A 112,622-nucleotide genomic window follows, 5' to 3' on the forward strand; every position below is an offset into this window, starting at 1 on the left:
CTGTGCCAGCCTGCTGATGCTGCTCAACCCCAGGGTGCCGGCCGCCCCTTTCAGTGAGTGCAACTCTCGACTCAGGGCCTGGCCATCCTCCTGCCCCGCCGCCTGCCGCAGGGCTTCGCAACGCTCGTCCAGACGCGTAAAAAACATGGCAAACAGATGCTCCATGCTATCGCCCCCCAGCCCCTCGAACAGGCTTTCCAGCATCTCTACATCCAGCAGCTCGCCGGCTGGCTGACCATTACGGCAAACAGAGAGCCGGTGCAGCGAAATGACCTCGCTGGTGGCCGCCGCCGGCTCACCGGGCGCCGCCACGGGAAGATAGCCGGCCAGCATGCGCCGCAGGATCTCGGGGTTCACCGGCTTGCTCAGGTAGTCGTCCATGCCGGCGGCCAGGCAGCGTTCCCGCTCCCCCGGCATGACATTGGCGGTCATGGCGATGATCGGCAGGCCTGCCCCCTCTGGCTGACACCGCAACTGGCGTACCGTTTCCATGCCGTCCATGCCGGGCATTTGGATGTCCATCAAGACCAGGTCGAAACGCTGCTCCCGGCACAGCTGCAGCGCCGCTTCACCGCCGTCCGCCACCGTTACCTCCAGCCCCATTTTCTCCAGCAGGGCGCGGGCAACTTCCTGATTGACGGCATTGTCTTCCACCAGCAACAGGCTCGCCTCCGCCATGGAGGGCGCAAGGGCGGAGGGCGCTGGCTGGTCCATGCCGGCCGGCGCCGGGCTCAGCGGCAGCTCAAACCAGAAGTGACTGCCCAGCCTGGGCTCGCTGTAAAAACCGATATTTCCCGCCATGGCTTCCACCAGCCGTTTGCTGATGGCCAGGCCCAGCCCGGTACCGCCGTAACGCCGTGCGCTGGATGAATCCACCTGCATAAAGGAATTGAAGATGCGGTCCTGCTGTTCGCGCACTATGCCGACACCGGTGTCGTACACGGCAAAGCGCAGGCGCGCTCCGTCCACCGGCTCGATGCGTAATGTCACCCGGCCGCTGTCGGTAAATTTGAAGGCATTGGAGAGCAGGTTAATCAACACCTGACGCACTCGGTCCACGTCGTAATACAGGCTGTCCGGCACCGTTTCGTCGATATCGCAGACAAAGTCTACCCTGTCGGCGTTGTCCCGAATGCTGAACATGGCCTGCAACCCCTTCACCTCGGCCTGCAGCGACATGGGAACAGGATGAATGGCCAGTTTGCCGGCCTCGACCTTGGAATAGTCAAGAATGTCATTGATCAGGTGAAGCAACAGATCGGCGCTGCTTTTTATGGTGGCCCCGTAATAACGGCTGCGTTCGTCAAGGGGCTGTTCCAGCAACAGGCCGGACAGACCGATAATGGCATTCATCGGGGTGCGGATTTCATGGCTCATGGTGGCCAGAAATTCCGACTTGGCCTTGCTGGCAAGACTGGCCTTTTCCGCCGCCAAACTCAACTGAGCCGTCAGTTGCTCCAGCTCCTGGCGTTTTTCACTGTTGAGGCGGTGCTCCTTGAGCAGGTTGCGCAGCACCATGACAATGGACAGGCTCATGAACAGCAGCAAGGCGCAGGTATAACCGTACAACCGAATGCTGGTTTCGTATTCCCCGCTTTTAAGCTGATAGACAAACCGGTTGGCCTTGAGCAACAACTGTTCACTGCCGGTCTGGGCCTGGGCCAGTTGTTGATTGATCCGCTCAATCAGCCCGGCATGCTCGTTAAAGCCGTCGTCCTGCCACTGCCCAAAGTCCCGATCCACGGCATCGATAGCGGCCATGATCTCGTTCGCCAGCTGCGGGCCGCCCTCCACCCGCTCCATCAAGCGCGATACCTGTCCCTGGCGAAACAGCATGATGCGGCTGTAAAGAATGTCCAGTTGTAATATCAACTCATCGGCCGGTACGCTGGAGCGCCGGGCCAGGGCCAGCCTTAGCTTGGCGATTTCACGGTCAAGCTGGTACACATGCCAGACACCGTCCTCAATCAGCCGGTTTTTAAAGATGTGCTGATTCCACGCCAGCACACCGCCAATCACCATCACGGCCACAAAACAGAGCACCGCCGCCAGCGCGGACAGCTTGATACGCAAGGGGAGCTTTGGCATTTATTCGACAACGATTTCTTTTATCTGCCAGACGGAGCGGGTCAGAATGCTTTCCGTCATCAGCTCGGGATGCTCATCAAAGGGATAGATGATAAACAGCGGCCCGTGCTCGCGCACACTCAGTGTCCGGCCGTTACGGCTCATGGCCAGAATCACCTCGTAGTCATCCACGTCCCGTATCGGTACCGTGACTTCATAATCGTTCAGGGCAATCACCCGCAGGCTGCTGCCGGTCGCCCCCACCGCCTGCAGCAGTGCCCGCAGCAAGGGGCCAGAGAAGGTGGAAACGTCATCATACCAGGGGGTACGGGTCTTGGTGTCACGCTGGGGCAGGGCCTGCAGCATGGTCCGGTCAAACTCGGCCACACCATTGGCGGTATTGGACTCGGTGATGGCGCCGGACACGCTCAGCAACACCCGCTCCCGGGGAGGCTCCAGCGCCGCGGCAGCGGCAGCGGCAGAAAACATCAGCAGTATCATGCCGGCGGCAAGGGACTTGGACATGGGAAGGATTCCGTTCAGTTGAACACGGGCGGGGATTATATAAAGGTGTTCACCGCAACAATGTGAACAAATGTGTCCTGACGGTCGACGTCGCGCGTTTTTTGCGGCCGCGCCGCGGCCATCATACTCTCTCTGTTGTTCGGGCCCCGATCAGGCCGTTTTTTCCAGCCGGTAACCCAACTGGTACACCGAACGCAAGCGCAGACCAAACTCCCCGCTGAGCGCGAGTTTCTTGCGTAGCCGGGACATGTGCGTATCCAGGGTCCGGGTACCGACACCGTCCTCCATGCCCCACACCGAGCGCAGCAGGGTTTCCCGGTGCAGCAACTCGCCCTGACGCTGAAACAGCAGGGCGGCGAGGTCAAACTCGCGATTGGTCAGGGGCACCTGCTGTCCATTAAGACACAGCTGACGGGGCTCCATGTCCAGCCGATACGCGCCCACCTGACAAGGCGTATCCAGCGTGGTTGCCACGGCACGCCGGGCCAGGGCCCTTACCCTGGCCTTCAGCTCGCCAATACGCACCGGTTTGGCGATAAAATCATTGGCCCCGGCTTCAAAGGCCGTGATCAGGCTGTCTTCATCATTTCTGGCCGTGATCACCATGGCCAGCAGGTGATGTCCCTGGCGACGCAACTGGAGAAGCAGCTCAATGCCGGTCATGTCGGGCAGGTGCCAGTCCAGCAGCACCACATCAGGCACGCAGCGGGACAGGGAGCGCACAAAGGCGGTGGCGTTCGAGTAACTGTTAAGCCGGTAATCGGGCTCAAGGCAAAGGCGCAGATAATCCCGTTGATCCCTGTCATCCTCGACAATGGCAACCGTGGGCTCCCGTTTCGTTGCACAGGCGTGACGATCCATACCCCCTCCCTTCGGCTGATCTTGTGCGGACTATATCTAATCGGGGCCACACCCGAGTCGATCGCCTTCAAATTAAAGGTAAAAAACCTGTAATAACGGCCCCCTGTCCTTCGACCAACTAAGGTGTAGAGACGGTAAACGCCGTTTTTACGCTCATTCACAAACAGAAGGATCATCACCATGAACAAGGTCAACACCGCCACCACCCTCGCCTTTGCCCTGAGCAGCGCCCTCGCCGCTTCCGCTCCCGCCCTGGCCGACAACCACGCCGGCGCCGAGCACGAAATGGAAAAATGCTACGGCGTGGCCCTGGCCGGCCAGAACGATTGCGCCGCCGGCCCCGGCACCACCTGCGCCGGCACCGCCAAAACCGACTACCAGGGCAATGCCTGGAAACTGGTGCCCGCCGGCACCTGCCTGGAAACCGACTCTCCCACCTCACCCACCGGCAAGGGCCAGCTGGACGCCTTTGAGGAAGTCAACGCCTGAGCCTGAGGAGGCACCATGACCACAGCGTTAAACACAGCGTCGGCCGGTGCCTCCCGCCTGCCGGCCGACGCCGGGCTGGGGCTCAAGCTGCAGCACGCCGAAACAATACTGAACACCCGTCCAAGGCTGGGCTTTGTGGAGATCCACGCCGAAAACTTTATGGTGGACGGCGGCCCGCGCCACCACTACCTGGGCCGGATTCGTGAGCACTATGCCCTGTCGGTGCACGGGGTGGGCCTGTCGCTGGGCGGTGCAGAGCCTCCCGATGAAGCCCACCTGGCCCGGCTGGCGCGGCTGGTTGCGCGTTACCAGCCCGAGGCGGTATCGGAGCACATCGCTTGGGCCGGCATGGGCGGCCGCGTTGCCAATGATCTGCTGCCCCTGCCCTACACCCCCGCCAGTCTGCAACGGTTGTGCGATCACGTGGATCGGGTGCAACAGCTATTGCAGCGTCCCATTTTACTGGAAAACCCCGCCACCTACCTCGCCTTTGCCGAGTCCACCCTGGATGAGACCGACTTTATCCGCGAAGCGGTACGCCGCACCGGCTGCGGCCTGCTGCTGGATGTGAACAACCTGTACGTGTCGGCGGTCAATCACGACCGCGATGCCCGGGCCTACATGGCGGCCCTGCCCCTGGAGCGGGTGGGCGAGGTGCACCTGGCGGGCTTTGACGAACAAGCCGACGACAGCGGCGCCCGCCTGCTGATCGACAGCCACGGCAGTCCGGTGGCCGAGCCGGTGTGGGCGTTGTACCAGTGGCTGCTGGCGCAAACCGGGCCGCTGCCCACTCTGCTCGAGCGTGACAATAACGTGCCCGCCCTGACCGAGCTGCTGGCTGAAACCGACCAGATTCGCCGGCTGTTGGCCCAGGCTGGACAACCGGAGGAGCGCCGCCATGCATGACGCCTTTCTCGATGCCCTGCTCGATCCGGCCCGGCCGGTGCCCGCCGAAGTTGCCCCTCACCCCGGCCGGCAGGCCCGCTTCAACGTCTATCGCAATAACGTGCGAGTATCGCTGACCGAGGCGCTGGCGGCGCAGTTTCCGGTGTGCCGGCAACTGGTGGGGGAAGACTTTTTTAACGCCATGGCGGGCGTCTATATCGCGCAGTCGCCGCCGGCCTCCCCCCTGCTCACCGACTACGGCATCACCCTGCCCGACTTTATTGAACACTTCGCCCCCGCCGCTGCCGTGCCCTACCTGGCGGACATGGCCCGGCTGGAGCTGACCGTACAGCGGGTGCAGCATGCCGCCGACACCACCCCGGTGACCGCCGGGGCCCTGCAGGCGCTACTGGCCGATCCCGAGCGGCTTGCCCGCCACGGCCTGCAATTGTGTCCGGCCTGCGCCCTGCTGCGATCCCGCTTCGCGCTAGCCTCGCTGTGGCTGGCCCATCACGGCGAGGGCTCGCTTGGCAGCATTGCCCCCGCCAGCGCGGAAAACGCATTGCTGCTGCGCCCGGAGCTGTCGGTGACATTGCTGCGCCTCGACGATGCCGACGCGGACTTTATGGCGTTGCTGCTCGCCGGCCACAGCCTGGGCAGGGCCCTGGAGCAGACCGCACAACGGCATGCCGGTTTTAATCCCGCCCATCTGCTGCAGTGCCTGCTGGCCCATCAGGCCATCACCGGCCTCGACCTCACGGGAGAAGCATGATGCATGTCCCTCACACCCTGTGCGCCTGGCGCGAGCGGCTGAACCGACTGCCCCATTCGCTGATCGCCCTGCTGGGCCGTTTTTCCATCGCTGCCGTGTTCTGGCGCTCGGGCCAGACCAAGGTGGACCACTTCGCCCTCGACATCGTCAGCGGCGAAGTCAGCCTCGGCTGGCCCAGCCTGAGCCCGTCGGCGGTGTTTTTGTTCCGGGAAGAGTACCGGCTGCCGCTGATTTCCCCGGAGCTGGCCGCCCTGCTGGCGGCCAGTGCCGAACACCTGTTTCCCTTGCTGCTGTTGTTGGGTCTAGCCACCCGGCTGTCGGCACTGGCACTGCTTGGCATGACCCTGGTGATCCAGCTACTGGTGTATCCGGGCGCCTGGCCGCTGCACGGCCTCTGGGCCACGGTGCTGTTGTTGCTGGTGGCCCGGGGACCGGGCGTGGTGTCACTGGATCATTGGCTAACCAGAAGGCGCTGTGATTAACTGCTATCAGACCCCACTGACAAGGATCGTCATGGCAACGCCTTCGAATGCCTCACCCGGGCTGAACGAGCAACTGCGCCTGCAACTGCTGAAGTTCGCCACCCTGCAACTGCGCGACTCCCACTCGGCGGAAGACGCGGTGCAGGAGGCCATGCTCGGGGCCTTTCGCTACGCCGGCTCCTTTCATGGCCGTGCCGCCTACAAGACCTGGGTGTTTGCCATTCTCAAGCACAAGATTGCCGATCAGCTCCGCCAGCGCCAGCGGCTGACCACGGTCAGCGAACTGAGCGACGAGGCCGACCAGCCGTTTGAAGACACCCTGTTCAACCAGGCCGGACGCTGGCACAGAGAAGAGCGCCCCATGCGCTGGAGCTCCCCCGACGACAGCCTGGAAGACGAGCGTTTCTGGCATATTTTCGAGGCCTGTCTCGACGGCCTGCCGGCGCGCCAGGCCAGAGTGTTCATGATGCGGGAATTTGTGGGGCTGGAAAGCCCGGAAATCTGCGCCGAGCTGGCACTCACCGTCAGCCACCTCAACGTATTGCTGTACCGGGCCCGGCTCAGGCTGCGCGAATGCCTGGAAAACCGCTGGCAACGGGAAGGAGACTGCTCATGCTGAAATGTCGCCAGGCCACCCGGCTGATGTCCGAAAGCCAGGAGCGGCCCCTCACTCCCCGGGAAAAGCTGTCGCTCAGGCTACACACCCTGATGTGCCGCGCCTGCCACCACTTTCAGCAGCAGTTGCCGGTGCTGCGCCGGCTGAGCCGCCGCTATGTCCGGCGCAAGGACGAATAACCACCTCAGCGCTTGAGCCGCAGCACCAGATCGTGCAGCTCGGTGGCCACCGACTGTAATGCTACCAGGCTGCTGGCGGCGGCGTCCGACTGGGCCAGCCCCGTGTCCGACAGCCTGGCCATGTGCACCGCCTGCCGGTTGATGTCTTCCGCCACCCGGGCCTGCTGCTCCACCGCCGAGGCCATCTGCAGCGACATATCAGCAATGCGGGACACCGCCGAGACAATACTGCTCAGGGTATGTTCGGTTTCCAGCACTCGGGCTAGCCCCGACTCGGCGCTGATTTTGCCCTGTTCGGCCACGTCCACCGAGGCGCCGGCACCAGCGGTCAGCTCCGCCACAATATGATGAATTTCCCTGGTCGACGCCCGGGTCCGCGCCGCCAGCTGGCGTACCTCGTCGGCCACCACCGCAAAGCCCCGCCCCTGCTCGCCAGCCCGGGCCGCCTCAATGGCGGCGTTGAGCGCCAGCAGGTTGGTCTGCTCCGACAGGCTTTCAATCATGCCCGCCACCCGGGCAATGCCGGCGGTCTGCTGCGCCAGCCGCTGCACCTCGCCGCTGATGTTGTCGACGGTGGTTTTCAGCCCGGCAATGGCCTCCCGGGTCACCCCGGCCACCTCCAGCCCCTGGCGGGCCATGCGGCTGGCGCTGTCGGCCTGGCTGGCGGTTTCCTGCACATGGGCGGTCACGTCGTTGATGGTGGCGGTCATCTCGTTCATGGCGGTGGCCACCTGTTCGGTTTCCTGACGCAGGCTGGCCATGCCGTCCCGGGCCTGACGGGACTGCACATGGCCATGGTCGGAGCGGTGGCTGACCTGGCCGGCGGCGTCTTCAATGCGGGTAATTATGGCCATCAAGCGGGCCTGTTCGCTGCGAATACCCACCTTCAGCCGGCCCGGCATGCCCTGCTCCCGGCTGTGAGTGTGCATGGCAAGCTGGTGGCGAAAGGCGCCCCCCAGCAGCTCGTCCAGCCGCTGCAGGGTCTGGCGATGCAGATGGCTCACCCAGCCGCCAAAGGCCGCCAGTGACAACAGTTCCAGCGTCATGGCTGCATGAATGTATTCGGCCAGAAACAGGCCGGCGGCCACCCCCTGACTCGCCCCCAGCCACACCCAGGGATTGCCGAGCCAGTTTGGCCGTGGCAGGCGTTTGCCCGCCTGCAGCCGAGCATAGAGCCGCTCGGCCCGGGCCACGTCGTCCCGCTCCGGGCAGGCCCGCACCGACTCAAAGCCCACCAGGGCGCCATCTTCGGTAATGGGAGAGACATAGGCATCCACCCAGTAATAGTCGCCATTCTTGCAGCGGTTTTTTACCAGTCCCATCCAGGGCTTGCCCGCCTTGAGGTGGTCCCACATCACCTTGAACGCGGCCGCCGGCATGTCGGGATGGCGCACGATGTTATGGGGCTGACCCACCAGCTCTGCCCGGCTGTAACCGCTGACGTTCACAAAGGCGTCGTTGCAGTGAAGAATCTTGCCGTCCATATCCGTGGTGGACACCAGCCGTTCATTGGCATCAAAGGTGCGTTCATTGCCGGTAACGGGAAGGTTTTTTCGCATGCCATATCCTTGCTCAACTGCAGGTACTCGCCGCCCGGGCGAACCCGCGTGAATAATAAGGAATAACGACGCCCGCCGCGCTTTTCCTGACCCGAATATCATTTTTATGTGCCGGGACTTAAATAAAACACCCAAACGCGCCCTATCCCGCGCGGCAACTCCCTGACTATTTCTTTCTTATTTGAACTCGAACACTTAAGTCCCGCCGCCCAAGTGTCATACAATGGGCGCCGGAAATTCCGCGCAGCGGTTCCTGTCGAGCGCCAGTACCGAATACCCTCTGGTACCAGGCCCGGCCGCTGCTCCCCCAACATCAACCTGGGAAATAGGGAAATAATGACCAACAAAACATCGACCATCGTCTATACCCTGACCGACGAAGCCCCCGCACTGGCCACCTACTCCTTGCTGCCCATCATTCGCACCTTTACCGACGCCGCCGGCATTGATGTCACCCTGAGCGACATTTCTCTGGCCGGCCGCGTTCTGGCCGCCTTTCCGGAGCGCCTGACCGACGAGCAACGGGTTGCCGACGGTCTGGCCGAACTGGGCAAGCTGACGCAGGATCCCCACGCCAACATCATCAAGCTGCCCAACATCAGTGCCTCCGTGCCGCAGCTGCGCGCCTGCATCAAGGAGCTGCAATCCCAGGGTTATAACGTGCCCGATTTCCCGGAAGAGCCGAAAACCGACGAAGACAAGGCCATTCGCGAAGCCTATTCCAAAATCCTCGGCAGCGCCGTGAACCCGGTACTGCGCCAGGGCAACTCCGACCGTCGCGCTCCCGCCGCGGTCAAGGCCTTTGCCCGTAAATACCCCCACTCCATGGGTGCCTGGAGCAAGGCGTCGCGCTCCCACGCCGACTACATGAACGGCGGTGATTTCTTCTCCAGCGAGCAGTCCGTGACCATGGACAAGGCGCAAACCGTGCGCATCGAGTTCATCGGCCAGGACGGCAAACCCCAGCTGAAGAAAGAGCTGGCGCTGCAGGCCGGCGAAGTGCTGGACAGCATGTTCATGAGCGCCAAGGCGCTGGAAGCCTTCTTTGAGCAGACCCTGCAGGACTGCAAGGATGCCGGCGTGATGTGGTCCCTGCACGTCAAGGCCACCATGATGAAGGTGTCTCACCCCATCGTGTTCGGCCATGCGGTCAAGGTGTTCTACAAGGAAGTGTTCGACAAGTACGGCAAGTTGTTTGAAGAGCTGGGCGTCAACCCCAACAACGGCATGAGCAGCGTACTGGAGAAGATCAAGACCCTGCCCCAGTCTACCCAGGAAGAAATCGAGCAGGCCATTCACGACTGCTACGAGCATCGTCCGGAAATGGCCATGGTCGACTCGGTCAAGGGCATTACCAACCTGCACGTGCCGAGCGACGTGATCGTGGACGCCTCCATGCCGGCCATGATCCGCAACTCCGGCCAGATGTGGGGTCGCGACGGCAAGCTGAAGGACACCAAGGCGGTCATGCCCGAGTCCACCTATGCCCGCATCTACCAGGAAGTGATCAACTTCTGCAAAACCAACGGCGCTTTCGACCCGCGCACCATGGGCTCGGTATCCAACGTGGGCCTGATGGCGATGAAGGCCGAGGAATACGGCTCCCACGACAAGACCTTTGAAATGACCGAAAACGGCACCATGCGCGTGGTGAACGAAGCCGGTGAGGTGCTGATGCAGCACGAGGTGGAAAAAGGCGACATCTGGCGTGCCTGCCAGACCAAGGACGCGGCCATTCGCGACTGGGTCAAGCTGGCGGTGAACCGCGCCCGCAACTCCGCCACCCCGGCGGTGTTCTGGCTGGACGACGAGCGTGCCCACGACAACGAGCTGCGCAAGAAGGTGAACACCTACCTGCAGGAGCACGATCTGACCGGTCTGGACATTCATATCATGTCCTACAACGAGGCCATCCGCTTCTCCATGGAGCGCATGAAGCGCGGCAAGGACACCATCTCGGTGACCGGCAACGTGCTGCGTGACTACCTCACCGATCTGTTCCCCATCATGGAACTGGGCACCTCCGCCAAGATGCTGTCCATCGTGCCCATGCTGGCCGGTGGCGGCATGTACGAGACCGGTGCCGGCGGCTCTGCGCCCAAGCACGTGCAGCAGCTGATGGAAGAAAACCACCTGCGCTGGGACTCCCTGGGTGAGTTCCTGGCCCTGGCGGTCTCCCTGGAAGAGCTGGGCATCAAGGAAGGCAACGACCGCGCCAAGCTGCTGGCCAAGTGCCTGGACAAGGCCACCGAGCTGCTGCTGGACAACGGCAAGTCGCCGTCCCGCCGCGCCGGTGAGCTGGACAACCGGGGCAGCCACTTCTACCTGGCCCTGTACTGGGCCCAGGAGCTGGCGGCGCAAACCGAAGACGAGGCGCTGGCCGCCCATTTCGCGCCCCTGGCCAAGGCCCTGGCCGACAACGAAGCCAAGATTGTGGCAGAGCTGAACGCGGTGCAGGGCAAGTCTGCCGGCGTACACGGCTACTACCACGCCAGCCCCGCCGAGCTGGAACAGGTGATGCGTCCCAGCGCCACCCTGAACCAAACTCTGGCCCAGCTGAACGGCTAAGTTCCTTGTTACTCCCTATTCAAAACCCGGCTGCGGCCGGGTTTTTTTATGGCCCAGAGTTTACCTTCGCCCAATCTGGGCGCCCTTCACCCGCCGGGCAGACGGGCTCATGATAGACTCACTGTGGTCTTTTTTATCAGGACGGGAATGGCCTTGGCCTGCCTCGGCCTGGCCAGGGAGCGGCTTTACACCCCTTTGCAACCTCGGAGCATCACCTCTATGAACCGAACCATCATGTATTCTCTCGCCACCCTGCCACTGCTGGCCGCGCCGGCCATGGCCCAGTCCTGGAGTGGCAGCATCGGTGTGTCTGCCACTCAGGCCCCCGATTACCTGGGCAGCGACGACTACAAGGCCAGAGTGCTGCCGGATGCCAATCTCAGATATGGGGAGCTGTTTTACCTCAACTGGCGCGACGGCCTGGGCTGGAACCTGTACCGGCAGCAGAACTGGACCCTGTCCCCCTTTGTGGGCTACCTCCCCGGGCGGGACAACGACGGCGATCTGCATCGCTTTGACAAGGTGGACGACGGCCTGAGCGGCGGCCTGCGCCTGAGCTACCAGCCCGGCCTCTGGCGCCTGAGCCTGCAGGCCCAGACCCCGCTGAGCGGCGATGTGGATGGCTACCAGCTGACCCTGCGCGCCGGCTGGCGGGATCAGCTGGCCCCCGGCTGGACCGCCGGATTCGGTCCCAGCCTGACCTACAGCAGCAAGGAATGGACCCAAAGCCTGTTCCGGGTTTCAGCCAGCGATGCCGCCCGCAGCGGCTTTACTCGCTATGAGCCCGGTGACGGCTACTGGCGCCTGGGGTTCAGCGGCAATATCAACTACCGCTTTGCCCCCGACTGGTCGGTCACCGGGGTTGCCGGTGTCACCCAGCTGACCGGGGATGCCAAAGACAGCCCCATAGTGCGCCAGGCCGGCGACGCCACTCAGGCTCTGGCGGGCATGGTACTGAGCTACCACTTCTGAGCCCCGCCCGGCTCCCGCGCAGTAAAAACAGGCAACCCGGGTTGCCTGTTTTGCCGTTCGGCGACTACGCTTTTTTCAGCCTCCATGAACTATTTAGTTACCACCACAACATTTTGAACCCTATCTTTTAAGGGGGTTAAATGCTTGCCGAACGGTAAGAAAAAACACGCCAAAAACCATCAAAAAACCAATAAATAAAGGCAAAAAAACACAAAATAAACCACTAAACACATCCATACTCTTTTTGCGCAACTTCACCAAAACGGACTTGTACGCGCCCCTTTTCTTGCGTCTTTTTGCTTATTTTGCCAGTCTATAAACGCGATTAAGGTTAGAACACAAAACCATAACGGAGCATCAAATGGATATGCAAAAGGGATTCAAGTTCAACAAACTGGCCGGCCTCTCGGCCCTGGCCCTGTTCGCCTGTGGCGCCGCCCAAGCCGATACCTGGCGCTACGCTCACGAGGAATACGAAGGCGACGTGCAGGATGTGTTCGCCTACAAATTCAAGGAATACATCGAAGACAACTCGGATCACCAGCTGCAGATCTACCGCTTCGGCGAACTGGGCGAGTCCGATGACATCATGGAACAGACCCAGGCCGGCATTCTGAACTTCGTGAACCAGTCTCCCGGCTTTACCGGTGCCCTGATCCCGGAAGCCCAAATCTTCTTCATTCCCTACCTGATGCCGACCGAGATGGAAGACGTGGTGACCTTCTTCCGTGAAAGTGAGGCCATCAATGAAAAATTCCCGGCGCTGTATGCAGAAAAAGGCCTGGAACTGCTGCAGATGTACCCGGAAGGGGAGTTCGTGGTGACCCTGGACGAGCCCATCACCACTCCGGAACAGCTCAAGAACAAGAAAGTACGAGTCATGACCAACCCGCTGCTGTCGGAAACCTACTCCGCCTTTGGCGCCACCCCCACCCCCCTGCCCTGGGGCGAGGTATACGGTGCCCTGCAGACCAATATGATTCAGGGACAGGAGAACCCCATTTTCTGGATCGAATCCGGCGGCTTGTATGAAGTGTCCCCCAACCTGATCTTCACCGGTCACGGCTGGTTTACCACCGCCATGATGGCCAACCAGGACTTCTACAACGGCCTGTCGGACGAAGACAAGCAACTGGTGCAAAAGGCCGCCGACTACGCCTTTGAGGAAATCCTCACCCACATCGACGGCCTGGCCGAACGCTCGCTGAAAAAAATCACCAGCAGCAGCGACAAGGTCACCGTCACCCGTCTGAACGAAGAGCAGATCGCCGCCTTCCGTGCCCGCGCGCCCCAGGTGGAAGCCAAGTTCATTGAAATGACCGGTGACAGCGGCAAGGAGCTGCTCAATACCTTTAAGCAAGACCTTGAAAAAATTAGCAACTAAATCACAACGGGGCGTGCGCGCCCCTTTCTCTTTCGGCCCCTATTCCGGCCAGGGAGCACGAAATGTCTGACAAAAAACAGGAAACCGTCGAAGACGATACCGCCGGCTACACCTCGGGCCTGCCCGGTGTGCTGGGCTGGGTAGACGAGTGGATAGCCCGCATTGAAGCCGTGATGCTGGCAGCGGGGGTGCTGCTGATGGCCATCAATACCTGCGCCAATGTCATTGCCCGCTTCGTGTTTGGCGAAGGCTTTTTCTTCTCCGGCGAAATCAACCGCATACTCATCATTCTTATCACCTTTGCCGGCCTGGGCTACGCCGCCCGCCACGGTCGCCATATTCGCATGTCGGCCCTGTACGATTCCCTCCCGATGAAGCTGCGCAAAGGACTCATGGTGCTGATTGCCCTGTTCACCTCAGTGGTGATGTTTTTTCTCTGTTACCACGCCTACGGCTATATCGAAACCCTGTACGGCCGGGGCCGCATTCTGCCGGCATTGGGCTTTGAAATCTGGTGGATTTACCTGTGGGTACCGGTGGGCTTTGCCATTACCGGCATTCAGTATTTTCTGACCGCCGTCAAAAATATCACCAGCCGGGGGGTGTACCTGTCGACCGGTGTGCCGGACGGCTATGGCGACACCGAAACCGAAGTCTAAAGGGCGAACTCCATGGCAACACTGTTAATGTCGATCATGATTGGGCTGCTGCTGCTGGGCTTTCCCATGATGATTCCGCTGATCACCGCCTCCGTGGTTGGCTTTGTAATGATGTTCGATGGCTTTGGCCAGATGGGCACCTTTATTCAGCAAATGATGGGGGGCATTCGCCCGGCGTCGCTGATCGCCGTGCCCATGTTTATTCTCGCCGCCGACATCATGACCCGGGGCCACTCCGCCGACCGGCTGATCAACATGGTGATGGCCTTTATCGGTCACATCAAGGGCGGGCTGGCCATCAGCACCGCCACCTCCTGCACCCTGTTCGGTGCCGTGTCCGGCTCCACCCAGGCCACCGTGGTGGCGGTGGGCTCGCCGCTGCGCCCCAAGATGCTCAAGGCCGGCTATTCCGATCCCTTTACCCTGGCCCTGATCATCAATGCCAGTGACATCGCCTTTCTGATCCCACCCAGCATCGGCATGATCATCTACGGCGTCATTTCGGAAACCTCCATCGCCGAGCTCTTTATCGCCGGTATCGGACCGGGCCTGTTGATCCTGTTTATGTTCTCGCTGTATTGCCTGTATTACGCGCACAAAAACGGCGTGCCCACCGAGCCCAAAGCCAGCTGGCGCGAGCGGGGAGTGGCGGTGCGCGAGGCCCTGTGGCCGCTGTTTTTTCCGGTGATCATCGTCGGCGGTATTTACGGCGGTATTTTCAGCCCCACCGAGGCCGCCGCCGTCTGCGTGCTCTACGCCTTTTTGCTGGAATTCGTGGTGTTCCGCTCGCTCAAGCTGCCCGACATTTACCGCATCGCCAAGTCCACCGGGCTGATTACCGCCGTGGTGTTTATTCTGGTGGCGGTGGGTAACGGCTTTTCCTGGATATTGTCGTTCGCCCAGGTGCCCCAGACCATTCTGGAGTCGGTCGGGGTGAACGAGGCCGGCCCGACCGGTGTGCTGATCGCCATTTGCGTGGCCTTCTTTATTGCCTGCATGTTCGTGGATCCCATCGTGGTGATCCTGGTGCTGACGCCCATTTTTGCCCCGGCCATTCAGTCCACCGGCCTGGATCCGGTGCTGGTGGGGGTACTGATCACCCTGCAGGTGGCCATCGGCTCGGCCACACCGCCCTTTGGCTGTGACATCTTCACCGCCATCGCCATTTTCAAGCGCCCCTATCTGGAAGTCATTCGCGGCACGCCGCCCTTTATCTTTATGCTGGTGGCCGCCGCCGGGCTGATTATCGCCTTTCCGGAGATCGCGCTTTATTTCAGGGATCTGGCCTTTGCGGACTGATGCCCGGCGCCGAACAGTGAGAAAGGAGGCAGTGTGTTCAAGCGAATAGTGGTGGCCGTGGACGGCTCCGATACCGCCTTGCGGGCGGTGGACAAGGCAGTGCAGTTACAGCAGTTGTTGCCGGAGGCGGAAATCTTCCTGATTTGCGTCTACAAGCACCACAGCCTGTTTGAGGCCAGCCTGTCCATCGGCCGGCCGGCGGAAATGGATATTCCCGACAAGGTGCTGTCGGAATATGCCCGGGAAGTGGTCAACCATGCCAAGGCCCACGCTCAGGCGCGGGGCGCCACCCATCTGCGCGGCTTTGTGCGCGGAGGCCGCCCTTCCAAGGTGATCGTCAAATTCGCCAAAGAGAAAGACGCAGATCTGATCGTGGTGGGCACCCGCGGCACCCACAGCGACAAGGAGGGCATGCTGCTCGGCAGCGTGTCCCACCGCGTAACCAGCGCCGCCAAGTGCCCGGTGCTGGTAGTGTAAACAAAAAGGCCGGTGAGTTTGCACTCACCGGCCTTTTTTCACTCAGGGGGGGTATTCAGCCCTTTTGCTCGTCGGCCATGCAGGCCGCGGCGGTAAACAGCACGTCGGTGGAGCTATTCAAACCGGTTTCAGCAGAGTCTTGCAGTACCCCGATAATAAAGCCCACCGCCACCACCTGCATGGCGATTTCATTGGGAATGCCAAACAGGCTGCAGGCCAGGGGGATCAGCAGCAGCGAGCCGCCGGCCACGCCCGAGGCGCCACAGGCAGACACCGAGGCCACCACGCTCAGCAGCAGGGCGGTCATGATATCCACCTCAATGCCAAGGGTGTGCACCGCCGCCAGGGTCAGCACGGTAATGGTAATGGCGGCACCGCCCATGTTGATGGTGGCGCCCAGGGGAATGGACACGGAATAGGTGTCTTCATGCAGCTTGAGCTTTTTGCACAGCTCCATGTTGACCGGAATGTTAGCGGCGGAGCTGCGGGTAAAGAAGGCGGTCACGCCGCTTTCCCGCAGGCAGCGGAACACCAGCGGATAAGGGTTGCGGCCAATTTTCAGGTACACCAGCACCGGGTTCACCACCAGGGCGATGATCAGCATGGCGCCGAGCAGCACCGCCAGAAGTTGGGCATAGCCCCAGAGCGCATCAAAGCCGGTGCTGGCAATGGTGTTGGCCACCAGGCCAAAGATACCCACCGGCGCCAACCGGATCACGAACTTGACGATGGCCGACACGCCCATGGACAGGTCGTTCAGCAGGGTCTTGGTGCTGTCGCCGGCATGGTGAAACGCCAGTCCCAGGCCCACCGCCCAGGCCAGCACGCCGATAAAGTTGCCGGTGAGCAGCGCATTGACCGGGTTATCGACCACGTTGAACACCAGGGTCTGCAGCACCTCGCCAATGCCCTCGGGCGGAGACGCATCGCCGCCGGCAGTGGCCAGCACCAGCTCGGTGGGAAAGGCAAAGCTCAGCAGCACCGCGGTGAGGGCGGCGGCAAAGGTGCCCAGCAAGTAGAGATAGAGAATGGGCTTGATGCTGGTCTGCTCGCCTTTCTTGTGGTTGGCAATGGACGACATTACCAGCACGAACACCAGTACCGGAGCCACCGCCTTGAGCGCGCCCACAAACAGACTGCCAAGCAGGCCGGCAGACTGAGCGACGTCGGGGGCCAGTACGGCCAGCGCGGAGCCGGCCACGATACCAACCAGAATTCGGGTTACCAGGCTGCCGCCGTAGACCATGCGCAGCATCAGGGATTGGGTTTGGTTCATAGTCATCCTTTGATGGTGAAAAATCCATCTCATACACTAAATAAAGGGCAACTTTATAGCAGAAAAAACCAACCAAAAACCAAAAAGTTGAATTTTTGTAACGCAATACACAAACTTTGACCAACAAACCGCCATGAACAATTGTCGTTTGGCTCCTTACTGGTGTTGCCTGCTAGGCTATAAAGCACGCTTCACGCGCCGCCGGAAAGGAACCTTATGTGCCCGCTGCTGACCCTGCTGCTGTTGCTTTTTCTGTTGCCGGCAACGGCCCAACCCCCAAAGCAAGTGCCCGCTTCGCTGCAACCCTGGGTGGACTGGGCCCTGCATGATGACAACCGCCCCCCTTGCCCGCTGCTGTACCGGCAGGGCAGTGAGCGCCGCTGCGCCTGGCCGGGCCGGCTGGAGCTTGCCCTTGCCGACGACGGCGGCCGCTTTGCACAAGGCTGGCAACTGCACGCTGCCGCCGAGGTGCCCCTGCCCGGCGACGATGCGCACTGGCCCCAGCAGGTGCGGGTAAATGGCGAACCGGCCACCCTGGCCGAGCGCAACGGCCGACCGGTACTGAACCTGCCCGCCGGCGAGCACCGGGTGGAAGGCCGCTGGCACTGGTCCCGGCTGCCCGCCAGCCTGCAACTGGACCCCGGCACCGGCCTGCTGGCGCTGAGCCTTCAGGGCCGCCCCGTGGCCGGCCCCGAGCTGGATGACCAGGGCCGGCTCTGGCCGGGCCGGCGCAGCCAGACCTCAGCGCCCGCCGCCAATACCCTGAGCGTGAATGTCTATCGCCACCTGGCCGACGACATTCCGCTGCAACTCAACACCCGCATTGAGCTGCAGGTGGCCGGCGAGCCCCGGGAGCTGTTGCTGGGCCCGGCGCTGCTGACCGATCAGATCCCCCTGGCCCTTCACAGCCCCCTGCCCGCCCGGCTGGAGCCGGACGGCCGGCTTCGCATACAAGCACGCCCGGGCCGCTGGCAACTGCACCTGCTCAGTCGTCACCCCGACGAGGTAAAGGCGCTGACGCTGCCGGCCGTTCCCGCGCCCTGGCCCGAGGAAGAAGTCTGGGCGGTGGAAGCCTATCCGCAACTGCGGCTGGTGGAGATCAGCGGACCGCCGGTGGTGGACTCGGGGCAAAGCGGGCTGCCGCCGGAATGGCAGTCGTGGCCCGCCTACCGCATGACCCCGGGCACCACCATGACGTTGACCGTGCAGCGCCGGGGAAACCCCAGCCCCGAGCCCAACCGGCTGACCCTGCGCCGGGAACTGTGGCTGGATTTTGATGGCGGCGGCTACACCCTGAAGGACGAACTGACCGGCACCCTGAGCCAGGGCTGGCGGCTGGAAACCACGCCGCCGCTGAAGCTGGGCCGAGTACTGATTAACGGAGAGCCCCGGCTGATCACTCGGCTGGACGACGCCGACCGCCCCGGCGTGGAAGTGCGTCACGGCCAGCTGGCGCTGGTCGCTGACAGCCGGCTTGAGGACGACACCCACACCCTGCCGGCGGTGGGCTGGAACCAGAACGTGCAGCAACTGAGCAGCCGGCTGCATCTGCCGCCGGGCTGGAGCCTGCTGGCGGCCTTTGGCATGGACAGCACGCCTCATACCTGGCTGCAGCGATGGACACTGCTGGATCTGTTTCTGGTGCTGATCGCCGCCGTGGCGGCGTTCCGGCTGTGGGGCTGGCCCTGGGGCCTGCTCACCCTGCTGACCCTGGGGCTAATCTGGCATCAGCCATCCGGGCTGGGCCCGCCCCGCTGGATCTGGCTGCACCTGCTGGCCGCCGCCGCCCTGCTGCGGGCCCTGCCCGCGGGCAAACTGCGCCGCTGGATTGCCGGCTACCGCCTGCTGACCCTGCTGCTGCTGGTGCTGGTGGCCATTCCCTTTATGGTGGACGAGGTGCGCACCGCCCTGTATCCGCAACTGGCACGCGCCGGCACCCTGGCGCCCGCCGCCGTCAGCAGCCCGCGCCAGGTGCAAACCGAGGTGGAATCGCTGGCCGACGAAGCGCTGTCGCTCAAGGGTGCCCCCATGGCGCCCCCTGCCCGCGAGCCCAGCGCCCTGCCCCGGCTGGATCCCGATGCGCTGCTGCAAACCGGTCCGGGCCTGCCCGACTGGCAGTGGCGCAGCGTGGAATTTGGCTGGAACGGTCCGGTCACCCAGGAGCAGCAGCTGCGGCTGGTGCTGCTGTCTCCCGGCGTCAACACCGCCCTCAGCCTGCTGCGGGTGGCCCTGCTGTGCGCCCTGGTACTGCGTATGGCCGGTGTGAGTTTTACCCGCCGCAGGGGCATGTACCTGCAGCAACCACTGTGGTCCTGGCTGCCCGCCCTGCTGGTACTGCCGCTATTGACCACGGCGCCCCAGGCCCGGGCCGAGTTTCCCTCCCCCGAGCTGCTGGCCGAGCTGAAAGCCCGGCTGCTGGCGCCGCCGGCGTGCCTGCCGGAGTGTGCACTGACTTCCCGCATGGTGCTGGCCGCCACTCCGGATCAGCTGATCCTTGAGCTAGATGTCCACACTCAAACGGCCATGGCCGTGCCCCTGCCGGCACAACGGGCGCAATGGCTGCCCGAGCGGGTCTTGCTGAACGGCGCTCCCGCAGACGGATTATGGCGTGATGCCGGCGGCCTGCTGTATCTGCCACTGCCGCAAGGCATTCACCGCATTACCCTGAGCGGCCCGCTGCCCACACAGACCAGCCTGCAGTTGCCTCTGCCCTTGCTACCCAAACAGCTGGAGGCCCGGCTCACTGGCTGGCGCCTGCAGGGCCTGAACGAAGACGGCGTCCCCGAAGGCCGGCTGCAGCTGAGCCGCCAGGCTGCCGACGGCCAGCCGGACAATACCGGCCTGAAGCCAGGCAGCCTGCCCGCCTTTGCCCGGCTCACCCGCACTCTGCAACTGGGGCTGGACTGGCGGGTAGACAACCAGCTCGTTCGTCAAAACGATGCTGACAGCGCCCTGCACCTTGAGATCCCGCTGCTGCCCGGTGAGTCGGTGCTCACCGACGGCATTAACGTGGTGAACGGCCAGGCCCGGATCAGCCTGGCCGCCGGTCAGCGCCAGCTGAGCTGGCAGTCGGCGCTGGCGCGGACCGATTCACTGACCCTGAGCGCACCGCACACCCAACACTGGGGCGAAACCTGGCGGCTGAACGCCAGTCCCCTCTGGCATGTACAAAGCACCGGGATCGCCGCCATCCACCACCTGGGCGCCGGCGATCGGTGGCTGCCCGAATGGCGGCCCTGGCCCGGCGAGCAGGTGCGGCTGCAGGTTCAGCGCCCCGCTTCCATCGCCGGCCAGACCCTGACGGTGGATGGCAGCACCCTCAGGGTACAACCCGGCAAACGGGCCACCGATGCGCGGCTGGAGCTGATCCTGCGCAGCAGCCAGGGCAGCCAGTATCCGCTGCAACTGCCCGACGGCGCCGAGCTGCAATCGGTAAGCATCAACGGCCGCACCCTGCCGCTGCGCCTGAGTGAGCAAATGCTGACGCTGCCATTGCAACCCGGCCCCCAGAGCGTGCAGGTGCACTGGCGGCAAACGCCAGGCATAACAACCCTGTTCACCACGCCGCCGGTAAAGCTCAACAGCGAGAGCGTGAACCATCGGCTGGCACTGACCCTGGGCCAGGATCGCTGGGTACTGTTTGCCGGCGGCCCCAGGCTGGGGCCCGCGGTACTGTTCTGGAGCCTGCTGGCCGTGACCGTGCTGCTGGCGGCGGGGCTGGCACGGCTGCCGTTGTCACCGCTGCGTTTCCGCCACTGGCTGCTGCTGGACCTGGGGCTAACCCAGGTACCGCTGTGGATGGCCGCCACTGTGGTGTTCTGGTTGCTGGCCCTGGGGCTGCGCGATCGCTGGCAGCACCGGCAGGCCGGGGCCTGGTTCAACCTGGCGCAAATCGGGCTGGCGTTGCTGACCCTGCTGGCACTGGGTTACCTGTTCCACGCCATCCAGCAGGGACTGCTGGGCCTGCCCGAGATGCAGATTGCCGGCAACGGCTCCGACGGTCGCCGGTTGAACTGGTATCAGGATCGCAGCGAGGCCACCCTGGCCACCGGCTGGGTGCTGTCGGTGCCACTGCTGGTGTACCGGCTGCTGATGCTGGTGTGGGCGCTGTGGCTGGCGTTTGCCCTGCTGGGCTGGCTGCGCTGGGGCTGGCAGTGCTTCACCCGCGATGGCCTGTGGCGGCCGCTACCCTTACTAAAGGCCAAACGGGCCGGACAGGATTCCGCAACAACGCCGAAAAAGCCCGAGTAGGGTTCAGATGAAAATCACCATGGGGTACCCTAAAAATGGACCCTCCGACTTCGCCGAATAAGGACCAACGTCATGAAAACGCTGCTGGCTTCGGCCATCTTTACTCTCTCCGCCGTTCTTGGCCTGCCGGCTTCGGCGGCGGAGCCCATCGTCGTGTCTTCCAAAATCGACACCGAAGGCGGCCTGCTTGGCAACCTGATCTATCAGGCCTTGAACAATGCCGGCCTGGAAGTGGAAAACCGCAGCCAGCTGGGCGGCACCCCCATCGTACGAAAGGCCATTATCGCCGGGGAGATCGATATTTACCCGGAATACACCGGCAACGCCGCCTTCTTTCACCAGAAGGAAAACAGCGACGCCTGGAAGGACTTTGAACAGGGCTATGCCCTGGCCAAGCAACTGGATTTTGATGCCCACCAACTGGTGTGGCTGACCCCGGCCAACGCCAACAACACCTGGGCCATTGCCGTACGCCAGGACATCGCCGAGGCCAACCAGCTGGCCACCATGTCGGACTTTGGCCGCTATGTCAGTGAAGGCGGCGAGATCAAGCTGGCGGCGTCCGCCGAGTTTGTGTCCAGTCCCGCGGTACTGCCGGCTTTTCAGCAAACCTACGGCTTTGCGCTGAACGATGACCAGTTGCTGGTGCTCTCCGGCGGCAACACCGCCGCCACCATCAAGGCCGCCGCCCTGCAAACCGACCACACCAATGCCGCCATGGTGTATGGCACCGACGGCGCCATTGCCTCCGTGGGCCTGGTGGTCATGGACGACGACAAGGGGGTGCAGCCGGTATACGCCCCGACTCCCATCGTGCGGGAAAGCGTGCTCAAGGCGCACCCGGAGATCGCCGGCATTCTTGAGCCGGTGTTCGCATCGCTGGACGTCGCCACCCTGCAGCAGTTGAACAGCCGTATCGCCATCGGCGGCGAAAGCGCCGAAGCCGTGGCCGCCGATTATCTCGCCGGGCTGAGCCAGAACTGATGAACCTTTAGGCCCCAATTTATTGGGGCAAACCATGCAACATGCGCATAGCGTAGCTGCCGCTTTAGCTGGCAGAGCCTGTGCAACAGGCTTTTAGTGCACAGCCGCCTGCATGTTTGCGCCGGCTAAAACGGCGACTACATAAACACGGCGCTGTCTTCAACATGGACCCCCGCCTTCGCGGGGATGACAATAAGCGCGGTGATGACGGTATTCAGCGATGAAGGAGTTGCTTTGACCTTACCCAACACCGACAAGGTCGGCGGCCTGCTGGCTCTGGCACTGGTGGCCAGCCTGCTGGCGCTGCCCTTTGTCGGCCTGCAACCCAACCGCATTCTGCCCGGCGAGGCCCTGGGGCTGCTGACCGCCGCCGGAACACTCGGGCTGTGGCCGCTGCTGTTACTGCCGCTTTGCCTGGTGAACCTCGGGCTCAGGCTGCGACTGCTGCTTACCGCCCTGGCCCTGCCGCTGCTGGTGGCCACCGCCGGCCACACCGCCACCGCCCTGCTGAGCGATGCCGGCCCGCTGGCCCGGGTGTCGCTGGGGGCGGGATTCTGGCTGGGGCTGTTCTGGCTGTGCCTGCTGATCACCGATACCGCCCTGCGACTGAAGCTAGGGCCATTGGCCCGGCTGGCACTGGTGGCCGCCGTTACCAGTACCGTTTTTGCGCTGCTGGCATCGGGTCTGTGTGACAACCTGTCACTACTGAAAGAGTTTCACCACCGCAGCGACTTCTGGCGTCAGGGTCTGCGCCATCTGCAACTGGCATTGGGTAGCATTATTCCGGCGGTGCTGGCGGGCATTCCCTTAGGGATGGCCTGCCACCGCTCGCCGGCGTTGCGGGCGGCGCTGTTTCCGGTGCTCAATATATTGCAGACCGTGCCCAGCCTGGCCATGTTCGGCCTGCTGATGGTACCCCTGAGCCTGCTGGCCAGCGCCCATCCCTGGCTGGGGGAGCTCGGCATTCGCGGCATTGGCGCCGCCCCGGCGGTGATCGCCCTGTTTCTGTACTCGTTGCTGCCCATCGTCAGCAACACGGCGCTGGGCTTTGACCGGGTCGACGCCCGTGTGCGCGAGGCGGCCACCGCCATGGGCATGAGCCGCCGCCAGCGGCTGTGGCAGGTGGAATTTCCGCTGGCCTTGCCGGTGATCCTGAGCGGCCTGCGGGTGGTGGTCACGCTCAACATCGGCCTGGTGGCGGTGGCGGCCCTGGTGGGCGGCGGCGGCTACGGCACCTATATCTTTCAGGGGCTGGGACAGACCGCCACCGATCTGGTGATCCTGGGCGCCCTGCCCACCCTGCTGCTGGCGTTTTTGTTCGCCACCCTTATCGACACCCTGATTGCCCTGCAACAAGGCCGGCATCCATGATTGAAGTCACGCACCTCTGCAAGCGATTTGGCACTCAGCTTGCCGTTAATGATCTTTCGTTCAAGGTGGAACGCGGCCAGTTCTGTGTGCTGGTGGGTACCTCCGGCTGCGGCAAGTCCACCACATTGCGCATGCTCAACCGGCTGATTGAGCCCAGCGCCGGCGAGATTTTGATCAACGGTCAGAACGTCACCACCCTGCCCGCGGAGCAACTGCGCCGGCGCATTGGTTACGCCATTCAGGGGGTGGGGTTGTTCCCGCACCAGACCATTGCCCGCAACATTGCCACCGTGCCCCGGCTGCTGGGCTGGAGCAGGGCCGACATCGACGCCCGGGTCATCGAGCTGCTCAACCTGTTCCGGCTCGATGCCACCACCTTTGCCGGCAAATACCCGCACCAGCTTTCCGGCGGCGAACAGCAGCGGGTGGGCGTGGCCCGGGCGCTGGCGGCCCACCCCGAGCTGCTGCTGATGGACGAGCCCTTTGGTGCCCTCGATCCGCTTACCCGCGAACACCTGCAGGACGAGCTGCTGCATATTCAACAACTGCTGGGCATTACCATCATCATGGTGACCCACGATCTGGAAGAAGCGATCAAGCTGGCCGATGTCATCGCGGTAATGGACAAGGGCGAAATCCTGCAGATGGACAGCCCCGAAGCCCTGCTGCGCCACCCGAAACCGGGCTTTGTACAGAGCCTGGTGGGTGGCCAGGACAGGGCCCTGCGGCTGCTCGCCACCCAGACCCTGGCCGAGATCATGACCCCGGCCAATACCCTCGCCGGTCCGGCCATGGCCGCCGGCACCAGCCTGCGGGACGCCATGGCCGAGCTGATGTGGCAGGGCGCCGACCGGCTGACCGTGGTGGATGGGGCCGGCAAGCCCATCGGCGCCGTGACCCTGAGCGCGCTGCTGAAACAGGGATCCGGCGCATGAGCCGCACCCTCGGCTGGCTGGTGCCGGCACTGCTGCTGACGCTGCTCACCGTCAATATGGAGATGCTGGAACCCTTGTTTCGCCCTCTGGTGGATGAACGCGCCCCGGTCATTTATGCCCGCGACAGCTTTGCCCACCTGCTGGGCTGGCATGCCCTGGCGGTGTTTGCCGCCATTGCCGCGGCCACCCTGCTGGCACTGGGGGCCGCGGTGGCCGTGACCCGGCCGGCGGGGCAGCCGTTCTTTCCCCTGGCCCGGGCCGTGGCCAACCTGGGCCAGACCTTTCCGCCGGTGGCGGTACTGGCCCTGGCGGTGCCGGCCCTGGGCTTTGGCCTGACGCCCACCCTGGTGGCCCTGCTGCTGTACGGCATGTTGCCTATCTTTGAAAACGCGGTCACCGGCCTGCAACAGATACCACCCAGCGTACGCGAAGCCGCCCGGGGCATGGGCATGACGCCCCTGCAACGGTTGTGGCGGGTAGAGTTACCATTGGCCCTGCCCACCCTGGTGGCGGGCATTCGTATCTCGCTGGTGATCAGCATTGGCACCGCCACCATTGGCTCCACGGTGGCGGCCAAAGGCTTTGGCGAAGTGATCATCGCCGGCCTGCTCACCGACAACCTGGCCTTTGTACTGCAAGGCGGCATCATGGTGGCACTGATGGCCATGGTGCTCGACGCCCTGTTCCGCCGCCTGGAGCAGCGGCTGACGCCACCGGGCGGGTGAGCCCCTAATCGTCACTCCGGCGAAGGCCGGAGTCCAGGGCGGCTTGCACCGTCACCGGCAGAATGGACCCCCGCCCTCGCGGGGGTGACATTCCTTGAATGACTTTCCTTACGGTCTCGCCAATCCCAGATGCTCCCGCAGGGTGCGACCTTCATACTCGGTGCGGAACAGGCCGCGGCGCTGCAGCTCGGGCACCACCTGATCCACAAAGTCCTCAATGCCCGCGGGCAGTGACGGCGGCATCAGGTTAAAGCCGTCGGCGCCCTCATTGCGGAACCACTGCTCCATGCGGTCGGCAATCGACTCCGGCGTGCCCACCATGGTGCAGTGGCCGCCGCCGGCGGCAAGCCGGCCCAGCAGCTGGCGCACCGTCGGCTGCTCGGTTTCAATAATGCGCAAGATAGTGGCGTAACGGCCCTTGGGCCCGGTGAACACGTCGAGTGACGGCAGTGCCGGCACCGGCGCGTCCAGCTCCCAGCCGGAGCAGTCCTGGCCCACGTAGGTACCCAGCTGGCGCAGCGAAGCGTCGGCGGGCAACAGCTCATCCAGCTCCCGCTGCTTGGCCTTGGCCTCGGCTTCGGTAGAAGCCACATAGGTCACCAGCCCCGGCATGATGGGTACGTCCACGTTGCGTCCAGCCTCCTGCACCCGGCGCTTGATGTCCCGGTAATAGTCCTGGGCCGCCGGCAAATCGTAGGCCACGGCGTAAATGGCCTCGGCGCACTGGGCCGCCAGTGCCCGGCCCTGCTCCGAGGCGCCGGCCTGGAACAACACCGGGTGGCCCTGGGGCGGACGTGGCACATTGAGCGGTCCGTCCACCAGAAAGAACTCGCCGTGGTGATTGATGGGGTTCACTTTTTCCGGATCGGCGTAGTGGCCGGCACGATCCATCACCAGGGCCCCTTCCTGCCAGGAGTCCCACAGTTTGATCACCACGTCCACGAATTCTTCGGCCCGGCGATAACGCTCGGCGTGGGCCGGCATGGCCTCGTAGCCGTGGTTGCGGGCTTCCACGTCGAACATGGAGGTGACCACGTTCCAGCCCATGCGGCCATTGGAAATATGATCCAGCGAGGCCATCATGCGGGCGGCATGAAAGGGCGTGAAAAAGGTGCTGGAGACGGTGCTGATAAAACCAATGCGATCCGTGGCCCGGCTCATGGCCGCCATGGCGGTGAGTGGCTCCAGAAACCAGTAGCTGCCGTCTGCCACATTGCCGGTGGACTGGCCGTCAGCAAAGAACACCGCGTCCAGCTTGCCGCGCTCGGCGGTTTGCGCAAGCCGCTCGTAATAACGAATGTCCCCCAGCTGCTCCACGGCGGAATGGGGATGACGCCAGGCGGCTCTATGGTGGCCGCACCCGAACAGAAACAGGTTCAGGTGCATCATGCGTTGCTTGCTGCTCATCAGTTTTTCACCAGACCGCCGTCCACCACCAGGTTCTGGCCGGTGACCGAGCGCGACCAGGGGGAGGCAAAGAACAGGGTGGCGTCGGCAAATTCCGCCGGCGTGGTCACCCGGCGCAGCGGGGTGCTGGCGGCGATGTAGTCAAACACCGCTTCCGGGGTGGCGGCGGAAGCGTCGGTGGTGCGCAGCAGGCCGCCGGACACCATGTTGACGGTAATGCCGTCGGGGCCCAGGTCCTGGGACAGGGTGCGGGTCAGCGACAGCAGCGCCGCCTTGGCGGCGGTGTAGTCGTGGTAAGGCACCACCGGGTTCTGGAACAGGTTGGTACCCACGTTGACGATGCGGCCAAAGCCCTGCTTGCGCATGCCGGCCAGCGCCGCCCGGGTGGTGTTGATGGCACCGCCCACCACCCCTTCCAGCTGCTGGTTGAGGTGCTCCCAGGCCAGCTCATTGGCGTGAGTGCGGGCATCGCCGTTAAAGGAAAACGCCGGCAGGGCGTTGTTGATGACGGTGGTTACCGGGCAGCCGAAGTGGGCCTCGGCCTGCGCAAACATGGCCTGCACGGCGGCGGCGTCGGTCACGTCGGCCTGAATGGCCAGGGCCTGCTGCGGGGACTCGGCGGCCAGCTTTTGGGCCGCCTCGGCGCTGTGCAGGTAGTTGATCACCACCCTGGCACCCTCGCGCAGAAAGGCGCGCACCAGCTGTTCGCCCAGGCCGCGGGCACCGCCGGTGACCAGCACCAGTTGTTCATTAAGTTGAATGGACGTTTGCATTTTCTACCTCGAAGCTGAGGCGAAGGCATGATGAGGCAGCAATGGCACGAACCGGCAGGCTGACATCCCTTCGCCAGTATGAACTGGATCAGGTTCAACGGGTGTTATCTCAGCCCTGCATGCAGGACACCCCGTGTCTCGGCACAGACCATAACATACCCCTGCGCCCAAGGGCGAGAGGCGTGAGGGGTAAGGTGTGAGGTGAACAATCACCCGCCAGACGGCCTGTTTTCCCCCCTCACCCTTTACGCCTCACCCCTTACGTTTTCAGAAGTTTGGTGAAAAAGGCTCGCGGGTGGATAATAAAGGCCTCAAAAGCCATGGATAACGCCGAGCCGACAATGACAACCACACTGACCATTACCCGCCCCGACGACTGGCACCTGCACCTGCGCGACGGGGCGCAACTGACAGATACCGTGCGCGACGCCAGCCGCTACCTGGGCCGCGCCCTCGTCATGCCCAACCTGGTGCCGCCGGTGACCACCACCGAGCTTGCCAACGAATACCGCGAACGCATTCTGGCGGTACGCCCCGAAGGCAGCCAGTTTGAGCCGGTGATGAGCCTGTATCTCACCGACAACACGCAGCCCGAAGAGATCCGCAAGGGTCGCGCCAGCGGCGCCATCGTAGCCTGCAAACTGTACCCGGCCGGCGCCACCACCAACTCCGACTCCGGCGTGACCGATGTGAAAAACATCTACCCGGTGCTGGAAGCCATGCAGGAAACCGGCACCCTGCTGCTGGTGCACGGTGAAGTGACCGACTCGCGCATCGATATCTTCGACCGGGAAAAAGTGTTCCTGGAAACCGTGCTGCCCGACGTGGTGCGCGACTTCCCGAATCTCAAGATTGTGCTGGAGCACATCACCACCGAGCACGCGGTGCACTTTGTGGAGCAGGCCGGCGACAACGTGGCCGCCACCATCACCGCCCACCACCTGCTGTTTAACCGCAACCATATGCTGGCGGGCGGCATTCGTCCCCATTACTACTGCCTGCCCATTCTCAAGCGCAACACCCACCAGCAGGCCCTGGTGCGTGCCGCCACCAGCGGCAGCAAGAAGTTCTTTATGGGCACCGACTCGGCGCCGCACTTCCAGCACCGCAAGGAAGCCGCCTGCGGCTGCGCCGGTGCCTACACCTCCCACGCCGCCGTGGAGCTGTATGCCGAAGCCTTTGAAGAAGCCGGCGCGCTGGCCAAGCTGGAAGCCTTTACCAGCCACAACGGCCCCGACTTCTACGGCCTGCCCCGCAACCAAGACACCATCACCCTGGTGAAAGAGTCCTGGACCGTGGGCGAAACCCTGCCCCTGGGCGGCGACCAGCTGGTGCCCATTCGCGCCGGCGAAACCATCGGCTGGACGGTAAAATAACCGTCATGGCACTCAGCAACGCGGCCCCGGCCGCGTTTTTTTATGCCGGCATAAAATCGGCCTGGCGCTCGGCAATCCTCTGCTTGAGAAAACGGGTAAAGGCCTGCACCTTGGCCGAACGGTGCAAATCCCCGTGGCTGGTCAGCCAGAGGTCATAAGTCCAGTCTGGCGGGGGCGGCAACAGGGGCAGCAGCTCAGGGGCCAGGCTGGCCTGCCAGCAGCTCAGCGGGCCACAGCCCAGCCCGGCCTGCAGCGCGGGAATAAAACCGGTGAAATCCTGCACCCGGTAGAAGATTTGCGCCGCCGGAACATGGGCCTCCATCCAGCGCATAAACACGCTGCCGGGCCGTGGCTGCGTGGTGCTGACAAAACGGTGCCCGGCAAGCTCGTTCAGGGAATAAAGAGGGCCGTGGCGGCGCACATAGTCACGACTGGCATAAAGGGTGCTCGCCGCCCGGGTCAGGTGCTGCACCACATAATCCGGGTCTTCCGGCTTATGGCCCGAGCGTATGCCCACATGGGCTTCACCATGATCCAGCCGGAACACCCGCCGGTCGGCGGCATATTCCAGCCGAATGTTCGGGTGCCGTTGCTGAAACTCGGCCAGCAAGGGCGTCAGGTAGGGTACCAGGTTGTTGACCGAGGTCAGGATCAGGGTCCCGGCCAGGGCCTCGCTTTCCCCCACCCGGGCGCGCATGCGACTGAACGCCTCTTCGGCCTGAACCGCGGCGGCCAGCAACGCCTGGCCGGCCTCGGTGGCCACGTAGCCCCGGGCGTGACGATGAAACAGGCGGGTGCCCATGCGGGCTTCCAGCGCGTTGATCCGCCGCAATACGGTGCTGTGGTGCACCTCCAGCTGATGGGCGGCCGCGCTCAGCGAGCCCAGCCGGGCCACCTGGTAGGCGGTGTAAATGTCTTGCCAGTCATTCATCTGTGCATTCATGCACATTACCTCTGCACCAATTCTGTTTTTCTTCATTTTTGCACATGGAATACTGACCACCAACCCGAACATCATCCTTCATCACAGGAGTCAGACCATGCATACCCTCGACGCCATCACGACCCGCCGCGCCATCAAGCAATACGATGCGACTTTTCGCATGCCCGAGGCCGACATCGAGCAACTGTTTCAGTACCTGCTGCAGGCCCCCACCTCCTTCAACCTGCAACACTGGCGCTTTGTGCAGGTGGAAGACCCGCAGTTGCGGGCCGAGCTGCGCGCCGCCGCCTGGGATCAGGCGCAAATCACCGACGCCTCCCTGCTGCTGGTGCTCTGTGCCGACACCCAGGCCTGGCAGAAGGATCCCGGCCACTGCTGGCGCGACGCCCCCGCCGACGTCCGCGACCAGATGCTGTCGATGATCCACGGCTTCTACGCCGGCAAGCCGCAACTGCAGCGCGATGAAGCCCTTCGCTCCGTGGGCATCGCCGCCCAGACCGCCATGCTGGCCGCCAGGGCCATGGGCTACGACAGCTGCCCCATGATCGGCTTTGACGCCGAGCGCGTGGCCGAGCTGATCCGGTTGCCCGAAGGCCACCTGGTGGGCATGATGCTGACCATTGGCAAGGCCACCAGGGCCGCCCGACCCAGGGCGGGACAACGGGCCCTGGAGAGTGTGCGGATACGGGATCGTTTCGCCGACTGAGCCGGCGAACGGCATTCGGGAGAAAAGCCATGACCATGCAAACCTGGCACGCCCACGGGCGTGTGCTGCTCGCCACCCTGTTCGTGGCGGGCTCCTTTATCATCTCGGCCCGGCTGGCAACCGAGGCCCCGCCGGCCTCCCTCACCCTGCTGCGCTTTGTGCTGGCCGCCGCCCTGCTGCTGCCCTGGGTGCTGTGGCGCGCCGACCGGCGGCAGCAACTGTGGCGGGCCCTGCCCCGGGGGCTGCTGATCAGCCTGTTTTATTCGCTGTTTTTCATTCTGCTGTTTGAGGCGCTGCACAGCACCACGGCCCTGAACACCGGCACCCTGTTCACTCTGGTGCCTCTGCTGACCGGCGTGGCGGGCATCTGGCTGCTGCGCACCCGCATCACCACCGTGCAGGGGATCAGCTACCTGCTGGGCATGGTAGGGGCGCTGTGGGTGATTTTTGAGGGCAGCCCGGCGCGGGCCCTGGCGCTGCAGCTCAATCCGGGGGATCGGCTGTTTCTGCTGGCGGTGCTGAGCATGTGCGCCTATTCGCTGTGCATGAAACTGCTGTATCGCAACGATTCGGTGGCCATACTCACCTGCGCCACCTTGCTGGGCGGTGCGGTCTGGATGGGGCTCATGGTCTGGCTGACCGATACCCCCCTGCAATGGCAAGCCCTTGAAGGAGGCGACTGGCTGGCCATGGGCTACCTGGTGGTGTGCGCCACCCTGGCCAGCGGCTATCTGTTTCAGGGGGGCAGCATTCACCTTGGCCCGCAACGGGTGATGGCCTACACCTACCTCAACCCGGCGGCGGTCGCCCTGCTGCTTTGGCTGTTTGGCGGCGAACCGGTGGCGGCCAGCCTCTGGCCCGGCATCCTGCTCTCCTGCCTGGCCACCTGGTGGCTGCAACGCCAGACCGCAGGCCGCGCCCTGTCCGCCGCGCACCCGGCCCGTCGCTGACGGGGCCGCCGCCCGCATTGACAACCACGCCGCCGCCCCTTACCCTCGTTTCGCTATTCCTGGGGGAGCCCACACGGGCTGAGACTCCGCCACACCGGCGGTAACCCTTAGAACCTGATCCGGGTAATGCCGGCGAAGGGAAGGAAACGAAGGATCCTGCAATCCCGATCCGCCCTCTCCCTCTTGTCGCCCGCATGCCCCGGCCATTTAGTGCCCACCCGGGCAGAGGGAGAACACATGCTGGACACCACCACCGCCATTTTATGGCTCTGTTTATTTGCGGCGGTCTTCGCCATTCCGGGTCTGCTTTACGCCCGCCGGCAAAACGATCAGCCGGAAGACTTTATCGTGGCTCGCAACAGCCAGAGCGGCAGCGCCACCACCCTGACCCTGCTGGCCACCACCATGGGCACCTGGATTTTATTCGGTCCGGCCCAGGCCGCCACCTGGGGCGGCATTGGCGCCGTTACCGGTTACGCTCTGGGGGTGTTGGCCCCCCGGCTGGTGATGATTCCGCTCGGCAAGCGCATTCGCGAGCTGATGCCCGCCGGCCACACCCTCACCGAGTTTGTGCTGGGCCGCTACGGCCGGGGCATGTACGGCTTTGTGCTGGTGATCATGCTGTTCTACCTGTTTATTTCCCTCACCGCCGGCCTCACCGCCATCGCCCAGATGGTGGCGCTGCTGGCGCCGGTGCCGCTGTGGGCCACCGCCGGCATTGTGATGGCGGCCACCCTGCTCTATACCCTGTATGGCGGCCTGCGGGTGACCATTTTCACCGACCGGGTGCAGATGCTGGTGATACTGCCGTTTCTGCTCACCCTGATTGTGCTGGGTTGGCAGGCCACCGGCGGCCTGGCCCCGGTGCTGGCCGGCCTGCAGCAAACCGCCCCGCACCTGCTTGACCCGCTCGACACCACCGGGCTGAAGTCGGGCCTGACCTTCTTCCTCGCCGTGGTGCTGACCGGCCTGTTCTACCAGGGCACCTGGCAGCGGGTGTTTGCCGCCCGGGACAACAAGGTCATTCGCAACGGCTTTATTCTGAGCGGCGTGCTCAGCTTTCCCATCATCTTCATCATGGGGCTGTTTGGCCTGGCCTTTGTGGGCCTGGCGCTGCCCGGCGATGGCTCGGTGGCGCTGTTCAGCGTGCTGATGCCCAACATGCCGCTGTGGTTTGCCATTGGCCTGCTGCCCTTTGGCCTGGCGCTGATCATGAGCAGCGCCGACTCCACCATCAGCGGCCTCACCAGCATGCTGGTGGTGGATCTGCGCCGGCTGCTGCCGCAAACCAGCGTGCACACCCTGCTGGGCCTGTCGCGCTGGCTAATCGTGCTGGTGTCGATTCCGGTGCTCTATGTGGCCTCGCAGGGGTACAGCGTGCTGTATCTGTTCCTGCTGGCGGACCTGCTGTGCTGCGCCGCCGCCTTTCCGGTGTTTTTCGGCTTTTACAACGCCCTCTATCAGGGCTGGAACGCCATGCTCAGCACCCTCGGCGGCCTGGTGGCCGGCCTGATGCTGTTCCCCGCCCCGGGCCAGGCCGCCACCCATTTGCTGGAGTCGTTCCTGCTGGCTACCCTGGTGCCGGTGGCCATTTCCATCCTGCTGCTGCTGGTGCCCAGCCGGCCCTTTGACTTTAATGCGCTGGCCGGCCGGGTGCGCAGCCTGGAAAGCTGAGTTCGTTTCGTCGCAACCGTTTCGTCGTAAAAACAGTACCGGCGTGCCATAAGGCCGCCGGTTTTTTTGTGCCCGAGACCGCCCTGTTCATTCTGATCGCTGCCGGCAGACGTTTTTTCCCTCATAATGGCGCAACCTGAACAAGCCACTTGATGTTAAAGAGTACCCCTATCCGTGAATGAGTTTCTGCAACTATTCGACAACCCGGCGCTGATCTGGACCCTGGGCCTTGCCAGCCTGGTGAGCTTTATCGGCTCCCTGATCATTATTCCCTGGCTGGTGGTGCGCATTCCGGTGAATTACTTTTCCGGTGAATACCGCCACCGGGTGCCCTGGGCCAAACAGCATCCGCTGATCCGCTGGCTGCTGCTGATCCTGAAAAACCTGCTGGGGCTGGTGTTTCTGCTGGTGGGCATTGCCATGCTGGTGCTGCCCGGTCAGGGATTGCTGACCATACTGATCGCCCTGGTGCTGCTGAATTTTCCCGGCAAATACCAACTGGAACGCCGGCTGTTCAGGATGCCCTCGGTACGCAATGGCGTGAACTGGCTGCGCAAACGGGCCGGGCGGGAGCCGCTGAGGTTTGATGGTGAGGGGTAAAGAGCCACCCGTTTGTGTATCAGAAACCTTTAAACACTCGCAAAAGTCGCAGTCAGCATTGCTTTTTGCTTCTCGACTACAGACAATAAGCGCCATACGAAACAAACCTTAAATTTAATCCGAGCAGTGTCGAATTGTCGACTAGTTTATTTTCTCGTTTCAACTCATATTTAGTCATTTAACTACACCTAAAACATAAAAAGGTTAATGCTAATGTATATTAAAAAAATAGCAATAAAAAACCTTGGGCCTATAAGTGAGCTCAACATCACACCTCGCTTCAACGACCAAGGCGATTCAATACCAATTATTCTTGTCGGACAAAACGGAGCAGGAAAGTCTTTGACGCTGGCAACAATACTTGATGCCATGACAGAATCAAGAAAGAAGCATTTCAGAGAGTTAGAAGAGGTTGGGGAAACAGAATATATAAGAGTATCTTCAAAAAAATACATTAGAAAAAACAGTGGCTTTAGCTATGTTTATGCAGAAATATCAAATAGCTTGGCTGAGCTTAAGTTTCATGAGGTAGTGTCAAGATTACCCAATGAAGATTTTAAACAAATTGCAGGACAAATAAACGACATCCCCAACCTTTACAATGAAGAGTTCTCAAGATCTGGATTTTACAAAAATGCGGTCACCTCTGGTGCATACCAAGAAGAACTAAGCAAACTATCATTCCTGTACTTCCCCTATTTTCGGTATGAAGCTGCGTACTGGATGAATAAAAAAGCAAACATAAACCTTCTAAAAGAAGATAATTTCTACGGCCAACCAAAAATAAACACGATAAGGACAAATATTATTAATGAGACTCAAAGGTGGATATTAAACATCATTTTGGACCGAGAGGTGCACGAGAAATCAATCGGTGATTTACAACTATCAAATGGATTAACCGTAAGGCAGTTTCAGGGATATCACGGCCCCAACACACAGCTATTAAATATGATAAATGAAATACTCACTGCTATGTTTAAGGCCAAAGATAAAAATATTGAGTATGCTAGAGTAGGGATAGGGCGAAAGGGAAACAGAGAGATTACTGTTATTTTAAAAAATAAAAACTCAAATGATGAAGAAATAGTTGCACCAGAGTTAAGCCAGTTATCTTCAGGTGAATTGATGACATTAGGGCTGGCGACAGAGATAATAAGAGCCTACGAACTTGTTAGCGGAAATACACCCGAAAAACTTAATGAAATAACAGGCATCGTTCTCATAGATGAGGTTGATTTACACCTCCATGTAAACTTTCAAAAAGCAGTGCTACCACTAATAATAAGAGAATTCCCCAAAGTACAATTCATAATAACAACTCATTCCCCATTATTTCTTTTGGGAATGGATGAGAGCGGGGACGTTGACATTTTCAACTTACCTCTTGGCAATAAAATTTCAGCTGAGGATTTCACTGAGTTCAAGCAAAGCCACGAAATATTCCTTAATAATAACAAAAAATTTCAAGAACGATATAACGAACTAAAGTGTGAATTAGAAAAAGACAGCCGGCCTTTAATTATTACTGAAGGCAAAACAGATTGGCAACACATAAAGCTAGCACTAGAAACTTTGAGAGCATTAGGTGAATTCAAAGATCTTCACATTGAATTCTTAGAGTTTGACAGCAACGTTGATATGGGTGATATAAAGCTCAGCCAGATGTGTGAATACATGGCAGATTTACCACAACAAAGAAAACTAATATTTATCTTTGATAGAGATAACCCAAAAATAATCAAAAAAATGACTCAGGATGAAAAGTGTTACAAGTTCTGGGGAAACAAGGTTTACTCTGTCTGCTTACCGACACCACCTCACAGGGTAGGATATAGCAACTTAAGCATTGAACTTTATTACAAAGATGTTGACTTGCGAACAGAAGAGCCGGAGTCAAGAAAAAGGCTATGGTTTACTAACGAAATAGAGATCATCACACTACCAACAAACGGAGAAAAAACATATAGAACTCTAAAAGAACCAAACCAAAACCATGAATGTGATAAAAAGGTATTTGATCAACCAGCAGATAAAATAACAAATAGCAATGGTCAATATGTAGGCCTTTCAAAGTCAGCTTTTGTAGAGAAAATAGTTAAGAGAGAAGAAATATCTGAAAGCTTTGAACGGAGTGCCTTTAGATTACTCTTCCATGTAATTGCAGAGATCTGTGAAATATAGAAGTCAAAGTAAAACAGTTAAGTTAATAACTAGAAAGCTATCATTTAGCTTTCTAGTTATTAGTTAAATAAAGTTTAACAATACAAGTAATTTATATATAAATAAGATTTTTAACTTACAAACCTGCGACACAATAGTTTCATCAAAGCGCCACTTTTATCTTACTTCAAACCACCGTCATTTCGGCGAAGCTCTTGCAGCCTCCCTATTTGGTTTGATAGACCGGCAGCGTGCTCAGCCAGGGCAAGCTGTGGGCGGTGCTCCCTTCACTTCATCCCCAACCGCTTCGCCAATTTATGCAGGTTACTGGGATCCACTTCCAGCAGGCGGGCGGCGGCGGCCCAGTTGTGGTCGGTGGCGGCCAGGGCCTGGGTAATGGCCTGTTGCTGGGCCTGGTTGGTGGCCTGTTGCAGACTGACCATCGGGATGGGTGTCACCGCGGCAGGCTTGTTTTCCGCCTGAACGGGCTGGGCCAGTGGCTCATTGCCGGCCAGGTCCAGCAGTTCCGGCTCCAGGGTAATGATGTCGGCGCGGTCGGCGCCCCGGCTCAGGGCCTTGATGGCGGCGCGACTGATCACATGCTCCAGCTCGCGCACGTTGCCGGGCCAGGTGTAGGCACACAGGGCGCGTTCGGCAGCGGGGGACAGCCGCAGGCTGCGCAGGCCCAGCCGGCCCCGGTTCAGCTCGAGAAAATGGCCGGCCAGCACCAACACGTCGTTTTCCCGCTCCCGCAACGGCGGAATGGGCACCGGATACACCGACAGCCGGTGGTAGAGATCGGCGCGAAAATGGCCGTCGCGCACGCTGTCGTGGAGCTGGCGGTTGGTGGCGGCAATTACCCGCACGTTCACCTTGCGCGGCGCGTCTTCCCCCAGCCGCTGAATTTCGCCATTTTGCAGCGCCCGCAGCAGCTTGGCCTGAATGCCCAGCGGCAGCTCGCCCACTTCATCCAGAAACAGGGTACCGCCGTCGGCGGCTTCAAAGCGGCCGGGCCGGGCATTGCCGGCGCCGGAAAAGGCGCCCTTTACGTGGCCGAACAGCTCGCTTTCGGCCAGGGATTCCGGCAGGGCGGCACAGTTCACCTGCACCAAGGGCCGGTCCCGCCGGGGGGAGCGCTGGTGCAGGCGGCGGGCGAACAGGTCTTTGCCCACCCCGGTTTCCCCGGTAAGCAGCACCGGCAGATCCGAGTCGGCCACCACGTCCAGCTCGTGCAGCAGCCGCTTGAGCCCGGTGCTCTGGCCCAGAATTTCCCCTTCCTGGTGATCGCCCAGGGGCACAGGCGCATCCTGCCGGGCCAGGCGCAGGGCGCGAATGTCCCGCTCCAGCCGGGTCATGCGCACCGCGGCAGCCACGGTCAGCGCCAGCCGTTGCAGCGAGTCTTGAGCATCCTGATCAAAGGTGCCGGCGGTGAGCGCGTCCAGGGTCAGGGCGCCCCACTGTTCGCCGTTCACATAGAGGCTGATGCCCATGCAGTCGTGCACCGGCAGCGCCTCGCCCACATGGTGTTCCAGCAGGCCGTCGTAGGGGTCGGGCAGGGGCGAGTCGGGGGCGAACGCCACCGTGCTGCGGCTGGCCAGAATGGCCGCCAACCGCGGGTGCTGGGCCACCACAAAGCGCCGCCCCAGCGCTTCGCGCACCAGGCCTTCTACCGCCACCGGGCTGAGCACGCCGTCCTGCAGCCGCAATAAACACACGGCGCCGCAGCCAAAATGCTCGCGCATCATGCGCACCAGACTCTGGAGCCGCACGGCACTGGGCAACTCGGCGGCCAGATCCGCCAGCAGGAGTTCATACAACATGGTTATTTTCACCATTAAAGGGTTTTATTTACCCTAATCGAGCAGGGTAAAAAATACCATCAACAATTATTAATCCATTTAAATCAATGATTTAAAAAGTGGCACGCAAGTTGCCACTTATGAGCCAAGGGTAACATGAACAAGGAGCCATATCATGAGCCTGCTCAACCATTCCCTGGGCACACTGGCCCGGGACATTCCGGGAGCCACCCGGGTATTTCATCATTACCGGCTGGATTATTGCTGTGGCGGTAACGTGCTGCTGAGCGAAGCACTGGCCGAACGCGGGCTGGACAGCGCCGAGGTCATTGCCCGGCTGGAAGCCCTGCCCGCCCGCAACGAAGACGACACCAACTGGGCCGAAGCCGGCACCGGTGAGCTGATCGATCACATTCTGGCTCGCTACCACGAGGTGCACCGTCAGCAGTTGCCCGAACTGATCGGGCTGGCCCGCCGGGTGGAAGCGGTACATGAAGAGCATCCGCTGTGCCCCAAGGGGCTGGCGGATCACCTGGAAGAAATGCGCCAGGAGCTGGAAAGCCACATGCAGAAAGAGGAGCAGATTTTGTTCCCCATGCTGCGCCGGGGCCTGGGGGCGCAGGCGGTGGGGCCCATCAGCGTGATGCGCATGGAGCACGACGATCACGGTCAGGCGCTGGCCAAACTGCTGGAGCTGACCTGCCATTTGTCCCTGCCCGCCGATGCCTGCGCCAGCTGGCAGGCGCTGTATGCGGGCATTGAAGAGCTGCAAAACGACCTGATGCAGCACATTCACCTGGAAAACAACATTCTCTTTTCTCCTTCCCGACACCAGGAGGTGCAGCATGGCTAACTACCGTCGCCTTTGGCTGTTGTTGTTAGTGGTTCTCGGCATTACCTTTGCCATTCTTGGTTATTTCGGGCGCGAAGTGTACCGGGTGGCGCCGCCCATTCCCGCCCAGGTGGTCACCGAAAACGGCACCCTGCTCACCACCCACGACGGCATTCTCGACGGCCAGACCGCCTGGCAGTCGGTGGGTGGCATGCAACTGGGCTCCATCTGGGGTCACGGTGCCTATCAGGCGCCGGACTGGACCGCCGACTGGCTGCATCGGGAGCTGGTGACCTGGCTGGAGCTGGCCGCTCAGGAGGAATTTGGCACCGCCTACGCCAACCTCGACGGCGAGCAGCAGGCCGTACTGCAACACCGGCTGAAGCAGGAATACCGCACCAACGGCTATGACGCCGAGGCCGACGTGCTGGTGGTGTCGGAGCGCCGGGCGCAGGCCATGGCCGACACCGCCGCTTATTACGATCAGTTGTTCAGTGACGATCCGGCCCTGCGCTCCACCCGCCAGAGCTTTGCCATGAAGGAGAACACATTGCCCAGCGCCGAGCGCCGGGCCGACATGACCAACTTCTTCTTCTGGACCGCCTGGGCCGCCGCCACCGAGCGCCCGGACAGTAACGCCACCTATACCAACAACTGGCCCCACGAGCCGCTGATCGGCAACAAGCCCACCGCCGAGAACATCGTCTGGTCCATCGTCAGCGTGGTGCTGCTGATCGCCGGCGTGGGCGGTCTGGTGTGGGCCTGGTCGTTCCTGCGCAAGGAAGACGAAGCCGAGCCCAAGGCCCCGGCCAAAGATCCGCTCACTACCTTCAAGCTCACCCCGTCACAGAAAGCGCTGGGCAAGTATGTGTTCCTGGTGGTGGCGCTGTTTACCTTTCAGGTGCTGCTGGGCGGCGCCACCGCTCACTACACGGTGGAAGGCCAGCATTTCTACGGCATTGAGCTGTCGAAGTGGTTCCCCTATTCGCTGCTGCGTACCTGGCACATTCAGAGCGCCCTGTTCTGGATTGCCACCGGCTTTCTCGCCGCCGGCCTGTTCCTCGCTCCCATCATCAACGGCGGCAAGGATCCCAAATACCAGGCGCTGGGCGTGAACGTGCTGTTCTGGGCGCTGGTGGCGGTGGTGGTGGGCAGCTTTGCCGGCAACTACCTGGCCATTGCCCAGATCATGCCCGAAAACCTCAACTTCTGGCTGGGTCACCAGGGTTATGAATACGTGGATCTGGGCCGGCTGTGGCAGATTGGCAAGTTCACCGGCATCGTGCTGTGGCTGGTGCTGATGCTGCGCGGCGTGGTACCGGCGCTGCGCCAGCCCGGCGACCGCAACCTGCTGGCCCTGCTCACCGCGTCCTGCGCCGCCATCGGCCTGTTTTACGGCGCCGGCTTCTTCTACGGCGAACGCACCCATATCTCGGTGATGGAATACTGGCGCTGGTGGATTGTGCACCTGTGGGTGGAAGGCTTCTTTGAAGTGTTCGCCACCACCGCCCTGGCCTTTATCTTCTGCAGCATGGGGCTGGTGTCCCGCCGCGCCGCCACCACCGCCAGCCTGGCCTCGGCCTCGCTGTTTATGCTGGGCGGCATTCCCGGCACCTTCCACCACCTGTACTTCTCCGGCACCACCACCCCGGTGATGGCGGTGGGCGCCACCTTCAGCGCCCTGGAAGTGGTGCCCCTGGTGGTGCTGGGTTACGAGGCCTGGGAAAACTGGCGCCTGAAAAACAGCGCCCCCTGGATGGAAAACATCAAATGGCCGCTGATGTTCTTTGTGGCGGTGGCCTTCTGGAACATGCTGGGCGCCGGTGTGCTGGGCTTTATGATCAACCCCCCGGTGGCGCTCTATTATATTCAGGGCCTGAACACCACCCCCACTCACGCCCACGCGGCCCTGTTCGGGGTGTATGGCTTCCTCGCCCTGGGCTTTGCCCTGCTGGTGCTGCGCTACATTCGCCCCAACCTGGTGTTCAGCGAGTCGCTGATGAAAACCGCCTTCTGGTGGATGAACGGCGGCCTGGTGCTGATGCTGTTCACCAGCGTGCTGCCGGTGGGGGTCATTCAGTTTATCGCCAGCGCCAGCGAGGGCCTGTGGTATGCCCGCAGCGAAAGCTTTATGCAGCAGGGCCTGCTGCAAACCCTGCGCTGGGTGCGCACCTTTGGTGACGTGGTGTTTATCGTCGGCGCCCTGGCGGTGACCTGGCAGGTGATCATCGGCCTGCGCCAGCCCGCCGCCCATGCCGGCAGCCTGGCCATTGAGCCCCAGGAGTGCGACGTGCCCGAGCTGATGTCGAAGTAAAGTCTGGAAGTTGTTAGTCTGGTTTGGCCCCGCCTGGCGGGGCCTTTTTTATGCCCGCCAAGTGCTGTTGCTGGTAGCTGCCCTGATCGCGGGCGTAGCCGCCGTGTTCGCCGGCTATGGTTTCAGCCTGCTCCCTGGCTGCTCCGGCAGACATGGACTGGCTTTCCGGAATGGGCAGGCATATTCTGGGAGCATTCATCTCCCGACCATTCGAAGGTAAAAATGCAATACCCGATCACCGGCGCATGTCAGTGCGGTAATGTCACCTACGAATTACTTTCCGAGCCGCTTATGGTGGTGGCCTGTCATTGCAAGCAGTGCCAGAAGCTTTCCACCAGCGCTTTCAGCATCACCGCCGTGGTCAAGGCCGACGCCATCCGGTTTCATGGAAACATGCAGGAATGGCGCCGAACCGCAGACAGCGGCAACATCAACGGTGCGAAGTTTTGCCCGACCTGTGGCAACCGGATCTACCACTTCAATCCGGAAGATCCCGACACCATCAAACTGAAACCGTCAAATCTGACAGACACAAGCATTATCAAGCCGGTGGCTCACGTCTGGACAAGCGAAAAACAAGACTGGTACACCATACCGGAGGGTGTCGCCGTGTATGAGCAACAGCCGTAACATTCATGTTTAAAAGGGAACCCAATGGAATTCGATATCTTTATTGTTGACGCCTTTACCGACCAGCGCTTTAAGGGTAATTCGGCAGCGGTGGTACCGGTGGAAACCTGGCCCGACGCCGCCGTCATGCAGGATATCGCATTGGAAAACAATCTGTCCGAAACCGCTTTTATCAGACGTGCAGGCGACAACCAGTATGAGATCCGCTGGTTTTCACCGTTAACGGAAATCGCCTTTTGTGGCCACGCCACCCTGGCGGCTTCCTTTGTCTTGTTTACCGAATACGGGCTTAAAGGGGAAATCGAATATCTGACCACCCAGGTGGGGTCATTGACCGTATCGCAACGGGAAGGCAACAGGATAGAAATGAGCTTTCCCAATCAAAAGCCGGAACCTGTTTCTATTGTGCCGAATGCCTTGCTGCAAGGCCTGACCATCAAACCGGTGCAGGTGCTGAAAAATCGGCAAGCCTATTTTGCCGTGATGGAGAGTGAGGCCGACGTCAAGGCAGTGGGCTATGACACCGCATCATTAAAACAGCTGGCGCCGCTGGATGTCGTGGTCACCGCAGCTTCCACAGAGTACGACTTTACTTCCCGGTACTTCTGGCCCGCCAATGGTGGCGACGAAGATCCGGTGACCGGTTCCATTCATGCCGGTCTGGCCCCTTACTGGAGTGAACGGCTGCAAAAAACCGAACTGGTGGCCCGTCAGGCCTCAAAAAGAGGCGGTGTGCTGCACTGTGTCATGGCGGAAGACCGGGTGCTGGTTTCCGGCCACGGCGTCCTTTACCTGAAGGGCAAAATTTACCTGTAACGCGACCGACGCTGCCATGCTGAATCGCATTACGTGCATTGGCAAGGAGAGCACTATGAATCAGCCCGAACATATTCCCGCCCGCCTGGCCAGCGTCGGCGGCATTCCGGTGGCCCGTTTGCTGCCCGTTCGCCAGCGCCGGCTGATCGGCGCCTGGTGTTTTCTTGATCACGCCGGCCCCGCGCAGTTTGCCGCCGGCGAGCCGGGGTTGCGGGTGGGGCCCCATCCGCACATTGGCCTGCAAACCTTTACCTGGATGCTCAAAGGCCGGGTGCTGCACCGGGACAGCCTGGGCCACGAGCAGATCATTCAGCCCGGCCAGGTCAACCTGATGACCGCCGGCCGGGGCATTGCCCACAGCGAGGAATCGGTGGCCGGCGAGCGAGCACTGCACGCGGCCCAGCTGTGGATTGCCCTGCCCAAGGCCGACCGCCATACCCCGCCCCGCTTTGATCACTACCCCCGGCTGCCGATGTGGTCGCAACAGGGGGTGTGCTTTACCCTGCTGGCGGGGGACTACGCCGGGCACAAGGCCCCCACCCTGCTGTTTTCACCGCTGGTAGGGCTGGACTTGCACGCGCACCAGCCTGCCCGGCTGGAATTGCCGCTGCGCCCGGAGTTTGAATACGGCCTGCTGGTACTAGAAGGCGCCATTACTTTGGCGGGAGTGCGGACCGGGCCCGACGAGCTGGTGTATCTGGGGGCGGCGCAGGAGTGGCTTGAACTCGGCCTGGAGCAAGGTACCCGGGTGCTGTTGCTGGGCGGCGAGCCGCTCAAGGAGCGGATTTACATCTGGTGGAACCTGGTGGGCCACAGCGAGACCGAGATTGCCGAGGCCCTGGCCGACTGGCAGGCGGGCAGCCCGCGCTTTGGCGACGTGCCGGGGTTTGACGGCGAGCCCATGGCGGCGCCGCCATTGCCTGCCGGACTGAAATAACCGAAGGCGCTAGCCGGTGTGGCGCCGGCGTTCCTCCGCGCCAATGCGCCCGGCCACCGGGGCGGTGTTAAAGGCCATGCCGCGCTTGCCGGCGCGCTTGACCTGATACATGGCGGCGTCGGCCCGGGCCATCACATCGGCAAAGTCATCCGGTTCACGCACCCCTTCCACGCCCATGCTCATGCCCACTTCCGCCTCGCCGTTGTCCAGCTCAAAGGGCTCGTCCAGGCAGTCGATACAGGCTTGGGCCAACCCTTGAGTACGAGACTGGTGCAAGGGCCAGGGCAGCAACAGCACGAACTCGTCGCCCCCCAGGCGGCCCAGCACCACCTCCGGCGGGCACAGCCGGCGCAGGCGCTCGGCGAGCTTGATCAGCAGCTTATCGCCGGCCCGGTGGCCCAGGGTGTCGTTGACCTGCTTGAAGTCGTCGAGATCGATAAAGCACAGGGTCAGCTCGCCCTGCGGCTTGAGGGTTTTAAAGGAGTCGATCAGCCCGCTGCGGTTGAGCAGGCCGGTGAGTGGATCCTTGTGGGCCAGGCGCGACAGGGCCTGCTCGTACTCCTTTTCCTGGGTGATGTCGATATGGGTGCCCATCACCCGAAGCGGCCGGTTGTGCTCGTCCCATTCCACCACCCGGCCTCTGTCCTGCACCCAGGTAACGGTGCCGTTCTTGGCCACCATGCGGTGCTGCACCTCGTAAAACGGGCTGCGCCCGTGCAGGTGATCAAAAAAGTTGTTGAGCACCTGCTCCCGGTCTTCCGGATGCAGGTGCGCCTTCCATACCTCGAAACTGGCTTCAATTTCCTTGGGCTGAAAGCCCAGCATGGCGCCCCAGCGCCGGTTAAAAATAATCAGCTTGCCGCTGGGCACATGCAGCTGCCACACGCACAGGCCGGTGCCGTCCATGGCCGCCTCTAGTTTTTCCCGGGCGTCGGCGGCAATGCGCTTCAGGCGCTCGTTTTCCGCCTGCAGCTTCAGCAGTTCCATTGAAGGGATTCTGTCCATAGTTTCCTTCCAACAGCCGGCTCAGTCCCATCCCGTGATGTGCGCAGGATCGAGCATTTCTTCCAGCATGGGCCGGGCAAACAGGTAGCCCTGCAAATAGCGCACGCCGGCGTTCACCAGGTAGTCCCGCTCTTCCACCGTTTCTATGCCCTCGGCCAGTACCAGGGCGCCCAGCTCGGCGCACACCCGCTGCACCTCGGCCAGCCGCTGCTGTTTGGCCGGCTCCCGGTGAATGTCGCGCACCATGCCCATGTCGAGTTTGACGATGGCCGGACGCAGACTGTACAGCCACTCCGGACTGGTGAAGCCGGCGCCGTAGTCGTCGATGGCGGTATAAAAGCCGTAACGGGCGTAAGACTCGAAAATGCGCTTGAGCTTTTGCTGGCTGACAATGCGCTCACCCTCGGTCACCTCGAAAATAATCTTTTTAAGATCAAAACCGTACAGCTCCGATGCCTCTATGGTGGCACGGATGCAGGTGTCGGGATTGTAGATGGCGTTGGGCAGAAAGTTGATGCTGAGCAACCGGTCGCAGCCCAGCCGGGCAGCGGTTTTAATGGCGGTGACCCGGCATATCTGGTCGAAGTAATAGCGGTTGTCGTCGTTGATGCGCTCAAACACCCAGCCCGCCCCCTGTCCGTCGGGGCCCCGTACCAGCGCCTCATAGGCAAAAATGTCTTTCTGCTGCCAGTCGATGATCGGCTGAAACGCCATGCGAATGTCAAACCCCAGGGATTGGCCGCTCAGGCAGTCCATGCAGGTTTGCTGCTTGATCCGTATCGGTATCTCCATATTCACCGCTTTGTGGCCGTCAAAAAACCCTTATTGTAATGCGGTAAAGGCTGAAACACCCGGCATGCGCGCGAAAAAACCACTGAAAGCAAACCCCGCCGGCCACGGTCTCAAAAAAATCCATCCCCCGCCTGATCAGGAAGCTTCATCATGCTCACCGTGTTTTACGATGGCCGCTGCGGCCTGTGCGACCGGGAAATTGCCTTTTACCGCCGGCACGCCCGGCCGGGGGCGGTGCGCTGGCTCAATCTCTGGGAGCAGCCGCCGGAGCTGGCCGCCGCCGGGCTGACCCCGGCCCGCTGCCTGCAACAACTGCATGTGCTGGATGAGCGGCAGCAGGTGCACACCGGCGTGAATGCCTTTGTGGCCCTGTGGCGCACCGTGCCACGGCTGGCCTGGCTGGCGCGCCTGGCGCAACTACCGCCGGTGCGCTGGCTGCTGGCCCTGGGGTACCGGCTGTTTCTGTGCTGGTACCGCCGCCAGCCCCATGTACAACAATGCACCCTCAATTCAAAGCAAGGATAACCATGACACCACGCATTGCCATTATCGGCGCCGGTCTGGCCGGGCTGACCCTGGCCCGGGAACTGAGCGAGCACGCCGACATCACTCTGTTTGAAAAGGCCCGTGGGCTGGGCGGGCGCATGTCCAGCCGTCGCCGCGACCAGCAGCGCTGGGATCACGGCGCCCAGTTTTTTACCGCCCGCTCCCGCGCCTTCAAGGCCCTGCTCACGCCCTTTATGGAAAGCGGCGCCGTGGTGGCATGGCAGCCCAATATCACCACCCTGAGCCCCAACCAGGCTCCCTACAAGCGGCCCTGGTTCGAGCCCCACTATGTGGCGGCGCCGGCCATGAACAGCCTGCTCAAGGCCATGAGCCCGGGCCTCAACATCGCCCTGCAAACCCGGGTGCAAAGCCTGGAGCCGCAGGGCGACCGGTGGCGGCTACTGGATGACCAGGGGGAATGGCTGGGTGAGTTCGACTGGGTAATCAGCTCGGCGCCGCTGCCGCAAACCCGGGAATTGCTGCCCCTGGCCGCCGACGCTTACGCCGGCTTTGGCATGCGCCCCTGCTACGCCCTGATGCTGACGGTAGACGACCGGGATCTGCCGGTGTGGGACGCCGCCAAGGTGAACGACTCGCCCCTGGGCTGGATTGCCTTCAACCACCGGCTGCCCGGGCGCAACCCTGAGGTTGGCGCCGTGGTGGCCCACAGCAGCGCCGACTGGGCCGAGGCCCACCTGGAAGACGATCAGGACGCGGTGCGCGAGCAGCTCACCGCCGAATTCTGCGCCCTGACCGGGGTCGCGCCAAACGCCGTGCAGGAAGCGCAACTGCACCGCTGGCGCTATGCCCTGGCCACCGAGGTGGACGGCGAGCCGGTGGGCTATGTGCTGGATACGGCGCGCAAGCTGGCCGCCTGCGGCGACTGGTGCCTGGGCGGACGGGTGGAAGCGGCCTTTACCAGTGCCCGCCGGCTGGCGGCCCGGCTGCGCGAACGCGGCCTCTGAGCTCAGCCACGGCGCACATTCACCAGCATGGGGCTGCCGGTGGCCGGATCCGCCATGATGTCACAGTCCACCTGGTACAATTGCCGCACCAGGGCCGAGGTCAGTACCTCGCCGGGAGCGCCAGCGGCGACCACCTTGCCCTGGTGCATGGCCACCAGCTCATCCGCATAGCGGCAGGCGTTGATCAAGTCATGCACCACCATGACCACTGTCTTGCCCCGGCCCGCCAGGCGCCGGATCAGCTCGAACACTTCAATCTGATGACCCAGATCCAGCGCCGAGGTGGGTTCGTCCAGCAGCAGCAAGGGCGTGGACTGGGCCATGGCCATGGCAATCCAGGCCCGCTGACGCTGGCCACCCGACAGCCGGTCCAGCTCCCGGTGTTGTAGCTCCAGCACATCCGCCGCGGCCAGGGCGTCGGCCACCGCCGCCTGATCCTGCTCCGACCATTGCTGCAGCCAGCCTTGATGGGGCTGGCGGCCAAACCGGACCAGATCCAGCACCGTCATGCCCTCCGGGGCCGCGCTGTGCTGGGGCAACAGAGCCAGCTCCCGGGCCAGCTCACGGCCGGGCTTGCGGCGAATATCCTCTCCGCGCAGCAATACCTGGCCGGCAGCCGGGCGCAGCACCCTGCCCAGGGTATTGAGCAGGGTCGACTTGCCACAGCCATTGGGGCCGACGATGGCGGTCACCCGCCCGGGCCGCAGTTGCAGGTCAAGGCCGTCCAGCACCAGGGTGGCGTCATGGCCGACGCTGAGCGCACGGGCTTCCAGCGCCGGCTCGGCCACCACGGACGACAAAGGGGTAAATGCATTCATGGCCGGCTCCGGTCAGGGGTTAACAACATCCACAATAAATACGGGCTGCCCACCACCGCGGTCACCATCCCCACGGGGATTTCCAGCGGCGCCAGCAGCAACCGTCCGGCCAGATCGGCCAGCAGCATCAGCAGGCCGCCGGCCAGGGCCGAGGCCAACAGCGGCACCCCGCGATGACGGCACAGCAGGCGGGCAACCTCCGGTCCCAGCAGGGCCACCAGCCCCACCGGTCCCGCCACCGCCACCGCCAGGCCGGTCAGGGCCACCGACAGCAACAGGCTCATGGCGCGCACCCGCCTGAGGTTAACCCCCAGGCTGAGGCTCACCGCCGCCGGCAGTTGCAGCAGGCGCAGGCTGCGCCCCATCCACAACGCCGGCACCAGCCCCGCCAGCAAGCCCGCGCCCAGCAGCATGGTGGCCGCGGGCGAGCGGGCGTTCAGGCTGCCCACCGTCCACGGAAAAGCGGCATTGGCATCATCAATGGACACCATGCTCAGCATCAGCTGGGTCAGGGCACCGGCAACGGCCCCCACCCCCAGGCCCACCACAATAAAACGATGGCCCCGGTTACCGCTGCCACCGGCCAGGGCAAACACCAGGGCGGTCGCCACCAGGGCGCCGATCAGCGACATGGCGGAAGGCACCAGAGAAGAAGCCATGCCCACCACGGACGCCACGGCAAAGGCGGTGGCGGCATTGTCGATGCCGATGATGCCCGGGGTGGCCAGCCGGTTGCCGGCCAGGGTCTGCATCAGACAGCCGGACAGGGCAAAGGCGGCGCCGCTGGCCAGCCCGGCCAGCACCCGCATCAGCCGCAGTTCACGCACCACCAGTTGATTGAGCGCCGGCCCTTCTCCCCACAGCGCCAGCCATACCTCCAGCGGCCCCAGCCGCACCGTGCCCAGACCCAGGCTGGCGACCGCCGTGGCCAGCAACAGGATCAGCAACAGCAGGTTAACGGCCAGGGCGCGGCGCGACACCGGCAGGCTGATATTCCGCCGGCCCAGGCGCAAAATCCAGTAGCCGGGCAGTGGCAGCGACACGGAAGGAGAGTTCATAACGCCTCGGAGTGAAAGTTACAGTCTGGGCAGGCGACGACCGCGCACTACCGCAATCAGCACCGGCGCCCCCAGCAGGGCGGTCAACACCCCCAGGGGCAGCTCGGCCGGTGCCACCAGCACCCGTGAGCCCGTGTCGGCGGCGATCACCATCACCGGCCCCAGCAGGGCGCTCAGCCACAAACTGCGGCGAATGTCGGGCCCGGCCAGTGCCCGGGCCACAAACGGCACCACCAGCCCCACAAAGAGCACGGGGCCGGCCACGGCGGTGGCCGAGCCCGTCAGCAGGGCCACCACCACCACCGCCAGCAGGCGCACCCGCCCGGGGTGATGGCCCAGGCCCGTTGCCACCTTTTCCCCCAGGGCCAGAGCCGCCAGCGGCCTGGCCACCATCAGCACCAGTAGCAATGCCAGCGCCAGCGACGGCATGATTGCCGTTAGGGTGGCCAAGTCCCGCCCGGCCACGCTGCCGGTGATCCAGAAGCGAATTTCATCGGCACTGCGCTGATCAAACAACAGCACCATGGAGGTGAGCGCCAGCAGCAGGCTGGAGAGGGTGGCGCCGGCCAGCACCAGCCGGACCGGATCATTCCCCACCCCTTGCAGCCGGGCCGCGCTCAGCACCAGCAGGCAGCCGGCCAATGCCCCCAGCTGGGCCACGAGCACCGACAGCGTGGCCGAGGTGGCCCCCAGCAGCAGGGCCAGGGTCACGGCAAAGCCGCTGCCGGCGCTGATCCCCAGCAGCCCCGGCTCGGCCAGGGGATTGCGCGCCAGGGTCTGCATCAGAGCACCGGCACACCCCAGTGTCATGCCCGTGACCAGTCCGATCAGGGTGCGGGGCCCGCGCAGCTCGGCCAGCACAAAGCGGGCCCGTTCGTCCCCGCCGCCGGTCAGCGCCGCCAGCGCCTGGCCCGGCGTCACCTCGCCCGCGCCCAGCAACAGGCTGGCCAGGCAAACCGTCAACAGCAACAGCGCACAGCCCAGCATCAACACCGACAGCGGACGCTGGGCGGGTACCCGGGCACTGGTACGCATCAGTCTGTTGCCCGCTCCAGCATGCGCTCAATGTCGTCGAGCATGACATGTGCCGCCAGCGGCCCCGAGGCACTGGTCCAGACCTGGCCGTCTACCGGCATGACCCGGTTCCGCTCCACCGCCGACAGGCGGGCAAAGGCGGAAGACCGCTCGGCGGCGGCCATGGCGTCACGCCCGTCCTGGTTGAGAGTGGCCATAAAAATCCAGTCTTCATCCATCAGCGACAGGTTTTCCAGACTCAGCGGGGCACTGTGGGGGCGATCGGCCTTGACGATACCGGCGTCCTGCACCTCAAACCCGGCCGCCGCCAGCAGGCCGGTGGAAAACAGCCGGGTCGACATCATGATGGGCCCCTGGGGCATCCAGCGCGCCAGTACCGCCTGACGATCACCGGCCGGCAGCTGCTGCACCCGCTGGCGCAGCTCGGCGGCCCGCTGTTCAACGCCGGCCAGCACCCGCTCCATTTGCTCCTCCCGTTCCAGCGCCTGCCCATAGAGCCGCGCTTCCTGTTTCCAGGCGTCGGGATCCAGCCCCTCAATGGCGGGCACCAGGGTAGGCGCCACCGCCGACAGCAGCCGGAACTGCTCCTCGGGCAGGGAAGAGGAGGCCAGGATCAGATCCGGTTGCAGTGCAATCACCGCCTCCAGGTTGGTTTCCCGGGCCGTGGCCACCATGGCCAGTTCACCGACCTTATCCTGCATATAAGCGGCAACCCCCTGACTGCCCCGGGTGGCTACCGCCCCCACCGGCGTCACCCCCACCGCCACACTGCTGTCGAGCGCGCCCTCATACAGCGTGACCACCCGCGAGACCTCGCCGTCGAGGGTGACGGGCCCATACCGGGTTTCCAGCGTGCGCATGCCGGCCTGAGCCTGAGCCGCCAGCAGACCGGCCAACAAGGCAGCGGCACGGATAACCATTTTTACTGACATAACACCTCTCGACGATACGGGGAATCACTCCAAACAACACCAATGATAATGGTTTGCGTTGTTATTTTTAAGCGTGAATGGTGAACATGCCGTTGCAATTTGCAGAACAGGGGATGGGTCACGCCACCATGATTTTTGTGACATGCCCATGACAGCGGCGTTGACATGAAAAGGTCCGTATATAAGATGAGCGCATTATTAAGGAAACCGACCTCGCCATGACTTCCGTGCTTTTTGTCTGCCACCGCAATGCGGTGTGCTCGCCCATTGCCGAGGCGCTGCTCAACCACCTGGCGGCCGATCGCTATCGTGTGATGAGCGCCGGCGTGGAGCCCGCCCAGACCGACGCCCACGCCCTGGCCGCCCTGCACCAGCTGGGCGTCAATACCGACAGGCTCAGCAGCAAGGGGCTGGACGCCGTGGCAGGCGAGTATTTCGATATTGTCATCAGCCTGTGCGAACCGGCCGAGCCCGCCGCTCAGGCGGTGCCGGCGGCGCGCCACATGGCCTGGCATTTCACCGACAGCCCCTGTGACTCCCAGGCCGACGCCACCCGCCTGGCCCAGGAAATTTACGAGCGCATCAAGTTGCTGGTGCTGGTCCAGGATCGGCAGGAAAAAAGCCTGTGGTAAGGCGCCCCGGCGGCCAGGCTGGCACAACCATGGCCCCGCCACGGCGCCGTTAACCGCCCTCGCCGTGAGGGTTGCGCCACTCATCGGGTAACCCGCGCCGCAGGCAGGCCAGCAGGGCGGTGCTCTTTTTGGGCTGCCGCCCGAAGGAGTACAGCAGGCCGACCGGCAACGACGGCAGCCGCCACTCGGGCAAACAGGCCAGTAAACGACCCGGATGGGCCTTCTGATATCCTTCGGCAAAGCGCACCGGCAGCACACCTATGCCCTGGCCCCGGGCAATGGCATCCAGCTGCAGGGTGTAGTTGTCTACCGTCAGCCGTGATGGCGGCGGCTGAAAGGCATATTCCCCTTCACTGCCGTGGCGCAGCACCAGCCCCTCTCCGGTCTCTCCCAGCCAGTCCACCCAGGCATGGGCCGCCAGCTCCCGCGGATGGGCAGGCAATCGTTGTCCGGCGAAATAATCCGGGCTGGCGTACAGCCGGCAGGGCCAGTAACAGAGTACCTCGTGGCGCAGGCCACAATCCGGATCCGGGCCCACCCACAGCCAGATCTCGCCCTGCCCTTCCCCGGTTTCAGGCGGCCGGTGCTCCGTATGCAGGGAAATACGCACACCGGGATAATCCGCCAGAAAACGCTCCAGCGCCTGGGGAAACCAGCCCCGGGCACAGCTGCTGTGCACCCGCACCACCAGCTCGCCGCTGACCTCTTCACGCAAATCCTCCATGGCCTGGCGCCCCTGCTCGGCCAGACGCAATATCTGCCGGCTGTAGCGTTCAAACAACAGCCCCGCTTCCGTGGCCTGCAAGCGGTTACCCCGGCGCAGCAACAAGGGCTGCCCCAGGCGCGCTTCAAGCTGGCTCAGGCGCCGACTCAGGGTGGATTTGGGCAAGCCCAGGCGACGGGCGGCCTCGGTGAGGCTGCCGCAGGCCATGACGGTCGCAAACCCTTCCAGCTCCAGTAAATCCTGCATAGCGATACCATGAAACAAATGAAACAAGGCCGCTCCGAATCGTGCGAAAGCGGCCGCGGGGTGGCGAAGCCAGGATGTTCCGGATTATGGAACATACCGCTCCCATCCTATCGCAAGCGGGCAACCTTGATAAATGAAATGAGAATGGTTTAAGAGTCTACCGACGGTGGCCGTTCAAAAAAACGGGGTAACCGGCAGGAGAACCCGCTACCCCGAAAGCAACCCTCGGCGCACTCACAGGCGTTGCCGCAGATCAAAAGTCGATGCGGATCCCCAGGTTGACCCGGCGACCGTCCAGCACGGCGCCGTAGGTCTCGTTGGTAACTTCCTTGTCGGCAATGTTGTAAATGCCGGCGGTCAGATCGGTGCCCGGCGTGAGCGCATAGACCAGGCCCGCATCGAAGAAGGTGTAACCGGGTGTGCCGTCGCTCATGCTGGTACGGCTGAGAAAATCGCTGGTCTCGCCCCGGTAGTTGGCCTGGGCCCAGAGGTTGAGCCGGTCGCTGCTCTGCCAGTCGAGGCTGGCATTGGCCATGTGTTCGGGAATTTTATTCAGCGGCTCACCCGCAAACTCGCCGCTCTTCTGCTCCGACTCGGTATAGGTGTAGCTGGAGCTCAGGTGCAGGTCCCGGGTCAGATCGTAATCCAGGCTAAGCTCGGCCCCTTGCATTTCAGCTTCCGCAATATTTTTGCGTTCACTGAGAAACCAATAGTCATTGCCGTTAAATTGACAAGTCCAGCTGGATTGATCTCCCATATCACCATTCTGACAGACACGATCCTCGGCAATTTTGTCCTTGAATTCGGTACGGAACACCATCAGGCTGGAATTCAAGCCCAGCTCCTGACTCTGGTAAACAAAGCCGGCCTCATAGCTGGTGCTCTTTTCCGGCTGCAGATCCGGGTTGCCTATGATCAACGCAGTACCTCGACCCGTACGACGACCAAAGCCCTCGGTGGCCTCGGCCAGCCCCGGCTGCTTGTAGCCGGTAGACACACCGCCTTTCAGGGTCCACTCCGGGGTCAGGAGATAGGTGACGTAAGCCCGTGGGGACAGGTGACCGCCAAACAGCTCGTCATCATCGTAGCGCAGGCCCGTGGTCAGGTTAAGCCGGTCGGTCAGCGACCATTCGGCCTCGGCGAACAGGGCCGCAATCCAGCGATCCACCTGGGCCACGGCGCCGGGCACCCCGCTGGCCAGCAGACCATTGGTTTCGTCGGTAAAGTCTTCAAACTTGTACTGGCCCCCCAGGGTCAGCACATGATCACGCCAGAAATAGCTGCCCTGAGTGTTGAAAATGGTGACCTCTTCCCGCTTGGTCAGATCCTGTACCTGCTCCGATACATCGTGCTGCAGATAACTGCTGAGCATCAGATCGCCATAGCGGCCATCATGGGACAACTGGTAAACATCCTTGTGATAGGTGTAGGTCGAGGCCTCTGTGGGGTTGCCTCTGCCGTCTGTAAAGCCAATGCTCTTGCCCGGCGTGGCGGTTTCATCCAGGGCGGCCGTGTCCCAGGCCAGGCCAATCTCGTTGGCCTCGTCCGGGGTCAGTATCAGCTTGACGCCGCCCTTGGTCCGGGTGCTGTCCGGCGTGCTGGCGGCGCCGTCATCGCCACCGGCAAAGTCGCTTTCATCAGCCCCCTGCCAGCTGCCGTTGATCTGGGCGGCGAGCAGCCCCGGGATCAGGGCGCCGCCGGCAAACAGGTTCACCTGCCGGGCATCGTTGCTGACCTCGTTGAACGATTTGGTGTAATCGCTGCTGATGGTGCCGCTCCAGGCCCCCTCTGTCTTGCGGGTGATGATGTTGATCACGCCGCCCATGGCTTCGGAGCCATAGAGTGACGACATGGGTCCGCGGATCACTTCCACGCGCTCTATCATCGAGATGGGCGGCAACGCGATTTGCTTGCCGCCATCGCTGCCGTTGGTATTGACCGAACGACCGGCAGACACCGGCTTGCCGTCCACCAGATACAGGGTGTAGGCCGGCGCCATGCCACGAATGCTGATGTCCTGGGCCTTGCCGCCCCCGGTGACATAAACGCCGGGAATGTTTTTCACCGCGTCCGTGATGTCGGTATAGGCCTTTTTCTGCAGCTCTTCCCGGCTGATCACCGAGATGCTGGCGGGCGCCTCGGCAATGTTCTGCTCAAAGCCGGCGGCGGTCACCACCACCGTATCCAGGGCGGTAAACTCGTCGGCCACCGCAGCGCTGCCCGCTCCCAGTAATGCCAGGCCCAGCGCCTTGCTCAGCGCGGTGCGGGTAAAGGAAGCGGAAGCGTTAAAAGGCTCGGACATGTCGTTGACTCCTTGATAACAACGTAATTGGTTTTCCATGATGAAGCGTGTCTGCCGGCAGCCATGCACTGCGGCGACAACCAATGATAATGATTATCATTGGGTTTCAAATGGAAAGTATTGCAACAAGGTGTTGTAAAAAACGGAACAAACACAGAAAAGGCAAAAACGTCTGAAAATAAAAGGGAAAAACCGGTGCCCCCCCATGGCGGACACCGGCAATTCAAATCAGGGGGTGGCGGTCAGGGTGTGCTCCAGGCCGGCGGTCAGTTCGCTCAGCCAGGCGGTCAGATCCCCCTTGCCGGGGCGAGCCAGGGGCGTGAGCCGCCACAGGCCGGGCTCGCTGCTCCCCTTGCCGGCACCGAGGCGCAAATCGGCCCGTTCGCTACTCACTTGCGGCAGCGCCAGCCCCATCACCAGCGGCACCAGCCGCTCGTCGTCGGTGGCCAGGGCGCCGATGTTGGCGTTAAACAGCAGCTCGTCCATGGCCAGGGACTGGCGCTGAATATGCCGTTGCAGCGCCCGCCGGTTGGTCTCGATTTTTCCGGCCTGCTCGGGCCAGATGCGGGCCAGATCCCGCGCCGCCACATTGGTCATCAGCAGCAGGTTGTTGGTGTCGAGCCAGAAATAATCCGGCTCGGAGAGGTTGGGCCTCAGGCTCACCTGAGCGCCCTGTGGCGCCAGCTCCTGCGCCACATCCACCGGGATCACCGCGATATTGCGCTGGCGCAGCAGCGGGTAGGCCGACAGCGCCGGCCACACCGACTCGATGGTCAGCAGCGCGGTCGCGTCGGGCAGACTGGCGGCATCGGCCTTGCCCAGCCAGCCGGGAATGCGGTTCACCGGCAGGCGCCGGGGCGGCAGGTAAGCCACCTCGACGCCGGTGTTTTGCATCAGCGACTGCCCCAGGGCATGCAGCACGGGCACCGCCGTGGCCAGCACCGGGCCGGGCTCGGCGGCCTGGGCACCGGGGCCCAGACACAGCAGCAATAACAGACAGACTTTTTTTATCATTCGATGTTTCTCCAACGACGCAGTACCAGCGCCAGCACAAAGCCGGCGGCGGCAAACATGACGATGGCCGCCCCCGAGGGAATGGGCAGGGCGCCGGCCATGGGCACCACTATGCCCAGCAGGCAGCTGAGGGTGGAAAACAGCACCGACAGCCAGAAGAACTGCCGTCCGTTGCGGCTTATCAGACGCGCCGTGGTGGCGGGGATCAGCAGCAGGGCACCCACCAGAATGGCCCCCACCACCTTGACCGAGGCCACCGTCACCAGGGCGATCAGCACAATAAACAGGTAGTCATGAAGCCGTACATTAATGCCCCGGGTCTGGGCCAGCTCCGGCGACAGGCTGGCCAGCAGCGCCCGGTTGGCGCCGCGCCAGATCAGCCCCAGCGCCAGGGCGGCGATCACCGTCAGCACCAGGATGTCGGTGTCCTTCACCGTGAGAATGGAGCCGAACAGCACGTTTTCCAGAATGTGCACGTTCACCTTCTTGGCCACATAGAGCAGCAGCGCCGCCCCCAGGGCGATGGCGAACGACAGAAACACCCCCACCAGGGCGTCGTAAGGCACCTGGGTGCGGCTCTTTACCCAGTGCAGCAGCAGGGCGAACATCAGGCAGAAGCTGAACAGCGCCACCAGCGGCTGGGTGGCCGGCTCGCCCAGCAAAATGCCCAGCGCCACTCCGGTGAGGGCGCCATGCCCCACCGCCTCGGAGAAAAACGCCAGTCGCTTGACCACCACCAGGGGGCCCAATGCCCCCAGCAGCGGGCCCATCACCAGGGCTGCCACCAGGGCGTTGGTCAGAAAGGCATACTGAAACATCTCGGGCAGCCAGCCGTGCTGATAAAGGGCCAGCACGCCCTGTCGCAACGTTTCCATCAGGCGCAGGCCTCCAGTGCGGGCTGAGCATAGTGCGGCAGTACCTGCTGGGGCTGGCCATGGGCCCGCAGGCCGCCGTCAATCAGCCAGACCTGGTCGGCAAAGCGACGCACCCAGTCCAGGTCGTGGTGGATCACCAGCAGGGTGGCGCCGGCGGCCTTGAGCGCAGCAATTTCCCGGTTGATAAGGGCTTCTGCCTCGCGGTCGAGGCCGGTCATGGGCTCGTCCAGAAACCAAAGCTTGCTGTCGCGCTCCAGCCCCTGGGCAAACAGCAACCGCTGGCGCTCGCCCCCGGACAGCTGGCCCAGGCGCAGGTGCAGCTTGTGCTCCAGCCCCACCCGGGCCAGCAAGGCAAGGATGCGATTCCGGCAGTGGCGGCGCGAGCGGCCAAACAGCGGCCGCCGGCTCAGGGTGGTGAGCATGAACTCTTCAATGGTAATGGGCAGCGAGGGCTCAAAGCGCGCCAGCTGGGGCACATAGGCCAGCGGCCCGGGGCGGCCGGGCCAGTGCCGGGTGATCTCCCCCTGATGGGGCAGCAGCCCCAGCAGGCATTTCATCAGCGACGACTTGCCGGCGCCGTTGGGGCCGATAATGGCGTGCAGCCGGCCCGCTTCCAAATGGCCGGATACCGGCGCCAGAATTTGCACCCGGTTCAGGCTGAGCGCCAGCCGCTCAAGGGTAATGCCGGGTCCCATCAGGCCTCCCCGGCGGCAAAACGCAGCGCCTTTACCAGGGTTTGCAGGTTGTGCTCCATCTCCCGGCTGACCAGCTCGGGGTCATAATCGCCGTGGGTCATGTGAGAGAAGTGATAAATACGAATGCCGGTGGCCTGCTCTATGGTGTCGACATAACGGTTTTCCATGTCGAGCTCGGTAAACAGCAGGTGAATATTGGCCTCGCGAATGCGGTCGATGGTTTTCTGTAGCTGGCTGGCGCTGGGCTCCACCCCGTGAGCCGGCTCGATGACGGTGTCGATACCGATGCCGAATTCCTGCAGCAGGTAGCCGTAGGCGTTGTGAGTGCTGGCAATGCGGATACCGGACAAGTCCAGCTCCAGCAATTCGCGCCGGTAGCGGTTTTTCATGGCGCGCAGCTCGCGGCCATAGGCCAGGGCGTTGGCCTGAAAGGCCTCGGCGTTGTCGGGGTCGAGCCGGCCCAGCTCCCGGGCTATGGTATAGAGCTGACGAATGGCGGCGTCGATGGACACAAAGGTGTGCGGGTTGTAGTTGTTGTCGCCGTTGCCGCCGCCGAGCAGGGGCAAATCCTGGTTGGCTTTTATCAGCGTCAGGTTGGGCAACTCCAGCCCCTGCAGGGCGTGCATGGCGAATTCGTCGTGGCCGATGCCGTTGAGCACCAGGGCGTCCATGCGGGAGAGGCGCTTGAGATCCGAGGGTTGCAACTCGTAGCTGTGCGGGTTGAAGCCGCTTTGGATCAGCGGCAGCACTTCACCCTTGTCGCCCAGCACCTTGCTCACATAGCTGTAATAAGGATGCAGGGTAATGCCCACCACCAGGTGTTTGGCCGCGGCGTTAAAGGTGAGCAGCAGGCCGGCGCAAAACAATAGCCATTGTTTCATTGTGGTTTATCCATTTGTGTCCAGTGGGCCAGATCCCGGCAATGGTGCAGATCCTCGCCACCGGCGTGGTAAAACAGCCCCCCTTGCGGCGCCAGCCAGAGCGCAAAGGCCGCGCCCGTGGTGGGCTCTGTGGTGAGGTAGCAGGCCGCTTCCGGCTGTTGCCAGACCAGCTCAGGCCGATCAAAGGGAGGGATACCTGACTCGCTCAACTCATCTAGCCCCGGCCAGGCTTCGCCGTCCGGGGTCATAAACCGAATTTCCTCGGCGGCGATGGTCAGCTCGGTAAGCAGCCGGCTGCCCTCAAGGTTGAGCTCGGTGTGCGGGGCGGCGGCAGTGGCGGTATGCTGGCGCCAGGCGATGCCGGCTGCCCCCGCCAGCAGCACCAGCGCCAGGGTCAGCATGACCCAGAGCGTTTCGCGCCGGCCGTCATTGGGCGGCACCCGCTCCAGGCTGGCTGCCTTTAGTTCAGAGCTCGACATAATCGAATTCCGCCGGCTGCTCATGGCCGGCGTCGAACTGAATGTAAAACTCCTGCTCGCTCCAGGAGAAATGCACCTCGGAGCGGGCATCGGCCTTGGCGCGGGCGATTTCCTCGTCGTCATAGCTGTACATCACCACCTCGGCGCCGGTAGCCAGGGTGCCGTCGCTGTAGCCAACGCGGCAGTCCACGGTCTCGCCGTCGCGGCTGCAGTCCATCACCGGGTAGTGCGCCAACGCCGGGGCCGCCAGCCCCAGCCCCGCGCACAGTAACAGGGCTCGCATCATGGGAGGTTTCCTCATTCGGGCATGGCTTCAAAGGTGAGCAGGTAATTCACCCCCGCCTGATCCGCCAGCGGGCTGTCGATGGACCGGCGCAGGCTGGTGCTCAGCAGGTGCGGGCCGCCCTGCTCGGGGGTGAAGTACACCTCGCCGTTGGCATCGGTAACCAGTTCGGTCTGGCGGCGGTCATCCCGGTAGTTGGTGCCGTAGGGCACCACTTCCACCTTGAGATCCTTGACCGGCTCGCCATTGAAGGTGAAGCGGAACCCGGCGTTCTCGCCCACCACAATGTCGCTGGGGTGGGTCAGGGCGTCGAGTTCAAAGCCCTTGCCGGTGACTTGCAGCACCTCCCGGGACGGCGCCTGCTTGGTGACGTAAAAGGCGCTGATGGTCTGCACCGCCACCGTGGTCACCTCGCGGGCGGCCTCGGGCAGCTGCTCCTGCACTTCCTGCTTGTTGCCGAAAACACGGCGCTGGGTGTTGCGCTTGCCCACCACATAATGGGTGAAGTAACGCTCTGGTGAACGCAGCTCCACCTTCCAGGTGCCGCTGTCGGTCAGCTCCAGATCGAACACGCTGCGGCGCTGGCCCTTGAAGTAGGAGCCGATGCGGCCGGGCTCGTTGGCCGGGTTGTAGATGGTGACGTAATCCAGCCCGACCGGCTTGTCGAAGCTGAACACGCCATGGGAGGCGGTGGCATCCACGGTGATCCACTTGGCCTCATCGGTAGACAGGCTGAACTCGCTGGGCAGCATCCACAGCGGGTGGGCGCTGGCGCTGCCGGCCAGCAGGGCCAGGGCGGCGATAGAGGCCTTTATTTTGTTCACGTTATTGTGCTCCTGTGCTGATGATGACGTCGCCCAGCTCTTCCGTGGGCTGCAAGTGATAACGGGCGGGCTCGCCGCCGAGTTCAATAACCTGGCTCACCAGGCTGCGGCTGCCGTGCTCCCGGGCCGCTTCCACATGAATGCGGTATTTGCCGGCAGCCACCGGCTCACCGGCCTGATCGGTGCCGTCCCAGCTCAGCCGGTATTGCCCCGGCTTGCGGGTGGCGGAGGTGACCGCGTCCAGCTCGCCCTGGTCGTAACGGCCGGCCTTGCGCCACCAGCGGCGCATGTCTTTCAGCCAGTCGTCTTCCTTGCGCCACACCGCCAGGGTGCTGACCGCCTGCTGGCTGGCATCTTCCACCCAGACCGCCACATAGGGCCGGTAGTGGCTGCCACCGCTGCCCTCGGGCAGGGTGAGGTCAATGTTTACCGGTTGCGCCATGGCCGGAACGGCACACAGCATCAGGGCCAGCAGGGGCTTGTTCATGGACATCTCCGCTCAGTAAAGGATCAGCAGGTAAAGGCCGGCCATCAGCGCCGTGCCCAGGCCGGTGGCGGCCAGCAAACGGCCGCGCTTGCGCCGCATGGGCAGCACCAGCCAAAAGCCGGTCAGGGTAAACAGCAGCATGACAACGGCGGACAAATCGATAAACCAGCCCCATGCCGAGCCGGTATGACGGCCCATGTGCAGATCGTTGAGCACCGCCATCCAGCCGTAATGGCGGCGGGTAAGCAACACGGCACCCTCCTCTGGGATCACCTCGGCCAGGCTGTAGCCGCCGGGCTGTTTGAGGTCGATAAACAGCACCCCCTCGTCGGCGGACCAGTCGAGGCGCACCTCGCCGCCGGCCAGTGACTGCTCGGTTTTGAGCCACTGCCACACCTGACCTGCCGCCAGCATGGGATCCTGCTGCCACAGCGCCGTGGTGGCGAGCGGCCCGGGCAGCACCAGCTCGGCTTCTTGCTCGGGCGCGGCCTCGGGCAGCCACTGACGATTGTTCAGGGTCAGTCCGGTAACGGTAAAAAACAGCATGATCAGCAGCATCAGCATGGAGCTGTAGGTGTGCACCGGGCGCACCCAGCGGGGAGCCTGGGAAAAACGGGTAGACGGGCTGGACATGGAAAGAACGGCACTCCGCGCGGGTTCGAATGTTCGGAAACGCCGGGATGATCTTGCCAATGAGAATAATTGTCAACTCTATTTAGAATATGAAAACTGCTCTGTGGAAGCCGAAATGCCCTGGTGATAAGCAGCGCCCACTTTAAGAAATAAAAATAAATAATTGATTTATAAATTAAAATTAAAAAACACCAAGGCACAAAGAGACTGCTCGCGGTTCGCTGACGTCTTGTTCCAAAATATGGAACAGCTTGTACCATCTTTTTTTCTCACTGTTCGGGAACTCTTTCCCTACAATGCTTACGCTTGTGATAACCATTCTCATTAGCAAGTTTGTTTTTATCGCCAGCCGGCATCTTTGTACAGGAGAGTTGAAATGCCCATGCCCGCCCCCAGCCGCCTCGCCAGCGCCATTTCCATGGTGCTGCTGAACGCCGTTGCCGTCAGCACCGCTCAGGCCCAGTCCACCCAGGTATTCGATACCGTGGTGGTCAGCGCCGCCGGCTTTGAACAGGACGTCAAGGACGCGCCGGCCAGCATTACCGTTATCGGCCAGCAGGAACTGCAGCAGAAGCGCTACGGCAACCTGGCCCAGGCCCTGGACGGGGTGGAAGGCATTGATATTCGCCAGGGCACCGGCAAGACCGGGGGCCTGAATATCAGCATGCGTGGTCTGCCCAGCGAATATACCCTGATCCTGATCGACGGCCGCCGCCAGAATACCTCCGGCAACGCCACCCCCAACGGTTTTAACGACACCTCCACCAGCTTTATGCCGCCGCTGTCCGCCATTGAGCGCATTGAGGTGATCCGTGGCCCCATGTCCACCCTGTATGGCTCCGATGCCATGGGCGGGGTGATCAATATCATCACCAAAAAAGTGGCCGACGAATGGAGCGGCTCCCTGGATCTGGACCACACCTTTCAGCAGGATCGCGACTACGGCAACAGCAGCAAGACCAGCTTTTATGCCAGCGGCCCGCTGATGGAAGACAAACTGGGGCTGGCGGTGCGCGGCAGCGTGTTTGACCGGGCCGCTTCCGATCTGACCTTTGACAACGGCAGTACCGTCAACAAACGCGGCGTTTCACCGGTGGAAGGCCGCAACTACACCCTGGGCGGCCGCCTGACCCTGACCCCGAACGAACACCACGATATCTCCCTGGATGTGGAGCGGGGCCGGCAGGTCTATAACAATGACGACTGCCAGCTGGGCAACCTGGACGGTAAGGGCGGTGGCAGCGCGACCGACGGCTGCTCCACTGACGAACCCACCCAGGCCAATGGCTATAAGGACGAGCTGCGCTTTGAGCGGGATCAGCTGGCCCTGCTGCACACCGCCCGCCTGGGCTTTGGCAAGCTGGACAGCAGCATTACCCATAACACCACCGAAACCCTGGGTCGTACCATTCCTGGCGGACGGGTCGGTCAGTCCAGCTTCAAGCCCATTGACAGCAGCTATGACGGCTTTCCCTCCATCATTGTGGGTAACGATCGGGAACTGAAAGCCACCGAGTTGGTGATCGACAGCAAGCTGGTGGCCCCCATCGGCGAGGCCCATATCGCCACCGTCGGCGGCCAGTGGCAGGATGCCGAGCTGAAAGACGGCATCGCCACCGAGACCTTCGAACAAACTTCCTGGGCCCTGTTCGGGGAAGATGAATGGCTGCTGCGGGACGATCTGGCCCTGACCCTGGGTGCCCGCTACGATCATCACGACGCCTTTGGCGGCCATGTCAGCCCCCGCGGCTACCTGGTGTGGACCGCCAGCGACAACTGGACCCTGAAGGGCGGCGTCAGCCGGGGTTACAAGACCCCCAGCCTGAACGATCTGCATGAGGGCATCAACGGCATCAGCGGTCAGGGTTCGACCATTACCATCGGCAACCCGGATCTGCGGCCGGAAACCACCACCAGCACCGAAATCGGCGCCTATTACGACAACCTGGCCGGCTTCAACGCCAACGCCACCCTGTTTCATAACCAGTTCGATGACAAGATTGCCGAGGGCAACTCCATCAACGATCCGCTGTGCGCCGGCAACTCCGGCGGTACCTGTTCACAAAAGGTCAATGTCGACGAGGCCGTCACCCAGGGCCTGGAGCTGGCCGCCGGCTGGCAATTCGCCCCGGACTGGCGACTGTCCGGCAACTATACCTTTACCGACAGCGAGCAGAAGAGCGGCAAGGATCAAGGCGAGCCCCTGACCAACACCCCCAAACACATGCTCAATGCCAAGCTGAGCTGGAGCACCACCGAGCAACTGACCCTGTGGCTGCAGGGCGAGTACCGCAGCGATCGCACCCGCTTCCTCAGCAAGCGTGAAAACCTGGACCCCGATCAGCAGGCCCTGTTCGACGCGGTTGGCGATATCAAGGGCTATGAGCTGCTCCATCTGGGGGGCTCCTACCAGGTCTCCGACAACGTAACCCTGAACGCCACCATCTATAACCTGCTCGACAAGGACTTCACCACCGGTACTTTCTATAACAACGGTGCCGACTGGGCATCCGATTACACCCAGAGCGGCCGCTCCACCGACGGCACCCTGGAAGAAGGCCGCCGCCTCTGGCTGTCCACCAATATCCGCTTTTAAACCTTGTTCAAGTCCTGCTGTATGGCCCTCTCTGAAGGGCCTTTTTTCGTTTGCGCCTTTTCCTGCCTGCCGTTATGGTGAATAATTGAACGTCTCAAACGAACCAGCCACCCGGCCCGCGCATTGATATTCGGAGTGCCCATGAACATCGACCACCGGCTCAATGATCCGCTGTTTGCCCCGACGCCCCTCACAGGCGCCCAGCCACGTCAGGACAACGACCAGCGCGAGCGGGTGACCCCGGCCGCCGAGCCCGATGCCTTTGCCGGCCACGACGAACGCCGGGAGCGCGGCAACGACGATGTTGCCCTGTACGATGCCCGGGGCCAAAAAACCGGCAACGAAACCGCTCCCACCGAGGCAGCCGAAGAACAGGCGGGCCAAACCGAAGACGACCCGCAAACCGCCGAGGCCTCGGCCCGCCCCAGCAAGCCCTCCGGCGAGCCCATGAGCGAGCAGGAGGTGCTGGAGCTGAACGATCTCAAGCTGCGGGATCAGGAAGTGCGCACCCATGAGCAGCAGCACGCCGCCGTGGGCGGGCAGCACGCGGGCTCGCCCAGCTATGAATATGAAACCGGTCCCGACGGCAAGCAGTATGCGGTGGAAGGCGAGGTGCAGGTCGACATGTCGCCGGTGCCGGGTGACCCCCAAGCCACCATTGATAAAATGCAGCAGATCAAGGCCGCCGCCCTGGCACCGGCCGAGCCTTCCCAGGCCGATCGCAGCGCCGCCGCCCAGGCCGAACAGCTGATGGCCGAGGCCAGGGCCGAGCTCAGGGAACAACAGCGCGACACCCCCCAAGGCACACAGCAGGGGCGATACCGCTCAGGGCGAAGGCCCGGCCGCCCGCACCGGCGAACCCCGCCAGGCGCCGGCTGCGGCCACGGAGCCGCATGCCACCAGCCCGTCTCCTTCCACGGCGGACAACCGCAGCCAGATGCAACACCGCAACGAGGTGATTGCCGGTGTCTACGGCCGCACCGCCGAGCACCAGGCCCGGGCGCTCATCGGCCTGGCCTGAGCGCGGCAGCGGCATGGCCGCTTTTCCCTGCTGCCGTGGCACTTTGTCTCACCCTGACAAACTTTGGTGACATTTACCGGGTTCAATAACCGGCGTCATTCACTCAATCACGGCCGGGCACCGCCGGTGCTCCAACTGCGCATACTATGAAAAAAAACACTCTGATGTGGGCGATGCCGCTGCTGCTGGTGCCCGCCCTGGCACTCCTTCTGTTTTATTCACCGCTGTTTGACCACCAGGCGGCGCCGGCCCCGGTCACCGCCGCCGTGCAGCGTGGCGACCTCAGTGATCTGGTGACCGCCACCGGCGTGCTCCAGCCCAGCGGCTATGTGGACGTGGGCGCCCAGGTGTCGGGCCAGCTCAAGGTGATCCACGTGGAAGTGGGCGACCAGGTCGGCGCCGGCGACCTGCTGGCGGAGATCGACCCCACCGTTTACCTCGCCCAGGTGGATGCCAGCCGCGCCCAGCTGCGCAACCAGCGGGCCCAGCTCAAAGACCGGGAGGCCCAGCTTACCCTGGCCCGGCTTCAGCACCGGCGCCAGCAGAGCCTGATGGCCGATAACGCCACCTCCCGGGAGGCGCTGCAAAGCGCCGAGGCCGGCCTGCGCTCGGCCGAGGCCCAGGTGGAGGCGCTCGGGGCGCAGATTGCCCAGACCGAGTCCAGCCTGCGCGCCGACGAGGCCAACCTGGATTACGCCCGCATTCATGCCCCCATGAACGGCACCGTGGTCAGCATAGAGGCGCGCCAGGGCCAGACCCTGAACACCAACCAGCAGGCCCCCACCCTGATGCGCATTGCCGACTTGGCCACCATGACGGTGCAGGCCAAGGTGTCGGAAGCGGACGTGGGCAAGCTCAAGCCCGGCATGAAGGTGTATTTCACCACCCTGGGCGAGCCTGGCCGGCGCTGGTACAGCAAGCTGCGCCGCATCGAGCCCACCCCGGTGGTGGAAAACAACGTGGTGCTCTACAACGCCCTGTTCGACATCGACAACCCCCAGGGCCGGCTGATGTCCCAGATGACCACCCAGGTCTTTTTTGTGCGGGCCGAAACCGAGGACGCCCTGCTAGTGCCGGTGTCGGCGCTGCGCTTTGCCGGGCGGGACGGGCGCGACAGGGCGCGGATCACCGTGCTCGGCAACGACGGCGCCCTTCAGGAGCGCGAGGTGCGGGTGGGCGTAAGCAACCGCATTCAGGCCGAAGTGCTGGACGGACTCGAGGCCGGCGAGCAGGTGGTGCTGAACGTGGCGCCGGCCGGGGAAGAGGGCGGCGCGCGCCGCTCCGGCATGAGGATGCGCTTCTGATGGGCACGCCACTGATCTCCCTCCATGGCATCGCCAAGCAGTACGGCGAAGGCGAGCTGGCCACTCAAGTGCTGCACGATATCAATCTGGTGATCAACCGGGGCGAGTTTGTGGCCATCATGGGCAGCTCCGGCTCGGGCAAGTCGACCCTGATGCACCTGCTCGGTTGCCTGGACCGGCCAAGCGGCGGCCAGTACCGGCTGCTGGGGCGGGACGTGGCCAGCCTGAGCGGCGACGAGCTGGCGGCGCTTCGCCGGGACACCTTCGGCTTCGTGTTCCAGAGCTACCACCTGCTGGGTGGCCTGAGCGCCCGGGAAAACGTGGAGGTGCCGGCCCTGTACTCGGGCCTGTCCCGGGCCGAGCGTAAGATCCGGGCGGAGCAACTGCTGACGACCCTGGGGCTGGAAAACCGCCTGGGCAACAAGCCCAGCCAGCTGTCCGGCGGCCAGCAGCAGCGGGTGTCCATCGCCCGGGCGCTGATGAACGGCGGCGACATCATTCTCGCCGACGAGCCCACCGGTGCCCTCGACAGCCACAGCGGCGCCGAGGTGATGGCCCTGCTTACCGCCCTGGCCCGCCAGGGCCACACCGTGATCCTGATTACCCACGACCCCAAGGTGGCGGCCCAGGCGGATCGCCGCATTGAAATCAGCGACGGCCGCATTATCGCCGATCCGGGCCCGGCCAGAGCGCGGGAAGACACTGCAGTCCCTGCTCGCCCCCGCCCCGCCGGCTCGCTCGCCACCGAACTGCTGGAGGCGGTGCGCACCGCCTTTCGCTCCCTGCACAGCAACCTGTTCCGCGCCGCCCTCACCCTGCTCGGCATCGTGATCGGGGTGGCGTCGGTGATCACCATGCTGGCCATCGGCAACGGCTCCCAGCAGCAGGTGGTGCAGAGCATCAGTGCCATGGGCAGCAACCTGCTGCTGGTGCGCCCCGGGGCGCCCAACCAGTGGGGCCGGCGCGCCACCTCCACCCTGGTGGCGGCGGACATGGAAGCCATCAGGGAAGTGGCCAACGTGGCGGCGGCGGTGCCGGAGATCGGCGGCGCCGCCACCCTGCGCTTTGGCAACCTGGACCACAGCCCCGAGATCAACGCCACCTCCGCCGACTTTCCCGCCGCCCGCCAGTGGGCCCTGAGCGCCGGCACCTTTTTCACCGCCGACGACGAGCAGAGCTACGCCACGGTGGCGGTGCTGGGCCAGTCGGTGGTGGACGCCCTGTTCCCGGACACCGATCCCCTGGGCCAGTACGTCATGGTCAACAACATCCTGTTCTAGGTGATCGGGGTAATGGCGCCCAAGGGCGCCTCGCCCTGGGGCCAGGATCAGGACGACGTGGTGTTCGTACCCTACACCACCGGCGGCCTGCGGCTGTTCGGCCAGCAGTTCCTGCGCAGCATCACGGTGTCGGTGGACGACGTGGCCCGCATCGGCGACACCGAGGCCGAGATCCACCGGCTGCTGCTGGCCCGCCACGGGGTGGAGGACTTTCAGATCCGCAACATGTCGTCCATCATCGACACCGTCTCCGCCACCACCCGCACCTTCACCTGGCTGCTCGGCTCCATCGCCGCCATCTCGCTGCTGGTGGGCGGCATCGGGGTGATGAACATCATGCTGGTGAGCGTGACCGAGCGCACCCGGGAGATCGGTATCCGCATGGCCACCGGCGCCCGCCAACGCCACATACTGCAGCAGTTCCTCACCGAGGCACTGGTGGTTTCGGCCCTGGGCGGCGCCATCGGCGTGGTGCTGGGGCTGGCCGCCGCCGCCCTGGTGGGCCGCTTCGAGATCCCCGTGTATTTTTCCCTGTCGCCGGTGCTGCTCGCCTTCGGCTGCGCCTTTGTCACCGGCCTGGTGTTCGGCTGGTTGCCGGCGCGCAAGGCCGCCCGGCTCGACCCCGTTATCGCCCTGGCTTCGGAGTAACCATGACCGCTTTATCCCCCCGCACCCTGTCCCTGCTGGTGCTGCTGGCCCTGACCGGCTGCGCTCTGCCCGGCGGCGAGCCGCCCCTGGCGGAGCAATGGCGCAACCCGGCCGACGGCCATGCCGAGCTGGATCGCCAGTGGTGGCAGGGCTTTGGCTCCCCCGAGCTGAACGCCCTGATCGAACGGGCCCTGGCCGGGGCGCCGGAGTTGCGCATCGCCGCCGAACGCATTGCCCAGGCCGAGGCCCAGCTCGCCGCCAGCGGCGCCTCGCTGTTTCCCAGCCTCAACGCCAGCGGCGACGCCAGCCGCAGCTGGTCCGATGCGAGCGTCGGCGAGCGCAGCAGCCTGGGGCTCAGCCTGGGCTACGAGCTGGATCTGTGGGGCAAGAACCGGGCCGCCCGGCTGGCCGCCGACGCCAATCTCAGGGCCAGCCGTTATGACTACGAGAGCGCCCGCCTCGGCCTGACCAGCGCGGTGGCCACCACCTGGTTCCAGTGGCTGGCCAGCCGGGAGCGGCTTGGCATCGGCGAGGCCAACCTGCGCCTGGCGGAAGACAACCTGGCGATCGTCGAGGCCAAATACCGCCACGGCGCCAGCGCCCTGAGCGAGGTGCACCGCCAGCGCAGCGCCGTGCTCAGCCAGCGGGCCAGCCTGGGGCCCCTGCGCGAGCAGGCCAGCCAGGCCCGCTCCGCCCTGGCGGTGCTGCTGGGTGAGTCGCCCCAGCAGTTCGAGCTGGCCGACGCCGGCCTGATGCAATTGCAACTGCCGGCCGTGGCGGCCGGGCTGCCCGCCGAGCTGCTCGCCCGCCGCCCCGATCTGGCCAGTGCCGAGGCGGCGCTGCTGGCGGCGGACGCCAACCTGGCCGCGGCCCGCGCCGCCCTACTGCCCGGCGTCAGCCTCACCGGCAGCGGCGGCCTGGCCTCCGATGCCCTGCTGTCGCTGGCGGATCCCAGCCGCAGCCTGAGCCTGGGTGCGTCCCTCAGCCAGGTGCTGTTCGACGGCGGCCGGCTGCGCGCCCAGGTGCGGCTGAACGAGGCCCGCCGCCGGGAGCTGGCCGAAAGTTACCGCCAGGCGGCGCTCACCGCCCTGAAGGAAGTGGAGGATGCCCTCGGCAACCAGGCGTTGTACCGGGAGCAGGAAAGCCAGCAGCGGGCCATCGTTGCCGAGGCGCGGGAAACCCTGCGCCTGACCGAACTGCGCTACCGGGAAGGGGCCGAGGAACTGCTGGCGCTGATCGACGCCCAGCGCACCCTGTTCAGCGCCGAAGACCAGCTGGCCAGCCTGCGCCAGAGCCGGCTGGACGCCGCTCTCGGCCTGTACAAGGCCCTCGGCGGCGGCTGGCGGGCCGGCTAGCAGCCGGCCAGGGCCAGCTCCAGCCCGCGCCATACCGCCTCGTGCTGGCAGTGGGCGATATTGATGCGCATAAAGTCGTCGCCATTGTCCTGGCTGCTGAAATGGCGCCCCGGGGCCAGCAGTATGTCCTGCTCCGCCGCCCGCCGGCTGAGCCGGGCGGCGCCGATGCCCGCAGGCAGGCGGACCCAGCAAAAAAAGCCGCTCGCCGGCTTGTGGGCCAGGCGACAGCCAAGGGACTCCAGCCGTTCAAACACCGGATGGCGTACCTCGTCCAGACGCCGGCGCAGTTGCTCCACATGGCGGCGATAGCGGCCGCCGGTCAATAACCGGTACATCAGGGTTTCGGTGGAAGGCGGCGTGGACATGCCGGTGATCAGCTTGATGTCGGTCAGCTCGGCGATAACGGCCGGGTTGCCGACCAGAAAGCCGACCCGGAAATCCGCCGACAGGGTCTTGGACAGGCTGCCCAGGTACAGCACCCGCTCGAACCCCGCCAGGCTGGCGTAGCGGGAGGCCCGCTGGGTATCGAAATCCGCGTAGATGTCGTCTTCCAACAGCCAGCACTGGTGCCCGGCGAGCAGGCTCAGCACCTTGTGTGCCCGGCTGCGGCTGACGCTGGCACCGATGGGGTTGGACAGCACCGAGTTGGTGATGTAGAGCACCGGTTTGTGTTGCTCCAGGGCCAGTTTGAGTGCCGCCAGGTCGGGCCCCTCCTGCTCCCGGGGCACCGCCACCGGCACCGCCCCCACCAGCCGCAGCGCGGCGAGGAAATTGTAGAAACCGGGATCGTCCACCAGCACCCGATCACCGGGCCGCACCAGGGTGCGCAGGGCCAGATCCAGGCCGTGGGAGGCGCTGGCAGTCATCAGGATCTGCGCCGGATCCGCCTGAATGTCGATCTGCTCCAGCCGCAGGCCGAGCTGGCGGCGCAAGGCCGGGTGGCCCTGGGCGGTGCCGTATTCGGTGAGCGGCGCCGGCTGCCGGGCCAGTTCGCGCAGCGCCGAGCGAATGTCCTCGTCGCCCAGCCAGCCGCCGGGCAGGCAGCCGCTGCCGGGCTTGAAGCGAAACCGCTCGGTGTCCATCACCTGGCGCAGCAGCGCCACCTCCTGGGCCATGGCGCTGCCCGAGGCGTCCACCTCCAGCGCCAGCCGGCGGGTTTGCGGGCTCCGCGCCACGTACACGCCGCTGCCCTGGCGGCTGACCACCAGGCCGGCGGCCACCAGCCGCTCGTAGGCGTCGGCCACGGTGAAGCGGCTCACTGCCAGCTGTTCGGCCAGCGCGCGGATAGAGGGCAGCTTTTCCCCGGGCTTCCAGCGTCCTTCTCCTATGGCCTGGGTGGCATGGCGCACCAGCTGCTCCACAAAGGGGGCGGCGGCGGCCTTGTCGAACGCCCAGTCGGCGGCGGAAATTGTCATGGCGAAGTCACCTGTACACTTGGGTCATTTTTATAGGAAGTGTCCTGATTGTCTGGTAGTAAAGCGACTATGATGGCCAGACGCAAGTGCTTCACCTGTCCTCTTCTCGCCATCAGGAGCTGTTATGAACACCACTCACCGGCTTTCCGCTCCGGCGCCCCGCCCTCTGCTCGGCATGGCCTGGGGGTTGCTGGCCGTGATGCTGTTTTCCGCCGGCCTGCCCGCCACCCGAGTGTCGGTGGAAGCAGGCATGTCGGGACTGTTTACCGGGGCCGGTCGTGCGGCCCTGGGGGCGCTGTTCGCCATGACACTGCTGCTGCTGACCCGTCAGCGCCTGCCTTCCTTCCGTCAGTGGGCCCGGCTTGGGGTGGTGGCGCTGGGGGTGGTGTTTGGCTATCCGTTGCTGTCGTCGGTGGCCCTGGAAACCGTCTCGGCCACCCACAGCGTGCTGGTGACCGCCCTGCTGCCCCTGTGCACCGCCCTGTTTGGCGCCTTTCTGCACCACCACCGCCCTCGCCCCGGCTTCTGGCTGTACGCCCTGGCCGGCACCGCCCTGGTATTGTTTTACGCGGCCCGCCAGGCCGAGGGCCAGTGGCAACTGGCGGATCTGTGGCTGTTGCTGGCCTGTGTGCTGTGCGGCCTGGGCTATGCGGAAGGCGCGCGGCTGGCAAAGGAGCTGGGCAGCTGGCAGGTGATCTGCTGGGCCCTGGTGCTGTCGCTGCCGCTGTTGCTGCCCATTGTGTGGGCCAGCTGGCCGGCAACCGAGGTGGCCCTGTCGGGCTGGCTGAGCATGCTGTACCTGAGTTCGGTGAGCATGTTTATCGGGTTTTTCTTCTGGTACCGCGGCCTGGCCCTGGGCGGCGTGCCCCTGGTCAGTCAGGTGCAGTTGCTGCAACCCTTTGGCGCCCTCTGGCTGGCGGCCTTGCTGCTGGGCGAGCCGGTCTCGGCCCAGGCCATCTGGATCTGCCTGGCCGTGGTGGCCTGCGTGGCGTTGGGGCGGCGCTACGCCTGAGCCAGGGCTTGCCTCTATAATGGGGCTCATGACCACCGGCGGAGAACCCCATTGACGACCCCCAATTATCTGGCCGGCTATCCGGACAGCCTTCAGCAACAGGCCCGCGAGCTGCTCGCCAGCGGCAGGCTGGGCACTTACCTGGAGCGAAAGTATCCCCAGTCCCATGGCGTGCAGAACGACAAGGCGCTCTATGACTATGTCAGCGGGCTGAAAAGCCGTTACCTGAAAAAAACGGCGCCACTGAGCCAGGTACGCTACGACAGCAAGCTCAACGTGGTTCAGCAGGCGCTGGGCCTGCACACTTACCGGGCACAGCTGCAGGGCAGCAAGCTCAGAACGCGCAACAGCATTACCGTGGCCGCCCTGTTCCGCGAGGGGCCGCCGGAGTTTCTGCGCATGATAGTGGTGCACGAGCTCGCTCACTTTCGGGAAAAGGATCACAACAAGGCTTTTTATCAGTTGTGTTGTCATATGGAGCCCGATTATCACCAACTGGAGCTGGATACCCGGCTGTGGCTGCTGTGGCGGGATCACGCCGACCGAAGCTGAGCGGCCTTAACCCGATATTTTTCCTTTTAAAAACAATAAAGAACCCGCTCTTTATGTGGGAAATACGTATACTCGCCCTCCCCCGCGGGCTCTAGAATTAGCCCTGAGTAACACCCATTTTCAAATCGGGGATAATAACAATGACCAAGACCATACTACTGGGAGCTTTGCTGGGCGCCGCTGCCGCTCCAGTGATGGCCGAGATGCCACCCCAGGCCGCCACCTGCGTCAGTTGCCACCTGGCCTCCGGCCTCGGCATGGCCAATGTGGCACCCTCCATTGCCGGCATGCCGGCATCCTACCTGGCCGCACAGTTGCGCCATTTTCAGACTGGCGAGCGCGACAACGCCATCATGAAACCCATGGCCATGATGCTGGACGACGCCGGCGTTGAGGCGGTAAGCCAGTGGTTTGCCGGGCTGCCGGTCAGCCTGCCCGAGGATCCGGCATTCCGGGGTGAAAAGCCGGCCCCCCAGCACATGGCGCCGGGAGAAAAGCTCGCCTACCAGGGAGACTGGCAGCGGGACCTTCCCAGTTGCGTGGCCTGCCACGGTCCCGAAGGAGTGGGTGTAGGAGAGATCTTCCCGCGCCTGGCCGGCCAACATGCCGACTACATCGAAAGCCAGCTCAAGGCCTGGCAAAGCGGCAGCCGCGCCACCGATCCCCATGGCCTGATGGCCCCGGTGGCCAAAAAACTGACCGCGGAAGAAATTACCGCCGTCGCCAGCTACTTCGCCAGCCTGGGAGGCCAATAACATGAACCGAATTTCTGCCATTATGCTCGGCCTGTCGCTGGCCGGCGTGACCGCCGCCCAGGCGGTAGACACCGCCAAACTGGCCATTCAGGAAGAGCTGCCGGTGGGCAAGGTGGCCGGTGAGTATCCGCAGGCACCGGGCTGGGACAAGCTGCCCGAGGGCGAGTTTGGTGACAAGGTGATTCGCGGTTACAACTACTTCGTCAACACCCAGGCGCTGGCGCCCGTGTTTGTGGGCAACGGCCTGAACTGCGTGAACTGCCACATGGACGGCGGCAAGAAGGAAAACGCCGCCCCCCTGTGGGCTGCCTACATGAGTTACCCGGCCTTCCGTGCCAAGAACAACAAGATCAACACCTATGAAGAGCGAATCCAGGGCTGCTTCCTGTTCTCCATGAACGGCACCCCGCCCGGCCACCTGGATCCGGCACTGGTGGATCTGTCGGCCTACGCCTACTGGCTGGCCCAGGGCACCCTGACCGGCGAGGCTTTCGATCCGGCCGACATGGTCATTCCCAGCGATGAAGATCTGGTCAAGGGCGGCAAGCGCGACGATTTCCCCTTTATGCAGCCCTACCTGGAAGCGGGCGGCAGCAAAGAACCGGCCCTGCCGGGACGGGGCTATCCGGTGATCGACGAACCGGCCCAGGCGCCGGACATCGCCCGGGGCAAACAGGTCTATGAGCAGGAATGTGCGGTGTGCCACGGCGCCAACGGCGAAGGCCAGAAGGTCAACGATCGCTATGTGTTCCCGCCCCTGTGGGGCCCGGACACCTACAACTGGGGCGCCGGTATGCAGCGGGTGAACACCGCCGCCTACTTCATTCACCAGAACATGCCCCTGGGCCAGCCGGAAAAACTCACCGAACAACAAGCCTGGGACGTGGCCATGTACCTCGACACTCACGAGCGCCCCCAGGATCCCCGCAACCAGGGCTCGCTGGAAAAAACCGTTGAGCAATTCCACGGCGGCCACAGTCAGTACGGCAAGGAAGTGAATGGCAGCGTGCTGGGCACCGCCAGCTATCCTAATCACCCGAACAAGCCGTAATTGTCCGCTGCTATCAAACAAGGGCCGCAAATGCGGCCCTTATTACTGATACGCGCTGTTTATGTTCAGAAGGCGATGGGCAGACTGAAGCTCACTTCCACATCCGGCGCATCTTCGGTCAAACCCGCCTGCAAATTCATGTTGAGCGACATTTTTTCAGTCAGGGCCAATGAAAAACCGGTGGAAAGGCTATCAATCTGTAACATTTCACCCACTTTATTACCATTGATGCTGGATTTAAACACGGTTCTGTGGTTCACACCCAGACTGAATGACAACCGGTTATTTACCGCAAACCCCATGCCCATACCCAGAAAGAAACTGTTGCCCAGGTTGAATTTGTCTGGGCCATTATTCGGATCGTCTGGAGTAAGATCACGACCAGCGGTATCACCCAGACTCCAAGTATAACCGGCAGTACCAAAGAGCACCGCCGGATCGGTGGGATAAATCAATGTCATGCTGGGCTCAATGGACCAAGAGCCGGAGCCGGTGGGCGGATCCTTGAAGATATCATTTTGATCCAGTTCATTATCAAAGGGGGAGTCTCCGGTATCTGATTTCACTCTGACCCCCCCAATCCAGAAGGGCGCCGATTCCAGATTAAACTGATACCGAATTGCACCTTCAATATCTCCCAGCCCTCCACCGTTTGAAGTAAAGGTTCTTGGCGCTTCTGACGCTTCATTGTTACCAATACGCTTGGAGAAAGTATCATAGCGATACACCCAGGGAACTCTCAACTCCAGTTCAATCCTGTCAGTGAGTCCGTAACGCGCGGCTAGACTGGTGGTGAAGGTAGCCTGGTCTGCATCTTCCAGTTCAATAATCCCTACCAGAAATGCCGGCACCTGGGTAAAGCCCAGGATGGAAATGCGGTTTGATGTATTCTGGGAGTAGCTGAATGCCGGCTCGATCTCAAACGTCCCCTTTGGAGTCAACAAGCCTCGGGTTTCCAGCGTATTAGCAATAGAGTCAACAACTTGTTTATCTTGAGCATGGGCCGGCACCACCAGTGAAAAAAGCAAGCCGGTGAAGAATATCCCTTTTTTCATAACTATCTCCTTATTCCATATCTTGCTATCAACCTGTGTAATGACGACGTTGAAATACACAGCAATTCTGCGGCTTTTCCTGTCCGCCCCGGCACCATATCCAACACCCGTTTTATTGCATATTCCTCTGCTTTTTCCCTCGCTTTTCTCAAGCTTAGATCACGGTGCGTGGCAATGACAAAATCATCATCCAAGCCCATTATGGATGCATCAAGATAGTCACTCTCACACTTGGAAACCCCAATGGTGATCCGGTCAATCAACTCGACCACATTACCTGGCCAACTATAGCTAAGGATGATGTCTTCAGCACTGGGTGAAAAGTCTAATATTGACTTACCCCATTTTGTTGAAATTTTTTGAAGATAATATCTGGCCAGCAGCAATCTGTCCTGCCCTCGGTGCCTGAGGGAAGGTACGCAAATCCATTCACGCTTAAGATATGAAATCAACTCAGGTATTACAGAGTTACACCGGTCAACATCTTGCAGCTCCATACTGCAACTAAAAACAAAAAAGCATCCTTCGACATTCATGGAAAGAAAGTCACATATACCCCATTGCACTTTCTCAGGAAGATCAACAACATCATTAACAAAAAAACAGACTCTATTATTTCTGTTCTTGATAAATCTTAGTCGCTCATGAATGTCATTATTCTTTGAATTTAAATTCAAACTGACCAAATCAAGTATTGAGTAATTATGAGTATCGGCCCAGCGTCTGGCAAGGAATCTCTTCCCGACGCCAGCTTCACCAGACAAAGTAAGACAACCATCATTACTGGCATACAGTTTTTTTAATGTCTTCTTAAACTCTTCATGTTTACCGACGACTTCGCCTTTTTGCATTGGTAAACATAACATATTCCTAAGTTCACTCATGCCATAGGCCCGCCCGAGTGTCACCAGCAAACGCTCGCCACACACCGGCGTAGTGTGATAATCATAACAATAATTCACTACAAACAGACTCCAGGCCTTCTGAGAAAGCTGCTCCCTCGAAAGCAGGGCAATCCAGGATATTCCCTGGTATCTGTTCATAAAAGACTTAAGTGTCGTCGTAGGCTCAGTCTCACCCGCACAATCCAGCAGGGCAACCGTTGTCTCACGACTGTCAAGGTACGCTGATGCAGAATCAAGGTTGGAATAGCGGGCCAGCGACCAGTGAATAAACTGATCGCCCAGTGATGTCAGAACTGCTTTGCTGCTTGAACACTGCAGCAGAAGAATCTCCCTTTCCAAAAACATGTCTATCCACCGACTCGTTACTCTGGAGAGTAGATAACAATATAGCTCATAGAGGACAAGGACGCGGAAAGCTCCACAAAAAATAGCTAAGATAATGATTGTGCAGTAATTTTTTAGCACCGGAGAGTGCATCCCTTGCCGCTGCACCATAAGCAAATAATCAGCAAAACACGCTTTAACATAAGATCCATCTTATGCACCCTCCATCTCCACACCATGTTGCTACACTGTTAATATCCCACCCGCTGAGTGGCAGCCCTGACTCTTGTTGCCACCTTGCTTTGTGACCGGTAGACATCATAATTAATTGGTGTTTTCACATTAATGTCAACAGTAGCATTAGTCTTAATGTTATTTGCTGAGTTTTTGATAATCAGCCCCATTTTTCCTGCATCTAAAACCGGAGTAATCCGCACTCCCGTGACATCCGTTATTTCTCTGTTTGCCTGGCCATTGAGAAGATCCCGCAGGCTACTATACAAAGCCAGTCTATTATTAACCGTTACCTTCATACTGAGGCCTATTGAAAAGTGTGTATCGGCTGTATAAAACCCTCCTCGCTGCTGCTCCAATACGCTCTCTGTCAAGGCGGTAAGACTGTTAAAAGCAGGTTCATTGCTCTTTGCCACCGCCAAGGAAGAGGTCAACACCAATGCTACCATCAACCATTTCATAGCGGCTCCTCCATTAGTAATCATATTCGGATGGCAACATCAAATCCGTCAGATGAGGCAGTCTCTGCATTAACGCCATTCTTGTCGGTGCGTCAGCCGCCGAATGTTCCCAGTCCTCACGCTGATTAAAACTCGCCTTAGCCAGCTCCACGTTATCCCTGATAAACAAAAACACACCATTACTGGCCGACTTGAATTCATTTATGCCGATAACATGCAGACCCAATGAGGGGTCGCCGACCAGCACTTTATCGTCCTGAATTCCCTTAACAACCACAAAGTGGTTATAGCCACTGTAATTCACCAGGGCAATTGCGGGCATAGCGATATCTTTCAGCTTGTCAACATCCAGTCTGAAACCATCCGACTTAAGGCCCCTTCTTGCCAGAAAACTTTTCATATCCAGCATGGAAAAGCCTTTTTCCTCTATCTTCGCTTTGTCTCCATACCTGAACATTTCCTCAAACACCATTTCTTCTGTCATAGGCATGTTGTAGTGATGGCTCATAAGTGAAGCCAGTGCGGCCGAGCCACAACTAAAATCATACTTTTGTTTCACTACCTCCCCGAATTTTATTTCAGAAAACGACTGAACCGGCACCCTTAGCCGGCTACCACCAGCGCCTGGCATATTCAGTGCAAAACTCATGGCTGGTAAAAAAGCGACTATCCATAGTAACTTTTTCATATCATCTCACCGAGATTATATTGACGTTAGTATTCATATTGGTAACGTTATTGTTCCCTGAACTAAGGTTTATCATCATGATGCCGTGGGCACCATTAAAAGCTCCTTGGGAGATGGCATTAAACCCGGTCAGACTGTTTATGACGGCACCATTCACTTCGCCATGCTGAACAGACAAATTATCCTGATCATCATGAACAAGATACATACCTCGCTCATCACTCAGTGCATGTTCATCGATAACGGAAAACTGCTCTAACGCAGCGGTATTGGCAAATGCCGAAGAAGCCACCATTGCCGAAACAATCAGTAAACTTTTCATGGTTCCCTCCAATATCAGGCCGACCCCGAAAGGCCGGCCCCAAACAGTTAGAACTGAACACTGCCGTTAACATTAATGGACTGGTTAGCTACAGAAGCATGGCCGGAAACAGCCGCTTGCTGAGCCATACCATGAATCGAGCCGGCATTGCTCAGGTTGTTGTTACCGGAAGTAATCATGGATACCGACTTCACCATCACTTGCGCGTTGGACGCAGCAGTTTGATCCAGATCCTGATCAGGCATCAGCTTGGCCAGACCCGCACCGGCACCCATGCCCGCACCCAGGCCGGCACCCAGGCCAGTACTGGCACCGCCATCACCGCCATCGCCGCCATCGCCGCCATCGGCATCATTACCCTTGTCAAAGCCCAGGGTGAAAAGGCCAAAGTCCAGCACACCAGCGTGGCCACCATTACCGCCGTTGCCGCCACTGCTGTCGCCGGCCAGACCGACACCCACGCCCAGCCCTACGCCCAGGCCCACACCGGCACCCACGTTAAGGCTTTCCTGGGTCATATTTCCTTCATTTCCGGCATATGAGTCGGCAGTATTACCGCCGCCCTTAGAGGTGGAGGAAACGGTACCGCCGTAGCCTATCTGGAAGTTTTTGTTCTTCTGCTCACTGATATTGTATTTTTCATGAGTCCAATTAAAGTCATAGTCGTAATCATAGTCATAATCTTTGTTGAAGCTATGTTTAATACTGTGGTCGTCATCATCACTAAGGTTGTATTCTTTATTGTACTCCTTAGAACTTGTCTTAGTGTAAGTATCGTTATCGTTAATACGAACGTCCTTGCCGGCCTGAATACCGTCATCATTGGTCATCTCAGTACCACCGGAGCAGCAGGCATCATCTTCATTATTATAACCATCGCCACCGCCTGACCAAGGATAACCCGTAGCACTCGCACCAAATGACATACCCAGGGAAGCGGCAATAATTACGGCTAGGGTTTTCTTTTGAATAGACATGATAAAGTCCCTCTTTTGCTTTTATTTCAGCGTTGTGTCCACCTATTTCGCCACTGCAGACAATTAATGCTAATGCAATTGCCTTTGGCGAGCTCAGGGTTCTTTCTGCTCAACCCTAATTTAAAGGTTAGCGGAGGGACTTGATAATGACGTATCAAAATCGAGCAAAGTTAAATCAAATTGAAATATTCACAAAAAAAAGACAGTGTATCACATATAAGAAATCTCATTTTTAAGGTAACAGAATCAATTGAATCTAAACTTGAAAACCAAATGCTTAAAACAGCACCCCATATGAAACCAAATCTCTGAAGAGGCACCATTGAATTACCACAAACAGACCTATTTAAACTCAAGCATTGTCTCCAAAAGCACTCGAGCGAGACCTCTTTTTTAAAATAGAAACCATAAAGCCTCATTCGGAGCTAAATTTACACTGTACATTTATAACCATTCATAATAAAGAAGCGGAATTTATTATTAAATTCGTCACTGGTTCTGGCCGCCATTTTGGCGGCCAGAAATAGATAAGCTCATCTTTTGTGCCGTAACTCAAAAGTTCTTCTGTTTTTTGCACCTTGAACCGCCGAGATCACACCGCCTTTTGGTAGGAGCCTGATGCTGCTATTTTTCCCGTCATCATGCGCATGTCAAAACCGGTGGGGCTTTGGTGCACGCGCAGGTCAAACTCGGGTAGCACGGCGAAGATGTGATCGAAGATGTCGGCCTGTATCCCCTCGTATTCCACCCAGCTAGTGGTGCTGGTAAAGGCGTAGATCTCGATGGGGATGCCTTCGCTGCCGGATTCCAACTGGCGTACCATCAGGGTCATTTGCTGGTGAATGTGGGGGTGCTGACGCAGCATGGCCGCCAGATAGGCTCTGAAGGTGCCCAGGTTGGTCAGCCGCCGGCCGTTGACCAGAGACGTCATGTCGGCCGCCTGCTCGCTGTTGTAGCGGCTGATTTCCTGCACCTTGTCATTGAGGTAGCCGTCGAGCAGACGGGCTTTCTGCAGCCGGTGAATGTCGGCTTCATTCAAAAAGCGCACGCTGGCGGCGTCAAGGCGCAGGCTGCGCTTGATGCGTCGGCCACCGGACTCACTCATTCCCCGCCAGTTCTTGAAGGAATCGGAAATCAGGGCATAGGTGGGAATGGTGGTAATGGTGTGATCCCAGTTTTTCACCTTGACCGTGGTCAGACCGATGTCGATCACCTCGCCGTCGGCGCCGTACCGGCCCATTTCCAGCCAGTCTCCGACTGCCAGCATGTTGTTGGCGGAAAGCTGAATACCCGCCACCAGGCCGAGAATGGGATCCTTGAACACCAGCATCAGCACCGCCGTCATGGCCCCCAGGCCGCTCAGCAGGATCACCGGCGACTTGCCGATCAGGGTGGACACGATCAGCAGGCCGATAAAGATGCTGGCCATGAGCTTGACGCTCTGAAAAATGCCGCGCAGGGGAAAATTGCGCATGGCCGAATGCTGGCGAAAAATATCCAGCAGGGCGTCCAGCAGGGAATAGAGCGACAAGAGGGCGTAAAGCAGTATCCACAGGTTGGCGGCGGTCTGAATGGAGGGCAGCAGCAGGGTCTCACCTTCCAGCCAGAGGCCGGCCTGTATATAAATGATGATGCCCTGCAGGGTCAGCGCCAGCCGGCCAAACAGCTTGTGTTCAAAAAAGGCACTGCGCCAGATACGTTGCGTTCCCCGGGCCCGGCTTTCCACCCAGCGCAGCACCACCCGGTGCAGCACAAAATGGATGCCCAGAGAAATCAGCACAATCAACCCCAGCGCAATGCCGGTATAGGCCAGTTTGGCAAACTGCGGCACATACTGGTTGAGCCAGGGCATCAGCCAGCCTTCCAGATCCTTGACCTCATTCATTGCTATCACCCTTGTTGTTGATACAAGCCATCATGCTACCGGCTGCATCAGGCCTCATCAAATAGCGGGGCCATAACGATAATCGCCGCCGGCCTTGAGCGCCTTGCGATACGCCGGCCTGGCCTGCAGCGCCTCCACATAGGCCCGCAACCGGGGAAAGCTGTCGGCCAGCTCGGGGCTGTGCATGGCGGCTTCCAGCGGAAAGCTCATCTGAATGTCGGCGGCACTGAACCGCTCCCCGCCGAACCACTCGTGGCAGGACAGATGATCCGCCACAAAATTCAGGTGAGTATGGATCTGGCCGTCGAGAAAGGCCCGGTTTACTCCCGCCACGATTTTGCCCACCAGGGGCCGCACGAAAAACGGCATAGGCGCCTGCCTGACCCGCTCAAACACAAAGCGCATCAGCAACGGCGGCATCAGCGAGCCCTCGGCGTAGTGCAGCCAGTACACATACTGCCACCAGGCGGCACTGTCCCGCTCGGGCAGCAGGGTCGCGGCCCCGTAACGCTGGGCCAGATAATCGACAATGGCTCCCGACTCGGCCAACGTCAGGCTGCCGTCGGTGATCACCGGGGACTTGCCCAGTGCATGTATTTTTTTCAGGCTCTGGGGCGCCAGCCCGGTGTCGGCATCGCGCCGGTAGCACACCAGCTCGTAGTCCAGCTCCAGCTCTTCCAGCAGCCACAGTATGCGCTGGCCGCGGGAGTGTTCCAGGTAGTGCAGGGTGATCATGATGGTCTCCTTGCTGAATGCGGTCCGGCATTGACCGACCAGAAATGTAACAAAAATGTTTTAAGACTTATGTCCAATGGTGACAACCGTTAACAGCCCTTAGGATGGCGAATGCTTAAACAGGGAAAGTATTCTTCATCGAGGAGATGATCATGTCTGATGCACCATCCCAGACCTACCGCTCTCAGCGCAAGCCCCGCCGTCATTTCGACAACCGGGCCGCCTATCTGGAGCACGAATTGTCCATCATGTCGCCCCGCCGCTGGGGGATCAACCTACCGTTTCGCGATTACAGTTTTGAACTGGAAGATCTGGTGCCGGCACTGGCGGCCACCATTGGCAAAATCGTGATGGTGGCCGCCGTGGTGGCGGCCTTTGCCGGCCCCCTGGGCCTGAGCGATGCCTTTGTGGTGGAAAACGTCCGCTTTGAAATGCTGATAGCGGCGCTGCTGTTTGTCATCCTGTTTTCCGGTTTTATCAACCCCAACGCCAACCTGGCCGGCACCCACGGCCCCATGATCCCGCTGATCCCGCTGATTGTGGCCTCCGGCGGCCATCCGCTGGCCCTGGGCTTAATGGTGGGCCTGCTGGGGCTGCTGCTCAGCATCAGCAAGGGCGGCAGCAAGCTGATGGCATTGACCAGCGACGGGGTGCGCGGCGGCCTGCTGATTTACCTCGGCGCCGTGGGCCTGATCAGCCAGATCAAGGCACTCACCGCCTGGGCCAACGGCCTGGACATGGGTCATATCGCCTTTGTGGTCATCCTCGCCACCATCATCATGTATGCCTTGCTGGCCCGGCTGGAAATGCGCTGGCTGTCGATTCCGCTCGGCTCCGGCATCGCCTTTCTGATTGCCATCGTGCTGGGCGCACCCTTTGAGTTCGTGACCGAGCCCGGCATTCCCCACCTGAGCCCCTCCTACTGGTGGGGTGAAAACACCGGCTGGCAGATGGGCTGGCCCGGCCTGCAGCACTTTATCAGTGTGGCGCCCTTTGCCGTGCTGGCGGTGGCCATGTGGTCCCCGGACTTTATGGGTCACCGGGTGTTCCAGGAGCTGAACTACCCGAAAAAGGCCAACAAGGTGCTGATGAACGTGGACGACACCATGGCCGTGGCCTCGGTGCGTCAGGCCGTGGGCAGCGTGCTGGGCGGTGGTAACCTGGCGTCGTCCTGGGGGACCTATATGATCCCCGCCGCCATCGCCAAGCGCCCTATTCCCGCCGGCGCCGTGCTCACCGGTGTGTTCTGTGTGGTGGCCGCGCTCTGGGGTTACCCCATGGATCTGGCGGTATGGGCCCCGGTACTGCGGGTGGCGCTGATCGTGGGCGTGTTCATGCCACTGCTGGAAGCCGGCATGCAGATGACCCGCAACACCACCAGCAGCCAGGCGGCCGGCATAGTGGTGTTCGCCTCCGCCTTCGTTAACCCCGTGTTCGGCTGGTCCATGACCATGCTACTCGACAACCTGGGCCTGATCGGCGACAAGGAGCGGGGCAAGAAACTGCGCCTGATGGACCGCTGGGTCATTCCGGGCATCACCTTTGTCATTCTGCTGGCCATCATGGCCGCCGTGGGCATGCTGCCGGGCATTCCGGCGCTGATCACCGGCGTCTGATAAGCCCACACCAGCAAAAAGCCGGAGCCCTGCTCCGGCTTTTTTATTACTGCGCGGTGAGGAGTGAGGGGTGAGGAGACCCACAGCAACTCCCCCAGTATTTTCTCCTCCCCCCTATCCCCTCACTCCTCTCTTTCTTTACCCCTCACCGTTAAAGGCGAATTCCGGTGCCAGCCGGCTGAGCCCCAACCCCTGCCCCTTGCTCAGTTTGATCTGCACCGGCACCCGCTCCTTCAACGCCTCGATATGGCTGATGATGCCGATCATCTTGCCGCTGGCGTTGAGCGCATCCAGGGCATCCAGCGCCACTTCCAGGGTGTCGGCATCCAGGGTGCCAAACCCTTCGTCGAGAAACAGCGAGTCGATGCGGGTCTTGCTGCTCACCAGATCCGACAGCGCCAGTGCCAGCGCCAGACTGACCAAAAAGCTCTCCCCCCCCGACAGGGTTTGCGTATCCCGGGCCACGTCCGCCTGCCAGGTGTCGATCACCGCCAGCTCCAGCTCGGCATTGTCGTTGCGGGCCAGCCGGTAGCGGCCATGCAGCCGTGCCAACCGGCGGTTGGCCAGGTACACCAGGTGCTCCAGGGTCAGTCCCTGGGCGAAACGGCGGTAACGGGCGCCATCGGCGGAGCCGATCAGGCTGTTGAGCTGATCCCAGCGCTGCAACTGACGGCGGTGCCGCTCAATTTCGTCCAGTAACGCCTGTTGCCGGCGGCGCTGGGCGGCATCGTGCTCCAGACGCTCGTCCAGCCGGCCCAGTTGCTGTTGCAACAGGTTGACGGCCTGCTGGTGCTGCTGCTCTCCTTGTTGCAGTGCATCGAGGGCCGCGGGCGCGCTATCCCCCAGCTGCCGCCGGGCCTGCTCGGCCTGAGCCAGCCGGTCTGCCGCCAATGCCTGCGCCTGTTGCAGAGCCTGCCACCGCGCCTGCAACTGCCGGCGCTCGTCCTCCTCCAGATGCGCGGCGAGAAAGGCGGCCTCGTCGGCAAAGGGGCTGGCGGCCAGCGCCTGTTGCCAGGCTTCTCGGGCCTCGTTAAGCCCCCGCTCCAGATCCGTCTGCTGCCGGCGCTCCTGCTCCAGCAGCGCGCTCTGGCGTTGCAGTTCATCATGCAGTGAAGCAAGCCGAGTCTCCGCCTCGTGTGCTGCCGCCAGCGGATCGGGCGCCGTCACCGGCTCACCATCGGCCAGCTCCAGCGACTGCCAGCTTTCCTGCCAGCGCCGGACCAAACGGGCCGCCTCATTCAGCCCGGAGGCCAGTTGCTGGCGCTGCTCCTTCAGCTGGTTGACGGCCTGTTGCTGCTGCTGCCAGTGCTGCCACTGCTGTTCCCTGTCCCGTAGCCAGCCGGCCCAGTCCTCGGGGCAGGCCCAGCCAAACTCGGCCAGGGTTCGGCTCAGGGTCTGTTGCAGCGCTTCACCCTGTTGAGCCGCTTGCTCCTCGTCCTGCGCCAGTTGCTGCGCCTGCTGTTGCAACGCCGCTTGTCGTTGAGCCAGCAGTTGGGTCTGATGTTCCAGCTCGCCGACGTGAGTGATGGCGGCCTGCCGCGTCTGTTCCGCCTCGCTCAGTGCTTGCCGCGCCGCCTCCAGCTGCTCGGTCAGTGTCTCCAGCTGCGTCAGCCGATGGCGGCGTTCCGCCAGTTGCGCCGGCCAGTGCTCGGCGGTCAGCGCAAGCCGCTGCAACAGCGACTGCTGACGGCCGAGCTGCTGGTCAATGGCCTGGGTCAGATCCTGCAGCCGCTGCCGGGCCTGCTCCAGCGCCGCCTTGCGCTCCGCCTGCTGCTGACTCAGGAGCTGACCGTTTTTCTCCAGCTCCGTCAGCTCAGCCCGCGCTTCGGCCAGGGCCCTGGCGGTGCCGTCGTCCAACGCCTGATAGCGCTCAATTGCCGGGTGGGACTCACTGCCGCAAAGGGGGCAGGCCTCGCCGGGCTGCAGGTGGGCCCTGTGTTGCTCCAGGGAGCGGATCAGCTGCTCCTGTTCCAGCAGCGTGGTCTTGTCCCGCACCCGCTCCTTGAGCAAACGGTAGTGTTCGCGAAACTGGGCCAGTTGTTGCTCACCCTGCTGCCAGGCCGGTTCCAGGGTGGCGAGCCGGTCCTGCAACTGGCGCTGCTCGGCCTGCTGGCCGGCCAGCCAGTCGGCGCCCTGCTGCAGGGCGCTCCAGTGGGACTGTTCACCGCGCAGTTGCTGCAGCCGCGCCTTGAAGGTCGGTTCGCTCTCGTCACCAAGCAGGCCCGCCAGCGCCTGCTGCTGCTGTTGATGTTGCAGCTCCGCCTGTTGTCGTCGCTTCGTGGCGTCGGCCAGCTGCTCCGCCAGGTTCCGGCCTTGCCGCTGCAACGCCTCTTGCTGCTGTTGTTGCTCCTGCCGGCGGGCCTGCCGCTCGCCCGCCTGGCGCTGCAGGTCGGTCAGCCGGCCCACACTGGCACGCCAGCCCGCCAGTTGCTCGCCCAGCCGTTCACCGGCGACGTTGGCGGCCATGGCCTCCGCCCGCTGTTGCAGTTGCTGTTCGAGCTCATTGTCCAGCGCCTGCAAGGCCTGCTGATGCTGACGGCTGAACGACAGCCCTCGCCAGCAGAACTGAGCGCGTTCTGCCGTCAGACGGGCCAGCTCGGCCTCACGCCGCTCCCGCTGAGTGCTCAAGGCAGCCAGGCTGGCCTGCTGCTGCTGTTGCTGCTGCCATTGGGGCTGGAGCCGGGCCGCGGGCTCGCTTTGTTCCAGTTTACGCTGTTCGGGTGCGGCCTCGGTTAGCGCCGCCTGCGCCTGTTGATGGGCCTGGCTTGCCTGCGCCAGCTGCTGCTCGCACCGATCCCATTGCTGCCGGTGCTGCAATGCGTCCCGGGCTTGCTGTAGCGCTCGCTGGCCCTCGGCCAGCTCGCGGGCGGCCTGCTCCCGCTGCCGCTCAATGGCCCGGCGGTCTTCTTCATTCAGCAGGGCCATGCCCTGCAACTGGGCTTCCTGCCGGGCCAGCGCCTGCCGGTGTTCCCGGGTTTGTTCAAACACCCGCTGGGAAATGCGGGCGTAAATGTCGGTGCCGGTGAGCTCTTCCAGCAGTTCGGCGCGTTCGTTGGCGCCGGCATGCAAAAAGGCGGCAAAGCCGCCCTGGGCCAGCATCATGGACTTGGTGAAACGGCCGAAGTCGAGACCGGTGAGGGTTTCCGTCAGCCTGAGCTTGTCGTTGATTCTGTCGGTGAGAATTTCCCCGTTCCGCCTGGCCAGCTCCACCTTGGGGCCCTGCAGCTTGCCGTCGGCCTTGCCCCGGGCCCGGCGCTGACTCCAGAAGGCCCGGTAACCCTCGCCTTTAATCTCGAACTCCACTTCCGCCAGGCAGTCGGCGGTGTGCCGGGTCATCAGCTCGTTGCTGGTGGCCGACACCGTCCCTATTCGCGGCGTCTCGTGATAAAGCGCCAGGCAGATGGCGTCGAGCAGGGTGGTTTTGCCGGCGCCGGTAGGCCCGGTGATGGCAAACAGGCCGTTGTCGGCAAAGGGCGACTGAGTGAAGTCGATTTTCCACTCGCCCTGCAGGGAGTTGAGGTTTTTCAGCCGCAGGCTCAGGATTTTCATGCATGCTCCTTCAGATCTGCCAATACCCGGGCATAGAGGCCATGCAGCCCGGTTGCCTCGTCCGGCGCCAGCTCCTCGGCGGCCAGCCGCCGTTCAAACACCTGTTCCGGCGTGAGCTCGCTCAGGGTTTCCTTCTGCTCGGCCATCAGGGTCGCGCCGCGTTCGCGCCGGCCCCGGCGTACCAGCAGCACCTCCACCGCCAGCTCCTCACACAGGGCCTGTACCCTGGGCTGGAGATCGCTCAGGTAGTCGTCTTCCGTGACGGTCACTTCCAGCCACACCGGCCGTTCGGGCGTGCCCGCGGCGGCCGCCTCGGGCAGCCGGCGTTCCAGCTCGGTCAGGCTGCCACTCACTCGCGCCAGGGGCTGAAATACCGGCACCGGCAACGGCGTAACCCCTTGCAGGCCCGAGGGCGCCAGCTCCACCAGCAGCACCTCCTTTTGCTGGCCGGCTTCATCAAAGCCCAGCGCCAGCGGCGAACCGCTATAGCGAATGTGCTCGCAGCCGGCCACCTTCTGGGGCCGGTGTATGTGCCCGAGGGCAATGTAGTCGGCGGCGGGAAAGGCGCTGGCGGGAAAAGCTTCCAGGGTGCCGATGTAAATCTCCCGCACCGAATCGCTGCTGCTGGCCCCCACGGTAGTGAGATGGCCGGTGGCCACAATGGGCAACTCGCCGCCCAGTTCAACACGGCGGGCCTGCGCCTGCTCAAACAGCTGTTGATAATGCCCGGCAATGGCCTGCTGCAGGGCCCGGCCCTTGTCGTCGGCGCTGTCGCCGGCCCGGCTTTCCAGCAGATCCCGCGGACGCAGAAAGGGGATGGCGCAGAGCACCGCCGCCGGCTCGCCGCGCCGGTTGGCCAGAGTAATCAGCTGCTGCTCCGGCTCCGCCAGCGCGCCGGGGATCACCCGCACATTCAGCGCCCCCAGCAGTTCCCGGGATTCATTGAGCATGGCCACCGAGTCGTGGTTGCCGCCCAGCAGCACCAGGCTGGCGCCGGTGCGGCTCATGGCCACCACAAAGTTGTGGTAGAGCTCGCGGGCATAGCTGGGGGGCGTGCCGGTATCGAAGATGTCACCGGCCACCAGTAGCGCGTCCACCTCATGGCGGTTCACCTGTTCAACCAGCCAGTCAAGAAAGGCGGTGTGCTCGTCAAGGCGGGTTTTGCCCATAAAATGCTGGCCCAGGTGCCAGTCGGAGGTATGCAGTATGCGCATGAAGGCCCTTGTGTGCGTTCGGGTTTGCCGGCTATTAAACCCGCTCCTCCGCGGCGGTGCAATTGGCCTTGGCCTTGTCGCCAAACTTGCTAGACTGACGCCCTTCTCTTTTGGTTTGTTGCCCCATGCCGTTTTCCTACGATTTTCTCGCCCTGGCCGCCGCCGCCTGCTGGGCCGTGTCCAGTTTGCTGTCGGCCAGCGCCGCCCGTCATCTGGGGGCCTTTGCCTATTCCCGCTGGCGCATGTTTTGCGTCAGCCTCATGCTGTGGAGCGCCGCCCTGGTGACCGGTGGCTGGGCCAGCCTGAACACCGCCAGCCTGGGCATCATGGCCTTGTCGGGACTGATCGGCATTTTTATCGGTGATACCGCCCTCTATGCCGCCATGAACCGGCTGGGCCCGCGCCGGGCCAGCGTGCTCTTTGCCACCCATGCGCTGTTTTCCGTGGCGCTGGGCTATGCCCTGTTTGATGAACGCATCGGCGGTCAGGCGCTGCTGGGGGGCGGCCTGCTGGTGGGCGGCGTGATGACCGCCATCTTCCTTGGCAAACGGGGCAATGAAACCCATGCCTGGGAGCAGGACAACGGCAATCCCTGGCCGGGCATCGCCCTCGGGCTGCTGTCGGCCCTGTGCCAGTCGGTGGCAACCCTGATGGTCAAGCCGGTGATGGAAGGAGATATCGACGCGGTGGCCGCCTCGGCGGTGCGCATGAGCACCGCCTTTGTGGCGCACCTGGCGCTGTTGTGGGCCGGGCTGGCAATCGCCCGGCCGCTGCAACGCATTAACTGGCCGGTGTTCGGCATGGTGGCACTCAATGCCTTTCTCGCCATGGGCGTAGGCATGACCTTGATTTTGCTGGCGTTACGTTACGGTGAGGTGGGCATGGTGGCCATGCTGAGCTCGGTGAGCCCGGTACTGGTGCTGCCTCTGCTGTGGCTCATCATGAAACGCCGTCCCGCCGGTGGTGCCTGGCTGGGCGCCTTGGCCACCGTGATTGGCACGGCGTTGATTGTGACTCGTTAGGAACTGGCCGCCAGGGCCATAACGATTAGAGGCTGAGTCCTTCTGCCCCCAGCGCCCGGCGCACGCCCGGATCTTCCTTCATGTCCTGAAAGTGCCGGGCCAGGTGCGGGTAGGGCGCCAGCCCCTGGGGCAGCACTTGCGTGGCCCAGTATTCATAGGCAAAGGCGCAGGCATCGACAATGCTTTGGTGCTCATCCATATACCAGGTGCGGCTGGCGAGGTGGTTGTCCATGCGCTGCAGAAAGGGCGCGACTCGCTCGGGTACCGCTGCCTTGATGGCCTCATGGGCGGCAAAGCTGCGATCGGACGTATATTTCTGGGGCGCAAAAAAAGGCACAAAGGCGTGGTAGACATCCGCATTGAGAAAGCTCAGCCAGTAGTCGCACTGATACTGCAGCACAGGGTCGCTGCCCGGCCCCAGGTGACCGCCCTCCGGCAAGCGGGCCAGATAGCGCAGAATGGCACTGTTCTGGTAGAGAGCGCCCATGTCGTCGGTCATCAGCACCGGTACCGCCGCCATGTAATTGATCTTGAGAAACGCCGGATCCCGCGTGTCCGCCAGCTCCAGCTCAAAGGGTAGCTCCAGCCAGCACAGTACAATATGCGGAGCCAGGGAGCAGGCACCGGGCTTGTAATACAACTTCATCGAATAAGGCCTCCTTGATACGGCAACAACGCCACGACGGCGCTGAAGCCGCCGCCGTGAACTTACATCAAGTATTGGCAGGGAATGGAAAATTGGCGACGCTTCACCAGGAAATGTCGCCAACCGGATACCGGAACAGTGAGCGGAGCCTCAGTCTTCGACCGCCAGCAGCATTTTTTTGAGCAAGGCTGCAAACTGCTGCTGCTCATCCGCCGACAGGACGCCGGCGAGCTCGGCCTCGGCGGCCAGGTGGTTGCTGACCGCTTCTTCCACCACCCTGAAACCGTCGTCGGTGAGGGTGACGATCACGCCGCGGCGATCGTGATCCGCCTGGGCCCGGGTCACCAGCCCCCGGCTTTCGAGCCGGTTGATGCGGTTGGTCAGCGCCCCCGAGGAGATCAGCACCATGCTCTGCAGCTGGTTGGGGGACAGCTGAAACGCGGGCGGATGCCGGCGCAGGGCCGCCAGCACATCGAATTCACCGACGTTGAGATCAAAGCGGGCCAGATCCTGCAATACCCGGCGGGTGATGAAATATTCGAGCCGCACCACCCGGCCGATAACTTCGGTACTGTCAAAATTCAGATCGGGACGGGCCCGCTGCCACAGGGTCACGATGCGATCAATCTGATCCATGATGCCGTCGGTATGTTGCGTGTGGTTGTTGTTCATTGTTCTTGGTTCTTCCTGGACGTCATTTTGATATCAAGACAATCTACATCATAACATAAAGCCCGGGACCTAAGCCCCGGGCCGATATCGGGATATTCGCCGCACGGCGCATTTAATGGCCATGATTCTTGGGGTATACTCGCCGGGTTTAACGGAAAACAATGAAAGCCAACTGGGAGAATGAAAAGGTGAGCCTGTTTAAAAACCTGTTGCTTGCCGGTGTTGCCGCTGCTTCGCTGAGTGGTATGGCCTACGCCGCCAATGATATGTCGCCTGAAGCCATTGCCGAGCGCACCAAACCGGTGGGCAGCGTCTATACCGCCGCCGATCTGGAAGGCATCGTCGACACTGCCGCCGCCGGCGACAGCGGCGAACCCGCCGAGCCCCGCAGCGGTGAAGCGGTCTACACTGCCGCCTGCGCTGCCTGCCATGGCACCGGTGCCGCCGGTGCCCCGATCAAGGGTGATGCCGCCGCCTGGGGTCCGCGCGCCGACAAGGGTCGCGATACCCTGCTGAGCCATGCCATCAACGGCTTTAACGCCATGCCGCCGCGCGGTGCCTGTGGCAACTGCTCCGACGAAGAGATCGCCAACGCCGTTGACTATATGCTGGACGCCATTTAAGTCCTGCAGGTCAAACAGTGAAAAAGCCGCAGTCATGCGGCTTTTTTATTGCCCTCATCCCTCACTATTTCTTATCAAGCAGCGCCCGCAGGCTGGCCACGCCGGCCTGGCCCTTTTGCATCCGCTCCCCTTCACTCGGCGGCTTGCGGTTGTGCTCCCAGTCCAGATCCTGCTGGGGCAGTTCCAGCAAAAAGCGACTGGGCTCGGGGCGAATGGTTTCACCGTATTGCCGCCGCTCCCGGCACAGGGTAAAGGTGAGCGCCTGCTGGGCCCGGGTAATGCCCACGTAGGCCAGTCGCCGCTCTTCCTCGATGTTGTCTTCGTCGATGCTGCTCTGGTGGGGCAGCAGCCCTTCTTCCATGCCCACCATAAACACAAAGGGGAACTCCAGGCCCTTGGAGGCGTGCAGGGTCATCAGTTGCACCTGCTCGCCGTCGTCCTCGTCTTCGCCCCGCTCCATCATGTCGCGCAGGGTCAGGCGGGTGACCACTTGCGGCAGGGTCATGGCCTCTTCCAGATCCGAGCCTTCCAGCATCTGGCTGACCCACTTGAACAGGGTGGACACGTTCTGCATACGCATCTCCGCCGCTCGCGGGCTGGGTGAGGTCTCATACAGCCACTCCTCATAGTGAATGTCCTTGATCATGTCACGCACCGCTTCCACCGCGTTGCCCCGGGCGGCTTCATCCCCCAGCCGTACCAGCCAGTCGCTGAAGGCCCGCACCGCCACCAGCCCCCGGCCGGTGAGGCTCTGCTCCAGCCCCAGCTCAAAGCTGGCCGCAAACAGGCTTTTGCCCCGACCGTTGGCATAGGTGCCCAGCTTTTCCAGGGTGGTGGGGCCAATTTCCCGCCGCGGCGTGTTCACCACCCGCAGAAAGGCGTTGTCGTCGTCCGGATTCACCAGCAGCCGCAGGTAGGCCATGATGTCCTTGATCTCGGTGCGGGAAAAAAAGGAGGTGCCGCCGCTGATCTTGTAGGGAATGCGGTTGGTCATCAGCGCCTTTTCCAGCAGCCGGGACTGATGGTTGCCCCGGTAGAGGATGGCGTAATCGCCGAACTTGCTGGCATTCATGAACTTGTGGCCCATGATCTCGGCCACCACCCGCTCCGCCTCGTGCTCTTCGCTTTTGGCGAACAACACCCGCACCGGCGCCTCGTAGTCCATTTCCGAGAACAGCTGCTTCTCGAACACATGGGGATTGTTGGCAATCAGAATATTGGCGCACTGCAGAATGCGCCCCCGGGATCGATAATTCTGCTGCAGCTTGATCACCCTGAGGCTGGGGTAGTCCTCCTTCAGCAGCACCAGGTTCTGGGGCCGGGCGCCGCGCCAGGAATAGATGGACTGATCGTCGTCCCCCACCACGGTAAAGCGGGCCCGTTCGCCGGCAATCAGCTTGACCAGTTCATACTGGCTGGTGTTGGTGTCCTGATATTCGTCCACCAGCAGGTAGCGGATCTTGTTCTGCCACCAGGACCGCACCTCGGCATTGGTCTTGAGCAGCAGGGTGGGCATCAGGATCAGATCGTCAAAATCCAGGGCGTTGTAGGCCTTCATGTGGCGCTGGTAACGCTCGTAGCACTGGGCGAACAGCACGGTTTCGGGATCCGTGGCCAGCCGGGCGGCGCGGGCCGGCAGCACCAGATCGTTCTTCCAGTTGGAGATGGTGGACAACAGCCGGGAAATTTTGTCCTTGTCGCCTTCCAGCTCCTTCTCGGTCAATTCCTTGATCAGCGCCAGCTGATCCTGATCGTCAAACAGGGAAAAGCCCGCCTTCAGGTTAAGGGTCTTGTGCTCGCGCCGAATGATCTCCAGCCCCAGGGTGTGAAAGGTGGACACCATCAGGCCTCGGGCCTCGTGCTTGCCCAGGGTCTGCGCCACCCGCTCCTTCATTTCCCGCGCCGCCTTGTTGGTAAAGGTCACGGCGGCAATGTGCCGGGCGGAATAATCGCACTGGCGCACCAGGTAGGCGATCTTATTGGTGATCACCCGGGTCTTGCCGGAGCCGGCGCCGGCCAGCACCAGGCAGGGTCCGGCGATGTAGCGAACGGCGTCGTCCTGGGCGGGGTTGAGTTTCATGGCGGCTCCTGTTTGCGCTGATTGTCCGGCTCTCAGGGCAAAGGAACAGTTTCACGACACGCTTCAATAAATGCCACTCCCTCATGAAGTCTGCTGCGAACATTCACTGGATGTTCGGTCAGGCTTCATGAGCTCGTCACGGCAAGCAAGCTCGCCCCCTGTAACGCTCGGCAAATGCCGTCCCTGGCATTTGATCGGTCGTGAAACCCTCTCCTTTACCCTTCTGCTCATATGCAGCAACTGGCTTGATGATATTTTGAAGGCGGTGATTTTACCGCCATGACGGCGCCGGGTGAAGGGCGCCTTGTCATCGGCCCGGCTTTGGCTCATGATCCCGGGAGTTTTTTCTTATGACTGTGCATGATCGTGGATATTCGAGTACTCAGACGCGACTTCCCTACCCTGGCGCAAATCGTTAACGGCCACCCGCTGGTGTATCTCGACAACGCCGCCACCACCCAGAAGCCCCAACCGGTGCTGGACGCGCTCAACCATTACTACCGGGATACCAACGCCAACGTGCACCGGGCCTCTCACGCCCTGAGCGGCCAGGCCACCCGCGCCTTTGAGCAGGCCCGGGAAAAAGTGGCGCGCTTTATTCACGCGTCCTCGCCCACCGAGATTATCTGGACCCGGGGCACCACCGAGGCCATCAACCTGGTGGCCTTCAGCCTTGGCCGGCATTTCCTGAAAGCAGGTGACGAGATCCTGGTGTCCACCTCGGAGCACCACGCCAATATCGTGCCCTGGCAGCAGGTGGCCGCCGCCACCGGCGCCCTATTGAAGGTCATTCCCCTCACCGAGCACGCCGAGCTGGACCTGGCCGCCGCCGAACGGCTTATAACTAAGCGCACCCGGCTGCTGGCCGTAGGGCATGTCTCCAATGCCCTGGGCCAGGTGAACCCGGTGGCGGAGCTGATTGCCATGGCCAAAGCCGTGGGTGCGGTCACCCTTGTCGACGGCGCTCAGGCAGTGGGCCATTTCCCGGTGAACGTACGTGCCCTTGGCTGCGATTTTTACGCCTTCTCCGGCCACAAGATGTTTGGCCCCACCGGCATCGGTGTGCTCTATGGCAAAACCGACTGGCTGGAGAAAATGCCACCCTGGCAGACCGGCGGCGAGATGATCAAGACCGTGAGTTTTACGCACACCACCTTTGCCGCACCGCCATTCAAATTCGAGGCGGGCACCCCCAATATTGCCGGTGCCATCGCCCTGGGCGCGGCGGTGGACTACCTGCAGGGGCTGGATCGGGCCGCACTGCTGCACCACGAACAGGCGCTGCTGACGCAACTGCTGGATGGTCTGGCCGCCATGGACGACATTCGCGTCATCGGCCGGCCTCAGGCCGGCGCCGTGTCCTTTGTCATGGACGAAGTACACCCCCAGGATCTGGCCACCCTGCTCGACATGCAGGGTATTGCCGTGCGCACCGGTCATCACTGCGCCATGCCGCTGATGCAGGCACTGGGGCTGAAAAACGGCACCGTGCGCGCCTCGCTGTCCTTTTACAACACCGCCGATGACGTGGGCGCCCTGCTGGCCGGCATCGACAAGGCCCGGGAGCTGCTCTGATGACCCACCCTTTTGGCACCACCATCACCGATACCGAAGTGCGCGCCCTGTTTGCCGCTGCCCAGGGCTGGGAAGCCCGCTACAAACAGCTGATCACGCTGGCCAAACAGCTGCCAGCACTGCCCAAAGAAGATAAGGTCGACGCCAACGCCATTCACGGCTGCGAAAGCCAGGCCTGGCTGGTGGCAAAGCAGGATGAACGGGGCCGCTGGCAGTTTCACTGCGACTCGGACGCCCGCATTGTAAAAGGCCTGATGGCGGTGGTGCTGGCGGCCCTCAGCAACAAGACCGCCGCCGACATTGCCGCCTTTGATATGGATGCCTATTTCGAGGAATTGCAGCTGCTCAACCACCTGAGCCCGTCCCGGGGCAACGGCCTAAGAGCGGTGGTGACCGCCATCAAACAAAGCTGTAAATGAACGTGAGGGGTGAGGCGTAAAGAGTCAGGTGTTTTCCTCCTCACCCTTTACCCCTCACGCTCTTCTCTGGTGGCCAGCTTTGAAAGCACCCGGCTGACCATAAAGAAGCCAAAGGTGGCGGTGATGTGGGTAACGGCACCAAAGCCGGAGGCGCAGTCCATTTTCATGGTGCCGTCCGATTCCTGCTTGGCGCTACAGATGCCGCCCTCGCCGTCCGGGTAACGGGGCTGCTCGGTGGAAAACACACAGTCCACGCCAAACTTGCGCTTGGGATTCTTGCTGAAGTTATAGAGCCGGCGCAGCTCGCCCCGCACCTTGGCGGCCAAAGGGTCCTGAATGGTCTTGCTGAGATCCTTTAACTGGATCTGGGAAGGATCAACCTGGCCACCGGCACCGCCGGCGGTGATCACCGGAATCTTGTTGCGCTTGCAAAAGGCAATGAGCGCCGCCTTGGCCCGCACCGAGTCGATGGCATCCACCACGTAATCAAAGCCCGCCAGCAGGTGCTCGGCGAGATTATCGGCGCCGATAAAGTCATCCACCACGGTAACCCGACAGTCGGGGTTGATCAGCGCAATGCGCTCAGCCATGGCCTGGGTCTTTTCCGCGCCAATCTGGTTATGCAGGGCATGGATCTGCCGGTTGGTATTGGTAATACAGATATCGTCCATGTCGATCAGGGTAATGGCCCCAATGCCGGAGCGCGCCAGGGCTTCCGCCGCCCAGCTGCCCACGCCGCCAATGCCGATCACGCACACATGGGCCTCGGCAAAGCGGGCCAGGGCCCGGGCACCATACAGGCGGGCAATACCCCCGAAACGCTCGTCAAAACTCATTTCATCACTCCCCTCGCTTTAGCGGGGCATTATATCAAAGTCACCGGGACTGGGGATTAGGGACTCGGGACTAAAACCGCCAGTCCCTAATCCCCATTCCCAAATCCCTGCTCACCAAACAAAAAAGGGAGACCGAAGTCTCCCTGTTACCGCTCTGTTTATCGTTTTGTTTGTTTAACCGCCAACGGCGATGTTTTTCATGTCGGTCATGTAGGCACGCAGGGTCTTGCCGATGATTTCCACCGGGTGGTTGCGAATGGCCTCGTTCACGTCGATCAGGCGACGGTTGTCGACAGAGTTGGACTCAACGGTGATGGTCTTGCCAATCACGTCGGTGCCCACTTTCGGCATGAAGTGTTCGCGCAGCAGCGGCACGGCGGCGTTGGCGAACAGGTAGTTACCGTATTCGGCGGTGTCGGAGATCACCACGTTCATCTCGTACAGACGCTTGCGCGCTACGGTGTTGGCGATCAGCGGCAGCTCGTGCAGCGACTCGTAGTAGGCGGACTCGTCGATGATACCGGACGCGGTCATGGCTTCGAACGCCAGCTCGACGCCGGCCTTGACCATGGCCACCAGCAGGATGCCGTTGTCGAAGTATTCCTGCTCGCCGATCACCACGTCGGTGGCCGGGTACTGCTCGAAGCTGGTTTCGGCAGTTTCTTCACGCCAGGTCAGCAGGTCGTGGTCGTCCTTGGCCCAGTCGGCCATCATGCCGGCGGAGAAGTTGCCTTCAATGATGTCGTCCATGTGCTTGTTGAACAGCGGGCGCATCAGCTCTTTCAGCTCTTCAGCCAGGTCAAAGGCCTTGATCTTGGCGGGGTTGGACAGGCGATCCATCATATTGGTGATGCCGCCCTGCTTCAGGGCCTCGGTGATGGTTTCCCAGCCGAACTGGATCAGCTTGCCGGCGTAACCGGCATCGATGCCGTCGGCCACCATTTTCTCGTGGCACACGATGGCACCGGCCTGCAGCATGCCGCACAGGATGGTCTGCTCACCCATCAGGTCGGATTTCACTTCGGCCACGAAGGAAGATTCCAGCACGCCGGCACGGTCGCCGCCGGTGGCAGAGGCCCAGGCCTTGGCGATGGCCAGACCTTCGCCCTTGGGATCGTTTTCCGGGTGAACGGCGATCAGGGTTGGTACACCAAAGCCACGCTTGTACTCTTCGCGTACTTCGGTGCCGGGGCACTTGGGCGCCACCATCACCACAGTGATGTCTTTACGGATCTGCATGCCTTCTTCCACGATGTTGAAACCATGGGAGTAGCCCAGGGCGGCACCGTCTTTCATCAGCGGCATAACGGCGTTAACGGCAGAGGTATGCTGCTTGTCGGGGGTCAGGTTCATCACCAGATCGGCGGTGGGGATCAGCTCTTCATAGGTGCCGACCTTGAAGCCGTTCTCGGTGGCCTGCACGAACGACTTGCGCTTCTCGGCAATGGCTTCGGCACGCAGGGCGTAGGAGACGTCCAGACCGGAGTCGCGCATGTTCAGACCCTGGTTCAGACCCTGAGCGCCGCAACCGACGATAACCACCTTTTTGCCTTTCAGGTAGTTGCAACCGTCGGCGAACTCGCTGCGGTTCATGAAACGGCACTTGCCCAGCTGCTCGAGCTGCTGACGCAGGTTCAGGGTATTGAAATAGTTAGCCATGACCTTTTGCTCCAATTAATCCGTTATTTTTGAATGCTTGCACCGTTTTCGGTGACGACCCCAGCACTATACCCCAGGCAATTCGTTGCCTGAAATGATATATTCGAAACAGAGTATTTCATTTGGTGCAACGTGATGGATTTACGCAACCTGGAACTGTTTGTTCATCTCAGCCAGAGTCTGCATTTTGGCCGTACCGCCGACGCCATGGCGGTGAGTCCGTCCACCCTGAGCCGGGCCATTCAGCGGCTGGAGCAGGAAGTGGGCTGCGAGCTGCTGCTGCGCGACAACCGCAGCGTGGCGCTGACCCCGGCGGGTCTGCGGCTGCAGCAATTTGCCGGTGACTGGCTGGCGGAGTGGCAGCACCTGCGCGACCAGTTGCGCCACAACGACAGCCCGCTGCAGGGCCGGCTCAGGTTGTTCTGCTCGGTCACCGCCAGCTACTTCCTGCTGCCCGACATTCTGGCCCGCTTTCGCACCCGCTACCCGCAGCTGGAGCTTCGCCTGGAAACAGGGGATCCCGCCCTCGCCATCGACAAGGTGTTGCAGGAGGAGTCGGATCTGGCCATTGCCGCCCGCCCCGACGCCCTGCCCGCCAAACTGGAATTCATTCGGCTGCAAACGGTGCCGCTGGTGTTTATCGCCCCGCGTATTCCCTGCCTGGCCAACGAGCTGTTGCAACAAAGCCCCGCCGACTGGAGCCGTATTCCGGTGATCCTGCCGGAGCAGGGCGTCGCCCGCAAACGCACCAACCAGTGGTTTCGCAACAAGGGCATCAGCCCCCACATCTACGCGGAAGTGGCCGGCAACGAGGCCATTGTCGGCATGGTGGCGCTGGGCTGCGGCGTGGCCCTGGTGCCGACGGCGGTCATTCGCCACAGTCCCATGGCCGACAAGATTCGGCGGCTGGCGGTGACTCCGGATCTCAAACCCTTTGAGGTGGGGGTCTGCCTGCTGAAAAAACAGCTGGAGGATCCGCTGATCCGCGCTTTTCGCCAGATTGCCCTGCAACAGGGCAATCCCGAGCCCCATGATTAGGGTGTGTGCCGCCCCTGGGCATGGGTTACAATGGCAGCAATATTTCAAGGAGAGCGACCATGCTGGACCCGAAAAAACTGGAAGAGATCGCCAAACAGATCCAAAGCAACCTGCCCTCCGGGCTGAAAAACATGGGTGAGGAAGCAGAAAAGCGCATTCGCACCGTACTGCAATCCCAGCTGGGCAAGCTGGATGTGGTGACGCGGGAAGAATTTGACGTGCAGACCAAGGTACTGCTGCGCACCCGGGAAAAGCTGAACGAGCTGGAAACCCGCCTGGCCCTGCTGGAACAGCAACTGGCCGATGGCCGCAGTGACCAGGAATGAAGCCGAACAGCTGCGCCAGGCCTGCCTGACCGCCGCCCTGAATGCCTATGAAGAAGGCGGCCTGCTGGGACTGTGCCAGCAAGGCCGCCTTGAGCTGGCCATGGATGCCATTCGTCGGCTCGACCTTAGCCCCTTTGTTGAACACAGCGCAGAACACAAGAGCCCCGGCGGCGACTGACCCTCAAAACGCACAATGCCGGGCACGCCCGGCATTGATGTCATCTCAGCAAGCAAGAACGCGAGTTTAAATAAACTCGTAGGCGTCACCGAACAGGCGTTCGGCATCCACGCCCTTCTCTTTAAAGGCTTCCCGGGCCACACCGGCCATTTCAAAGCGGCCGGCCACGTAAATGTCGTAACCGGTCAGGCTGGGAAAGTCTTCCATAATGGCCTCGTGCACCAGGCCACTGCGCCCTTGCCAGTGCTCGTTGCCGTTCTGGACCACGGGCACATAGGTCAGCTCCTTGTGCTCGGCGGCCCAGGCCGTCAGCTCATTGTGCGCATAAAGATGCTCTTCATGACGCACCCCCCAGTAAATGAAGACCGGCTTGTGCAGGCCGTCGGCCAGCATCTGCTGCAAAATGGAACGGGTATAGGCAAAACCGGTACCGCCGGCCATCAGGATCACCGGATGGCGCGACTCGCGCAGATAGGCCTTGCCCGCCGGCAGCTGCACCTCAATCTGACCCTGCTCCTGCATGCGCTTGAGCACCTGCATGGCGTAGGTATTGTCGGGAGAGGCGCCAATGTGCAGCTCAATCTCGCCGTTTTGCTGGGGCTTGTTGGCAATGGAGAAGGGACGCTTGTCGTCGTCCGCCATTACCACCAGCAGGTACTGACCCGGATGAAAGTCCACCGCCTGCTCCGGCTTCAGCCGCACATACCAGAGGGTGTCGGCCATTTCGTGGAGCGCTTCGACATTACAGCTTATTTTTTGCATGACTATCCTTTGATCTCACTCTGTTCTGCACTCGCGTTCAGGATACCGAGTTGGTCCCACAGCGCATCGACCCGTTGTTTGACCTCGTCCGTCATCACTATGGGTTGCCCCCATTCCCGATTGGTTTCACCCGGCCACTTGTTGGTGGCATCCAGGCCCATTTTTGAGCCCAGACCGGAGACCGGCGAGGCAAAATCCAGATAATCGATGGGCGTGTGCTCGATCAATGTGGTATCCCGCGCCGGGTCCATTCGGGTCGTAATGGCCCAGATCACGTCATTCCAGTCTCTGGCATTGATATCGTCGTCGCACACAATAACGAACTTGGTGTACATGAATTGTCGTAAAAACGACCAAACGCCCAGCATGACACGTTTGGCATGGCCGGGGTAGCGTTTTTTCATGGTCACCACCGCCATGCGGTAGGAGCAGCCTTCCGGCGGCAGATAGAAGTCGGTGATTTCCGGAAACTGCTTTTGCAGTATGGGTACGAACACCTCATTCAGCGCCACGCCCAGCACCGCCGGCTCATCGGGCGGGCGGCCGGTATAGGTGGAATGATAAATGGCGTCGCGCCGGCGCGTAATGCGCTCCACGGTAAACACCGGGAATTCGTCAATTTCGTTGTAGTAACCGGTGTGATCGCCATAAGGGCCTTCCGGCGCCATCTCGCCGGGATAGATGTGGCCTTCGAGCACAATCTCAGCACTGGCGGGCACTTCCAGATCGGAGCCAATGCACTTGACCACCTCGGTGCGGCTGCCGCGCAGCAGACCGGCAAAAGCGTATTCCGACAGGGTGTCGGGCACCGGCGTCACGGCCCCGAGGATGGTGGCCGGATCGGCGCCCAGGGCTACCGCCACCGGATAAGGCTGACCCGGGTGGGCTTCCTGCCACTCGCGAAAGTCCAGCGCCCCGCCGCGATGGCTGAGCCAGCGCATGATCACCTTGTTTCTGCCCAGTACCTGCTGGCGGTAAATCCCCAGGTTCTGGCGCTTTTTATAAGGGCCACGGGTAATGGTCAGGCCCCAGGTGATCAGCGGTGCAGCGTCGCCCGGCCAGCAGTGCTGTACCGGAATGCGGGTCAGATCCACCTCATCCCCTTCCTGGATCACGTCCTGGCAGGGCGCCTTTTTCAGCCGTTTGACCGGCATATTGAGCACCTGCTTGAAGATGGGCAGCTTTTCCATCAGCTCCTTCAGACCCTTGGGCGGCTCCGGCTCCTTGAGGTAGGACAACCAGCGGCCCACTTCGCGCAGGGCGCTGACGTCCGGCTGCCCCATGCCCATGGCCACTCGTTTGGGAGTACCGAACAGGTTACCCAGCACCGGCATATCAAAGCCCTTGGGGTTTTCAAACAGCAGCGCCGGACCGCCCGCCTTGAGGGTGCGGTCGCAGATCTCGGTCATCTCCAGGTAGGGATCGATCTCCTGATGAATGCGCTTGAGCTCCCCCTGGGCTTCAAGTTGCGCGATAAAGTCTCGCAAATCCTTGTATTTCATAGGCTTGTTCCGAGTGTATCGAGTGGCTTGAGGATTATACCCGGTTGAGACGGGCTTGTATCGCCAACAAAAAACCGCGGACAGGCCGCGGTTTTTTCATGCTAAAACAATACGTTACTTCTGCTGACGCTTCATGGCCTCAAAGAACTCATCGTTGGTCTTGGTCATGGCCAGCTTGTCAATGAGGAACTCGATGCCGTCAATCTCGCCCATGGGATGGACAATCTTGCGCAGTATCCACATCTTCTGCAGCTCGTCCGGGGTGGTGAGCAGCTCTTCCCGGCGGGTGCCGGAACGGGTGATGTCGATGGCCGGATAGACTCGCTTCTCGGCGATCTTGCGGGACAGGTGCAGTTCCATGTTGCCGGTGCCCTTGAATTCCTCGTAGATGACGTCGTCCATCTTGGAGCCGGTTTCCACCAGGGCGGTGGCGATGATGGTCAGGCTGCCACCCTCTTCCACATTACGGGCCGCACCAAAGAAACGCTTGGGCCGGTGCAGGGCGTTGGCGTCCACACCGCCGGTGAGTACCTTGCCGGAGCTCGGCACCACGGTATTGTAGGCCCGGGCCAGACGGGTGATGGAGTCGAGCAGAATGACCACGTCCTTCTTGTGCTCCACCAGGCGCTTGGCCTTTTCGATGACCATGTCGGCCACCTGCACGTGGCGGGCCGCCGGCTCGTCAAAGGTAGAGGCAATCACTTCGCCCTTGACCATGCGCTGCATCTCGGTCACTTCTTCCGGACGCTCGTCGATGAGCAGCACGATCAGCACACATTCGGGGTGGTTGTAGGTGATGCTCTGGGCGATATTCTGCAGCAGCATGGTTTTACCGGCCTTGGGCGGCGCCACAATCAGGCCCCGCTGCCCCTTGCCGATGGGGGAAGCCAAATCCAGCACCCGGGCGGTAATGTCTTCGGTCGAGCCGTTGCCCCGCTCCATCTTCATGCGCTCGTTGGCATGCAGGGGCGTGAGGTTTTCAAACAGGATCTTGTTGCGGGAGCTTTCAGGCCTGTCGTAGTTGACTTCGCTTATCTTGAGCAGGGCGAAATAGCGCTCGCCTTCCTTCGGCGGCCGGATCTTGCCGGAGATGGTGTCGCCGGTACGCAGGTTGAAACGACGGATCTGGCTGGGAGACACATAAATATCGTCGGGGCCCGCGAGGTAGGAGGAGTCGGCGCTGCGCAGAAAGCCGAAGCCGTCCTGCAGAATTTCGAGCACACCGTCACCGAAGATATCTTCACCACTTTTGGCATGGGCTTTGAGGATAGCAAAGATGATGTCTTGCTTGCGCAGACGGGCGAGGTTTTCCAGGCCCATGTTTTCCCCAAGCTTTATCAGCTCAGATACAGGGGTATTCTTGAGTTCAGTCAGATTCATAGTGGTGAGTGTCTATCAACCAGGAATGTCAAATGGTCAGAAAAATCTGCCGGATTGATGTATTGATTAAGAAGAGCCTTAAAGGCACAAAATAGGCTAGCAAACGAACAACAAACTAGCACCAAAAAGAAAAAGCGTCTAGCAAAAACCACAAGGGGTGCCTTGCGCACCCCTTGCCGGACTTACAGGTTGGCGTCCAGGAACTCTTTCAGCTGAGTCTTGGACAGGGCACCGACCTTGGTGGCCGCCACTTCGCCGTTCTTGAACAGCAACAGGGTGGGAATGCCACGAATGCCGTACTTGGGAGCGGTTTCTGCGTTCTGATCAATATTCAGCTTGGCGACGGTCACCTTGCCTTCATATTCACCGGCCACCTCATCCAGGATAGGGGCGATCATCTTGCAGGGACCACACCACTCAGCCCAGAAATCTACCAGTACCGGGCCTTCAGCCTTGATGACATCCGCATCGAAGCTGGCATCGGTCAGCTGAACAATTTTGTCACTCATCTCCAACTCCAGTCAGTCTTTGCCCCACAAACACACAACAAAGGGGCAATTTAGTTGCCCTATTTCAAATGATCCTGTTTATTATTGCAAGCCTAACCTGATAATCTGAACGCTATGAGCAAAACACACCTTACCGAAACAAAATTCGCCCAGTTGGGCCTGCAGCCGCAAGTGCTGGCCGGACTGGAAGCCAAGGGATTTCACCACTGCACGCCGATACAGGCGCTGTCGTTACCGCCCCTGCTGGCAGGCAAGGACATTGCCGGGCAAGCCCAGACCGGCACCGGCAAAACCATCGCCTTTCTCGCCGCCACCTTTAACCATCTGCTGACCACCCCCGCTCCCGCCAACCGCAACACCAACCAGCCCCGTGCCATCATCATGGCCCCGACCCGGGAACTGGCGGTACAGATCCATAACGACGCCGATACCCTGAGCGCCAGTACCGGCCTCAAGCTGGGCCTGGCCTATGGCGGCGAAGGTTATGAAAAGCAGGTGGAGGTGCTAGACGCCGGCGTCGATATTCTGATCGGCACCACCGGCCGCATCATCGATTTCTTCAAGCAGAAGGTGATCAGCCTCGACGCCATTCAGGTAGTGGTACTGGATGAAGCGGATCGCATGTTTGATCTGGGCTTTATCAAGGACATCCGCTTTCTGTTCCGTCGCATGCCGCCGGCCAGCCAGCGTCAGAACATGCTGTTCTCCGCGACCCTGTCACTCAGGGTACAGGAGCTGGCCTACGAGCACATGAACAGCCCCGAGCATGTTGAAGTGGAGCCGGAGCAGAAAACCGGCGTCCGCATTCAGGAAGAGCTGTTCTATCCGGCCCAGGAAGAAAAAATGCTGCTGCTGCTCACCCTCGTGGAAGAAGAGTGGCCCGACAAGGCCATCGTCTTTGCCAACACCAAGCACAGCTGCGAGGAAGTCTACGCCTGGCTGAAGGCCGACCACCACAGAGTGGGCCTGCTGACCGGTGATGTGCCCCAGAAAAAGCGGCTCAAGATCCTGGAAGACTTCACCAGTGGCGCCCTCGACATTCTGGTGGCCACCGACGTGGCCGCCCGCGGCCTGCACATTCCCGACGTCACCCACGTGTTCAACTACGATCTGCCCGACGACGCCGAAGACTACGTGCACCGCATCGGCCGCACCGGCCGGGCCGGCGCCAGCGGGCACTCCATCAGCTTTGCCTGCGAAGAGTACGTGTTCAACCTGCCGGCGGTGGAAGCCTATATCGAGCATGAAATTCCGGTGAGCAAGTACGACCGCGACGCCCTGCTGACCGACGTGACGCCGCCCCGGCACATTCATCATCACCGGGCCGCAGTGAACCGTAACGTACGGGATCGCCAGGGTGGCAACCGGCGTCCTCCCTCCGGTAATCGTCGCCGCCGTCCCCAGGGCAGCCGGAGCTGACCCTGATGGTGAACCCGTCGCTGTATGCGGCCATTGATCTCGGCTCCAACAGCTTCCACATGCTGGTGGTGCAGCAGGTGGAAGGCGCCTGCCGCACCCTGGCCAAGGTCAAGCGCAAGGTGCGCCTGGCCGCCGGCCTGCAGCCGGACGGCAGTCTGGACAGGGAGGCCATGCTGCGGGGCTGGGACTGCCTGCGGCTGTTCGCCGAACAACTGCAGGATGTGCCCGCCGGCCAGGTGCGTATTGTGGGCACCGCCACCCTGCGCCTGGCCACCAACATCAGTGAGTTTCTTGCACAGGCCGAGACCATTCTCGGCCATCCCGTGCGCATCATTTCCGGTGAAGAGGAAGCCGCCACCATTTACCAGGGGGTGGCCTGGACCTCCTCCGGCACCGGCCGGCGGCTGGTGATCGACATCGGCGGGGCCAGTACCGAGCTGGTGATCGGCGAAGGCCCTTCGGCCAGCCTGCTCAACAGCCTGAACATGGGCTGTGTCACCTGGCTGCACCGCTATTTTCCCGACGGCAAACTGAGTGAGGCCAATTTTGGGCGGGCCATTGCCGCCGCTCAAGCCGAGCTGGCAACCGTGGCCGCCGGCTATCTCAAGCTGGGCTGGCAGCACTGTATAGGCGCTTCGGGCACGGTACAGGCCATTCAGGAAATCATGATGGCCCAGGGCGAAAACGAACACATCACCCTGGCCAAACTCCACCGGCTGAAAGCCCAGACGGTGGCCTGCGGCCAGGTGAACCGGCTGCAGTTGCCCGGCCTGGCCTGCGAACGGGTGCCGGTGTTTGCCTCGGGCCTGGCCATTCTGATCGCCCTGTTTGATACCCTGGCCATTGAGCACATGGTGCTGGCCGGCGGCGCCCTGCGCGAAGGCCTGGTCTATGGCATGCTCGGCACCCGCCAGGACGGCGACGCCCAGGACAGAACCATCGACAGCCTGATCGCCCGCTACCAGCTGGATCGCGAACAGGGGGAGCGGGTGCGCCACACCGCGCTACTGGCCCTGAAACAACTGCAGCCCGACCTGGAGCGCGACGCCGCCTGCATGCTGGCCCGGGCCGCCATGCTCTACGAGCTGGGGTTGTGCATCGCATACAAACGCGCCCCCGAGCACGCCGCCTACATTATCCGCCATGTTGACCTGCCGGGATTTACCGCGCCTCAGCAGCGACTGCTGGCCGCCCTGCTGCTCAACCAGCGGGATGAGTTTCACCTGGCCGCCCTGCAGGCGCAGTGCGCCCTGGACACCGCATCCGCCATCTTGCTGGCCCGGCTGCTGCGCCTGGCCATTATTCTGTGCCTGCGCCGCACCCGGGGCACGGTGCCCGAGTTTCGGCTGCAACAGCAGGGAGCGCGGCTCATTCTGACCCTGCCCGCCGGCTGGTGTGACTGCCATCACCTGCGCGCCAGCGAGCTGCGCGCAGAGGCCAAACGCCAGAGCGCGCTGGGCTGGCCGCTGGAAGTGGTGGAAGCCTAACGCGGCCTTCGGGCATGAATGGCGTTCACCCCAGCCATGCAATCATTCCTTTTGTCGTCCTGATGCCCCGGGGCTAAGCTGAAGTCCAGCCCCTGATAGGAGACCCCCGGTGACCACCCTTGATACTCGCCTGCGCTCGGCCCAACCCTGTTTCTGGCACAATCCCGGCTACCATTCCGGTGCCGCCGCCGATGACCACATTGGCATTCGCCAGGCCGCCGAACGCCTGACCCGTTTCGCCCCCTGTATTCGCGCCCTGTTTCCCGACACCGGCGACGGCATTATCGAATCCCCGCTGAGCCGGGCCGATGATTTTGCCGCCGCCCTGGAAAGCGTCTGGGGCATGCCCATCACCGGCACCCTGTGGCTGAAACGGGACAACGAACTGCCCATTTCCGGCTCCATCAAGGCCAGGGGCGGTATTCACGAAGTGCTGAAATACGCCGAAGAACTGGCGCTCAACGCCGGCCTGCTGCATCTGGAGCAGGATTACCGGCGTCTGCTGGACGAGGAGGTCCGCGCCCTGTTCGCCCGCCATACCCTGGCCGTGGGCTCCACCGGCAATCTCGGTCTCAGTATCGGCACCATGGCGGCCCACCTGGGCTTTCAGGTGGATGTGCACATGTCTGCCGATGCCCGCCAATGGAAAAAAGACCGGCTTCGGCAGCTGGGCGTCCGGGTCCATGAATATGAGGACGACTACAGCCGGGCGGTGGCCGAGGGCCGGCGCCTAGCCGAGCAGGATCCCGATTGCCACTTTGTCGATGACGAACATTCGCTCGACTTGTTCACCGGCTATGGCGTGGCCGGCCGCCGGCTCAAGGCCCAACTGGCTGCCCAGGGCATCATGCCCAGTGCCGAGCACCCGCTGATGGTGTATCTGCCCTGTGGTGTCGGCGGCGGCCCCGGCGGCGTGGCCTACGGCCTGAAGCAGGAATTCGGTCCCCATGTTCACTGCTTTTTTGTCGAGCCGGTGCAGTCCCCCTGCGTGCTGCTGGGCATGATGACCGGCAAGGGAGCAGAGGTTTCGGTGGAAGACATCGGTCTCAGCAACCGCACCGCCGCCGACGGCCTGGCGGTGGGCCGGCCCTCGGCCCTGGTCTGTAGGCTGATGCAACCCCTGCTGGCCGGCGCCATGACGGTGGAAGACCTCCAGCTGTTCCGGCTACTGGCACTGTTGCAGGACAGCGAAGGCATTCAGGCCGAGCCCTCGGCCATGGCCGGCGCCGGCGGTTTGCAACTGCTACTGCAACAACCACAGTGGCAGTCGCGAGCCGCCCGGGCCCATCATCTGCTGTGGCTGACCGGCGGCAGCATGGTGCCGGCGGAGGAATACCAGGCTTACTGTCACCAGGGGCAGGCCTAGTCATGCGCCTGCAGGGAGGGCGGCTCGCCGCCCTGCATTGTTTCCTGCATTGTGCCCGGCAGCTGAGCTTTGCCCGGGCCGCCGAGCTGTTGCACCTGTCGCCCAGCGCCGTCAGCCATCGCATGCGCAAGCTGGAAGAAGAGCTGGGGTTTCCCCTGTTCCAGCGTTTGCCCCGGGGCCTGGTGCTAACCGAGCGCGGCGAAACCCTCTACCAGACCCTGGCCCAGAGCCTGGGGCAAATCGACAACATCCTCGCGCAGCTGGAGCAGCCCGGCCCGCGCGGCCAACTGCGACTCCATGCCGTACCGGGGTTGGCACAGGGCTGGCTACTGCCCCGGCTGGCGGACTTCTATCAGCGCTATCCCGGGCTGGGGCTCAGCCTGGTCACGGGCAACGCTCAGGTGGATTTCGGGGCCAGCCGCTGGGATGGCGCCCTTTATTACCTGCCCGCCCCGCCCCCCGGCCTGGCTCACGATGCCCTGATGACCGAAACCCTGATCCCCGTCTGCAGCCCGGACTATTTATCCACGCTGGGATCGGGCTGCCTGCAGCAGGCCCGCTTGCTGCACGACGCCAGTGCCTGGTTTGGTTGTCGGCCCGAGGCGGAATGGCAGTACTGGCTGGAGCGGCAAACCCTGTCCATGGGCGAGCAGCATCTGTATTTTGACCAGACCGAGCTGGCGGTGCAGGCCGCCCAGGCCGGGCTCGGCGTGGCCATGGGCCGCGGTCATCTGGTGGCTGCCAGGCTGGCTGCCGGTATCTTGGTCGCCCCCTTTGGCCCGGCGGTGGCCGCCCCCTGCCGCTACTGGCTGGCGTACCCGGCCGAACAAAAAAAGGCCCCGGTATTCGGGGCCTTTCGAGACTGGCTGCTGGCTCAGTCCTGCTCCTTCAGCCACTGCGCCACCCGCTTGGAAAAGTAGGTGAGAATGCCGTCGGCGCCGGCGCGCTTGAAGCACAGCAGCGACTCCATGATGGTTTCCCTTTCCTTGAGCCAGCCGTTCTGAATGGCCGCCATGTGCATGGCGTATTCGCCACTCACCTGATAGGCAAAGGTCGGTACCCCGAACTGATCCTTGACCCGACGCACCACATCCAGATAGGGCATGCCCGGCTTGACCATCACCATGTCGGCCCCCTCCTCCAGATCGAAGGCGACTTCCTGCAGCGCCTCGTCGGTATTGGCGGGATCCATCTGATAGGTCGCCTTGTTGCCCCCCTTGAGGTTGCCGGCAGAGCCGACCGCATCGCGAAAGGGGCCATAGTAGTTGGACGCGTACTTGGCGGAGTAGGCCATGATCTGGGTGTTGATAAAGCCGTTCTCTTCCAGCGCCTGGCGAATGGCGCCGATGCGGCCGTCCATCATGTCGGACGGGGCCACCATATCGGCACCGGCGGCGGCGTGGCTGAGCGCCTGCTTCACCAGCACCTCGGTGGTGACGTCATTGAGTACGTAGCCGTCTTTATCGAGAATGCCATCCTGGCCGTGTACGGTGTACGGGTCCAGCGCCACGTCGGTCATGATGCCGAGCGCCGGAAAGGCGGCCTTCAGCTCACGCACCGCTTCCTGCACCAGGCCGTCGGGGTTGTACGCTTCTTCCGCCAGCAAGGACTTTTCGGACGGATTCACTACCGGGAACAGGGCGATCAGCGGAATTCCCAGAGCCACCAGCTCGGCGGCTTCCTCCAGCAGCAGATCGATGGACAGCCGCTCAATACCGGGCATGGAGGCCACCGCTTCACGACGCTGAATGCCCGGCAGCACGAACATCGGGTAGATCAGATCGTCCACGGTCAGGGTGTGCTCGCGCACCAGACGACGGCTGAAATCGTGCTTGCGCAAACGGCGCAGACGGCGGCCGGGAAAGCCTCCCAGAACTTGTTTGGTCATGTTCACTCCTGGAGTTGAAAAAAGGCCCGGCTGGTCGCCGTGGTGGCGGCGATCAGGCCGGCGGTGTCTTCACCCCGGCAGGCGGCAATGCGGCCGGCAATATGGGGCAGGTAGGCGGGTTCATTACGGCGCGAAGCGGGCTTGGGCGACAGATCCCGGGGAATGAGATAGGGGCTGTCAGTTTCCATCATCAGCCGCTCAGGCGGGATCAACGACACCAGCCGCTGCAGCTCGGCGCCCCGGCGCTCATCACAGATCCAGCCGGTAATGCCGATGTGCAAATCCAGCGCCAAGCAGTCGTTTAACTCATCCTCGGTGCCGGTAAAGCAGTGCAACACCGCCGCTGGCAGGCGCGCGCGCCAGGGCCCGAGGATGGCCATAAAGCGATCATGGGCATCCCGGCAGTGCATAAATACCGGCAATTGCAGCTCGGCGGCCAGGGCCAGCTGGGCTTCAAAGGCGGCCTCCTGCTGGGGCCGGGGCGAAAAGTCCCGGTTGAAATCGAGGCCGCACTCGCCGATGGCCACCACCTGAGGCTCGGCAGCCAGCCGGCGCAGCTCATCCGGTGTGGCGTCATCAAAGGTTTTGGCGTCGTGGGGGTGCACCCCGGCGGTGGCATAGCAAAAGCCCGGCCGGCCGGCCGCAAGCGTAGCCACCGCCCGGCTTTCCGCCAGGTTGGTGCCGGTCAGCACTAAAGCAGTCACGCCGGCAGCCTCGGCCCGGGCCAGCACCGCTTCCCTGTCTTTATCAAACTGGGAGCTGGTGAGGTTAACGCCAATGTCGATCACGCGGTGGGCTCCTGCTCGTCGTTTTCCTCTTTGCGCACATAGAAGCGGCCAAAAAAGACGCCGATTTCAAACAGCAGCCACATGGGAATGGCCAGCAGGGTCTGGGAGATCACATCGGGCGGCGTGAGCAGCATGCCGACGATAAAGACGATCACCACCACGTAGGGTCGCTTGGCGGCCAGATCCTTTGGCGTGGTGACCCCGGTCCAGCACAGCAGTATGGTGGCGATGGGAATTTCAAAGGCGATGCCAAAGGCGATAAACAGCCCCAGTACAAAGTCCAGATAACTGGCGATGTCGGTGGCGATGGTCACCCCTTCCGGGGCCATGCTGGTGAAAAAACCAAAGGCCAGCGGAAACACCACGAAATAGGCAAAGGCGGCCCCGGCGTAAAACAACAGGGCGCTGGAAAACACCAGAGGCGCAATCAGCCGTTTTTCATGCTTGTACAGGCCTGGCGCGATAAAGGCCCACACCTGATAGAGCACGATGGGAATGGCGGCAAAAAAGGAGACGATCAGCGTCAGCTTGAGCGGCGTCAGGAAAGGCGTGGCCACCCCGGTGGCGATCATGCCGGCCCCTTCCGGCAACTGCCTGAGCAACGGCGTGGCCAGCAGGGTATAGATGTCGTTGGCAAAGTAAACCAGGCCCAGAAACACCACCAGTACCGCGGCCAGAGCACGCAACAGACGCGTCCTCAGCTCCACCAGGTGGCTGATCAGGGGCTGCTGTGATTCAGTCATTCAGAAGGTTTCCGGGGCTCAGTGTTGGCAGGTTCATCCGCACTCTGCTCAGGGCCCTTTGCATAGGGCCGGTTAACCGAAGCGGCGGCGTCTTTCAGTTGATCGAGGGATTGCTGCAACTCGGGGCTGAGATCCTTCATGCCGAGTTGCTCGGCCTTTTTCAGATCCCGGTGCAGCTCTTCCATTTTCAGCTCCTGGGATAACTCGGTTTTCACCGCATTGGCGGTATCGCGTACCGTTTTAAACATCCGGGATACGGTGCGAATGGCCACGGGCAGGCGCTCCGGCCCGAGCACCACCAGGCCGATCACCGAAATCACCACCAGCTCCCAAAAACCGATATCGAACATGACTTATACCCGATCTTTGTCTTTGGCTTTGTCCTGCTCGTTCAGTGACTCGCCCTGTTCCTTTTTGTCTGCCAGTTTCTGTTGCTCGAAGTCGGCGTCCTTCTTGCCCTGATCTTCGTCGCTCATGGCCTTCTTGAAGCCCTTGACCGCCGAACCCAGATCACTGCCCATGCCCCGCAGTTTCTTGGTGCCGAACAACAGCACCACGATGAGTACCACGATAAGCAGTTGCCAAATACTGATTCCACCCATAACTCACCTTTCCTATACAAACAGTAAACGATAAAAAACCATTATATTGCAGGCAAATGACGAATATTTGATAGCGGATCAAACTATCGTGCGATGCGTCGCCATCCCAGCCACCATACAACCAAAGTCAGCACCAGACCAGACGTGGCCAGCCGGCTTTCATTCATGCCCAGCAACAGGGTGCTGGCCAGCAGGGTGGAGGCGCCCATCGCCAGTAAAAACTGGCCCTGGGCCCGGCGTCGGTCGTGCCCGGCGTAGCGCTCGTACAATCCTGCCATCTGGCGTTGCTGCAGCTTGCTCTGGCGCAGGGCATCGTACACCAGCTCGGGGATCTCGGGCAGTTTCTCGGCCCAGTAGGGCGCCTTTTCCTTGACGGCGTTGATCACCGCCTTGTAGCCCACCTGCTTCTGCATCCAGTCTTCCAGAAAGGGCTTGGCGGTTTTCCACAGATCCAGCTGGGGATACAGCTGCCGGCCCACCCCCTCCACATAGAGCAGGGTTTTTTGCAACAGCACCAGCTGCGGCTGTACTGCCATGTTGAAGCGGCGGGCAGTGTTGAACAGATTCAGCAGCACATGCCCAAAGGAGATCTCGGACAGGGGCTTCTCAAAGATGGGCTCGAGCACGGTACGAATGGCCGACTCGAACTCCTCCACCTTGGTATCCGCCGGCACCCAGCCGGACTCTACGTGCAGCTCGGCCACCTTGCGGTAATCCCGGTTGAAAAAGGCCAGGAAGTTTTCCGCCAGGTAACGCTTGTCGTCCCGGTTGAGGGTGCCGACAATGCCGCAGTCAATGCCGATCCACTGGGGATCCTCCGGGTGGTCGTAAGACACGAAGATATTGCCCGGGTGCATGTCGGCATGAAAAAAGCTGTCGCGGAATACCTGGGTAAAGAATACCTCCACCCCCCGCTCGGCCAGCAGCTTCATGTTGGTGCCGTTGGCTTCCAGCGCGTCGATGTCTGATACCGGAATGCCGTAGATGCGCTCCATCACCAGCACGTTTTCATGGCAATAGCTGGAATGGATCTCCGGCACATAAAGGGTGCGGGAGCCTTCGAAGTTGCGCCGCAACTGAATGGCATTGGCCGCTTCCCGCAACAGATTGAGCTCGTCGAGCAGGGTCTTGCGATACTCCTCCACCACTTCCACCGGTCGCAGGCGGCTGCTGCGCTCGGGCACCAGGCGGGCAATAAGGGTAGCCATGGAGTGCATCAGGCTGACGTCGGCCTCGATCACCCGTTCAATACCGGGACGGATCACCTTGATCACGATGTCCTGACCGGTTTTCAGCCGGGCGGTGTGCACCTGGGCAATGGACGCCGAGGCCAGGGGCCTTTCGTCGAAGTCGTCAAACAGGGTTTCAATGGGCTGACGCAGGCTGCGCTCTATCTGCTGGCGTGCCAGCCGGCCGTCAAAGGGCGGAACCCGGTCCTGCAGTAGGGCCAGCTCTTCGGCGATGTCCGGCGGCAGCAGATCCCGGCGAGTGGAAAGCATCTGGCCAAACTTGATGAACACCGGGCCCAGGCTCTCGAGGGCCAGGCGAATGCGCTTGCCCCGAGACAAGTCCGGATGCTTGTTCTTCAGCCAGAACAGACTTTTACGCGCCATGCGCGCCGGCCAGATCTGCAGCCGGATCGGGATCAGTTCATCCAGGCCATAGT

106 protein-coding genes and 2 riboswitches (2 of these 108 cut by a window edge) are annotated in these 112,622 nt (G+C 61.9%); of the genes, 53 read left to right on the forward strand and 53 right to left on the reverse strand.

Annotation, left to right across the window (positions count from 1 at the left end; genetic code table 11):
- The 3 genes from GU3_RS00285 to GU3_RS00295 all read right to left on the reverse strand — a co-directional run.
- Positions 1-2,088: the 5' portion of a response regulator gene (locus GU3_RS00285; RefSeq protein WP_014290550.1), read on the reverse strand. Its footprint begins 168 nt before the window's first position; the window shows 2,088 of its 2,256 coding nt (coding positions 1-2,088); its start codon is at positions 2,086-2,088; the stop codon falls past the left edge of the window.
- Positions 2,089-2,592 carry a hypothetical protein gene (locus GU3_RS00290; RefSeq protein WP_014290551.1) on the reverse strand — a complete coding sequence of 168 codons (504 nt, stop codon included), beginning with the start codon at positions 2,590-2,592 and terminating at the stop codon, positions 2,089-2,091. It abuts the gene before it with no gap.
- A gap of 150 nt (positions 2,593-2,742) precedes the next feature.
- Positions 2,743-3,453 (reverse strand): response regulator transcription factor, encoded by a 711-nt coding sequence (locus GU3_RS00295; RefSeq protein WP_014290552.1) that lies wholly within the window; start codon positions 3,451-3,453, stop codon positions 2,743-2,745.
- A 180-nt stretch (positions 3,454-3,633) separates the two neighbouring features.
- Between GU3_RS00295 and GU3_RS17425 the strand changes: the two genes are divergently transcribed.
- Genes GU3_RS17425 through GU3_RS00325 form a run of 6 tightly spaced genes read left to right on the forward strand, consistent with a single transcriptional unit; the run spans position 3,634 to position 6,876 of the window.
- Positions 3,634-3,942 carry a DUF2282 domain-containing protein gene (locus GU3_RS17425; protein ID WP_014290553.1) on the forward strand — a complete coding sequence of 103 codons (309 nt, stop codon included), beginning with the start codon at positions 3,634-3,636 and terminating at the stop codon, positions 3,940-3,942.
- A 15-nt stretch (positions 3,943-3,957) separates the two neighbouring features.
- Positions 3,958-4,848 carry a DUF692 domain-containing protein gene (locus tag GU3_RS00305; protein WP_014290554.1) on the forward strand — a complete coding sequence of 297 codons (891 nt, stop codon included), beginning with the start codon at positions 3,958-3,960 and terminating at the stop codon, positions 4,846-4,848.
- Positions 4,841-5,599, forward strand: a complete 759-nt coding sequence (locus GU3_RS00310) for a DNA-binding domain-containing protein (RefSeq protein WP_014290555.1) — start codon at positions 4,841-4,843, stop codon at positions 5,597-5,599. The genes GU3_RS00305 and GU3_RS00310 overlap by 8 nt, the downstream gene beginning before the upstream one ends.
- Positions 5,596-6,081: a DoxX family protein gene (locus GU3_RS00315; RefSeq protein ID WP_237711161.1), complete on the forward strand. Its 486-nt coding sequence runs from the start codon at positions 5,596-5,598 to the stop codon at positions 6,079-6,081. Before GU3_RS00310 ends, GU3_RS00315 begins: the two co-directional genes overlap by 4 nt.
- 31 nt (positions 6,082-6,112) lie before the next feature.
- Entirely contained in the window at positions 6,113-6,700 is a 588-nt protein-coding gene (locus GU3_RS00320) for a sigma-70 family RNA polymerase sigma factor (RefSeq protein WP_014290557.1), read from the forward strand.
- Entirely contained in the window at positions 6,694-6,876 is a 183-nt protein-coding gene (locus GU3_RS00325) for a zf-HC2 domain-containing protein (RefSeq protein ID WP_014290558.1), read from the forward strand. Before GU3_RS00320 ends, GU3_RS00325 begins: the two co-directional genes overlap by 7 nt.
- A gap of 5 nt (positions 6,877-6,881) precedes the next feature.
- Here the strand turns inward: GU3_RS00325 and GU3_RS00330 are convergent, their stop codons facing one another.
- A complete protein-coding gene (locus GU3_RS00330; RefSeq protein WP_014290559.1) occupies positions 6,882-8,435 on the reverse strand; it encodes a PAS domain-containing methyl-accepting chemotaxis protein in 1,554 nt (517 codons plus the stop codon).
- A 336-nt stretch (positions 8,436-8,771) separates the two neighbouring features.
- Between GU3_RS00330 and GU3_RS00335 the strand changes: the two genes are divergently transcribed.
- The 6 genes from GU3_RS00335 (at position 8,772) to GU3_RS00360 (ending at position 15,794) form a co-directional block, all read left to right on the forward strand.
- Entirely contained in the window at positions 8,772-11,003 is a 2,232-nt protein-coding gene (locus tag GU3_RS00335; RefSeq protein ID WP_014290560.1) for an NADP-dependent isocitrate dehydrogenase, read from the forward strand.
- A gap of 219 nt (positions 11,004-11,222) precedes the next feature.
- Positions 11,223-11,975, forward strand: coding sequence for a MipA/OmpV family protein (locus GU3_RS00340; RefSeq protein ID WP_014290561.1), 753 nt, complete (start codon positions 11,223-11,225; stop codon positions 11,973-11,975).
- Between the two features lie 361 nt (positions 11,976-12,336).
- Positions 12,337-13,359, forward strand: coding sequence for a TRAP transporter substrate-binding protein DctP (gene dctP, locus GU3_RS00345; protein ID WP_014290562.1), 1,023 nt, complete (start codon positions 12,337-12,339; stop codon positions 13,357-13,359).
- A 62-nt stretch (positions 13,360-13,421) separates the two neighbouring features.
- Positions 13,422-14,018, forward strand: a complete 597-nt coding sequence (locus GU3_RS00350; RefSeq protein WP_014290563.1) for a TRAP transporter small permease — start codon at positions 13,422-13,424, stop codon at positions 14,016-14,018.
- A 12-nt stretch (positions 14,019-14,030) separates the two neighbouring features.
- Positions 14,031-15,317 carry a TRAP transporter large permease gene (locus GU3_RS00355; protein ID WP_041542804.1) on the forward strand — a complete coding sequence of 429 codons (1,287 nt, stop codon included), beginning with the start codon at positions 14,031-14,033 and terminating at the stop codon, positions 15,315-15,317.
- Between the two features lie 33 nt (positions 15,318-15,350).
- Positions 15,351-15,794, forward strand: coding sequence for a universal stress protein (locus GU3_RS00360; RefSeq protein ID WP_041542806.1), 444 nt, complete (start codon positions 15,351-15,353; stop codon positions 15,792-15,794).
- A 55-nt stretch (positions 15,795-15,849) separates the two neighbouring features.
- Here GU3_RS00360 and sstT read toward each other — a convergent pair whose 3' ends face one another.
- Complete coding sequence (gene sstT, locus GU3_RS00365; RefSeq protein ID WP_014290566.1) at positions 15,850-17,070, reverse strand: serine/threonine transporter SstT; 1,221 nt, start codon at positions 17,068-17,070, stop codon at positions 15,850-15,852.
- 216 nt (positions 17,071-17,286) lie between these two features.
- On the opposite strand from sstT, the gene GU3_RS00370 reads away from it, so the two are divergent.
- From GU3_RS00370 to GU3_RS00390, 5 genes are all read left to right on the forward strand, one after another.
- Complete coding sequence (locus tag GU3_RS00370; RefSeq protein WP_014290567.1) at positions 17,287-21,321, forward strand: hypothetical protein; 4,035 nt, start codon at positions 17,287-17,289, stop codon at positions 21,319-21,321.
- Positions 21,322-21,393: 72 nt separating this feature from the next.
- Complete coding sequence (locus tag GU3_RS00375) at positions 21,394-22,305, forward strand: ABC transporter substrate-binding protein (RefSeq protein WP_014290568.1); 912 nt, start codon at positions 21,394-21,396, stop codon at positions 22,303-22,305.
- A 234-nt stretch (positions 22,306-22,539) separates the two neighbouring features.
- Positions 22,540-23,676, forward strand: coding sequence for an ABC transporter permease (locus tag GU3_RS00380; protein WP_014290569.1), 1,137 nt, complete (start codon positions 22,540-22,542; stop codon positions 23,674-23,676).
- Positions 23,673-24,611, forward strand: a complete 939-nt coding sequence (locus GU3_RS00385; RefSeq protein WP_014290570.1) for an ABC transporter ATP-binding protein — start codon at positions 23,673-23,675, stop codon at positions 24,609-24,611. Before GU3_RS00380 ends, GU3_RS00385 begins: the two co-directional genes overlap by 4 nt.
- Positions 24,608-25,336 (forward strand): ABC transporter permease, encoded by a 729-nt coding sequence (locus GU3_RS00390; protein WP_014290571.1) that lies wholly within the window; start codon positions 24,608-24,610, stop codon positions 25,334-25,336. The genes GU3_RS00385 and GU3_RS00390 overlap by 4 nt, the downstream gene beginning before the upstream one ends.
- A 108-nt stretch (positions 25,337-25,444) precedes the next feature.
- Here the strand turns inward: GU3_RS00390 and GU3_RS00395 are convergent, their stop codons facing one another.
- Together GU3_RS00395 and GU3_RS00400 are read right to left on the reverse strand one after the other, a co-directional pair.
- Entirely contained in the window at positions 25,445-26,743 is a 1,299-nt protein-coding gene (locus GU3_RS00395) for an LLM class flavin-dependent oxidoreductase (protein ID WP_014290572.1), read from the reverse strand.
- Positions 26,743-27,516, reverse strand: a complete 774-nt coding sequence (locus GU3_RS00400; RefSeq protein ID WP_014290573.1) for a 3-oxoacyl-ACP reductase — start codon at positions 27,514-27,516, stop codon at positions 26,743-26,745. Before GU3_RS00400 ends, GU3_RS00395 begins: the two co-directional genes overlap by 1 nt.
- A 48-nt stretch (positions 27,517-27,564) precedes the next feature.
- A riboswitch (TPP riboswitch) is annotated at positions 27,565-27,660 on the reverse strand.
- A 197-nt stretch (positions 27,661-27,857) separates the two neighbouring features.
- Between GU3_RS00400 and pyrC the strand changes: the two genes are divergently transcribed.
- Positions 27,858-28,892 carry a dihydroorotase gene (gene pyrC, locus GU3_RS00405; RefSeq protein ID WP_014290574.1) on the forward strand — a complete coding sequence of 345 codons (1,035 nt, stop codon included), beginning with the start codon at positions 27,858-27,860 and terminating at the stop codon, positions 28,890-28,892.
- 40 nt (positions 28,893-28,932) lie between these two features.
- On the opposite strand, the gene GU3_RS00410 is transcribed toward pyrC, so the two are convergent.
- Positions 28,933-29,823: a LysR family transcriptional regulator gene (locus tag GU3_RS00410; RefSeq protein WP_014290575.1), complete on the reverse strand. Its 891-nt coding sequence runs from the start codon at positions 29,821-29,823 to the stop codon at positions 28,933-28,935.
- 109 nt (positions 29,824-29,932) lie between these two features.
- On the opposite strand from GU3_RS00410, the gene GU3_RS00415 reads away from it, so the two are divergent.
- From GU3_RS00415 to GU3_RS16565, 5 genes are all read left to right on the forward strand, one after another.
- Positions 29,933-30,541, forward strand: a complete 609-nt coding sequence (locus GU3_RS00415; protein WP_014290576.1) for a nitroreductase family protein — start codon at positions 29,933-29,935, stop codon at positions 30,539-30,541.
- Between the two features lie 29 nt (positions 30,542-30,570).
- Positions 30,571-31,491, forward strand: a complete 921-nt coding sequence (locus GU3_RS00420; protein ID WP_014290577.1) for a DMT family transporter — start codon at positions 30,571-30,573, stop codon at positions 31,489-31,491.
- A gap of 51 nt (positions 31,492-31,542) precedes the next feature.
- Positions 31,543-31,649, forward strand: a riboswitch (TPP riboswitch).
- 79 nt (positions 31,650-31,728) lie between these two features.
- Positions 31,729-33,165, forward strand: a complete 1,437-nt coding sequence (locus GU3_RS00425) for a sodium:solute symporter (RefSeq protein ID WP_014290578.1) — start codon at positions 31,729-31,731, stop codon at positions 33,163-33,165.
- A 174-nt stretch (positions 33,166-33,339) separates the two neighbouring features.
- Positions 33,340-33,765 (forward strand): PGPGW domain-containing protein, encoded by a 426-nt coding sequence (locus tag GU3_RS00430; protein WP_014290579.1) that lies wholly within the window; start codon positions 33,340-33,342, stop codon positions 33,763-33,765.
- 213 nt (positions 33,766-33,978) lie between these two features.
- Complete coding sequence (locus tag GU3_RS16565) at positions 33,979-35,949, forward strand: AAA family ATPase (RefSeq protein WP_014290580.1); 1,971 nt, start codon at positions 33,979-33,981, stop codon at positions 35,947-35,949.
- Positions 35,950-36,215: 266 nt separating this feature from the next.
- Here GU3_RS16565 and norR read toward each other — a convergent pair whose 3' ends face one another.
- Complete coding sequence (gene norR, locus GU3_RS00440) at positions 36,216-37,748, reverse strand: nitric oxide reductase transcriptional regulator NorR (RefSeq protein ID WP_014290581.1); 1,533 nt, start codon at positions 37,746-37,748, stop codon at positions 36,216-36,218.
- 154 nt (positions 37,749-37,902) lie between these two features.
- On the opposite strand from norR, the gene ytfE reads away from it, so the two are divergent.
- Positions 37,903-38,580: an iron-sulfur cluster repair protein YtfE gene (ytfE, locus tag GU3_RS00445; protein ID WP_014290582.1), complete on the forward strand. Its 678-nt coding sequence runs from the start codon at positions 37,903-37,905 to the stop codon at positions 38,578-38,580.
- A complete protein-coding gene (locus GU3_RS00450; RefSeq protein ID WP_014290583.1) occupies positions 38,573-40,873 on the forward strand; it encodes a nitric-oxide reductase large subunit in 2,301 nt (766 codons plus the stop codon). The genes ytfE and GU3_RS00450 overlap by 8 nt, the downstream gene beginning before the upstream one ends.
- A 13-nt stretch (positions 40,874-40,886) precedes the next feature.
- On the opposite strand, the gene GU3_RS17205 is transcribed toward GU3_RS00450, so the two are convergent.
- Complete coding sequence (locus GU3_RS17205; protein ID WP_158308458.1) at positions 40,887-41,027, reverse strand: hypothetical protein; 141 nt, start codon at positions 41,025-41,027, stop codon at positions 40,887-40,889.
- Positions 41,028-41,095: 68 nt separating this feature from the next.
- On the opposite strand from GU3_RS17205, the gene GU3_RS00455 reads away from it, so the two are divergent.
- The 3 genes from GU3_RS00455 to GU3_RS00465 are packed head-to-tail and all read left to right on the forward strand — an operon-like array spanning position 41,096 to position 43,256.
- Positions 41,096-41,503 (forward strand): GFA family protein, encoded by a 408-nt coding sequence (locus GU3_RS00455; protein ID WP_041542809.1) that lies wholly within the window; start codon positions 41,096-41,098, stop codon positions 41,501-41,503.
- Between the two features lie 24 nt (positions 41,504-41,527).
- Entirely contained in the window at positions 41,528-42,319 is a 792-nt protein-coding gene (locus tag GU3_RS00460; RefSeq protein ID WP_014290585.1) for a PhzF family phenazine biosynthesis protein, read from the forward strand.
- A 55-nt stretch (positions 42,320-42,374) separates the two neighbouring features.
- The gene (locus GU3_RS00465) at positions 42,375-43,256 is read left to right on the forward strand and encodes a pirin family protein (RefSeq protein ID WP_014290586.1); all 882 of its coding nucleotides are present in this window, start codon (positions 42,375-42,377) and stop codon (positions 43,254-43,256) included.
- 9 nt (positions 43,257-43,265) lie between these two features.
- Here the strand turns inward: GU3_RS00465 and GU3_RS00470 are convergent, their stop codons facing one another.
- Together GU3_RS00470 and GU3_RS00475 are read right to left on the reverse strand one after the other, a co-directional pair.
- Positions 43,266-44,243: a sensor domain-containing diguanylate cyclase gene (locus GU3_RS00470; protein WP_014290587.1), complete on the reverse strand. Its 978-nt coding sequence runs from the start codon at positions 44,241-44,243 to the stop codon at positions 43,266-43,268.
- Between the two features lie 39 nt (positions 44,244-44,282).
- Positions 44,283-45,053 (reverse strand): EAL domain-containing protein, encoded by a 771-nt coding sequence (locus GU3_RS00475; RefSeq protein WP_041542811.1) that lies wholly within the window; start codon positions 45,051-45,053, stop codon positions 44,283-44,285.
- Between the two features lie 150 nt (positions 45,054-45,203).
- On the opposite strand from GU3_RS00475, the gene GU3_RS00480 reads away from it, so the two are divergent.
- Both GU3_RS00480 and GU3_RS00485 read left to right on the forward strand, forming a co-directional pair.
- On the forward strand, positions 45,204-45,578 hold the full coding sequence (locus GU3_RS00480; protein WP_014290589.1) for a thiol-disulfide oxidoreductase DCC family protein: 375 nt from the start codon (positions 45,204-45,206) through the stop codon (positions 45,576-45,578).
- Between the two features lie 2 nt (positions 45,579-45,580).
- The gene (locus tag GU3_RS00485) at positions 45,581-46,564 is read left to right on the forward strand and encodes an NAD(P)/FAD-dependent oxidoreductase (protein WP_014290590.1); all 984 of its coding nucleotides are present in this window, start codon (positions 45,581-45,583) and stop codon (positions 46,562-46,564) included.
- 2 nt (positions 46,565-46,566) lie between these two features.
- On the opposite strand, the gene GU3_RS00490 is transcribed toward GU3_RS00485, so the two are convergent.
- From GU3_RS00490 to GU3_RS00505, 4 genes are read right to left on the reverse strand one after another with little or no spacing between them, the layout of a single operon-like run.
- Positions 46,567-47,382 carry an ABC transporter ATP-binding protein gene (locus tag GU3_RS00490; RefSeq protein ID WP_014290591.1) on the reverse strand — a complete coding sequence of 272 codons (816 nt, stop codon included), beginning with the start codon at positions 47,380-47,382 and terminating at the stop codon, positions 46,567-46,569.
- A complete protein-coding gene (locus tag GU3_RS00495; protein ID WP_041542813.1) occupies positions 47,379-48,440 on the reverse strand; it encodes an iron chelate uptake ABC transporter family permease subunit in 1,062 nt (353 codons plus the stop codon). The genes GU3_RS00490 and GU3_RS00495 overlap by 4 nt, the downstream gene beginning before the upstream one ends.
- An 18-nt stretch (positions 48,441-48,458) precedes the next feature.
- Positions 48,459-49,475, reverse strand: a complete 1,017-nt coding sequence (locus GU3_RS00500) for an iron ABC transporter permease (protein ID WP_014290593.1) — start codon at positions 49,473-49,475, stop codon at positions 48,459-48,461.
- Positions 49,475-50,407: an iron-siderophore ABC transporter substrate-binding protein gene (locus GU3_RS00505; RefSeq protein WP_041542815.1), complete on the reverse strand. Its 933-nt coding sequence runs from the start codon at positions 50,405-50,407 to the stop codon at positions 49,475-49,477. The genes GU3_RS00500 and GU3_RS00505 overlap by 1 nt, the downstream gene beginning before the upstream one ends.
- A gap of 218 nt (positions 50,408-50,625) precedes the next feature.
- On the opposite strand from GU3_RS00505, the gene GU3_RS00510 reads away from it, so the two are divergent.
- Entirely contained in the window at positions 50,626-51,039 is a 414-nt protein-coding gene (locus tag GU3_RS00510; RefSeq protein ID WP_014290595.1) for a low molecular weight phosphatase family protein, read from the forward strand.
- Between the two features lie 49 nt (positions 51,040-51,088).
- Here GU3_RS00510 and GU3_RS00515 read toward each other — a convergent pair whose 3' ends face one another.
- The 11 genes from GU3_RS00515 to GU3_RS00565 form a co-directional block, all read right to left on the reverse strand.
- The gene (locus tag GU3_RS00515) at positions 51,089-52,009 is read right to left on the reverse strand and encodes a LysR family transcriptional regulator (RefSeq protein WP_014290596.1); all 921 of its coding nucleotides are present in this window, start codon (positions 52,007-52,009) and stop codon (positions 51,089-51,091) included.
- A gap of 253 nt (positions 52,010-52,262) precedes the next feature.
- Entirely contained in the window at positions 52,263-54,311 is a 2,049-nt protein-coding gene (locus tag GU3_RS00520; protein ID WP_014290597.1) for a TonB-dependent receptor domain-containing protein, read from the reverse strand.
- Positions 54,312-54,539: 228 nt separating this feature from the next.
- Entirely contained in the window at positions 54,540-55,325 is a 786-nt protein-coding gene (locus GU3_RS00525) for a metal ion ABC transporter substrate-binding protein (RefSeq protein WP_014290598.1), read from the reverse strand.
- Positions 55,322-56,200 (reverse strand): metal ABC transporter permease, encoded by an 879-nt coding sequence (locus tag GU3_RS00530; RefSeq protein ID WP_014290599.1) that lies wholly within the window; start codon positions 56,198-56,200, stop codon positions 55,322-55,324. The genes GU3_RS00525 and GU3_RS00530 overlap by 4 nt, the downstream gene beginning before the upstream one ends.
- Positions 56,200-56,895 (reverse strand): metal ABC transporter ATP-binding protein, encoded by a 696-nt coding sequence (locus tag GU3_RS00535; RefSeq protein ID WP_014290600.1) that lies wholly within the window; start codon positions 56,893-56,895, stop codon positions 56,200-56,202. The genes GU3_RS00530 and GU3_RS00535 overlap by 1 nt, the downstream gene beginning before the upstream one ends.
- Positions 56,895-57,776 (reverse strand): metal ABC transporter solute-binding protein, Zn/Mn family, encoded by an 882-nt coding sequence (locus tag GU3_RS00540; RefSeq protein ID WP_014290601.1) that lies wholly within the window; start codon positions 57,774-57,776, stop codon positions 56,895-56,897. The genes GU3_RS00535 and GU3_RS00540 overlap by 1 nt, the downstream gene beginning before the upstream one ends.
- The gene (locus GU3_RS00545) at positions 57,773-58,255 is read right to left on the reverse strand and encodes a DUF6162 family protein (RefSeq protein WP_014290602.1); all 483 of its coding nucleotides are present in this window, start codon (positions 58,253-58,255) and stop codon (positions 57,773-57,775) included. The genes GU3_RS00540 and GU3_RS00545 overlap by 4 nt, the downstream gene beginning before the upstream one ends.
- Entirely contained in the window at positions 58,242-58,541 is a 300-nt protein-coding gene (locus GU3_RS00550; RefSeq protein WP_014290603.1) for a hypothetical protein, read from the reverse strand. Before GU3_RS00550 ends, GU3_RS00545 begins: the two co-directional genes overlap by 14 nt.
- Positions 58,542-58,552: 11 nt before the next feature.
- Positions 58,553-59,362, reverse strand: a complete 810-nt coding sequence (locus GU3_RS00555) for a DUF4198 domain-containing protein (RefSeq protein ID WP_014290604.1) — start codon at positions 59,360-59,362, stop codon at positions 58,553-58,555.
- Between the two features lies 1 nt (position 59,363).
- Entirely contained in the window at positions 59,364-59,849 is a 486-nt protein-coding gene (locus GU3_RS00560) for a DUF2271 domain-containing protein (RefSeq protein ID WP_014290605.1), read from the reverse strand.
- 12 nt (positions 59,850-59,861) lie between these two features.
- Positions 59,862-60,482: a PepSY-associated TM helix domain-containing protein gene (locus GU3_RS00565; RefSeq protein ID WP_014290606.1), complete on the reverse strand. Its 621-nt coding sequence runs from the start codon at positions 60,480-60,482 to the stop codon at positions 59,862-59,864.
- A 376-nt stretch (positions 60,483-60,858) separates the two neighbouring features.
- Here GU3_RS00565 and GU3_RS00570 point away from each other — a divergent pair, with 376 nt between their 5' ends.
- The 6 genes from GU3_RS00570 (at position 60,859) to GU3_RS00590 (ending at position 68,686) form a co-directional block, all read left to right on the forward strand.
- Positions 60,859-63,078, forward strand: a complete 2,220-nt coding sequence (locus GU3_RS00570) for a TonB-dependent receptor domain-containing protein (protein WP_014290607.1) — start codon at positions 60,859-60,861, stop codon at positions 63,076-63,078.
- 141 nt (positions 63,079-63,219) lie between these two features.
- Entirely contained in the window at positions 63,220-64,188 is a 969-nt protein-coding gene (locus GU3_RS16570; protein WP_014290608.1) for a putative metalloprotease CJM1_0395 family protein, read from the forward strand.
- A gap of 57 nt (positions 64,189-64,245) precedes the next feature.
- Entirely contained in the window at positions 64,246-65,403 is a 1,158-nt protein-coding gene (locus GU3_RS00580; RefSeq protein WP_014290609.1) for an efflux RND transporter periplasmic adaptor subunit, read from the forward strand.
- Positions 65,403-66,683, forward strand: coding sequence for an ABC transporter permease (locus tag GU3_RS00585; RefSeq protein WP_014290610.1), 1,281 nt, complete (start codon positions 65,403-65,405; stop codon positions 66,681-66,683). Before GU3_RS00580 ends, GU3_RS00585 begins: the two co-directional genes overlap by 1 nt.
- A gap of 12 nt (positions 66,684-66,695) precedes the next feature.
- Positions 66,696-67,331 carry an FtsX-like permease family protein gene (locus tag GU3_RS17290; protein ID WP_014290611.1) on the forward strand — a complete coding sequence of 212 codons (636 nt, stop codon included), beginning with the start codon at positions 66,696-66,698 and terminating at the stop codon, positions 67,329-67,331.
- 2 nt (positions 67,332-67,333) lie between these two features.
- On the forward strand, positions 67,334-68,686 hold the full coding sequence (locus GU3_RS00590) for an efflux transporter outer membrane subunit (RefSeq protein ID WP_014290612.1): 1,353 nt from the start codon (positions 67,334-67,336) through the stop codon (positions 68,684-68,686).
- On the opposite strand, the gene GU3_RS00595 is transcribed toward GU3_RS00590, so the two are convergent.
- Positions 68,683-70,101: a PLP-dependent aminotransferase family protein gene (locus GU3_RS00595; RefSeq protein ID WP_014290613.1), complete on the reverse strand. Its 1,419-nt coding sequence runs from the start codon at positions 70,099-70,101 to the stop codon at positions 68,683-68,685. The genes GU3_RS00590 and GU3_RS00595 overlap by 4 nt on opposite strands.
- A gap of 124 nt (positions 70,102-70,225) precedes the next feature.
- On the opposite strand from GU3_RS00595, the gene GU3_RS00600 reads away from it, so the two are divergent.
- From GU3_RS00600 to GU3_RS00615, 4 genes are all read left to right on the forward strand, one after another.
- Positions 70,226-71,113 carry a DMT family transporter gene (locus GU3_RS00600; RefSeq protein WP_014290614.1) on the forward strand — a complete coding sequence of 296 codons (888 nt, stop codon included), beginning with the start codon at positions 70,226-70,228 and terminating at the stop codon, positions 71,111-71,113.
- Between the two features lie 51 nt (positions 71,114-71,164).
- A complete protein-coding gene (locus GU3_RS00605; protein WP_014290615.1) occupies positions 71,165-71,665 on the forward strand; it encodes a M48 family metallopeptidase in 501 nt (166 codons plus the stop codon).
- 140 nt (positions 71,666-71,805) lie between these two features.
- The gene (locus tag GU3_RS00610; RefSeq protein ID WP_014290616.1) at positions 71,806-72,420 is read left to right on the forward strand and encodes a c-type cytochrome; all 615 of its coding nucleotides are present in this window, start codon (positions 71,806-71,808) and stop codon (positions 72,418-72,420) included.
- 1 nt (position 72,421) lies between these two features.
- A complete protein-coding gene (locus GU3_RS00615; RefSeq protein WP_014290617.1) occupies positions 72,422-73,471 on the forward strand; it encodes a c-type cytochrome in 1,050 nt (349 codons plus the stop codon).
- Positions 73,472-73,536: 65 nt separating this feature from the next.
- Here the strand turns inward: GU3_RS00615 and GU3_RS00620 are convergent, their stop codons facing one another.
- From GU3_RS00620 to GU3_RS00650, 8 genes are all read right to left on the reverse strand, one after another.
- Positions 73,537-74,526, reverse strand: a complete 990-nt coding sequence (locus GU3_RS00620) for a hypothetical protein (protein WP_014290618.1) — start codon at positions 74,524-74,526, stop codon at positions 73,537-73,539.
- A 2-nt stretch (positions 74,527-74,528) separates the two neighbouring features.
- Positions 74,529-75,776, reverse strand: a complete 1,248-nt coding sequence (locus tag GU3_RS16950; protein ID WP_158308459.1) for a VpsR-related response regulator — start codon at positions 75,774-75,776, stop codon at positions 74,529-74,531.
- 230 nt (positions 75,777-76,006) lie between these two features.
- Positions 76,007-76,450, reverse strand: coding sequence for a hypothetical protein (locus GU3_RS00625; RefSeq protein WP_014290619.1), 444 nt, complete (start codon positions 76,448-76,450; stop codon positions 76,007-76,009).
- Positions 76,451-76,463: 13 nt separating this feature from the next.
- Positions 76,464-77,138, reverse strand: coding sequence for a C39 family peptidase (locus GU3_RS00630; RefSeq protein ID WP_014290620.1), 675 nt, complete (start codon positions 77,136-77,138; stop codon positions 76,464-76,466).
- Position 77,139: 1 nt separating this feature from the next.
- Entirely contained in the window at positions 77,140-77,460 is a 321-nt protein-coding gene (locus tag GU3_RS16955) for a hypothetical protein (RefSeq protein WP_148265828.1), read from the reverse strand.
- Positions 77,461-77,507: 47 nt separating this feature from the next.
- Positions 77,508-78,437: a hypothetical protein gene (locus GU3_RS17210; RefSeq protein ID WP_158308460.1), complete on the reverse strand. Its 930-nt coding sequence runs from the start codon at positions 78,435-78,437 to the stop codon at positions 77,508-77,510.
- 592 nt (positions 78,438-79,029) lie between these two features.
- Positions 79,030-80,289, reverse strand: a complete 1,260-nt coding sequence (locus tag GU3_RS00645) for a mechanosensitive ion channel domain-containing protein (RefSeq protein WP_193372542.1) — start codon at positions 80,287-80,289, stop codon at positions 79,030-79,032.
- 90 nt (positions 80,290-80,379) lie between these two features.
- Complete coding sequence (locus GU3_RS00650; RefSeq protein ID WP_014290624.1) at positions 80,380-81,057, reverse strand: glutathione S-transferase; 678 nt, start codon at positions 81,055-81,057, stop codon at positions 80,380-80,382.
- 152 nt (positions 81,058-81,209) lie between these two features.
- Here GU3_RS00650 and GU3_RS00655 point away from each other — a divergent pair, with 152 nt between their 5' ends.
- Positions 81,210-82,673 carry a DUF3360 family protein gene (locus tag GU3_RS00655; RefSeq protein WP_014290625.1) on the forward strand — a complete coding sequence of 488 codons (1,464 nt, stop codon included), beginning with the start codon at positions 81,210-81,212 and terminating at the stop codon, positions 82,671-82,673.
- A gap of 138 nt (positions 82,674-82,811) precedes the next feature.
- Here the strand turns inward: GU3_RS00655 and GU3_RS00660 are convergent, their stop codons facing one another.
- Both GU3_RS00660 and sbcD read right to left on the reverse strand, forming a co-directional pair.
- Positions 82,812-86,222 (reverse strand): SbcC/MukB-like Walker B domain-containing protein, encoded by a 3,411-nt coding sequence (locus GU3_RS00660; protein WP_014290626.1) that lies wholly within the window; start codon positions 86,220-86,222, stop codon positions 82,812-82,814.
- Positions 86,219-87,436, reverse strand: coding sequence for an exonuclease subunit SbcD (gene sbcD, locus GU3_RS00665; RefSeq protein ID WP_014290627.1), 1,218 nt, complete (start codon positions 87,434-87,436; stop codon positions 86,219-86,221). The genes GU3_RS00660 and sbcD overlap by 4 nt, the downstream gene beginning before the upstream one ends.
- Before the next feature lie 125 nt (positions 87,437-87,561).
- Between sbcD and GU3_RS00670 the strand changes: the two genes are divergently transcribed.
- The gene (locus GU3_RS00670; RefSeq protein ID WP_014290628.1) at positions 87,562-88,458 is read left to right on the forward strand and encodes a DMT family transporter; all 897 of its coding nucleotides are present in this window, start codon (positions 87,562-87,564) and stop codon (positions 88,456-88,458) included.
- Positions 88,459-88,483: 25 nt separating this feature from the next.
- Here the strand turns inward: GU3_RS00670 and GU3_RS00675 are convergent, their stop codons facing one another.
- Together GU3_RS00675 and GU3_RS00680 are read right to left on the reverse strand one after the other, a co-directional pair.
- On the reverse strand, positions 88,484-89,104 hold the full coding sequence (locus GU3_RS00675; protein WP_014290629.1) for a glutathione S-transferase family protein: 621 nt from the start codon (positions 89,102-89,104) through the stop codon (positions 88,484-88,486).
- 150 nt (positions 89,105-89,254) lie between these two features.
- The gene (locus tag GU3_RS00680) at positions 89,255-89,776 is read right to left on the reverse strand and encodes a MarR family winged helix-turn-helix transcriptional regulator (RefSeq protein ID WP_014290630.1); all 522 of its coding nucleotides are present in this window, start codon (positions 89,774-89,776) and stop codon (positions 89,255-89,257) included.
- Between the two features lie 161 nt (positions 89,777-89,937).
- Here GU3_RS00680 and GU3_RS00685 point away from each other — a divergent pair, with 161 nt between their 5' ends.
- The gene (locus GU3_RS00685; RefSeq protein WP_014290631.1) at positions 89,938-90,399 is read left to right on the forward strand and encodes a cytochrome c5 family protein; all 462 of its coding nucleotides are present in this window, start codon (positions 89,938-89,940) and stop codon (positions 90,397-90,399) included.
- A 64-nt stretch (positions 90,400-90,463) separates the two neighbouring features.
- Here GU3_RS00685 and rep read toward each other — a convergent pair whose 3' ends face one another.
- A complete protein-coding gene (gene rep / locus GU3_RS00690) occupies positions 90,464-92,479 on the reverse strand; it encodes a DNA helicase Rep (protein ID WP_014290632.1) in 2,016 nt (671 codons plus the stop codon).
- A 360-nt stretch (positions 92,480-92,839) separates the two neighbouring features.
- Between rep and GU3_RS00695 the strand changes: the two genes are divergently transcribed.
- On the forward strand, positions 92,840-94,054 hold the full coding sequence (locus tag GU3_RS00695; protein ID WP_014290633.1) for an aminotransferase class V-fold PLP-dependent enzyme: 1,215 nt from the start codon (positions 92,840-92,842) through the stop codon (positions 94,052-94,054).
- Complete coding sequence (gene csdE, locus GU3_RS00700; RefSeq protein WP_014290634.1) at positions 94,054-94,473, forward strand: cysteine desulfurase sulfur acceptor subunit CsdE; 420 nt, start codon at positions 94,054-94,056, stop codon at positions 94,471-94,473. The genes GU3_RS00695 and csdE overlap by 1 nt, the downstream gene beginning before the upstream one ends.
- Before the next feature lie 47 nt (positions 94,474-94,520).
- On the opposite strand, the gene tcdA is transcribed toward csdE, so the two are convergent.
- Positions 94,521-95,309, reverse strand: a complete 789-nt coding sequence (gene tcdA / locus GU3_RS00705; protein ID WP_014290635.1) for a tRNA cyclic N6-threonylcarbamoyladenosine(37) synthase TcdA — start codon at positions 95,307-95,309, stop codon at positions 94,521-94,523.
- 174 nt (positions 95,310-95,483) lie between these two features.
- Positions 95,484-96,968 carry a ketol-acid reductoisomerase gene (ilvC, locus tag GU3_RS00710; protein ID WP_014290636.1) on the reverse strand — a complete coding sequence of 495 codons (1,485 nt, stop codon included), beginning with the start codon at positions 96,966-96,968 and terminating at the stop codon, positions 95,484-95,486.
- A gap of 135 nt (positions 96,969-97,103) precedes the next feature.
- Here ilvC and ilvY point away from each other — a divergent pair, with 135 nt between their 5' ends.
- Genes ilvY through GU3_RS00725 form a run of 3 tightly spaced genes read left to right on the forward strand, consistent with a single transcriptional unit; the run spans position 97,104 to position 98,510 of the window.
- Positions 97,104-98,006, forward strand: coding sequence for an HTH-type transcriptional activator IlvY (ilvY, locus tag GU3_RS00715; protein WP_014290637.1), 903 nt, complete (start codon positions 97,104-97,106; stop codon positions 98,004-98,006).
- A gap of 59 nt (positions 98,007-98,065) precedes the next feature.
- Positions 98,066-98,332, forward strand: coding sequence for an accessory factor UbiK family protein (locus tag GU3_RS00720; RefSeq protein ID WP_014290638.1), 267 nt, complete (start codon positions 98,066-98,068; stop codon positions 98,330-98,332).
- Positions 98,319-98,510, forward strand: coding sequence for a hypothetical protein (locus GU3_RS00725; protein WP_202798267.1), 192 nt, complete (start codon positions 98,319-98,321; stop codon positions 98,508-98,510). Before GU3_RS00720 ends, GU3_RS00725 begins: the two co-directional genes overlap by 14 nt.
- A gap of 66 nt (positions 98,511-98,576) precedes the next feature.
- Here GU3_RS00725 and fre read toward each other — a convergent pair whose 3' ends face one another.
- From fre to trxA, 4 genes are all read right to left on the reverse strand, one after another.
- Positions 98,577-99,272 (reverse strand): NAD(P)H-flavin reductase, encoded by a 696-nt coding sequence (fre, locus tag GU3_RS00730; RefSeq protein WP_014290640.1) that lies wholly within the window; start codon positions 99,270-99,272, stop codon positions 98,577-98,579.
- Positions 99,273-99,274: 2 nt separating this feature from the next.
- On the reverse strand, positions 99,275-100,774 hold the full coding sequence (gene ubiD, locus GU3_RS00735) for a 4-hydroxy-3-polyprenylbenzoate decarboxylase (RefSeq protein WP_014290641.1): 1,500 nt from the start codon (positions 100,772-100,774) through the stop codon (positions 99,275-99,277).
- Between the two features lie 114 nt (positions 100,775-100,888).
- On the reverse strand, positions 100,889-102,154 hold the full coding sequence (rho, locus tag GU3_RS00740; RefSeq protein WP_014290642.1) for a transcription termination factor Rho: 1,266 nt from the start codon (positions 102,152-102,154) through the stop codon (positions 100,889-100,891).
- 182 nt (positions 102,155-102,336) lie between these two features.
- Positions 102,337-102,663: a thioredoxin TrxA gene (gene trxA, locus GU3_RS00745; RefSeq protein WP_014290643.1), complete on the reverse strand. Its 327-nt coding sequence runs from the start codon at positions 102,661-102,663 to the stop codon at positions 102,337-102,339.
- Positions 102,664-102,777: 114 nt separating this feature from the next.
- Here trxA and rhlB point away from each other — a divergent pair, with 114 nt between their 5' ends.
- The 4 genes from rhlB (at position 102,778) to GU3_RS00765 (ending at position 107,855) form a co-directional block, all read left to right on the forward strand.
- Positions 102,778-104,082 (forward strand): ATP-dependent RNA helicase RhlB, encoded by a 1,305-nt coding sequence (rhlB, locus tag GU3_RS00750; RefSeq protein ID WP_014290644.1) that lies wholly within the window; start codon positions 102,778-102,780, stop codon positions 104,080-104,082.
- Between the two features lie 5 nt (positions 104,083-104,087).
- The gene (gene gppA / locus GU3_RS00755; RefSeq protein ID WP_014290645.1) at positions 104,088-105,569 is read left to right on the forward strand and encodes a guanosine-5'-triphosphate,3'-diphosphate diphosphatase; all 1,482 of its coding nucleotides are present in this window, start codon (positions 104,088-104,090) and stop codon (positions 105,567-105,569) included.
- A 109-nt stretch (positions 105,570-105,678) separates the two neighbouring features.
- Complete coding sequence (locus tag GU3_RS00760; RefSeq protein ID WP_014290646.1) at positions 105,679-106,935, forward strand: D-serine ammonia-lyase; 1,257 nt, start codon at positions 105,679-105,681, stop codon at positions 106,933-106,935.
- Between the two features lie 2 nt (positions 106,936-106,937).
- Positions 106,938-107,855 (forward strand): LysR substrate-binding domain-containing protein, encoded by a 918-nt coding sequence (locus GU3_RS00765; protein ID WP_014290647.1) that lies wholly within the window; start codon positions 106,938-106,940, stop codon positions 107,853-107,855.
- Here GU3_RS00765 and hemB read toward each other — a convergent pair.
- The 6 genes from hemB to ubiB form a co-directional block, all read right to left on the reverse strand.
- Positions 107,810-108,823, reverse strand: a complete 1,014-nt coding sequence (gene hemB, locus GU3_RS00770) for a porphobilinogen synthase (RefSeq protein WP_014290648.1) — start codon at positions 108,821-108,823, stop codon at positions 107,810-107,812. The genes GU3_RS00765 and hemB overlap by 46 nt on opposite strands.
- 2 nt (positions 108,824-108,825) lie before the next feature.
- Positions 108,826-109,611, reverse strand: coding sequence for a 3'-5' ssDNA/RNA exonuclease TatD (gene tatD, locus GU3_RS00775; protein ID WP_014290649.1), 786 nt, complete (start codon positions 109,609-109,611; stop codon positions 108,826-108,828).
- Positions 109,608-110,354, reverse strand: coding sequence for a twin-arginine translocase subunit TatC (gene tatC, locus GU3_RS00780; RefSeq protein WP_014290650.1), 747 nt, complete (start codon positions 110,352-110,354; stop codon positions 109,608-109,610). The genes tatD and tatC overlap by 4 nt, the downstream gene beginning before the upstream one ends.
- Entirely contained in the window at positions 110,351-110,704 is a 354-nt protein-coding gene (gene tatB, locus GU3_RS00785) for a Sec-independent protein translocase protein TatB (protein WP_014290651.1), read from the reverse strand. Before tatB ends, tatC begins: the two co-directional genes overlap by 4 nt.
- Before the next feature lie 3 nt (positions 110,705-110,707).
- Positions 110,708-110,956, reverse strand: coding sequence for a Sec-independent protein translocase subunit TatA (gene tatA / locus GU3_RS00790; RefSeq protein ID WP_014290652.1), 249 nt, complete (start codon positions 110,954-110,956; stop codon positions 110,708-110,710).
- Positions 110,957-111,039: 83 nt separating this feature from the next.
- A protein-coding gene (ubiB, locus tag GU3_RS00795; protein ID WP_014290653.1) for a ubiquinone biosynthesis regulatory protein kinase UbiB crosses the window boundary here: on the reverse strand, positions 111,040-112,622 show its 3' portion. It continues 55 nt past the right edge of the window; only the last 1,583 of its 1,638 coding nucleotides appear in the window; the start codon falls outside the window, past its right edge — the gene reads right to left on this strand; the stop codon is at positions 111,040-111,042.

It is taken from the genome of Oceanimonas sp. GK1 (assembly GCF_000243075.1).
In the GTDB taxonomy this organism is placed as follows: Bacteria; Pseudomonadota; Gammaproteobacteria; order Enterobacterales; family Aeromonadaceae; genus Oceanimonas.

Coding starts and splice junctions, on each gene's coding strand:
- GU3_RS00290 (WP_014290551.1), bottom strand. CDS start 2,592: ATGTCCAAGTCCCTTGCCGCCGGCATGATACTGCTGATGTTTTCTGCC.
- GU3_RS00295 (WP_014290552.1), bottom strand. CDS start 3,453: ATGGATCGTCACGCCTGTGCAACGAAACGGGAGCCCACGGTTGCCATT.
- GU3_RS17425 (WP_014290553.1), top strand. CDS start 3,634: ATGAACAAGGTCAACACCGCCACCACCCTCGCCTTTGCCCTGAGCAGC.
- GU3_RS00305 (WP_014290554.1), top strand. CDS start 3,958: ATGACCACAGCGTTAAACACAGCGTCGGCCGGTGCCTCCCGCCTGCCG.
- GU3_RS00310 (WP_014290555.1), top strand. CDS start 4,841: ATGCATGACGCCTTTCTCGATGCCCTGCTCGATCCGGCCCGGCCGGTG.
- GU3_RS00315 (WP_237711161.1), top strand. CDS start 5,596: ATGATGCATGTCCCTCACACCCTGTGCGCCTGGCGCGAGCGGCTGAAC.
- GU3_RS00320 (WP_014290557.1), top strand. CDS start 6,113: ATGGCAACGCCTTCGAATGCCTCACCCGGGCTGAACGAGCAACTGCGC.
- GU3_RS00325 (WP_014290558.1), top strand. CDS start 6,694: ATGCTGAAATGTCGCCAGGCCACCCGGCTGATGTCCGAAAGCCAGGAG.
- GU3_RS00330 (WP_014290559.1), bottom strand. CDS start 8,435: ATGCGAAAAAACCTTCCCGTTACCGGCAATGAACGCACCTTTGATGCC.
- GU3_RS00335 (WP_014290560.1), top strand. CDS start 8,772: ATGACCAACAAAACATCGACCATCGTCTATACCCTGACCGACGAAGCC.
- GU3_RS00340 (WP_014290561.1), top strand. CDS start 11,223: ATGAACCGAACCATCATGTATTCTCTCGCCACCCTGCCACTGCTGGCC.
- dctP (WP_014290562.1), top strand. CDS start 12,337: ATGGATATGCAAAAGGGATTCAAGTTCAACAAACTGGCCGGCCTCTCG.
- GU3_RS00350 (WP_014290563.1), top strand. CDS start 13,422: ATGTCTGACAAAAAACAGGAAACCGTCGAAGACGATACCGCCGGCTAC.
- GU3_RS00355 (WP_041542804.1), top strand. CDS start 14,031: ATGGCAACACTGTTAATGTCGATCATGATTGGGCTGCTGCTGCTGGGC.
- sstT (WP_014290566.1), bottom strand. CDS start 17,070: ATGAACCAAACCCAATCCCTGATGCTGCGCATGGTCTACGGCGGCAGC.
- GU3_RS00370 (WP_014290567.1), top strand. CDS start 17,287: ATGTGCCCGCTGCTGACCCTGCTGCTGTTGCTTTTTCTGTTGCCGGCA.
- GU3_RS00375 (WP_014290568.1), top strand. CDS start 21,394: ATGAAAACGCTGCTGGCTTCGGCCATCTTTACTCTCTCCGCCGTTCTT.
- GU3_RS00385 (WP_014290570.1), top strand. CDS start 23,673: ATGATTGAAGTCACGCACCTCTGCAAGCGATTTGGCACTCAGCTTGCC.
- GU3_RS00390 (WP_014290571.1), top strand. CDS start 24,608: ATGAGCCGCACCCTCGGCTGGCTGGTGCCGGCACTGCTGCTGACGCTG.
- GU3_RS00395 (WP_014290572.1), bottom strand. CDS start 26,743: ATGAGCAGCAAGCAACGCATGATGCACCTGAACCTGTTTCTGTTCGGG.
- GU3_RS00400 (WP_014290573.1), bottom strand. CDS start 27,516: ATGCAAACGTCCATTCAACTTAATGAACAACTGGTGCTGGTCACCGGC.
- pyrC (WP_014290574.1), top strand. CDS start 27,858: ATGACAACCACACTGACCATTACCCGCCCCGACGACTGGCACCTGCAC.
- GU3_RS00410 (WP_014290575.1), bottom strand. CDS start 29,823: ATGAATGACTGGCAAGACATTTACACCGCCTACCAGGTGGCCCGGCTG.
- GU3_RS00415 (WP_014290576.1), top strand. CDS start 29,933: ATGCATACCCTCGACGCCATCACGACCCGCCGCGCCATCAAGCAATAC.
- GU3_RS00420 (WP_014290577.1), top strand. CDS start 30,571: ATGACCATGCAAACCTGGCACGCCCACGGGCGTGTGCTGCTCGCCACC.
- GU3_RS00425 (WP_014290578.1), top strand. CDS start 31,729: ATGCTGGACACCACCACCGCCATTTTATGGCTCTGTTTATTTGCGGCG.
- GU3_RS16565 (WP_014290580.1), top strand. CDS start 33,979: ATGTATATTAAAAAAATAGCAATAAAAAACCTTGGGCCTATAAGTGAG.
- norR (WP_014290581.1), bottom strand. CDS start 37,748: ATGTTGTATGAACTCCTGCTGGCGGATCTGGCCGCCGAGTTGCCCAGT.
- ytfE (WP_014290582.1), top strand. CDS start 37,903: ATGAGCCTGCTCAACCATTCCCTGGGCACACTGGCCCGGGACATTCCG.
- GU3_RS00450 (WP_014290583.1), top strand. CDS start 38,573: ATGGCTAACTACCGTCGCCTTTGGCTGTTGTTGTTAGTGGTTCTCGGC.
- GU3_RS17205 (WP_158308458.1), bottom strand. CDS start 41,027: ATGTCTGCCGGAGCAGCCAGGGAGCAGGCTGAAACCATAGCCGGCGAA.
- GU3_RS00455 (WP_041542809.1), top strand. CDS start 41,096: ATGCAATACCCGATCACCGGCGCATGTCAGTGCGGTAATGTCACCTAC.
- GU3_RS00460 (WP_014290585.1), top strand. CDS start 41,528: ATGGAATTCGATATCTTTATTGTTGACGCCTTTACCGACCAGCGCTTT.
- GU3_RS00465 (WP_014290586.1), top strand. CDS start 42,375: ATGAATCAGCCCGAACATATTCCCGCCCGCCTGGCCAGCGTCGGCGGC.
- GU3_RS00470 (WP_014290587.1), bottom strand. CDS start 44,243: ATGGAACTGCTGAAGCTGCAGGCGGAAAACGAGCGCCTGAAGCGCATT.
- GU3_RS00475 (WP_041542811.1), bottom strand. CDS start 45,053: ATGGAGATACCGATACGGATCAAGCAGCAAACCTGCATGGACTGCCTG.
- GU3_RS00480 (WP_014290589.1), top strand. CDS start 45,204: ATGCTCACCGTGTTTTACGATGGCCGCTGCGGCCTGTGCGACCGGGAA.
- GU3_RS00485 (WP_014290590.1), top strand. CDS start 45,581: ATGACACCACGCATTGCCATTATCGGCGCCGGTCTGGCCGGGCTGACC.
- GU3_RS00490 (WP_014290591.1), bottom strand. CDS start 47,382: ATGAATGCATTTACCCCTTTGTCGTCCGTGGTGGCCGAGCCGGCGCTG.
- GU3_RS00495 (WP_041542813.1), bottom strand. CDS start 48,440: ATGAACTCTCCTTCCGTGTCGCTGCCACTGCCCGGCTACTGGATTTTG.
- GU3_RS00500 (WP_014290593.1), bottom strand. CDS start 49,475: ATGCGTACCAGTGCCCGGGTACCCGCCCAGCGTCCGCTGTCGGTGTTG.
- GU3_RS00505 (WP_041542815.1), bottom strand. CDS start 50,407: ATGTCAGTAAAAATGGTTATCCGTGCCGCTGCCTTGTTGGCCGGTCTG.
- GU3_RS00510 (WP_014290595.1), top strand. CDS start 50,626: ATGACTTCCGTGCTTTTTGTCTGCCACCGCAATGCGGTGTGCTCGCCC.
- GU3_RS00515 (WP_014290596.1), bottom strand. CDS start 52,009: ATGCAGGATTTACTGGAGCTGGAAGGGTTTGCGACCGTCATGGCCTGC.
- GU3_RS00520 (WP_014290597.1), bottom strand. CDS start 54,311: ATGTCCGAGCCTTTTAACGCTTCCGCTTCCTTTACCCGCACCGCGCTG.
- GU3_RS00525 (WP_014290598.1), bottom strand. CDS start 55,325: ATGATAAAAAAAGTCTGTCTGTTATTGCTGCTGTGTCTGGGCCCCGGT.
- GU3_RS00530 (WP_014290599.1), bottom strand. CDS start 56,200: ATGGAAACGTTGCGACAGGGCGTGCTGGCCCTTTATCAGCACGGCTGG.
- GU3_RS00535 (WP_014290600.1), bottom strand. CDS start 56,895: ATGGGACCCGGCATTACCCTTGAGCGGCTGGCGCTCAGCCTGAACCGG.
- GU3_RS00540 (WP_014290601.1), bottom strand. CDS start 57,776: ATGAAACAATGGCTATTGTTTTGCGCCGGCCTGCTGCTCACCTTTAAC.
- GU3_RS00545 (WP_014290602.1), bottom strand. CDS start 58,255: ATGTCGAGCTCTGAACTAAAGGCAGCCAGCCTGGAGCGGGTGCCGCCC.
- GU3_RS00550 (WP_014290603.1), bottom strand. CDS start 58,541: ATGATGCGAGCCCTGTTACTGTGCGCGGGGCTGGGGCTGGCGGCCCCG.
- GU3_RS00560 (WP_014290605.1), bottom strand. CDS start 59,849: ATGAACAAGCCCCTGCTGGCCCTGATGCTGTGTGCCGTTCCGGCCATG.
- GU3_RS00565 (WP_014290606.1), bottom strand. CDS start 60,482: ATGTCCAGCCCGTCTACCCGTTTTTCCCAGGCTCCCCGCTGGGTGCGC.
- GU3_RS00570 (WP_014290607.1), top strand. CDS start 60,859: ATGCCCATGCCCGCCCCCAGCCGCCTCGCCAGCGCCATTTCCATGGTG.
- GU3_RS16570 (WP_014290608.1), top strand. CDS start 63,220: ATGAACATCGACCACCGGCTCAATGATCCGCTGTTTGCCCCGACGCCC.
- GU3_RS00580 (WP_014290609.1), top strand. CDS start 64,246: ATGAAAAAAAACACTCTGATGTGGGCGATGCCGCTGCTGCTGGTGCCC.
- GU3_RS00585 (WP_014290610.1), top strand. CDS start 65,403: ATGGGCACGCCACTGATCTCCCTCCATGGCATCGCCAAGCAGTACGGC.
- GU3_RS17290 (WP_014290611.1), top strand. CDS start 66,696: ATGGCGCCCAAGGGCGCCTCGCCCTGGGGCCAGGATCAGGACGACGTG.
- GU3_RS00590 (WP_014290612.1), top strand. CDS start 67,334: ATGACCGCTTTATCCCCCCGCACCCTGTCCCTGCTGGTGCTGCTGGCC.
- GU3_RS00595 (WP_014290613.1), bottom strand. CDS start 70,101: ATGACAATTTCCGCCGCCGACTGGGCGTTCGACAAGGCCGCCGCCGCC.
- GU3_RS00600 (WP_014290614.1), top strand. CDS start 70,226: ATGAACACCACTCACCGGCTTTCCGCTCCGGCGCCCCGCCCTCTGCTC.
- GU3_RS00610 (WP_014290616.1), top strand. CDS start 71,806: ATGACCAAGACCATACTACTGGGAGCTTTGCTGGGCGCCGCTGCCGCT.
- GU3_RS00615 (WP_014290617.1), top strand. CDS start 72,422: ATGAACCGAATTTCTGCCATTATGCTCGGCCTGTCGCTGGCCGGCGTG.
- GU3_RS00620 (WP_014290618.1), bottom strand. CDS start 74,526: ATGAAAAAAGGGATATTCTTCACCGGCTTGCTTTTTTCACTGGTGGTG.
- GU3_RS16950 (WP_158308459.1), bottom strand. CDS start 75,776: ATGTTTTTGGAAAGGGAGATTCTTCTGCTGCAGTGTTCAAGCAGCAAA.
- GU3_RS00625 (WP_014290619.1), bottom strand. CDS start 76,450: ATGAAATGGTTGATGGTAGCATTGGTGTTGACCTCTTCCTTGGCGGTG.
- GU3_RS00630 (WP_014290620.1), bottom strand. CDS start 77,138: ATGAAAAAGTTACTATGGATAGTCGCTTTTTTACCAGCCATGAGTTTT.
- GU3_RS16955 (WP_148265828.1), bottom strand. CDS start 77,460: ATGAAAAGTTTACTGATTGTTTCGGCAATGGTGGCTTCTTCGGCATTT.
- GU3_RS17210 (WP_158308460.1), bottom strand. CDS start 78,437: ATGTCTATTCAAAAGAAAACCCTAGCCGTAATTATTGCCGCTTCCCTG.
- GU3_RS00645 (WP_193372542.1), bottom strand. CDS start 80,289: ATGCCCTGGCTCAACCAGTATGTGCCGCAGTTTGCCAAACTGGCCTAT.
- GU3_RS00650 (WP_014290624.1), bottom strand. CDS start 81,057: ATGATCACCCTGCACTACCTGGAACACTCCCGCGGCCAGCGCATACTG.
- GU3_RS00655 (WP_014290625.1), top strand. CDS start 81,210: ATGTCTGATGCACCATCCCAGACCTACCGCTCTCAGCGCAAGCCCCGC.
- GU3_RS00660 (WP_014290626.1), bottom strand. CDS start 86,222: ATGAAAATCCTGAGCCTGCGGCTGAAAAACCTCAACTCCCTGCAGGGC.
- sbcD (WP_014290627.1), bottom strand. CDS start 87,436: ATGCGCATACTGCATACCTCCGACTGGCACCTGGGCCAGCATTTTATG.
- GU3_RS00670 (WP_014290628.1), top strand. CDS start 87,562: ATGCCGTTTTCCTACGATTTTCTCGCCCTGGCCGCCGCCGCCTGCTGG.
- GU3_RS00675 (WP_014290629.1), bottom strand. CDS start 89,104: ATGAAGTTGTATTACAAGCCCGGTGCCTGCTCCCTGGCTCCGCATATT.
- GU3_RS00680 (WP_014290630.1), bottom strand. CDS start 89,776: ATGAACAACAACCACACGCAACATACCGACGGCATCATGGATCAGATT.
- GU3_RS00685 (WP_014290631.1), top strand. CDS start 89,938: ATGAAAGCCAACTGGGAGAATGAAAAGGTGAGCCTGTTTAAAAACCTG.
- rep (WP_014290632.1), bottom strand. CDS start 92,479: ATGAAACTCAACCCCGCCCAGGACGACGCCGTTCGCTACATCGCCGGA.
- GU3_RS00695 (WP_014290633.1), top strand. CDS start 92,840: ATGATCGTGGATATTCGAGTACTCAGACGCGACTTCCCTACCCTGGCG.
- csdE (WP_014290634.1), top strand. CDS start 94,054: ATGACCCACCCTTTTGGCACCACCATCACCGATACCGAAGTGCGCGCC.
- tcdA (WP_014290635.1), bottom strand. CDS start 95,309: ATGAGTTTTGACGAGCGTTTCGGGGGTATTGCCCGCCTGTATGGTGCC.
- ilvC (WP_014290636.1), bottom strand. CDS start 96,968: ATGGCTAACTATTTCAATACCCTGAACCTGCGTCAGCAGCTCGAGCAG.
- ilvY (WP_014290637.1), top strand. CDS start 97,104: ATGGATTTACGCAACCTGGAACTGTTTGTTCATCTCAGCCAGAGTCTG.
- GU3_RS00720 (WP_014290638.1), top strand. CDS start 98,066: ATGCTGGACCCGAAAAAACTGGAAGAGATCGCCAAACAGATCCAAAGC.
- fre (WP_014290640.1), bottom strand. CDS start 99,272: ATGCAAAAAATAAGCTGTAATGTCGAAGCGCTCCACGAAATGGCCGAC.
- ubiD (WP_014290641.1), bottom strand. CDS start 100,774: ATGAAATACAAGGATTTGCGAGACTTTATCGCGCAACTTGAAGCCCAG.
- rho (WP_014290642.1), bottom strand. CDS start 102,154: ATGAATCTGACTGAACTCAAGAATACCCCTGTATCTGAGCTGATAAAG.
- trxA (WP_014290643.1), bottom strand. CDS start 102,663: ATGAGTGACAAAATTGTTCAGCTGACCGATGCCAGCTTCGATGCGGAT.
- rhlB (WP_014290644.1), top strand. CDS start 102,778: ATGAGCAAAACACACCTTACCGAAACAAAATTCGCCCAGTTGGGCCTG.
- gppA (WP_014290645.1), top strand. CDS start 104,088: ATGGTGAACCCGTCGCTGTATGCGGCCATTGATCTCGGCTCCAACAGC.
- GU3_RS00765 (WP_014290647.1), top strand. CDS start 106,938: ATGCGCCTGCAGGGAGGGCGGCTCGCCGCCCTGCATTGTTTCCTGCAT.
- hemB (WP_014290648.1), bottom strand. CDS start 108,823: ATGACCAAACAAGTTCTGGGAGGCTTTCCCGGCCGCCGTCTGCGCCGT.
- tatC (WP_014290650.1), bottom strand. CDS start 110,354: ATGACTGAATCACAGCAGCCCCTGATCAGCCACCTGGTGGAGCTGAGG.
- tatB (WP_014290651.1), bottom strand. CDS start 110,704: ATGTTCGATATCGGTTTTTGGGAGCTGGTGGTGATTTCGGTGATCGGC.
- tatA (WP_014290652.1), bottom strand. CDS start 110,956: ATGGGTGGAATCAGTATTTGGCAACTGCTTATCGTGGTACTCATCGTG.